Below are 112,698 nucleotides of genomic sequence, written 5' to 3' on the forward strand. Positions count from 1 at the left end.
GCGAACAGCGAGGGGATGGGCGGCATGCGCTTGACGGCGAGCACGATCACCAGCAGCGCCGGCAGCAGCAGCCAGGGCGAGATGGTGAAGTTGGCTTCCAGCGCGGCGGTGATGGCCGTGATCTTGTCGAAGGAGGCGGCCTGGTCATCGATCAGGGTGAAGCCCGCCACCAGGTAGATGACGAAGGCGATCAGCATCGACGGGATGGTGGTCGGCATCATGTTCTTGATATGGGAGAAGACGTCGGTGCCGGTGACGGCCGGGGCGAGGTTGGTGGTGTCCGACAGCGGCGAGATCTTGTCGCCGAAGAAGGCGCCCGAGACGACGGCGCCGGCGGTCCAGTACATGGGGATGTCGAAGCCCGCACCGATGCCCATCAGCGCCAGGCCGACCGTGCCCACGGTGCCCCACGAGGTGCCCAGCGACACCGAGACCACCGAGCAGAGCAGCATGGCCGCGGCCAGGAAGATGGTCGGCGAGAGCAGCGTCAGGCCGTAGTAGATCAGGGTCGGCACGGTACCGCTGGCGATCCACACGCCGATGATCATGCCCACGCAGATCAGCACGGACACCGAGGGCAGGGAGACGTGGATGACGTGGAAGACCCCTTCCTCGATATGCTTCCACTTGAAGCCGAGCCTGATGCCCACCAGGGCCGTGATGGCCAGGCCGATGGCCAGGGGGATATGCGGCGTGAAGTCGCCGAAATAGAACAGCTGGATGCCGAGCACCAGCAGGGTGAGAACGACGGGGGTCAGGGCCAGTGCCAGACCGGGCTTTTGATACCGTATTGATGTTGTTGTGTCTTTCATGGGGTTGTCCTTCGGTGTGAAGTGCGCTTCGTGGCTTGTTGTTGGTCGTGCCGCAGCGAGCCGATGCTTCGCGATCCTCCCTCGTGGTCTGGCGCCTGTGACAGGCGCGGTGTGATCGGTCATGGCAGGCGGCGGATGGCGCTCCCCTTCCGGGGGCCATGCCCGGCCAGAAGGCTGCCGTTGCCCGCGAGGTGAGACGCCGGGCCTCACCTGGTGCGGTCTGGCGGTTCCTGCTGAAGCCTTCTAGCCTGATTGTTAGCCACTATGGCTAGGCATTGGCTCTAAAATATCCTGTTGATATTTGCCTTTGTCCTTAATATGAGGTTCAGATAGGCAATATGGCTAGCAAGGGTGGGCAACTGGATCGCATCGACCGACGCATTCTCCAGCAACTTCAGGAACATGGACGCTTGCCCATCGTGGAGCTGGCCGCTCGGGTGAATCTCACCAAGACGCCCTGTGCCCAGCGCGTGCGGCGGCTCGAGCAGGCCGGCATCATCCGCGGTTATCGGGCCGACCTGGACCCGCAGCAGTTGGGGGCGGGCCATGTGCTGGTGGTGCAGGTGACCCTGGACAAGACCAGCGAGGATGCCCTCGAGCAATTCAATCGGGCGGTGCGCCTGATTCCCGAGGTGCAGGCCTGCTATATGGTGGCGGGGAATTTCGATTACCTGCTGAAGGTGCGCACCCAGGACATCACGGAGTATCGAGCCGTGCTGGGCCAGCAGATCGGCAGACTGCCGAACGTGCACCAGACGCATTCCTATATCGTGATGGAACTCGTGAAGGACGACGTGACGGTACCGATATCCCTGGATACCCCGTCCCGAGCGGAGTGACACCCGACGACCCGGGCGGCCGGGGACGAGGCGGGCGAAAACGGTGCATCCTCGTGAGGGTTGCGCCCGAGCCCCGGGGCCGCCACCTTGAAGACGAGCGGCTCACCGGGAGGGGCGAGGATGCGACGGGAACGTGAGGGCCCGGAATGGGGGGAGCGTCGCGGGCCGTCCGTGATCGGCCTGCTGCTGCTGGTGAATGGCCTGGCCTTTCTGGCGCAGTTGGCCATGCCGGGGCCGATGTTTCGCTACCTCGCGCTCTGGCCCCTGGGGGCGCCGCCGGAGGCGCTGCCGCTGCCCGTCGGCATGCCGACGGGCGAATTCCACCTCTGGCAGCTGCTGAGCTATGCCTTCCTCCACGGCAGCCTCTTCCACCTGGCCATCAACATGTTCGTGCTGTGGATGTTCGGCAGTCCCCTGGAACGTGACTGGGGCAGCCAGCGCTTCGCCCTCTACTATTTCCTGTGCGTGCTGGCGGCGGGGGCGGTGCAGCTGATGGTGGCCTCGATGGGGCAATACGCCCCCACGGTGGGGGCCTCGGGGGGGATCTACGCCCTGCTGCTGGCCTTCGGCATGCGCTATCCGAACCAGTACATCCTGTTGCTGATCCCGCCGATCCCGATGAAGGCCAAGTACTTCGTGGTCGTCATCGGCCTGGTCGAGCTGTGGTTCGGTATCGCCGGCACCCGCCAGGGCGTGGCTCACTTCGCCCACCTGGCGGGGATGGTGGCGGGGCTGGTCCTGATGCTCGCCTGGCGGCAGCGGCCGCGGCCGCCGTCGTCACGATGGCGGAACTGATTGGCGAGCGACGGCGTTCTCGCCTCGCGGTCTATGCTGAAGAGCATGTCGATCATGCATCCGGTCGAGGCTGCCTCATGCGTACCCTGTTGATCATCGCCCTCGGCGTGGCGGCCGTCTTGTTGCTCCTGCGCTACTGCCCGGTCGCGCGGCGAGCCCCGGCCATGGTCGGCTTCAGCCTGGTGTGGCTGGCGGTGTGTGCCTGGAACCTGAGCGTCGGCCTGTCCCATGGCCATGCCCTGGGGGAAGAGCTGCTGGTTCATGCCGTCCTGTTCGGCGTGCCGGTGGCGCTGGGCTGGTGGCGGGTGAGGTGGGGCGATGCCGCGGCCTGAAAGGGAAAGCCATCATCGGAGTCGGGAACGACCATGTCGTCAGCATCGTCATCGGGGCTGAGGCCCCATCCCCTGATGCGTATCCGTGACGGGCGTGAGGCCCGGGTCAGTTATGTCGAACTGCTGTTCGACCTGATCTATGTGTTCGCGATCATCCAGGTCTCGCACTTCCTCCTCGACCACCTGACCCCGCTCGGTGCCCTCCAGGCGCTGCTGCTGTGGTTCGCGGTCTGGCTGGGCTGGCAATATACCGCCTGGGTGACCAACTGGTGAGAGGTGGTTGCCTGCATGACGGAACGGTATCCCGCCTGACGCACGAGATCCCCCGCGCCAACTCGCGGCGAGCCTCGAGGCCGTGGTTGTCGGTGCCTTACGCCGCCTGTGGCGCACCGTGGACGCGTATGCGGTTGCCCCCCGACGCCTTGCTGGCGTACATCGCTTGATCGGCGTGAGCGAAGAGGCTTTCGAAACTGTCGCCATGTTCGGGGTAGGAAGCCACCCCGATACTGATCGGTGAGGCCTGTTCGCCCGGATCGGTGATCAGGCGATGTAACATCCTCACCGCGCCCCTGGCATCGGTGTCCGGCAGCATGATGACAAACTCGTCGCCACCATAGCGAGCCAGCAGATCGCTGCTGCGCGTGTGGTCCGTGAGCTGTTGGGCCAGGGCCGTGATGATGTGGTCTCCGGCCCCGTGGCCCTGGGTATCGTTGATGTCCTTGAGGCCATCCATGTCGATGACCACGATGCTGTAGGGGCGTCGTGACCGCCTGGCCATCGCGTGAATCGGCTGCACCAGGTCGTTGAAGGCGCGGCGGTTGAACAGGCCGGTCAGGGGATCCCGGCTGGCCATCTCGAGCAGCATTCGATTGGATACCTGGATCCCGTCGACCAGCGCCGATGTCAGGTAACCGACGATGAGGAAGGCGATGAGGTTGATGCTGACGAGGGACAGGTTGGACGGCGCCGTGAGGTTCTGGTCGCCAAGCTCGAACAGCAGCAGCACGCAGGCACCGATCACCATGACCTCCAACATGGTGGCCAGCACCCCAAGCGTCAGGGCACTGGTTACCACCGCCAGCAGGTAGAGGCTCGTGAGGGGGCCGGAGACCCCCTGGGTGCTGTGGAGAAACCAGGTGATGAAGCCAATCATGACCCAGGTATGAATGGCCAACAGCCAACGGTGCCGGCTGCCGAAGAACTGCAGCCGGCTGGCGATCAGGCTAAAGCCGAAATAGAGCGCCGTGGTGATCAGCAGCCAATGGCTATTCTCATCCGGGGCGCCAATGATCGCCAGGTAGAGGACGATCAGAGTGACGAGCAACCACTCGAGCTGGTGCAACCCCGTCATGAAGCCCTGAAGCTGGATGCGCCGAGAGTCCCAGGAGAGCGGGGGGAGGGGGTCATTGCCCTTCATTGATTACCCTTCTTGTTGTTTTCACCGTCAGTCCTGCAACGACCGGATCTCGAGTGAAAAACTCTCATGCGAAGGGCATGGAATCAATCTTTCTGCCTCCTGGCGTGTGCGCCCAGGCGCGGGCATGAGGCCCGCGCCGGCGCCAGCACTGGTGGAGAGGGACTCGCGCGGTCCACGGCTATCGGCTCAGTGTGGGCGCTGCCTGCCCCCGGGGGGCTGGCGAGTGAAGCGCACCGGCGGGCGGTAGCGTTCCTCCCTGGACGCCTGCTCCGGTGCCGGGCGCACGTGCCAGCCGCGGCGGGTCGCCCAGGCCTTCAGCTCGCGGTAGTCGAGCAGCGGATGCTCCCGGGTATAGGGGTTGGGGGACGACGAGGGAAAGGCGTTGGCCACATGGGGGTAGTGGGCCAGGGCGACCGCGTCGCCATGGGCCGCCAGGGCGCGGTCCAGGGCCGATTGCCACGCCCGGGGGTCGCGATGGGTGGTGCTGTGTTGGGTTGCATGCATCGGATTGCCCTCCATTGTGTCGCCTGGGACCAGGCGTCGCCCGGGCGGTGCGGCTGCCCGGAACTCATGAAAAACGCCCCGCCCGGCGGAACCGGACGGGGCGTCATCATCGGGATGGAAGCCGGCCGGCGAGAGCCCGGCTTCCGGCCGCGGGAGGCCATGGGACGTGCCCGACGACGGGCTCCCGGGAAATGCGGTATCGATTCGCCGGTGTCATCATGCCAAGGCCTCCGCGTGTCGTCGTGATCAATCCCAGCTCAGTGCGCCACCCACCTGATACTCGGTGACGCGGGTCTCGAAGAAGTTCTTCTCCTTGCGCAGGTCGATGATCTCGCTCATCCACGGGAAGGGGTTCTCGGCGCCCGGGAACTGCTCCTTGAGGCCGATCTGCGCCAGGCGGCGGTTGCAGATGAAGTGCAGGTACTCCTCCATGATCGCCGCGTTCATGCCCAGCACGCCGCGGGGCATGGTGTCGCGCGCGTAGGCGATCTCCAGCTCGGTGCCCTCGAGGATCATCTGGGTGACCTCGTCCTGGAACTCGGGGGTCCACAGGTGCGGGTTCTCGATCTTGATCTGGTTGATCATGTCGACGCCGAAGTTCAGGTGCATCGACTCGTCGCGCAGGATGTACTGGAACTGCTCGGCAACGCCGGTCATCTTGTTGCGCCGGCCCATGGAGAGGATCTGGCTGAAGCCGCAGTAGAAGAAGATGCCTTCGGTGACGCAGTAGAAGGCGATCAGGTTGCGCAGCAGCTCCTGGTCGGTCTCCGGGGTGCCGGTGTGGAAGTCCGGGCGCGCCAGCGACTGGGTGTGCTTGAGGCTCCAGGCGGACTTGGCCGACACCGAGGGCACCTCGCGGTACATGTTGAAGACCTCGCCCTCGTCCATGCCCAGCGACTCCACGCAGTACTGGTAGGCGTGGGTGTGGATCGCCTCCTCGAAGGCCTGGCGCAGCAGGTACTGGCGGCACTCGGGGTTGGTGATCAGGCGGTAGACCGCCAGCACCAGGTTGTTGGCCACCAGCGAGTCGGCGGTGGAGAAGTAGCCCAGGCTGCGCTCGACGATGCGGCGCTCGTCCTCGGTGAGGCCGTCCGCGCTCTTCCATAACGCGATGTCGGCGTTCATGTTCACTTCCTGGGGCATCCAGTGATTGGCGCTGCCGTCCAGGTACTTCTGCCAGGCCCACTCGTACTTGAAGGGCACCAACTGGTTGAGGTCGGCGCGAGCGTTGATCATGCGCTTGTCGTCGACGTCGATGCGCGCCGCCCCCACTTCCAGCTCTTCGAGGCCGGCGGCCACGTCGAGCTCCTCGAGGGACTGCTGGGCGCGGGCCAGGCGGTCCCGGTCGGCGACCTGGTAGGCGCCGGCGCTGTCGCGGACCTCGGCGGCGGGCGCCTCGGCCTGGGGCGCGGCGGGCTGCGGAGCGGGTGCCGGCTGAGGCGTCTCGGCGACCGCGCTATTGTCGTCAATCGTGTCTTCGTGGAACTCGTTCCAATCGATCATGTTCTTCCTCGTTCCTCGGAGGTGGAAGAGACAAGAAGGAAGCGCCCTTCGGGCGGAAGAAGGGGCGTGGGCCTTCCCTCTTCATCGGCGCGCCGCGCCGCCTTCCCTCTTCCTTCTTGGTCGTTACTGGCAGGCCTCGCAGCCCAGCTCGTCCATGTCGCCCGCCGAGGGCGCCCGGGAGCCGCTGCCGCCCTTGCCCTGCAGGAAGTCGTCGATGCCCTTGGGCTCTCCATGCGCAGAGGGCTCCGGCGTCGGCTCCGGGGCGGCGGAGGGGCCCGCGCCGGGCGAGGCGTTGCTCACCGCGTTGAGGTTGCCGCGGTCCACGGTGGACTTCTCCACCGAGGTGGCGCCCAAGGCGCGCAGGTAGTAGGTGGTCTTGAGGCCGCGGAACCAGGCCATGCGATAGGTCACGTCCAGCTTCTTGCCGGAGACGCCCTTGATGTAGAGGTTCAGCGACTGCGCCTGGTCGATCCACTTCTGGCGCCGGGCGGCGGCCTCGACCAACCACTTGGGCTCCATCTCGAAGGCGGTGGCGTACTTGGCCTTGAGGTCGGCCGGGATGCGGTCGATGGGCTGGACGCTGCCGTCGTAGTACTTGAGGTCGTTGATCATGACCTCGTCCCACAGGCCGCGGTCCTTGAGGTCGTTGACCATGTAGGCGTTGACCACGGTGAACTCGCCCGACAGGTTCGATTTGACGAACAGGTTCTGGTAGGTCGGCTCGATCGACTGCGAGACGCCGCAGATATTGGAGATGGTCGCGGTCGGGGCGATGGCCATGACGTTGGAGTTGCGCATGCCCTGGGCGGCGATCTTCTCGCGGATGCGCTCCCAGTCCTGGGTCGCGGAGGTGTCGACCTCGATGTACTTCTCGCCGCGCTCCTGCTTCAGTTTCTCGATGGAGTCGATGGGCAGGATGCCCTGGTCCCACAGCGAGCCCTCGAAGCTCTGGTAGCGGCCGCGTTCGGCGGCCAGGTCGGCGGAGGCCTCGATGGCGTGGTAGCTGACTAGCTCCATGGAGCGGTCGGCGAAGCTCACGGCCCCCTCGGAGGCGTAGGCGATGTCCTGGGCGTAGAGGGCGTCCTGGAAGCCCATGATGCCCAGGCCCACCGGGCGATGCCTGAAGTTGGAACGCTCCGCCTGGGGCACCGCGTAGTAATTGATGTCGATGACGTTGTCGAGCATGCGCACGGCGGTGCGCACGGTCTTCTGCAGCTTGGCGCCGTCGAACTCACCGTCGGTGACGTGCTGGGCCAGGTTGATGGACCCCAGGTTGCACACCGCGATCTCGTCGGGCGAGGTGTTCAGGGTGATCTCGGTGCACAGGTTGGAGCTGTGGACCACGCCGGCGTGCTGCTGCGGGCTGCGCAGGTTGCAGGGATCCTTGAAGGTGATCCAGGGGTGGCCGGTCTCGAACAGCATCGAGAGCATCTTGCGCCACAGGTCCTTGGCCTTGACGCGCTTGAACAGCTTGAGGTGGCCGTTACGGGTCATCTCCTCGTATTCCTGGTAGCGCTTCTCGAAGGCGGCGCCGTACAGGTCGTGGAGGTCCGGGCAGGTGGCCGGCGAGAACAGGGTCCACTCCTGGTCGTCGAAGACCCGCTTCATGAACAGGTCCGGCACCCAGTTGGCGGTGTTCATGTCATGGGTACGACGACGGTCGTCACCGGTGTTCTTGCGGAGCTCGAGGAACTCCTCGAGGTCGAGGTGCCAGCTCTCCAGGTAGGCGCACACCGCGCCCTTGCGCTTGCCGCCCTGGTTGACGGCCACGGCGGTGTCGTTGACCACCTTGAGGAACGGCACCACGCCCTGGGACTTGCCGTTGGTGCCCTTGATGTAGGAGCCCAGCGCGCGCACCGGGGTCCAGTCGTTGCCCAGGCCGCCGGCCCACTTGGAGAGCAGGGCGTTGTCGCGGATGGCGCTGTAGATGCTGTCCAGGTCGTCCGGCACGGTGGTCAGGTAGCAGCTGGAGAGCTGGCTGCGTACCGTGCCCGAGTTGAACAGGGTCGGGGTGGAGGCCATGTAGTCGAAGCTGGAGAGCAGCTCGTAGAACTCGATGGCCCGCGCCTCGCGGTCGTCCTCGTTGAGCGCCAGGCCCATGGCGACGCGCATGAACATCACCTGGGGCAGCTCGTAGCGCACCTCGTCGCGGTGGATGAAGTAGCGGTCGTAGAGGGTCTGCAGGCCCAGGTAGGTGAACTGGGCGTCGCGGGTGTGATCCAGGGCATCGCCCAGGCGCTCGAGGTCGAACTCGGCCAGCCGCGGGTCGAGCTGCTCGAACTCGATGCCCTTCTCGATGTAGGCCTGGAAGGCCAGCTTGTAGTAGTCGGCCATCTCCTGGTAGGTCGCCTCGTCGGCGATGCCCAGGAACGACAGCGCCTCGCGGCGCAGGTTGTCCTGCAGCAGACGGGCGGTGACGTAGGTGTAGTTGGGGTCCTTCTCCACCAGGGTGCGCGCGGTCATCATCAGCGCCTGGGAGACGCCGTCCACGGTCACGCCGTCGTAGAGGTTCTTCAGGGAGTCGTCGACGATCTTGCCCGGCTCGACGTTGGCCAGGCCCTCGCAGGCGTCGAAGACCAGGGTCTCGACCCGGCCCAGGTCCAGCGGGCGGGTGCTGCCGTCGACGGCGGTGACGTTGAGGGTCGGGTGCGGCTTCTCGATGTCGCCGCCGGCCTCGGCGCGGGCGCGGGCGTGCTCCTCGCGGTAGAGCACGTAGGCGCGGGCCACCTTCTGCTCGCCGGCGCGCATCAGCGCCAGCTCGACCTGGTCCTGGATGTCCTCGATGTGGACGGTGCCCCCGTCGGGCATGCGACGCTGGAAGGCCTGGGCGATGCCCTCGGAGGCGCGCTGCACGAAGTCGCGCACCCGCGAGGAGGTGGCGGCGTTGTCGCCCTCCACGGCGATGAAGGCCTTGCTCAGGGCCACGGCGATCTTGCCGGCATCGAAGGGCACCACATCGCCGGTGCGCTTGATGACACGCAGGGTCTGCGGTGCGGTAACGGAGACGGACGGACGGTCCGGAGTAGCGGTGGTATCCATGGCGCCGGGGTTCCCTACCTTGGTGTGTCGGGTGGTCGAAGGCCGCCGGACGGCGACGGTTGACAGCTATGAGAGTGATTGCTATGGCACAGGATGTGGTGTCCTCGCCGAGGTCGAGCACAAGATAGTGTGCTTTTGCTCGGCCATCAAGTGGATAACTTGTGGATGAGCTGTGTCCTTCCGGGGGGTGGTTTTGGCCTCCTCGCCAGCCCGCATGGTTGGGCCCTTCGCTGCATCGCGGCAGGGGGGCGGGTGAGCGAAGCGGGGGTTTGTCGGGTATCCTTGAGCACAAGCCGGTCGAAAGCGCCGGCGTCCCTGAACATCGGCCCGTCGAGGTAGGCAGAGAAGAATGGACGACAGCGTTGACCCCCACGAGCAGGATCATGTGCTGATCATCGAGGACGATGAGCGGCTGGCCGAGCTGACCCGCGACTACCTGGAGGCCAATGGCTTCCGGGTGACCCTGGAGGCCGACGGCGCCCATGGCGTCGAGCGGATCCTCACCCTGCAGCCGGACCTGGTGATCCTGGACCTGATGCTGCCCGGCGAGGACGGCCTGTCGATCTGTCGCCGGGTGCGCTCGGACTACCCCGGCCCGATCCTGATGCTGACCGCCCGCACCGATGACATGGATCAGGTGCTGGGCCTCGAGATGGGCGCCGACGACTATGTGCCCAAGCCGGTCCAGCCGCGGGTACTGCTGGCGCGCATGCGCGCCCTGCTGCGCCGCCGCGAGCCGAGTGCCGCGAGCGAGGAGCCGCGCCTGACCTTCGGCGAGCTGGAGATCGACAACTCGACCCGCGAGGCCTTCCTGTCCGGCGAGCGCATCGACCTGACCAGCGCCGAGTTCGACCTGCTGTGGCTGCTGGCCTGCAACGCCGGCCGGGTGCTGACCCGCGAGGAGATCTTCTCGCAGTTGCGGGGCATCAAGTACGATGGCCAGGACCGCTCCATCGACGTCCGCGTCTCGCGCATCCGCCCCAAGATCGGTGATGACCCCAATCAGCCGCAGCGGATCAAGACGGTGCGCAGCAAGGGCTATCTGTTCGTCAAGGACATCTGATGCCTTCCCGCCTCCTGCCAAGGGCCCTGGCCGACAGCACCTTCCTGCGGGTCTATGTCCTCATGGCACTGGCGCTGGTGATGATCTTCGCCCTGGCGCTGCTGACCATCACCGTGGTCGACAAGGTGCGCCGTCAGCACTATCAGGAGCAACTGGCCGACGCGCCGATGACGCTGTTCACCGCCCAGCTGTCGGCCCTGCCCGCCGAGGAACGCGGGGCCTGGCTGGTGCGCCTGAGCGAGCGGCTCGAGATCTCCATGACCCTCCACGACCTGGGCGACTATCCCGTCGGCTACTTCGCGGGGGCGCGCCTCGAGGCCGGGCATACCCTGGCGCACCAGACGGAGACCCAGGGCTGGCGGCTGCTCCGCAAGCTGCCCGGCGAGTCTCGCCTGCTGCGGGTCGAGCTGGCCAACCTGACCGAGCACCAGCTGGTGGGGCTGGCCGAACTGCTCGGCGACTGGTTGCTGGCCACCGAGCCGGCCCAGCGCCGGGACCGGCTCGCGATGCTGCAGAGCTCGGCGATCATGCTGCACCTCTCCGACACCCCGCCCGAGGGCCTCGCGCCCCCCCAGCTCGCCGAGCTGGGGGATACCGAGGTGGTGATCCGCCTGCTGCCGCAGCGCTGGGCCATGTCGCTGTATCTGCGCCTGACGGACGAGGACGGCGACAGGCAGTGGGTGGAGGTGGGCCCCCTCCATGCCTTCGAGCCGCTGCCCGCCTCGCTGCTGCTGCTGCTGTTGATGATGCTGCTCGGCGTGCTGGCGGTGATCATCTACCTGATCGTGCGCAGCGTCGAGGCGCGCATGTCACGGCTCGAGCTCGCCGCTACGCGGATCGCCGCGGGGCGCCTGGATACCCGGGTCAAGGTCGAGGGCAGCGACTTCGTGGGACGCCTGGGCATGGCGCTGAACGGCATGGCGGCCCAGGTGCAGTCGCTGCTGCGTGCCCAGCAGGACATGATCCGGGCGGTCTCCCACGAGCTGCGCACCCCGGTGGCGCGCATCCGCTTCGCGGTGCAGATGGTCGAGGACATGACCGACGACCCGGCGGTGCGCCGCCAGCTGCAGGGGGTGGATACCGACATCGCCGAACTGGACGACCTGGTCGACGAGATCCTCACCTATGCGCGCCTGGGCAGCGAGGCGGCCAACGGGGCCGAGCTGAAGACCACGCCGGTGGAGTGCCGGGTGATGGCGGAGCGGGTCATCGAGGGGCTGCGTCCGCTGCATGGCCAGCTGGCCATCACCCTGATCCCGGGAGACGAGGTGGAGGCCGCGGTGGAGCCCCGCTACCTGCAGCGGGCACTGCAGAACCTGGTGGCCAACGCCTGCCGCCATGCCCAGTCCCGGGTGATGGTCCGGATCCACGGCGAACCGCGGCTGGTGCGGATCGACGTGGAGGATGACGGTCCCGGCGTGCCGGCGGCGGCGCGCAGCGAGATCTTCAAGCCCTTCGCCCGGCTCGACGACAGCCGTGCCCGGCGCTCCGGCGGCTATGGCCTGGGGCTGTCCATCGTGCAGAAGGTCATGGCCTGGCATGGCGGCAGCGTCATGGTGGATGCCAGCCCGTCGCTGGGCGGTGCTCGCTTCACGCTGCTGCTGCCCCAGCGCGATCCCCACCCGGACGCCTGAGCCCGGGTCAGGCCGGCTTGATCCCCTCCAGCACCGCGAAGGACGTCTCCCGGGCGGTGCGCAGGAAGTCCTCCATCCAGGGGGCCTCGCGGGTCTCCTCGCGGATCGCCGCGAACAGCGTGCTCCAGACCCCCTGCTCCCCCAGCGGCACGGCCTTCACGTAGTCCCGCTCGAGGTACTCGGTCAGGGCCCAGTTGGGCAGGGCGCAGACGCCGCGTCCGCTGGCCACCAGCTGCATCATCATGATGGTCAGCTCGGCGGTGCGCACCTCCTTGGGCCTGATCCCGGCCGGGTCGAGGAACTGGGTGAAGACATCCAGCCGCGCGTGCTCCACCGGATAGGTGATCAGGGTCTCCTCGACCAGGTCGGCGGGTACCACGAAGGGCCGGCCGGCCAGGGGATGCTGGCGGGCCACGGCGAGCAAGCCCTCGTAGCGGAACAGCGGCTCGTAGTGCACCCCGGGCAACGGCTGGGGGTCGGCGGTGATCACCAGGTCGAGCTGCTCCCGGGCCAGGGAGGGCAGCGGCTCGAAGTGATGGCCGCCGGGGATGTCGATCTCCACTTCCGGCCAGTGATCGCGGAAGTGATCCACGGTGGGCATCAGCCACTGGAAGCAGCTGTGGCACTCGATGGCCATGTGCAGCCGGCCCTGCTCGTTGCCGGCCAGGCGCGCCAGGTCGCGCTCGGCCATGCGCACCTGGGGCAGGACCTGCTCGGCCAGCGTCAGCAGGCGCAGGCCGGCCCGGGTGAACTCCACCGGGCGGGTCTTGCGCAGGAACAGCGGGCTGCCCAGCCGCTCCTCCAGGTCCTTGATCTGGTGAGAGAGGGCGGACTGGGTCAGGTGCACCCGTTCGGCGGCTTCCACCAGGGAGCCGGCGTCGCGCAGGGCGACCAGGGTGCGGAGGTGGCGGAGTTCGAGCATGATCCTGAGCTTTGTTCATGTTTAAGATTAATAAGTTTAGTTTGATTCAGGAGTGGTGGCTAGCGAGACTGTGTACCATCATTCATGAATACAGGGCTTCATCATGACATTGGCTCATGTACTCGGGTATCCGCGCATCGGCGCCGACCGCGAGCTGAAGAAGGCCACCGAGGCCTACTGGAAGGGCGAGAGCGATCGCGAGGCCCTGGAGGCCACGGGACGCGAGCTGCGCCAGCGCCACTGGGCGGCGCAGCGCGAGGCCGGCCTGGACCTCGTCACCGTGGGCGACTTCGCCTTCTATGATCAGGTGCTCGATGTCTCCACGCTGCTCGGGGCGGTGCCCGACCGCTTCGCCGCCGGGGACGAGCTGGCCCGCGGCGAGGTGGACCTGGATACCGCCTTCCGCATGGCGCGGGGCCGGGCGCCCAGCGGCGAGCCCGCCGCGGCCTGCGAGATGACCAAGTACTTCGATACCAACTACCACTACCTGGTCCCCGAACTGCACCCGGGGCAGCGCTTCCGCCTGGCCAGCTCGCGGCTGTTCGACGAGGTCGAGGAGGCCAGGGCCGACGGCCACGCGGTCAAGGTGGCCCTGACCGGCCCGCTGACCTGGCTGTGGCTGGGCAAGGCCCGCGGCGAGGCGGCCGAGACCTTCGACCGCCTGAGCCTGCTCGACGAGGTGCTCGAGGTCTACGGCCAGGTGCTCACGCGGCTGGCCGACCAGGGCGTGAGCTGGGTGCAGCTCGACGAGCCGGCCCTGGTGCAGGACCTGCCTCCGGCCTGGCAGCAGGCCTACGAGCGGGCCTATCACCGCCTCCAGGCGGCGCCGGTCAAGCTGCTGCTCTCGACCTATTTCGGCGGCCTGGGCGACAACCTGTCGCTGACCGTGGGCCTGCCGGTGGACGGCCTGCACCTGGACGCGGTGCGCGCGCCCGAGCAGGTCGAGGTCGTGGTCGACCGGCTGCTGCCCCACAAGGTGCTGTCGCTCGGCGTGATCGACGGGCGCAACGTCTGGCGGGCCGACCTGGCCGCGTTGCGCGAATGGCTGACGCCGCTGGCGGCCCGGCTGGGCGAGCGGCTGTGGCTGGCGCCGAGCTGCTCGCTGCTGCACGTGCCGGTGGACCTGGCCGCCGAACCTGAGTCTCGCGAGCTGGATGCCGAGCTCAAGGGCTGGCTGGCCTTCGCCCGCCAGAAGCTCGACGAGACGGTGTTGCTGGGCCGGGCCCTGGATGCCCGCCTGACGGCCGGGGACGAGGCCCGCCTGGCCGAGGCCGGCGAGGCGCTGGCCGCCCGGCGCGCCTCGCCGCGCATCCACCGTCCGGCGGTGGCCGAGCGACTGGCCGCGGTGACCGCCGCCGACAGCGAGCGGGCCAGTCCCCATGGCGGGCGGGCCCGGGCGCAGCGGCGTCGCCTCGACCTGCCGCTGTTCCCCACCACCACCATCGGCTCCTTCCCGCAGACCGCGGAGATCCGCCAGGCGCGTCGCGCCCACAAGGCCGGCGAGCTCTCCGGCGCCGACTACGAGGCGCGCATGGAGGCCGAGATCGCCGCGGCGGTGGCCCGCCAGGAGGCGCTGGGGCTCGACATGCTGGTGCACGGCGAGGCCGAGCGCAACGACATGGTCGAGTACTTCGGCGAACGGCTCGACGGCTTCGCCTTCACCCGCTTCGGTTGGGTACAGAGCTATGGCTCGCGCTGCGTCAAGCCGCCGATCCTGTTCGGCGACGTGGCCCGCCCGGCGCCGATGACCGTGCGCTGGAGCCGCTACGCCCAGTCGCTCACCGAGCGGCCCATGAAGGGCATGCTCACCGGCCCGGTGACCGTCCTGCAGTGGTCCTTCGTGCGTGACGACCAGCCCCGGGCGACCACCTGCCGGCAGATCGCCCTGGCGCTGCGCGACGAGGTGGCCGACCTGGAGGCCGCGGCGATCGCCGCCATCCAGATCGACGAGCCGGCGCTGCGCGAGGGGCTGCCGCTGCGCAGCGCCGAGTGGCAGGGCTATCTGGACTGGGCGGTGGACTGTTTCCGGCTCACTGCCGCGGTGGCCGACGACGCCACCCAGATCCACACCCATATGTGCTACTCGGAGTTCAACGACATCATCGCCGCCATCGCCGCCCTGGACGCCGATGTCATCACCATCGAGACCTCTCGCTCCGACATGGAGCTGCTCGATGCCTTCCGCGACTTCGACTATCCCAACGAGATCGGGCCGGGCGTCTACGATATCCATTCGCCCAACCTCCCCGAGGTCGACTGGATGGTGACCCTGATGGACAAGGCCGCCGAGCGCATCGCCGTCGACCGACTATGGGTCAACCCGGACTGCGGTCTCAAGACCCGCGGCTGGGCCGAGGTGGAACCGGCGCTGGCCAATATGGTCGAGGCCGCCCGGATACTGCGTGAGCGTCACGGCTGAGGTCTGTCCAGGGAACCAGCAGCATGCCGAGGGGCGCCGGGGACAGGTCGAAGAGAGGGTCCTACGCCATGGATGGCGTCGGTAGCGCCCAAGGACGGGTTTACAGCGCCCTCTCGGAGGCCTGTCGACGGAGTAGCCCCGAGCGGAGAATCGACCATGGCAGTCCTGATGCCTACCCGCCGGGCGGAGCGAAACCGCTCGGCGGCTGTTATTCTGTGGCGGGCCGCACCCGCCCTGTCGGGGATCGCCGACAGGGCGGGCGCGCCGAGGAATCTCATCGTACAAGGAGTCATCCCCATGCCTCGTGTCCCGTCTCTGCTGATTGCCCTGCCGTTGCTGATGGCGCTGGGGCTGTCCGGCTGTGTCACCTACGTGAACGCGCCGGCCCCCGAGCCCGCTCCCGAGCCGCCGACGGCGTCCGACGATGGTGAGGAGGGCGATGCCGCCCCCAAGGCGCCGCTGCTGCCCTCGTCGCTGTTTCCCGGCGAGGCGGACCGGCTGGTCGGCTGGCGCTGCACCCCGGCCCAGGACCTGGTCACCGCCGTCGGCGAGGAGGAAATGCGGCTGTGGTCCGCCCATGGCGCCGCGCGCCTCGAGCCGGCCGTGGTGGCCAGTGGCAGCCGCTATCAGCAGGGCGAGCTGAGTGTCTGGCTGAAGGGGGGCGAGGCGCTGGTCGAGAGCCAGCGGGGCCGGTTGGACTGCGAGCAGGACATCGCCATGGACACCCTCACCCGGGACGGCCATCCCGGCGTGATGTTCCACGGCCGCGGCAACGAGCCGGGCTGGCGCATCCAGCTGGCCAACGACGTGCCCGAGATCGATATGTCCCTGGACTACGGCAACCGCCAGGTGACCCTGCCCTACCGGGTGACCACCCTCGACAACGGCGCCGGGCGGGTGATCCTGGCCAGTGGCCAGGCGGCGCGGCCCTTCACGCTGCGCATCGAGGCCAAGGCCTGCTTCGACGACATGAGCGGCCAGCCCTGGCCGGCGCGGGTGACGCTGACCCTGAGCGACGAGGTCTATCGGGGGTGTGGCCAGGGGATCGCGCCATGATTCGTTTTTATCGAATGAATTGCGCAGTATTTTGCGCTTATCATCGATAAAAACGAACATATAATGGTGATCATTCCTACGTTAACCCGGTAAGGAGATCGCCATGACCCGCGCCCTCGTTCTGACCTCTTCCATTCTCGCCGGCAACTCCCAGAGCCTGGCCGAGCACTTCCAGGCCCAGGCCGCCGGGGTGGAAGGCCTCGAGGTGACCACTCGCGACCTGGTAGCCGACGACCTGCCGCACCTGACCCAGCCGGAACTCGCCAGCTGGCAGTTGCCGGCCGAGGAGTGCTCGGCCGCCCAGCGCGAGCTGGCGGCCCGCTCCGACGGCCTGATCGAGGAACTGCTGGCTCACGACGTCCTGGTGCTGGCGGTGCCGCTCTACAACCTGGGTATTCCCTCCCAGATGAAGGCCTGGTTCGACCGCGTGATGCGCGCCGGCAAGACCTTCCGCTACACCGAGAATGGCCCGCAGGGGCTGGTCGAGGGCAAGCGGGCGGTGATCCTCGCGGCCCGGGGCGGTCAGTACGCCGGCAGCGAACTCGACAGCCAGACGCCGCACCTCAAGCACATGCTCGGCCTGATGGGCATACGCGAGGTGGACGTGGTGTTCGCCGAGGGGCTCGCCATGGGCGAGACCCAGCGCGAGGCCGCCCTCGCCGAGGCCCGTCACGCCATCGGCGGCCTGGTCGAGCGCCTGGCCTGACGCGCCGTTCGCCGCAACGCCGAGGGGGTGGCCAGGGTGCCACCCCCTCGGCGTAGGGGGCACCCGACCCTCAGCACTGGCCCGGTACGCTGACGACCCACTGCCGGGGCACGAAGTGGCTGGTGCAGAGCATCGGCTCCGGCGAGAGGATGCGCGCGCCCAGGCGGGCCAGGGCGGCCCGGTCGTCGCCCGGCGGCGTCGGCAGCTGGACGGTGCGCGCCAGGGGCTGCCAGGCGCCGTCCTGGCGACGGGCGAGGCCGTAGCGGAAGGGATGGAAGCCCGGAAAGCCCAGCCGCAGGTCGGTGGCCACCAGGGTGTCCCGGCCGTCTCGCGTCTCGACCTCGTAGCGCAGGAAGGGACCGGCGAACCAGTCGAGGCGCCGCCCGGCCGGAGCGGCGAGCGCCACGGGGGCCAGGTCGGCCCCCCGGGCATAGGTCTCCAGCTCGGGAGGGTGGTCGCCGTCGAACAGGCCGATCAGGGCCTCGTGGTAGTGGTCGCCCTCCACCACGGTGGCCCGCCACAGCAGGGTGTTGAAGGGCGTGGGCTGCACCAGCCGGGGCGCCTCCTCCAGCCCCCGCTCGGCCAGCACCGGCGCGAGGCGCGACTCGACCAGGGTCTTGGCGCTCAGGGCGAAGACCAGGTAGGCGCAGGACAGCGCCAGCCCCCAGGCCGGCCCCCGGGGGCGGCCGGTGGCCAGGGCCACGGCGATGCCCACCAGCAGTGGCAGCGAGTAGAGCGGGTCGATGATGAAGACGATGGGCCAGGCTACGGGGCGCGCCTCCAGGGGCCACCACAGCTGGGTGCCGTAGGTGGTCAGGGCATCGAGCAGGGGATGGGTCATCAGGCACAGGCCGAAGAAGGCCGCCCAGCGGCCCGGGCCGATGTCCCGGGCCGGGGCAAAGCGTGTGGCGAGGAAGGTCAGCGCCGCGGCGAGTCCGGCCAGCACGAACAGCGAATGGCTGACGCCGCGGTGCCGGGTGACGTTGGCCACGGCGTCGCCGTAGTCGATCACCACGTCCAGGTCGGGCAGGGTGCCCAGTGCCGCGCCGAGCAGCACGGCCTTGCGCCCCAGGCGGCCACCCAGCACGGTGCCACCGATCGCCGCACCCAGGGCCGCCTGTGTCATCGAGTCCATGGTGGAGCGCCTCGTCGGTCAGGCCAGTGGCCGGTCGGCCGGGTGCCGGGCCCAGGCGGGCCCGGCGGCGAGGATGCGGGCCTGCACCGGGCAGTCGTCGCGGTGGGCGCCGGGCAGGTAGCCGGTACTCATCAGGAACTCGCCGACGATCTCGGGGCCGGTAAAGCGAAAGGTGCGCCGGAACAGCTTGACCCAGTCGGCGTGGGGGCGAGGATGATGGCCGTCCAGCCAGGCCCGGAAGCTGCCGTGCTCGGCCTGGAGGGCCCGGACCACCCCGGCATTGTGGATGGCGGCATCGACCTTGAGGCGGTTGCGGATGATGCCGGCATCGCCGAGCAGTCGCGCCCGGTCAGCGTCATCGAAGGCCGCCACGCGCGCCACCGAGAAGCCGGCGAAGGCCTCGTGGAAGGCCTCGCGCTTCTTCAGCACCGTGAGCCACGACAGCCCCGCCTGGTTGATCTCCAGGACCAGCCGCTCGAAGAGGGTGTCGTCGTCGGCCACCGGGAAGCCGTACTCCTGGTCATGATAGGGGCCATGAAACGGATGGTCGGGGGCCAGGTCACAGTAGTGGCTCATCGGTCGTCACTCGTCGTTTCGGGATTGGCCGGTCGGCGGAGACTTGTCAGGATGCCCCGGTTCGTCCCCCCTGTGAACAAGGAGATCATCATGCAATACCTGCACACCATGGTCCGGGTCAGCGACCTCGACGCCGCGTTGCACTTCTACTGTGACCTGCTCGGCCTGCAGGAGGTGCGCCGCAAGGACAGCGAGGGGGGGCGCTTCACCCTGGTCTTCCTCGCCGCGCCCGCCGACGAGGCGCGCTCCACCGAGCTCCAGGCCCCGGAGCTCGAGCTGACCTGGAACTGGGATCCCGAGACCTACAACGGCGGGCGCAACTTCGGCCACCTGGCCTATCGCGTGGACGACATCTATGCCCTCTGCGAGCACCTCCAGGCGAACGGGGTGACCATCAACCGCCCGCCCCGGGATGGCCACATGGCCTTCGTGAAGAGCCCCGACGGCATCTCCGTCGAGCTGCTGCAGGCCGGCGAGCCGCAGCCGCCGAAGGAGCCCTGGGTCTCCATGGAGAATACCGGCACCTGGTGATGTGTCGCACGACAACGGGCTGCGCTCGCCGACGTTGTCGCACGACACATGGGGCCGGGAGTGATCAGCGCCGCCGACGGGGAGATCCGCCGGCGGCGTCGGTTGGGCGGGGCAGGAGGCGTCAGTCGGGGCGCACGGCCATGCGGCCGCTGCCGAGGAAGACCAGCGCCAGGGCCGAGAGGAAGAACATGCCCTGCAGCTCCAACTGCCAGCCGCCGTTGTCGGTGAGCATGAAGACCTCGCCGGTGTGCACCAGCAGGAAGGCCACCAGCATGTTGCCGGCCATCAGCAGCCCGCCGATGCGGGCCTGCCAGCCGACGATGGCCATGATCGGCGCGAGCACCTCGCCGACCAGCACCCCGTAGGCCAGGAAGGAGGGCAGGCCGTAGCCTTCCAGCAGGCCACCGATATAGTCGATACTGCCCGGGTTGAGTAACTTGGCCACCCCATGAAACAGGATCAGGCCGCCCACGGCGAGGCGCAGGATCAGCTTGCCGAGGGCATCGTTGTGAAGGGCTTTGAGCATGAGAGGCGTCCTTGTCGATGGCGATAGTCCCAGCATTGTCCGAAAGGCCGGCTTGGGGCAAGCTTGGGGCGCGATGACGTCACCCACTCCCGCTCAAGGAAGATCCCATGCGCCCGTCGTTCCGCCCTCTCCTGTCGCTGTCCCTGCTCGCCCTGCTGCTGGTTGGCTGTGCCGGCGGCCCGGCCCCGGTGACCGGCCCCGCCGAGAGTCTCTCCGGCCCGATGGTGGGGCCGCGCTGGAACCTGCTGCTGGTGGGCACCAGCGACCGGCTCGACCTGCCGACCACGCCCCACTTCGAGGTCGCCCCGGATGGCCGGGTCAGCGGCCATGATGGCTGCAACCGCTTTTCCGGCACCGTCGAGCTGGGGCCGAACAATCGCATCGAGTTTGGCGAGCTGGCCGCTACCCGCATGGCCTGCCCGCACATGGACCAGTCTGCCCAGGTGACCGCCATGCTCGATACCGCCTATCGCTACCTGATCGACCACGACCGGCTGGTGTTCTTCGGCCCCGACCAGCGGGTTTTGGGTGGCTTCCGCCGCGACGATTGACCCGTAACCGTCGCCGATACGACAAGGGCCCGCCTGAATCAGGCGGGCCCTTGTGTTTCCAGCGATCAACAGAGCTATCCAAGCTCAGTGACGATGGGCGCCGGGGACAAGGCGAAGCGAGGGTCCTTTGCCATGGATGGCAAAGGTAGCGCCCAGGGAAGGGTTCACAGCGCCCTCGCAAAGGCTTGTCGCCGGAAAAGCCCTCCTCCGCCGGTTGGGTTTTGGAACGAGCTCTTAGAGCGCGGCGATCTTGTCGCGCTGTTCGACCAGCACCCTGCGGGTGGCCGCGAAGTCCGAAAGCTTGTCGCGCTCCTTCTGCACCACCGCCTCGGGGGCCTTGGCCACGAAGCTATCGTTGCCGAGCTTCTTCTCGATACCGCCGATCAGCTTGTCCTGCTTGTCGATCTCCTTGGCCAGGCGCGCGAGCTCCGCGTCCTTGTCGATCAGTCCGGCCATGGGCACCAGCACCTCCATCTCGCCCACCAGCTGCGTTGCAGAAAGGGGCGCCTGGTCGGGATCCGCGAGCCAGTCGATGCGCTCGAGCTTGGCCAGCCTGGACAGGAACAGCCGATTGGCCGCGAGGCGCGCGCGGTCGGCCTCGGCCCCCTTGGTCAGCAGCACCTCCAGAGGCTTGCCCGGGGCGATGTTCATCTCGGCGCGGATGTTGCGTACCGCCACGATCACGCCCTTGAGCCACTCGATGTCGCGGGTTGCGGTCTCGTCGATCCGGCCCTCGTCGGCCACCGGCCAGGGCTGGGTCATCACGGAGTCGCCTTCCACCCCGGCCAGCGGCGCCACGCGCTGCCAGATCTCCTCGCTGATGTAGGGCATCATCGGGTGGGCCAGGCGCAGCACGGCCTCGAGCACCCGCACCAGGGTGCGGCGGGTGCCGCGCTTGGCGGCGGCGCTGGCCGCCTCGTCCCACAGCACCGGCTTGGAGAGCTCCAGGTACCAGTCGCAGTACTCGTTCCACACGAAGTCGTAGAGCGCCTGGGAGGCGTGGTCGAAGCGGTATTCCTCCAGGGCGCGGGTGACCTGGGCCTCGGTTTTCTGCAGCTGGGAGACGATCCAGCGGTCGGCCAGCGACAGCTCGACCTCGCCGCCCTGGCCGTCGAGGGCGGCGCCGCAGTCCTGGCCCTCGGCGTTCATCAGCACGTAGCGCGAGGCGTTCCACAGCTTGTTGCAGAAGTTGCGGTAGCCGTCGAGGCGACCCATGTCGAACTTGATGTCGCGGCCGGTGGTGGCCTGGGACAGGAAGGTGTAGCGCAGGGCGTCGGTGCCGTGGGGCTCGATGCCCTCCGGGAACTCGCCGCGGGTGGCCTTGGCGATGGCCTTGGCCTTCTGCGGCTGCATCAGGCTGCCGGTGCGCTTCTCGACCAGGCTGTCCAGGTCGATGCCGTCGATCAGGTCGATGGGATCCAGCACGTTACCCTTGGACTTGGACATCTTGTGGCCCTGGCCGTCGCGCACCAGGCCGTGCACGTAGACCTGCTTGAAGGGCACCTCGCCGGTGAACTTCAGGGTCAGCATGATCATCCGCGCGACCCAGAAGAAGATGATGTCGAAGCCGGTGACCAGCACGCTGGAGGGGTGGAAGGTCGCGAGTTCGGGGGTGTTCTCGGGCCAGCCCAGGGTGCCGAAGGTCCACAGCCCGGAGCTGAACCAGGTGTCCAGCACGTCCTCGTCCTGGGTCAGGGCGACGTCATCGGCCAGGCCGTGCTTGGCGCGGGCCTCGGCCTCGGAGCGGGCCACGTAGACGTTGCCGCTCTCGTCGTACCAGGCCGGGATGCGATGCCCCCACCACAGCTGGCGGGAGATGCACCAGTCCTGGAGGTCGCGCATCCAGGCGAAGTACATGTTCTCGTAGTTCTTCGGCACGAACTCGATGTCGCCGTTCTCCACCGCGGCGATGGCCGGCTTGGCCAATTCCTCGACGGCGACGAACCACTGGTCGGTGAGCAGCGGCTCGATGACGTCGCCGGAGCGGTCGCCAAAGGGCAGGGTGTTGTTGACCGTCTCGACCTGCTCGAGCAGGCCGGCGGCCTCCATGTCGGCGACGATGCGCTCGCGGGCCTCGAAGCGGCCAAGGCCCGCGTAGGCCGCCGGCAGGCTCGGGTCGACGTCGGGCAGCGGGCGGCCCTGGAGGTCGAAGGCCTCGGCGCGCTCGAGCACGGCGGCGTCCTGGGTGAAGACGTTGATCAGCGGCAGGCCGCAGCGCTTGCCGACCTCGTAGTCGTTGAAGTCGTGGGCCGGGGTGATCTTCACGCAGCCCGAGCCCTTGTCCATGTCGGCATGCTCGTCGGCGACGATGGGGATGCGGCGCCCCACCAGCGGCAATTCGACGTACTTGCCGACCAGCGAGGCGTAGCGCGGGTCCTCGGGGTTGACCGCCACGGCGCTGTCGCCGAGCAGGGTCTCCGGACGGGTGGTGGCCACCACCAGGTGATCCGCCCCGGCGTCGGTGGTCACGCCGTCGGCCAGCGGGTAGCGGAAGTGCCAGAATTGGCCCTGCTGGTCGCGGTTCTCCACCTCCAGGTCGGAGATGGCGGTGTGCAGGGTCGGGTCCCAGTTGACCAGGCGCTTGCCGCGGTAGATCAGGTCCTCTTCATGGAGGCGCACGAAGACTTCCTGCACCGCCTGGTAGAAGCCGTCGTCCATGGTGAAGCGCTCGCGGGACCAGTCGACGCTGGCGCCCATGCGGCGCAGCTGGCGGGTGATATGGCCGCCGGACTCGTGCTTCCATTCCCAGACCTTGTCGATGAAGGCCTCGCGGCCCAGGTCATGGCGGCTCTTGCCTTCCTCGGCGGCCACCTTGCGCTCCACCAGCATCTGGGTGGCGATGCCGGCATGGTCGGTGCCCACCTGCCACAGGGTGTTGCGGCCCTGCATGCGCCGCCAGCGCGTCAGGGTATCCATGATGGTGTCCTGGAAGGCATGGCCCATGTGCAGGCTGCCGGTGACGTTGGGCGGCGGGATCATGATGGAGAACGGCTCGCCTTCGCCTGTGGGGGCGAAGCGGTTGTCGGCTTCCCAGCGCTCGTACCAGCGGGATTCGATCTGCTCGGGTTGGTAGGTCTTGTCCATGGGGCTTCCGGGTGTTCAGGAGGTGGCGACGACGCGGCACGGCGAGCCGGGTCGGCTCGGCGGTGCGGGACGCGAAAAATGGGGTCGATTATAGCCTGCCGGGCCGGCCGGCGTCATGGGCGTGGGGATTCCGGCCAGGGCTATCGCAGTTCGCGTTGTCGCTCGGGGCTGATCCGTCGACAGGTCTGCGAGGGGGCGCTGTGAACCCCTCCATGGGCGCTACCGACGCCATCCCTGGCGTAGGACCCCCTCTTCGCCCTGTCCCCGGCGCCCCTCGCGTATGTGCCGCGTTCTGTCCGTCAGCCTCCGGCGCGCAGGTGGTGGGGAGTGACCGGGTAGCCGCGCTTCTTGTAGGTCTGCCAGCACTCGCGCTTGGCGGTGAGCACGTCCTGGTGCTGGTTGATGATCTCGGCGACGCGCTCGAAGCGCGAGAACCACTCGGGAATCGCCGGATGCAGGTTGAGCATCGCCTGGACGCCGGCGTCGCCCGGCGGCGGTTCCTGCCAGCCGAGGGTCACCGGCACCGTCTCGGCCTGGTCGCTGCCGAGCAGGGCGTGGGGCAGGTAGGCATCGGGGCGGAAGGTCCACAGCTTGTCGTCCAGTTCCCGGGCCATGGCCTCGTCCTCGGCATGCAGGTGCAGCCGGTAGCCCTTGCGGGCGATGGTCTCGGCCAGCCGGCAGGCGAAGCCGAGGCGGGCCTCCAGGGTGGTCTCGGGGAGAATATAGAAGTCGATACGGGTCATGGGGCCTCGAGGTGGCCCGGACAGTATGTCTCGGGCCGGTCAGGGCGTGTTGTCGCTTGGTGCCGGACAAGCCCACCACCATCGGGATGGCGGTGGAGTGAACGATCACACCAGACGGGTCAGCCAGCCGCGCGTATCTTCACTGCGCCCATACTGCAGGTCGAGCAGGCGAGTGCGCAGACGCTTGGCGATCTCGTTGTCGCCCTCGGCAGACAGCCGGACGGTGTCGTGCTCGGTGACCAGCTCGCCCACCGGGGTGATTACCGCGGCGGTGCCGCAGGCAAAGACCTCGATGATCTCGCCGGAGGCGGCGCCCTCGCGCCACTCGTCGATGCTGATCGGGCGCTCCTCGGGCGTCAGGCCCTCGTCGCGGGCCAGGGTCAGCACCGAGTCGCGAGTCACGCCCTCGAGGATGGTGTCGGTGAGCCGCGGGGTGACGATGCGGCCGTCGCGGAACACGAAGAACAGGTTCATGCCGCCGAGCTCCTCGACCCACTTGTTCTCGGCGGCGTCGAGGAAGGCCACCTGGCTGCAGTCGTGGGCCGCGGCTTCCTTCTGGGCCGCCAGGGAGGCGGCGTAGTTGCCGCCGCACTTGGCGAAGCCGGTGCCGCCGGGCGCGGCGCGCTTGTAGTGCGAGGACAGCCAGATGGAGACCGGCTTCACGCCGCCCTGGAAGTAGGCCGCGGCCGGGGAGGCGATGACGTAGTAGTCGACCTCGTGGGACGGGCGCACGCCGAGGAAGGTCTCGCTGGCGATCATGAAGGGCCGCAGGTAGAGGCTCGACTCGTCGGCCTCGCCGGCGGGGGTGGGCACCCAGGCCTGGTCCTGGGCCAGCAGGGCGCGCAGCGAGTCGATGAAGTCCTCGTCGGACAGCTCCGGCAGCGCCAGGCGACGCGCGCTGCGGCGGAAGCGCTCGGCGTTCTTCTCGGGACGGAAGGTCCACACCGAGCCGTCGGCATGGCGGTAGGCCTTCACGCCCTCGAAGATCTCCTGGCCGTAGTGCAGCACGGCGGCGGCGGGGTCCAGGGTCAGCGGGCCGTAGGGCCTCACCTCGTGGTCATGCCAGCCGGCGTCCAGGGTCCAGCGCACATGGGCCATGTGGTCGGTGAAGTAGCGACCGAAGCCGGGGTTGGCGAGGATGTCATCCCGGATCGGGGCCGCCGTGGCATGGGTCGACGGCAGCACGGAAAAGCGTTCAATGGACACGGCAAGAGGTCTCCGCAACACACGAGGCGCATCGCGGCGCCTCGGGACGATACTGGAACACCGGGCCGTGCGGGCCCGGTGCGTTCAAGTCGGCTTGTCACATGAAAAAGTCACCGCCGGGAAAAGGCAACACCCGCCGGCGGCGAAATCAGTCGTCGCCGGCCTCGACCCGGTTGTCGGCCTCCCGGTCCAGCAGGTACTGGGTGAGCAGGCTGACCGGCCGGCCGGTGGCCCCCTTCTGCTTGCCGGACTGCCAGGCGGTGCCGGCGATGTCCAGGTGTGCCCAGGGGAACTGGTCGGCGAAGCGCGAGAGGAAGCAGCCGGCGGTGATGGTGCCCGCCGGGCGGCCGCCGATGTTGGCCAGGTCGGCGAAGTTGGACTCCAGCTGCTCCTGGTACTCATCCCACAGCGGCAGGTGCCAGGCGCGGTCCCAGGCGGTCTCGCCGGCGTCGAGCAGGTCCAGCGCCAGGTCGTCGTCGTTGGACAGCAGGCCGGTGGCGTGGTGGCCCAGGGCGATGATCGCCGCCCCGGTCAGGGTGGCGATGTCGACCACGCTGGCGGGCTCGAAGCGTTCGGCGTAGGTCAGGGCGTCGCACAGCACCAGGCGACCCTCGGCGTCGGTGTTGAGCACCTCCACCGACAGGCCCTTGAGGGTCTTGAGGATGTCGCCGGGCTTGGTGGCGCGGCCGTCGGGCATGTTCTCGGCGCTGGCGACGATGGCCACCAGGTTGAGCTTCGGCTTCAAGGCGAGCACCGAGGTGACGGCGCCGAACACGCTGGCCGCCCCGCACATGTCGAACTTCATCTCGTCCATGGCCTCGCCGGGCTTGAGCGAGATGCCGCCGGAATCGAAGGTGATGCCCTTGCCGATCAGTACATGGGGCGCCTCCTCGGGATCCTCGGCGCCCTGATAGGTCATGACGATCAGTCGCGAGGGTTCCTCGCTGCCACGGCCCACGGAAAGCAGCGAGTGGGCGCCGAGTTCCTCCAGGGCCGCCTCGTCGAGGATCTCGGCGCTCAGGGTGCCACCGGAGTCGGCGGCCATCTGCTCGGCGCGGCCGGCCAGGTAGCGCGGCGTACAGACGTTGCCGGGCAGGTTGCCCAGGGTGCGGGCCGTGTTGATGCCCTGGCCGATGCCGTCGCCGACGCGGGCGCCCTCGCGGGCCGCCTCGGCGTTGCCGCCTTCGCTGACCAGCAGGGTCACGCGGTCGAGCCTCGGCACCGGGCCGGGCTCGGACTTGAACTCGGTGAAGCGATAGACGGCACGGTGGGCCGCCTCGGCCACCATGCGGGCCTTCCAGTCGCAGGCGCGGTCGGGGACCGGCACGTCGGTGAAGGCCACGGCGGCATCATCCGCCGGCAGGGCCGCCAGGGCGGTGAAGGCGGCGTCCACGGCCTTGCGGAAGGCACCTTCCTGGCACTTGTCCCGCGTGCCCAGGCCGACCAGCAGCAGGCGGTCGGCGTTCAGTCCGGGCGCGAAGGGGATCATCTGGACGTTGCCCAGCCTGGCATTGAAGTCATCGCGCTCGATCAGCTGACCGATCAGCCGCTCGCTGGCGTCGTCGAGCTTGGCGGCGGCGGGCAGGAGGTCGCCATCCTTGAACACCGGTACCACGAGGCAGGCCGTCTCGATCTTGGCGGGATTGGCCGTCTGAACTGGGAATTCCATGGTGTCTCCACAAGACAAGCGGTGGGGGATTCTGGATAATGCCGGCACGTTGCCGAGTCGTTCCAGTGTACCCAAGGCTCAGTCTCATTGCATGGAAGATGGCCGGGCCGGAAGGCTCCGGACCGGGAGACAACGTTGATCATATTCCGCTACCTGACCCGCGAGATCCTGCAGACCATGGCCGCCGTGGCCGGGGTGCTGCTGCTGGTGATCATGGGCAGTCGCTTCATCCGCTACTTCTCGACCGCGGCCGAGGGCGAGATCCCGGTCGACATCCTCGGCACCCTGATGCTCTACCACCTGCCGGGCTTCCTGGAGCTGATCCTGCCGCTGGCCTTCTTCCTGGGCATCCTGCTGGCCTACGGCCAGCTCTATCTCAACAGCGAGATCACCGTGCTGGTCGCCTGCGGCACCAGCCCCAACCGGCTGCTGCAGGTGAGCCTGGTGCCCGCCACCCTTGTCGCCCTGCTGGTGGGGGTGTGCAGCCTGTGGCTGACCCCGGCCGGCGCCCTGCACAACGAGGTGCTGCTCGAGGAGCAGCGTAGCCAGCTCGACTTCTCCGCGCTGACTCCCGGGCGCTTCCAGGATTTCGGCGGCGGGCGTACCGCCTACACCGAGGCGTTGACCGACGACCAGAGCCGCATGCAGGAGGTCTTCATCAGCGAGCGCCAGCAACGCAGCGACGGCACTCCCCAGACCGTGGTGACCCGCGCCAGAGAAGGCTACCAGACCGTCGACGCCGACACCGGCAGCCGCTTCCTGGTGCTGGCCGACGGCGAGCGCTACAGCGTCGACCCGGGGCGGGCCCAGGCCGAGCGGCTGGCGTTCGGCACCTATGCCGTGCGCCTGTCGCGGGCCGCCCAGAACCCCGAACTCGACTCGCCCGAGTATGCCACCACGGCGGCGCTGCTCGCCGACGGTGATTCGCCCGCCCAGGCCCAGCTGCAGTGGCGCCTGGGCCTGCCGCTGATGGTCTTCATCCTGACCCTGCTGGCCATGCCGCTGTCGCGGGTCAATCCCCGCCAGGGACGCTTCGCCAAGCTGCTGCCGGCGATCTTCCTCTACGTGGCCTACCTGAGCCTGCTGCTGGCGGCGCTGGATGCCATCGCCCGGGGCGGCTGGCCCGTGGCGCTGGGCATGTGGCCGATCCATGCCGTCTTCCTGATCATCGGCCTGGGGATGACCCTGCAGGCCCAGCGCAAGGGGATGAGCGGATGATCGCCGACCGTCTCGACCGCTATATCGCCCGCAATGTCCTGGGCGCCATCATCGTGGTACAGCTGATCCTGTTGGGCCTCGACCTGGTGATCACCTACATCAACGACCTGGGCGACGTGGAGGGCGACTACGGAGCCCTGCAGGTGCTGCTCTACCTGGTCTTCCGGCTGCCCTGGCGCTTCTACCAGTACGCCCCGGTGGGCGTGCTGATCGGCGCCCTGATCGGGCTCGGCAGCATGGCCTCGAGCAACGAGCTCACCGTGATGCGGGCCGCCGGGCGCTCGCTCGCGCGGATCCTCTGGGGGGTGATGAAGCCGATCCTCCTGGTGATCGCCGTGGTGCTGTTCGTCGCCGAGTTCGTCAGCCCGCGCACCGAGCAGTTCGCCAGCGCCTGGCGGCTGGAGAAGATGCAGGGCGAGGGAGCCGTGCTGACCGAGCGCGGCGGCTGGCAGCGCGAGGGCGACGATTTCTACCGGTTCGGTGCCATCCGCGCGGACCAGGTGGTGCTCGACCTGACCCGCTACCGCTTCGAGGGGCATGAGCTGCGCGAGGCCCTGAGCGCCCGGCGCGCGGTGTGGCGCGACGGCGGCTGGGTGCTCGAGGACGTGGCCGTGACCCGCTTCGAGGAGGGGCGCACCGCGGCGACCCACCACGCGACCCGGCCCTGGAAGACCCAACTGACCCCGGCCGCGCTCGACCGCCTGCTGCGCGAGGTGGAGACCCAGGCGCCCAGCGAACTGTGGGCCTATGCCCGCTACCTGCACGCCCAGGGCCAGCAGGCCACCCAGCCACTGCTGTACTTCTGGCAGAAGATGCTGATGCCGCTGACCATGGCCTCGCTGGTGCTGGTCGCCGCCTCCTTCGTGTTCGGGCCGCTGCGCAGCGTGGCCGCCGGGACCCGGGTGTTCTACGGCGTGATCACGGGCCTGGTCTTCAAGTACCTGCAGGACCTGCTGGGGCCGGCCTCCACGGTGTTCGGCTTCTCCCCCGCCTGGGCCGTGCTGGTGCCCACCCTGATCTGTGCCGGGCTGGGGCTCTACCTGCTCCGTCGCACCGGCTGACCCGGAGAGCCTCCATGCAGCGACGCTTCGATCACCTCGACGATGCCTGGCCCGCCGGCCTGGGGCGCCGCCTCGGCGCCATGCTCTATGATGGCCTGCTGGTGCTGGCCCTGTGGATCGTCATCACCGGCGGCCATGTGGCGGTGACCCGGCTGGTGATCGGCCTGCCGCCGGAGCAGGTGGGACTGGGCGCCGCCCAGGTGCTGTCGCTGCGCCTGCTGATGGCGCTCTCGGCCTATGCCTTCTTCGCCTACTTCTGGACCCGTGGCGGCATGACCCTGGGCATGCAGGCCTGGCGACTGCGGGTCCAGACCACCGATGGCCGCTCCATCACCCTGCTGCAGAGCCTGCAGCGCTTCCTCGTCGGGGCGCTGTCCTTCCTGCCCCTGGGGCTCGGGCACCTGTGGGTGCTGTTCGATGCCGAGAAGCGCAGCTGGTCGGACCTCGTCTCGGGAACGCGGGTGGTGGTGCTGCCCAAGGCCGCGAAGCGGAAGCCCTGATGGGCGGCCGCCTTCGGCCCCCATGGGTGCTTTCGCTGGCGACCTACATCGGCGCCTGCTGATCGAGATGAGAATTTTTCTCAGGCTATGGTTGCGATAGCCCTTGCGAATCATTTACATTCACTCTCATGAACAGCGTGAGGTGATGTCATGTACGTGTGTCTGTGCAAGGGTGTGAGTGACAAGGAGATCCGTCGCAGCGTCGAGGAGGGCGCGCGCAGCTGGCGCGAGGTCCAGCGCGAGACGGGGTGCGGCACCCAGTGCGGCAAGTGCGCCTGCATGGGCAAGGGCATCACCCGCGAGGCCATCAGGGAAGAGATGACCATGGCCAACGAGGGCCTCGCCTACGCCGTGTGATGACAATCGCTATCGTTTATGTTGGCGTTTTCAACGACCTGATTTAATTGCATTTTTTTTGATATCGCCTAGACTGCCAGGCAGCCATGGCGGTGCGCGGCCGCGCGTGCCAAGCTGAAAGATGGCCCTGACGACAGCGATGGAGGCGATATCATGAAAGGCGACAAGAAAGTCATCGAGTACCTAAACACTGCTCTTGGCAACGAGCTGGTAGCCATCAACCAGTATTACCTGCACGCCAAGATGTTTCAGGACTGGGGCCTGGCGGCGCTGGGCAAGTTCGAGTACGACGAGTCCATCGACGAGATGAAGCACGCCGACAAGCTGATCGAGCGGATTCTCTTCCTCGAGGGCGTCCCCAACCTGCAGGACTACGGCAAGCTGCTGATCGGCGAGGATACCCGGGAGATGCTCGAGTGTGACCTCAAGCTGGAGCAGAAGGGACGCGACGACTATATCGAGGCGATCGCCTACTGCGAATCGGTACAGGACTATGTCACCCGCGACCTGTTCAAGTGCATCCTCGACGACGAGGAAGAGCACATCGACAAGCTCGAGACCGAACTCGGGCTGATCGACAAGGTCGGCCTCGAGAACTACCTGCAGAAGCAGATGCACGCGGCGGAGTGATCCCGCCGATCGACATCGCTTTCCCCACAAGGCGCCCCTCGGGGCGCCTTCGTCGTGTGGCCCTCAGGAAAAGGCCTTCTCCAGGGCGAAGCGCGGCAGCGGTTCGCCCTGCACCTCGACGGTCTCCATGAACATCGACAGCGGTCGCACCCAGAGGCCGTAGTCGCCGTACAGGGCGCGGTAGGCCACCAGCGGCTCCTCGGTCTCGCTGTGGTGGGCCACGCCGATCACCTCGTAGAGCGGTCCCTTGTAGTGGCGGTAGATGCCGGGCACGGGATACTGCGCTTCCATCTGCGGACTCCTCGGGTCAGGGGGCGGCGTCCCGGGCCAGGCGGGCCAGGGTGCGCGAGGCGGCGACGAAGCCGAAGCTGCCGGTGACGAAGGTGGCGGCGCCGAAGCCCGAGGCGCAGTCGAGGCGGGTGGCCTCGCCGGCGCCGGGCTTCTGCAGGCAGACCTCGCCGTCGGCGCCGGGGTAGACCAGCTGCTCGTCGGAATAGACGCACTCCACCGAGAAGCGGCGCCTGGGGTTGCGCGAGAACCCATGATCCCGGCGCAGGCGGGCGCGCACCTTGGCCAGCAGCGGGTCGTGCTCGGTGCGGGTGAGGTCGGCCACGCGGATGCGGGTGGGGTCGGTCTGGCCCCCGGCGGCACCGGTCACGGTGATCGGCAGCTTGCGCCGCTTGCACCAGGCGATCAGCGCCGCCTTGGCCACCACGCTGTCGATGGCGTCGACCAGGTGGTCGGCGCCCTCTGGCAGGCGGTCGGCGAGATTGGTCGGCGTCACGAAGGCGGTGTCCGCCACCACCTCGATGCCCGGCTGGATGGCGCGGCAGCGCTCGGCCAGCACCTCCACCTTGGGACGGCCGATGGTGCCGTCCAGGGCATGCAGCTGACGGTTGACGTTGGAGACGCAGACATCGTCCAGGTCGATCAGCGTCAGCCGGCCGATACCGGAGCGCGCCAGGGCCTCCACGGCCCAGCTGCCCACGCCGCCCACGCCTACCACCACCACATGGGCGCGGCGGAAGCGCGCCAGGGCGCGGGCACCGTACAGGCGGCGGATGCCGCCGAAGCGCAGCTCGTGGTCGTCGGTCTCGTGGGCGGACGGGGGCAGCAGGGGGTTGGTCATGGGCATCGGTGGCATGTCAGGCGAGGGCGGGTGTGGCGTCCGGCCGGTGGTTCGCGGGCAGGTGGCCCGCCCAGCCGAAGCGCTGGAAGAGGGCGGTCATCGGGGCGTCCAGGGCGCAGCCCAGTGCCAGGCGGCGGCCGTCCACGGGATGGTCGAAGGCCAGGCCCGCGGCCGCGAGTAGCAGCCGGGAGCAGTCCAGATGCTCGGCGAAGAAGCGGTTGTGGTTGCCCTTGCCGTGCTTGGCGTCGCCGATGATCGGGTAGCCGCGCCGGGACAGGTGGCGGCGGATCTGGTGGCGCCGACCGGTCAGGGGGCGGGCCTCCATCAGCGAGTAGCGGGCCCGGGGATAGCGGTCGACCTGCACCGGCAGCTCGACGCTGTCCAGCCGCCGCACCTCCGTGATCGCCTCCATGGCCGGCATCTCGGCCTTGGGCCGCCGGCCGTCCTCCTCGCGCAGTGCATAGTCGAGGCGGGCGGCGTCGGGGCCCACGCCGCGCACCACCGCCAGGTAGCGCTTCTCCACCCGGCGTTGCTCGAACGCCTCGCCCAGGCGGGTGGCCGTCTCCGGCGAGAGGGCGAAGATCACCAGCCCCGAGGTGGGGCGGTCGAGGCGGTGCACGGGGTAGACGCGCTGGCCGAGCTGGTCGCGCAAGGCCTGCAGCAGGACATGGCGCTCCCCGCGGGCCAGGGCGCTGCGATGCACCAGCAGGCCGGCCGGCTTGTGCACGGCGACCAGGTGCTCGTCGTGATAGAGGATGGGCAGCGGTTCCGTCATGGCGCGCTCGATCGGCAGGTGGCAACGAGGGCGCCATTGTCGCCGCCCCGGTCGCAGATGTCATCACGGCTGTCGGCGAGGCCCACCATGGTCGGCTCGCGCCGGTGGGGAAAATACGCGAAGCTGGAAGGCGCCGCTACATGGAGGTCGCCATGAGACACTCGCCCGCCTATCGCCTCGCCGCCGCCATCCTGCATGGCTTCGACGAGTACCGCTCGCGGTTCAAGGAAATCACCGCCGATGCCAGCCGCCGTTTCCGGGATGCGGCCTGGCGCGAGGCCCAGCAGGCCTCGGCGGAGCGGATCGACCTGTACGACGAGAAGGTCCAGGTCACCCTGGCGCGGCTCCGGCGGACCTTCGAGGAGGACCTGCTGGTGGACTTCGAGACCTGGCGGGAGGCCCGTCGCCACTATGCCGACCTGATCAGCCAGCGGCTCGACTACGAGCTGGCCGAGACCTACTTCAACTCGATGTTCTGCTCGCTGTTCCACCATCGCCACATCCGCAACGACTGGATGTTCGTCTATCGCTCCCGCGAGTACGCCGCTCACCACTCGGGCCTCCAGCTGTGTCGGCGCCAGGCGGTGGGCGATGACTGGGGGCAGGCGCTGCGCTGGGCCCTGGCCGAGGCGCCCTTCGAGGCGCCCTTCGAGGACCTGGAGCGGGACGCCGCCCTGGGCGGCGACTTCCTGCGTCGCCAGCTGCCCCCGGCGATCCTCGACTATCCCCAGGCCGAGATCGAGCTGATCAAGAGCGTCTTCTACCGCAACAAGGGCGCCTACCTGGTCGGCCGCATTCGCGGCGGCGGCGAGCAGGTGCCGCTGGTGCTGCCGGTGCTCCACGAGGCGGGCGACGGGCTCCACCTGGATACCGTGATCATCGAGCCCGACGAGGTATCGATCATCTTCTCCTTCACCCGGGCCTACTTCCAGGTCAAGGTCGTGGTGCCCAGCGAGTTCGTCCACTACCTCCAGGAGGTGATGCCCGACAAGCCCCAGGGCGAGCTGTATGCCGCCATCGGCTTCTACAAGCAAGGCAAGACCGAGTTCTTCCGCGCGCTCAATGCCCAGGTGGCCAAGCGCGAGGACCAGTTCGTGATCGCCCCCGGGGTGCGCGGCATGGTCATGGCGGTGTTCGTGCTGCCGTCCTCCCGCACCGTGTTCAAGATCATCAAGGATCGCTTCGATCCCACCAAGGAGATGAGCCACGAGAACGTCCGCGAGAAGTACCGGCTGGTCAAGCGTCATGACCGGGTGGGGCGCATGGCCGATACCCAGGAGTTCTCGAACTTCATCGCCCGCCAGGACCACTTCGACCCGGAATGCCTGGCGCACCTGCTCGAGGTGGCGCCCTCCACCGTCTACCTGCGCGGGGACAAGGTGATCATCGAGCACTGCTACACCGAGCGCATGATGATCCCGCTCAACCTCTACCTGGAGGACTGTGACGAGGCCGAGACGCGGGCGGTGCTCAAGGACTACGGCAATGCCATCAAGCAGCTCGCCGCGGCCAACATCTTCCCCGGCGACATGCTGCTGAAGAACTTCGGGGTGACCCGTCATGGCCGGGTGATCTTCTACGACTATGACGAGATCTGCTACCTCACCGAGTGCAACTTCCGCCACATACCCGAGCCCATGTACCCGGAGCAGGAGCTGGCCGACGAACCCTGGTACTCGGTGGGGCCCAACGATGTTTTCCCCGAGGAATTCGGTCCCTTCCTGTTCGCCGACGTGCGCCTGCGCAAGCTGTTCTACACGCTGCATCCGGAGCTGTTCGACGCCGACTACTGGAAGGGGCTGCAGCAGGCCATCCGTGACGGGCGCGTCATCGACGTCTACCCGTACCGCAACAAGCAGCGCTTCGCCGCCGACGCCGACAACGGCCTGGTGTACTAGTCAGGCCGTCGAGTCCTGCCCTCCCCCCGGGCTGTGAGAGCCCGCTTCATCGGGCGACAACGCACCCCCAATACACCCACGCCAGCTCTGCCGCCAGGATATCCTCATGCCACCGGGCGGCATGGAGGGGGCCGCGGCGGGCGAGTTCGGCCTGGAACGCCGGGTCGCTCAGCACGCGGTTGACCTTTTCGGCGAAGTCGTCGTGGCGCTCCTCGGCGATCAGGCAGCCGGCGCCGTCCTCCAGCATATCGCGAGTGCCCATTACCGCGGTGGAGACCACCGGGGTGCCCAGCGCCAGGGCTTCCAGCAGCACCAGCCCCTGGGTCTCCGTGCGTGACGCGAACACGAACACATCGGCGGCGCGGTAGGCCGCCTGCAGGGGGCCGTCGCGGTCGAGGTAGCCGAGAAAGATCACCGCCTCGCCAAGCCCCGCCTGCAGGGCCTGGCGGGCCAGCGCCGCCTGGGCCGGCCCTTCGCCGGTGATGATCAGCCGGGTGGTGGGGTGCCTGGCCAGCACCCGGGGTAGCATCTCGATCAGAAAGCCGATGTTCTTCTCATTGGCCGCCCGGCCCACGAAGAGCAGCAACCTGGCCTCCGGTGGCAGGCCGTAGCAGCGGCGGAAATCGCTCGCTTCATGGGGGTGGGTAAAGGCCTCCAGCGCCAGGCCGGTGGGGATGATCGCCATGGGCGTGGCGACGCCGTAGCGCTCCAGCGCCTCGCCCATGGCTCGGGAGGGTGCCACCAGGGCGTCGAGCTGGTGGCACTGGCGCACCGTGAGGCGGCGGGCGGCGAAGCGCAGCCAACGACGCGGCAGCCAGCGCACATAGTGGTGCAGGTACTCCTCGAAGAGGGTGTGGTAGGTGGCCACCACCGGAATGCCCAGCCGACGCCCCAGGGCGATGCCGGCGTAGTGGGCCACGAAGGGGGTGTGCACATGGATCAGGTCGAAGGCCTCCGCGGCGAGCTGCGGCGTCAGGGCCATCAGCTCGCGGTAGTGCATCATGCGATCCTCGGGATCGCCCGGCACGCCACGGGAGGGGATGCGCAGCACTTCCGGCGCGTCGGTCTGCCCCAACGGGTAGTCGGGGCAGATCAGGGTCATCGAGTGGCCCTGGCGCTCCAGGGCGCGGCGAAAGCTGGCGATGGAGGTGGAGACGCCGTTGATGCGCGGAAAGAACACATCCGAGACGACCAGGATGCTCAGCGGCTGACAGTCTGCCTCGGAGGACGGCGTGCTCGTCAGCGGGGCGGTAACGGCCGGTGCCTGCCGGGACTCCCGCTCGGCCTGGCCCTGCTGTGTCAGGGCATTGGCGCGAGCCAACCGGGTCAGTTGCTCTACTTCCGCTGCGCTGAGCGGTTCGCGCGCGCGTCGGGGCATGCTGGGCGACTCCCTCGTGGCATTCAGCCTTATGCTTGCGCGCGTTGGTGACGTTTTCGTGACCTCTCCCCGCCGCGCCCTGTGGACACCGGCGAGGCTGTCACGGCGCGCTATGCTGAAAGCGAGCGAGGCGCTTTGCTGCTCTCTCAACCTCAAGGAGAACGCCCATGTTGGACTTCATCTCCCATCCGGCGGGCCATGTCGTGGCGATGCACGCGGGCGGGGTCGTGACGGCCAGGGAGCTGCAGCGCGCCATCGATGCCATCGAGGCCGCCAAGCGGGCCCATCCCAGGGTCAGCCTGGTGGTCGAGATCGACGGCCTTCGCTGGCTGACGCTGACCGCCTTGTTGAAGGATATCGGCTACGGCCTGACCCAGCTCGGCGATCTCGAGCACTACCACCGGGCCGCCGTGGTCACCGACCAGGAGTGGGTCAAGCATCTCAGCCACCTGGAAGAGAAGCTGTTCAAGGCCGTGGAGGTGCGCACCTTCCCCAGGCGCGATCACGCCGCGGCCATGGCCTGGGCCGGGGAATTACCCAAGGGGGCCCACGAGAATCCCGAAGATGATGGCTACCACGGGGCCTGACCTTGCCGTACCATCTCGGCAACGAGGACGCCAGCCGTGGCTGGCGTCTTGCCGCTCAGCCGACACCGACTTTCCATCAGAGTCATCGAACTCTAGCCGATGGCGAGCCAAAGTCTATTGAACTAGGGTGAGTGATATTGCCGTCAGCAAGCCGGCACGAAACCGCAGGGTGTAGGGGTATGGGGACGAGTGCATCAGTGGCGCCTTGTCCCATGACCGACCTCACGGACCATGCAGCCGTCATGTTCATCTGAGTCATGCAGTCGGCACCGCTATCTAACAAGGCCAATCACAATCACCCATGCCAAACAACGCATGGGCTGGACCTCTCTGTCGCTCGGCCTGTGATGGCGGCATTAGGCTCGAGAATGTAGAGGTGTACGCCATGACAGAATCACAAACTCCGCAAATCGTGACACGTGACCAGTGGGAGCGGGCTCGTGCTGAGCTGCTGGTCCGCGAGAAAGCGCACACGCGCGCTGGCGATCAACTGGCTGCGGCGCGGCGACGCCTGCCGATGACGCGGATGGAGCCGCTGACGGTGGTGGGTGCGGACGGCCCCGTCGCTCTGCACGAGGTGTTTGAAGGCCGGCGCATGTTGATCGTGTACCACTTCATGTGGAAGAGGAAGGGCATGCCCCACCAGCAGTGCGAGGGCTGCACGCACACTCAGGCAGCGATGAACCCCGCCGTCTGCGCCTATCTGGCCGAGCGTGACGTGACCTACGCCGTCTTCAGCAGCGGTCCGTGGGACGAGATCGCCGCCTACCGAGACTTCATGGGCTGGACGACGCCGTGGTACTCGACTGACGGTTCAGCGGAGGTGCTGGCGACCCGAGACGGTGGCGACGTGCGCTGCTACCTGCGGGACGACGGCGATCAGGTGTTCCAAACGTATGAAACGACGTTGCGAGGGATCGAGGCCATGATGCCCACGCTGCAGTTGCTCGATCTCACGCCCTACGGCCGGCAGGAGACCTGGGAGGACTCGCCCGACGGCTGGCCGCAGCAGGACCAGGCCGGATCGTGGTGGCGGCGTGACGGCCGGCCAGTTGCTCAGTGGACGCGTACCGACGTGTCGGTCGAAATAGAAACCGGTTGCTGCACTGAAAAGAGGCAATGACACCTGACCAGGGCCTGCATTCCGACGCTGACCGCTCCCTTCCTGCGCTGCCGCTCCGGTCGGTCGCCGTCAAGCGCGGCTGAACGACGTCGTTGGGCGTCACTCACACCCAGAACGCACCGGGGTGTCGATTATACGGTGTCTCGTTCGACGACTGGATGCTGGAAGGCAAACCAGGAGGATGACCTCATGCGAAAAGTGATTGTCGGCGCCATGGTGTCATTGGATGGCGTCATGCAGGCGCCCGGTGGGCCGCGAGAAGACCCGACCGGCGGATTCAGCTACGGCGGCTGGGTCGCGCCGCTGGTGGATGAGGTGTTCGGCGAAGAGATCGACAAGCTGTTCAGTCAGCGGTTCGACCTGCTGCTCGGGCGGAAGACGTACGAGATCTTCGCCGCGCACTGGCCGTATGCCGAGGACGGACCCGATGATTCCATCGCCAGAACCTTCAATTCGATCAATAAGTACGTTGCGACCCGAAAGGGCCTGGATCTGACCTGGCAGGGATCGGTGGCCCTCAGTGACGCGGCGGCCGATGTCGCGAGGCTGAAGCAGGAAGACGGACCGGCGCTGGTCACCCAAGGCAGCACCGACCTGATCCGGACGCTGCTTGCGAACGATCTCGTCGACGAGATCCATCTATTCACATTCCCCGTCGTGCTCGGCAGAGGCAAGAAACTGTTTCACGATGACGGAAAGCCAGCGGAGTTCAAGCTCGCCGCCAGTCGAGTGTCGCCCAACGGTATTGTGATCGCGCGATATGTGCGAGACGGCGCGGTGAGAACCGGTGACTTTGCCATGGATCCCCCCACGCCGGCGGAAGTCGCACGGCGCGAGAAGATGCAGCGAGAGGGCTAAGCTTTGTCTGAAAAGTCGGTGAGCGCAGGCAGTTTTCAGACAAAGCGTGGCAGTCCGGGGCGAAAAGCTGGTGCCATTCGCCTTGGACGGGACTCATGACCAGGGCGGCGCATACCAGGATGCTGCCGAGGGGGCGGACAAGCCGCTACGCGGTTTGCCTGCCGCTGAGCGCAGCGTCATGTGACGGGGAATCAGCATGATTGACCACACAGGTATCGGTGTCGCTGATGTTGCCCGTTCCGCGGCCTTTTACGATGCTGCCTTGGGTGCTCTCGGTCTCCGTAGAGTCATGCAGCTTCCCGAGACCGACGGGAGCGATGCGGTCGGTTATGGTGTCGATTATCCAGTTTTCTGGATTGACCGCTTCCACCCGCACGGTGTCAAACAGCACATTGCTTTCATGGCGCAGACCCGCGCAGAAGTCGACGCCTTCCACGCGGCGGCTTTGAAGGCGGGCGGCACCGATAATGGTTCGCCCGGGCTCCGCGACACCGCCAAGGATTATCCGCCGGGCTACTACGCGGCGTTCGTGCTCGACCCGGATGGCAACAACATGGAGGCGGTCGTCCGTGAATCTGCCTCGATCACTTCCTCGATTCACTCCCGAGAGGGCGCTGGATCGCGTTCCACTCGGGGTTAGGGACGGGGGCCACTCACTCGGCGGCGCTCAGCATGTCGAGCAGCTCGCCGTACCGCTCGGGATGGGCCACCAGCAGGCTGGCCCACTCGCTGGGGGCCGGGTCGCCGGCAAGATCGGTGACCGTGCAGCCCGCCTCCCGGGCGATGACGATGCCGGCGGCGACATCCCACAGGTCCAGCTTGGCCCCCTGGGACCAGAAGGCATCGAAGCGGCCGAGGCCGGCATGGGCGATTTCGAGTGCCGCCGAGCCGGGGACGCGAATGCCCGCCACCCGGGGCATCAGGGTGGTGAGCTGGGCCAGGCTGGTCGGGCAGTCGCCCTTGGCGTGGTAGGGCAGGCAGGTGGCGAGCAGCATCTCGTGCAGGGCCCGGGCGGGCGGCGTCGTGATGCGCTGCGCGCCACGGTAGGCGCCCTGGCCGCGCACCGCCCACAGCATCTCGTCCAGCAGCGGCTGGTAGACCACGCCATGGGTGAGGGCGTCCCCTTCGGCCACGGCGATGGAGACCGAAAAGTGGGGCACCCGGTGCAGGAAGTTGTTGGTGCCGTCCAGCGGATCGATGATCACCGTGATATCACCGGCCTGGGCGGGCGTGGCGCCGCTCTCCTCGCCGAGGAAACCCACCTCGGGGTGGGCCCGGCGGACGGTGTCGATGATGACGCGCTCCGCCGCCCGGTCGTAGTGGGTCACGAAGTCGGAGGCGCCCTTGCTCTCGAAGTCGATGGCACCGGCGGCGTGGTAGCCCTCGCACAGGAGTTCGCCGGCCACCCGGGCGGCGTGCTTGAGGGTCTCGATCAGGGTCGGCTGGGTCGGGTCGTTCATGCGGTCTCCTGGAGGTGTTGTCGGTAGCCCGGCGCTGGATGACTGATGGCAGGACGGTAGCGGTGAAAGGTGACTGCGGGGCTTCAAGCGCATGTCGCTCGCGTGATGGAACGGCAGGCCGGGCGCTGCTCCATTCTGGTCGCACTGGGGCCCGGAGTGGTAGTTTCAGGCAGTGGCAAGTCCTGGAAAGTGGGTCGCTGGATCCGGAAAGTGGATAGCCGGCGCCCGAGTGGCGAGAGGTAGTGAATGGCGGAGCAGCGTGAGCCACATCTGGTGGTGCTTACCGGAGCGGGTATCAGCGCCGAGAGCGGCATCCAGACCTTCCGCGCCGCCGACGGCCTCTGGGCCGACCATCCCATCGAGGAGGTCGCCACCCCCGAGGCCTGGGACCGCGATCCCGAGCGCGTGCTGCGTTTCTATGACGCCCGTCGCGACCAGGTGCGCCGCGCCCGGCCCAACGCCGCCCACAAGGCCCTGGCCCAACTCGAGAGTCGCGGCTTCCGGGTCAGCGTGATCACCCAGAACATCGACGACCTCCACGAGCGGGCCGGCTCCCGCCGGGTGCTCCACCTGCACGGCGAGATCCTCATGGCCCGCTCCTCGGTGGACCCGCGCATGCGCTACCCGCTGCGCCGGGGCGGCATTCGCCTGGGGGACGTCTGCGACAAGGGCAGCCAGCTGCGTCCCGACGTGGTGTGGTTCGGCGAGGCGGTGCCGCACTTCGCCGATGCCTGCGCGCTGGTCGCCGAGGCCGACCTGCTGCTGGTGGTGGGCACCTCGCTGGCCGTGATGCCGGCCGCCTCGCTGCTCCACCAGGCGCCCCTGGAGGCGCCCTGCGTGCTGGTCGACCCCGAGGCGGCGGCCCTGGCGCCGCCGGGCGTGACGCGGATCAGCCGGCCCGCCGGCGAGGGGGTGCCACCGCTGGTTCGCCACTGGCAGCGCGAGGGGCGGCTGTGGGTGCCGGAGACGCTGCTCGAGGCGCGCTGATGAGGCGCCGGTAGCCGCTCCGCCTGGTGGGCTTCGAGGTGCGCGTCGCCCGTACCGTGGCCATCGAGGTCGGCATGCTAGAATGCTCGACCCAGTCAGCGATGCCCCAGCCACCATGAGTGATACCCGTGACCCGGCGGCCCCGACCGCCGGCCCCGACAGCGCCCACGCCCCCCCGGAGACCGTCGCGGAGTGCGACCCGGCCGAGGGGCTCTCCGGTGACCCCGCCGCCGGTGGCTCCCATGATTCCGCCACCGGGCTCTCCCATGACCCCGCCACCGGTCATCCACGGCCCCCGCGGCGGGAGTTCAAGGCCCGCGGCAGCTTCGTGACGCGCTGCGAGGGCTGCAACCTGCCGGCCCTCAACTGCCTGTGCCCCTATCGGGTCCAGGCCGAGTGCCGTGCCCGAGTGTGGCTGCTGACCCACCCCCTGGAGCACCACAAGCCCACCAACACCGGTCGGCTGATCCGCGACGTCCTACCCGAGACCGAGGTCTTCACCTGGTACCGCACGGCCCCGGATGCGCGGCTGCTGGCACTGCTCGGCGATGTCCGCTATGCCCCCTTCGTGATCTTCCCCGACGATCACGAGGACTATGCCCACCGGGTGGTGGGCATGGATCGCGTCATGGCCGAGGTGCACGCGGACAAGGTGCCGGTCTTCATCATCCTCGACGGCACCTGGCGCCAGGCGCGGCGGATCTTCCGCAAGAGCCCCTACCTGGCCGAGTTGCCGGTGCTGCCGCTGGCCACCGAGCGGCTGACCCGCTATCGCCTGCGAAAGCCGGCCTCCGCCGCCCACCTGTGCACCGCCGAGGTTGCCGTGGAACTGCTCAGACAGGCCGGCGACACCGAGGCTGCGGGCATCCTCGACGACTACTTCGACGCCTTCAACGACAGCTACGCGGCCAGTCGTCGCCACGAGAAGCTCGAGCAACCGACACCCGCCATGCGGCGGTTGCAGGCAAGGGGCGCGTCGGCCGACTGAGGGTGGCCTCAGCCGATGTGCACCCGGCCCTCGGCATAGCGAAGTCCCTTCACCTTGCGCTTGGCGATCAGGTAGCCCAGCGAGATGGGGCCGACCCGCCCCAGCAGCATGGTGACGATCAGGGTCAGCTGGCCGGGGATCGACAGGTCAGGGGTAACGCCGCGGGTGAGCCCCACGGTCCCGAAGGCCGATACGGCCTCGAAGGCCAGGTCGAGGAAACGCTGCCCGGGTTCGGTGACCGTCAGGGCCAGCAGGCAGCCGAAGATCAGCAGCATGCCGGCCAGCGCCACGGCGACGGCCTCCACCACCGTGCCGTCGGATAGCGAGCGTCCGAAGGCCTCCGGCCTCACCCGACCGCGCAGGAAGGCGCGAGCAACCAGCAGCAGGACCACGAAGGTGGTGACCTTGATACCGCTGGCGGTGGAGCCGGAGCCGGCACCGATGAACATCCACAGCATGGTGAGCAGGGCAGAGGGCGCGGACAGGGCGCTGGTGTCCAGGGTGTTGAAGCCGGCCGTGCGGGGCGTGACGGCCTGGAACCAGGCGGCCTGCAGCTTGGCGCCGAGGGTCTCCAGCCGGCCCAGGGTGGCGGGATTATGCCACTCGAGCAGCAGCACGCTCGCCATGGCAACCAGGATCAGCCACAGCGTGGCGTGGAGCATGATCCGGGCATGCAGCGATATCCCGGTGCCCGGACGCCAGTTCGCCAGCTCGGCGATGACCACGAAGCCGAGCCCGCCGACGATGAACAACAGGCTGATCACGCCGTTGACCAGGGGGTCGGCCACTTCCTGCACCAGGCTGTCCGACCAGACGGAGAAACCGGCATTGTTGAAGGCCGAGATCGCGTGAAAGGCGCTGATCCAGAGCCCTTTCGCGAGGCCATGGTCGGGCACCCAACTGAGAGCCAGCAGCAGGGTGCCGCACGCCTCCGCGATGAGGGCGAAGGCGATGACCAGTCGCACCATGTGGGCCAGCGCATGGAAGGAGGTATGGTCGAGGCTTTCGCTGATCAGTCGCTTCTGATGCAGTGGCAGTCGTACGCCGAGCAGAACCATCATCAAGGCGGCACAGGTCATGAAGCCGAGGCCACCGATCTGGATCAGCGCCAGCACCACTCCCTGACCGAACAGGGTGAGTGACGAGGTGTCGATCACCCCCAGGCCGGTGACCGTCACCGCCGAGGTCGCGGTAAACAGGGCCTGATGCCAGGTCAGAGGCTGGTGGGCGGCGATGGGCTGAAGCAGCAGCAGCGTGCCGAGGCTGCTGAGCAGCAGGAAGCCCAGCAGCAGCAGCTCCGGCAGGGAGAAGGTGAGGACCGGCCCATGGGGAAGCCGTCGTATGGGTCGCCTCAGGCGATCACGCATGCTCCCGCTCTCCGCGTCGCGTGACTCATGGGGGTATATGCCGGTCAGAGATGCCGGCCCAGGCTCCGCAGTTCCTCCAGCTCGCCCAGCAGCACCAGGCTGTCTCGCGGCTTCAGGGCAATATCGCTTCCCGGCGTGCGGATCAGTTCACTATCCCGCTTGATGGCGATGACCGAGAGGCTCTCGTTGTTCCGGTTCAGGTCGCCCACCGTGGGAAAGGAGGTCTCGAGTTGCTCGGTGGTCTGGATCTCGACCACGAACTGCCGGTTGCCCAGGTCGATGAAGTCGACCATGGCGTGATAATGGAGGCTCTCTCCGACCCGTATCCCGATGTCATACTCCGGATAGACGACATGGTCGGCCCCGAGGCGCTTGAGCAGGCGGTAGTGCGTGCCGGAATGGGCCTTGACCCATACCTGCCGGGCCTCGTGTTCGCGGACGAGCAGGGTGCAGATCATGCTGGCTTCCAGGTTGTCATCGGTGTCGATGACTACCGCGTCGTATTCGCTCAGGGAGAGCTGACTGATGACCTGTTCATCGGTGATATCGCCGACGATGGCATGGCTGAACAGGTCCGCGTAGTGATCGACACGGGACTCGTCCAAGTCGACCCCCAACACCTCGTCATGCTGGCGGTGTAGCTCCTGCGCCACCGTGATGCCGAAGAAGCCCAAGCCGAGAATCGCGAACTGGCGTGACATCGTTGCCCCCTTGTGCGGATGGTGCGGATGGTGCGCGTCTGCTCGTCCCCTTTTCCCCAGTTTGGCACCTGCCCAGCGAGGCCGTGCCGGTGCTCAACCGCCGAACAGCGCCCCGGCGATGCGGAAACCGGCGATCCAGGTGCCGGCGGCGGAGCCGAGGGTAGCGGCGAGGAAGACCAGCAGGGTGCGCGAGACCCGGTTGCGCCACCAGCCCTTCAGCTCGGTGACGTCGTGGCGCAGGTTGGCGAAGTCGCGCACCTTGGGCTTGCGCATGGCGAGCTCCACGCCGGCGGCGACGAAGCCGGCGCCGATGGTGGGGTTCAGCGAGGTGAGGGGCGCGGCCACCACGGTGGCGGCCACGGTCACCGGGTGCGCCAGGGCCGCCAGGGTGGCCGCGCCGGAGAGGACCCCGTTGATCACGAACCACTCCGCCACCAGCTGCCAGCCGAGGTCGGTGTTGCGCGAGAAGCCGATGGCGAAACCGGTCAGCACCAGCACGGTGATCGCCCAGGGCAGGGCCTTCCAGACCTTCGACCGTGGTGGGGTGGCCTCGAGGGCCTCGCGCTCCGGGGTCGGCGCCTCCGGCAGCGGCTGTGCCAGGTGCTCGGCCATGCCCTTGAGGTGGCCGGCGCCGATCACCACCAGGACGTGGCGGTAGCGGCCGGGCGGGCACTGTTCGGCCAGGCGTAGCACCATGTAGCGATCCCGCTCGCTGATCAGCGGCGTGTAGAGGGTCTCGGACTCGGCGGCGAACTCGCTGAAGGTGGACTCCAGGACATCGCCCTCCTTGAGCCGCTCGATGTCCTCGGCGGAGACGTCCTGGCGGGACAGCACCCCGCCGAGCAGCCCCGAGAACAGCGAGAAGCGCTGCCACCAGGGCACGTTGTGGTAGATGCGCTTGAGGGTCACCCCCACGTCCCGGTCGATCAGTACCAGCGGCAGCCGGCGGGCGCGGGTCTCCTCCAGGGCGGCGCGCATCTCGGCGCCGGGCTCGATGCCCGACTGCTCGGCGAGGCGCTGCTGGAAGGCCCCCAGTGCCAGGCTGGCGGCGACCATGCCGGCCTTGCCCTGGCGAAAGATCTGGAACAGGTCCTGCTCGCCGAGGGCGTCGGGGTTGGCCAGGTTCTGATGGCGCGAGTCGCACAGCTCGATGGCCACCGCGTCGAATTCGCCGGAATCGATCAGCGAGCGGACCTCCGCGGCGCTCTCCGCCGAGACATGGGCGGTGCCCAGCAGGGTGTAACGGGTCTCGCCCACCGGGAGGGTGCGGCGGGGGCCGCCACTGGTGGCCTGTTCAGCGGGGGCGGTCACGGTGTCCTGGGAGTCGGTCATTGACGCTCGGGCCTGGAGGATGAAGAGTCGATTATCCACGAAGCCCGCCGGCGGGCCAAACCCGCCGCGACGCTTGCATCGGGTTTGCTACTTGCGCCAGAAGGCCGGGGTGAACAGCACCAGCACGGTGAAGATCTCCAGGCGGCCGAGCAGCATGGCCAGCACCAGGATCCACTTGGCGAGCGCCGGCAGGTCGCCGTAGTGGGCGCTGGCCTCGCCCAGGGCCGGCCCCAGGTTGTTGAGCGCCGAGCCCACCGTCGACCAGGCGGTGATCTGGTCGACGCCGGTGGCCATCACGCCCACCAGCATCAGGAAGAACAGCATCACGTAGGCAGAGAAGAACCCCCAGACCGCCTGGGCGATACCGTCCGGCACGCTGACCTTGCCGATCTTCACGGTGATCACCGCATTGGGGTGGATCAGGCGCATCACCTCGCGCATGCCCTGCTTGAGGATCAGGATGATACGGATCACCTTCATGCCGCCGCCGGTGGAGCCCGAGCAGCCGCCGACGAAGGCCGTCACGAACAGCAGGAAGGGCAGGGCGCCTGGCCAGATCGAGAAGTCGGCCACGGCGAAGCCGGCGGTGGTGGCGATCGAGACCACCTCGAACAGGGCATGGCGCAGCCCCAGGGTGGTCTCGTAGATCTCGGTGAGCCACAGCGAGATCGCGGTGATGGTCACCAGCCCCGCCAGGAACAGCATCAAAAAGCGCGCCTCCGGGTCCTGGAAGTAGTGGGCCACGCTACGTTGCCGCCAGGCCAGGAAATGCAGGCTGAAGCTCATCGCCGAGATGAACAGGAAGAACACGCAGACCAGCTCGATGGCGGCGCTGTCGAAGTAGCCGATGCTGGCGTCGTGGGTCGAGAAGCCGCCGATGGCCACGGTGGAGAAGCTGTGGCCCAGGGCGTCGAACCAGTTCATGCCGGCGGCCATGTAGGCCAGCATGCAGGTCACGGTCAGGGTGGCGTAGATGTACCACAGCGCCTTGGCGGTCTCGGTGATGCGCGGGGTCAGCTTGGAGTCCTTGAGCGGCCCCGGGATCTCGGTGCGGTACAGGGCCATGCCGCCGACGCCCAGCGTCGGCAGGATGGCCACCGCCAGAACCACGATCCCCATGCCGCCCAGCCACTGCAGCTGCTGACGGTAGTAGAGGATCGCCTCGGGCAGCAGGTCGATGCCGGTGATCACCGTGGCCCCGGTGGTGGTCAGCCCCGAGAAGGACTCGAAGACGGCGTCGGTGGGCGACAGCGCCGAGGCGCCGGTGAGCATCAGCGGCAGCGAACCGAACAGCCCCAGCACGCTCCAGAACAGCGCCGCGATCAAGAAGCCATCGCGGGTGCGCAGTTCCCTGCGGGCATGGCGGTTGGGCAGGTACATCATGGCCCCGGTCACCACGGTGATGGCCAGCGCCACCACGAAGGCCTCCCACATGCCGTCGCCGAAGAGCAGCGAGATCAGGATCGGGGGCGCCATGGTCAGGCTGAACATCATCAGCAGCAGACCCAGGATGCGCAGGATCATGCGCAGGCTCATGCGGTGGCTCTCCTCGTCGGGCGGGGCGTCGTCCCTGGCGGCATGGCGAGGGGCTCCATCAGAAGAAGGTCAGGCCGACCTGGAAGAGTCGCTCCACGTCGCGGATGCGGCGCTTGTCGATGACGAACAGGATCACGTGATCACCGGACTCGACCACCACGTCGTCATGAGCGATCAGCACCTCCTTGCCGCGCACGATGGCACCGATGGTGGTGCCGTTGGGCAGGTCGATCTCGCCGATGGCCCGCCCCACCACCTTGGAGGACTGGGTGTCGCCGTGGGCGATGGCCTCGATGGCCTCGGCGGCGCCGCGGCGCAGCGAGTGGACGTTGACGATGTCACCGCGGCGCACGTGGGTCAGCAGGCTACCGATGGTGGCCTGCTGGGGCGAGATGGCGATGTCGATCTCGCCGCCCTGCACCAGGTCCACGTAGGCGGCGTTGTTGATCAGCGTCAGCACCTTCTTGGCCCCCATGCGCTTGGCCAGCATCGACGACATGATGTTGACCTCGTCGTCGTTGGTCAGGGCGCAGAAGATGTCGCAGTCCTCGATGTTCTCCTCCTCCAGCAGGCGCTTGCTGGTGGCGCTGCCGTGGAGCACCACGGTGCGGTCGAGGCGCTCGGAGAGCTGGGTGCAGCGGTCGAGGTTGTGCTCGACGATCTTCACCTGGTGGCTGTGCTCGAGGTGCTCGGCGAGGCGCTCGCCGATGTTGCCGCCGCCAACGATGATGATCCGCCGGAAGTCCCGCTCCAGGCGCCTGAGCTCGCTCATCACCGCGCGGATGTCACGCCGGGCGGCGATGAAGAACACCTCGTCATCGGCCTCGATGACGGTGTCGCCGCGGGGGATGATCGGCCGGTTGCGGCGGTAGATGGCGGCCACCCGGGTATCGACGCTGGGCATGTGCCGGCGCAGGAAGCCCAGTTCCTGGCCCACCAGGGGGCCGCCGTAGAAGGCCTTCACCGCCACCAGCTGCACCAGGCCGCCGGCGAACTCCAGCACCTGCAGGGCGCCGGGGTGCTCGATCAGCCGGCGGATATGGTCGGTGACCACCTGCTCGGGGCTGATCAGCACGTCGATGGGCACCGCCTCGTGGGCGAACAGCCCCTTGCGGGTCAGGTAGGCGGTGGCCCGCACCCGGGCGATCTTGGTCGGGGTGCGGAACAGCGTGTGGGCCACCTGACAGGCGATCATGTTGACCTCGTCGGAGTTGGTCACCGCGATCAGCATGTCGGCGTCCTCGCAGCCGGCCTGGCGCAGCACCATGGGGTAGGAGCCGGCGCCGGTCACGGTGCGGATGTCGAGCCGGGTGTGCAGCTCGCGCAGCCGCTCGCCGTCGGTGTCCACCACCGTGATGTCGTTCTCTTCGCGGGCCAGGTGTTCGGCCAGGGTCCCACCGACCTGGCCGGCGCCGAGGATGATGATCTTCATTGGGTGTCGCTGTCCGCAGGAAGCCGTGGCGGTGCAGCCTTGTGCACCGCAACATGAGTGATGGCCAGCTTAAACCAGCCGCGGATGGAAGAACAGGTCGGCCGCGGGACGGCCTCAGTCGAGGGTGAAGCCCACCTTGAGCGTCACCTGCCAGTGCGCCACCCGACCGTGCTCGATATGGCCGCGGGTATCGGTGACCTCGAACCAGCGCATGCTGTGCAGGCTCTCCGACGCCTTGCCGAGGGCGCTCTGCACCGCGTCCTCGATGCCCGTCTCGGAGGTGCCGGTCAGCTCGATGTGCTTGTAGGTATGGTTCATGGTGTCGTCCTTTGGCAGCGGAGGGTGGGGCCGCTCAGGCGGCCCGCTTCCTCAGTCTGGCATAGAAGAAGCCGTCATGGCTGTCGAGGCTCGGCAGCAGCTGGCGTCCAGCGCCGGCGGGGCGGCCCCAGGCGAGCCCCGTGGGCGTGGTCACCTCGGCGTCGGGGGTGCGCTCGAGGAAGGCCTGGACCTGGTCGGCGTTCTCCTCGGGCAGCACCGAGCAGGTGGCATACAGCAGGGTGCCGCCCGGCGACAGCAGCGGCCAGAGGTTGTCGAGCAGGCGCGCCTGGAGCTCGGCCAGCCGCGGGATGTCCGAGGGGCGGCGCAGGCGCTTGATGTCCGGGTGGCGGCGGATCACGCCGCTGCCGGAGCAGGGGGCGTCGAGCAGGATGGCGTCGTAGGGGGTGCCGTCCCACCAGTCGCGCTGGGTGGCGTCGCCGTGGGCCAGGGAGGCACTCAGGCCGAGCCGTGAGAGGGTGTCCTCGACCCGGGCCAGGCGGGCGTCGTCGCTGTCGATGGCCTGCAGCTCGATGTCGAACAGCTCGAGCAGGTGGGCGGTCTTGCCGCCGGGGGCGCAGCAGGCGTCCAGCACCCGGGCACCGGGGCGCGGGGCGATCACCGGTCCCAGCAGCACCGCGGCGAGTTGGGCCGATTCGTCCTGGACGCTGACCAGCCCCTCCTGGAAGCCGGGCAGGGTGGTCACGTCCCGCGGCGTGTCCAGGGTCAGGCCATCGGGCGCATGCAGGCACAGCCGTGAGCGGATGCCCGGGGCATCGAGGCGGTCGCGGTACATCTCCCGGTCGCCGTAGCGGCGGTTGACCCGCAGCGTCATGGGGCCGGGACGGTTGTTGGCCTCACAGATGGCTCGCCAGTCGTCCGGCCAGGCCTGGCGGAAGGCCTTGAGCCACCACCTGGGGTGGAGCAGAGCCACGGCCGGGTCCTTGTCGACCTCGGCCTGCAGCGCCGCGGACTCGCGCTGCAGGCGGCGCAGGCAGCCATTGAGCACCCGGGTGGCCCAGGCCTTGCCCAGCAGGCGGGCGGCGCCGGCGGTCTCGCCCACCGCGGCATGGGCCGGGATGCGCAGGTAGAGCAGCTGGTAGATGCCGACCAGCAGCAGGGCCTGGATGTCGGCGTCGCGGGTCTTGAAGGGCTTCTCCAGCAGCGTCGCGGCCAGGGCCTCCAGCCGCGGCAGGGTCCGGCAGGTGCCGAAGCACAGCTCCTTGAAGAGGCTGCGGTCCCGGGCCACGACCTGGTGCTCGTCGAGGTTGTTGAGCGAGCCCTTGCCGGTGATCACCGGGGCGAGCGCCCGGGCCGCGGCGGCGCGCACCGCCAGGCCGTTGTCGAGGGACTTTGAGCGTCCGGCGTGCTGGTTCATGCGGGGGTCTCCCGGTCCGGGATCCCCAGGCGAGCGCCCGGGGGGAAGCGGTCCGCGCGGGCCTTGAGCAACTCGCGCATGTCCAGGGCCTTGCCACCCGGTAGTTGAGCCCGGGTCACGCGCAACACCTGGTCGCCGGCCGGACCGCAGGCGATACGCAGGGCCTCGGGGTCGGGGGCGAGCAGGGTGCCGGGGGCCTCGGGATCGCCCGCGCCCGGGGCGGCCTCGGCCATCAGCAGGCGCAGGCGGTCCTCGCCCAGCGCGCACCAGGCCACCGGCCAGGGGTTGAAGGCGCGGATGCGGGCGGCGAGCGCCTCGGCGGGCTGGCGAAAGTCGAGCTCGGCCTCGGCCTTGGTCAGCTTGGCGGCATAGGTGACGCCGGCCTCCGGTTGCGGCTCGGCGACCAGGCCATCGCCGGCCAGCGCATCCAGGGCCTCGCCAAGCGCCTGGCCGCCGAGGGCGGCCAGGGTGTCATGGAGCTCGCCGCCGGTGGTGGTGGCGGTGATGGGGGTGCGCCTGGCCAGCAGCATGTCGCCGGTATCGAGGCCCTCGTCCATCTGCATGATGGTCACGCCGCTCTCGGCGTCGCCGGCCTCGATGGCTCGCTGGATGGGCGCCGCGCCGCGCCAGCGCGGCAGCAAGGAGGCGTGGACATTGAGGCAGCCCAGCCGCGGCGTGTCGAGCACCGCCTTGGGCAGGATCAGGCCGTAGGCCACCACCACCATGAGATCGGCGTTCAGCGCCGCCAGCTCGGCCTGGGCCTCCGGCGTGCGCAGCGAGGCGGGCTGGTAGACCGGCAGGTCATGCGCCAGGGCCAGCGTCTTGACGGGGCTGGGGGTGAGCTTGCGGCCCCGCCCGGCGGGACGGTCGGGCTGGGTGTAGACGGCGACGACGTGGTGGGGGCTCGCCAGCAGTGACGCCAGGCTCTCGGCGGCGAAGTCGGGCGTGCCGGCGAAGATGACGCGCAGGGGTCGGGACATGGGTCGAGGGCCTTACCGGGATGAATGTCCCTATGATAACGGAGCGGGGCGCAAACGACGAAGGCCGGCGTCCTCAACGGCGCCGGCCTTCGGATTCAAGCTATTGCAGCCGGTGGTGTCGTTCGGCCCGATCCGGCGACAGGTCCCGGGGTGCCGGACCATCGAGGAGGCGCTGGGAACCGTAGGGCCTGCTCTTCGACCTGCCCCCGGCGGCCTTCTTCGCAGCCTACGTTGCCATGGCCCCTGGGGAGAGGGTCAGGCGGGCTGGCCCAGCTTGTGGCGCTTCTGCATCTTCTTCATCACCCGGTTCCGCTTGAGCGGCGACAGGTAGTCGACGAACAGCACGCCTTCCAGGTGGTCGCACTCGTGCTGGATGCAGTGGGCCAGCAGGCCCTCGGCCTCCAGGTCATAGGGCTGGCCGTCGCGGCCCAGCGCCTTGAGCTGCACCTTCAGGGCGCGCGGCACCTCGGCATAGTACTCGGGGATCGACAGGCAGCCTTCCTGCATCGGCTCGCGCTCGTCGCCGATGGGCATGTACGTCGGGTTGATCAGCACCAGCGGGGTGCTGCGATCGTCGCTGACGTCCATCACGATCACGCGCCGATGCACGTCCACCTGGGTGGCGGCCAGGCCGATGCCTTGGGCGTCGTACATGGTCTCGAGCATGTCGTCGACCAGTTGGCGCACCTCGTCGTCGACCGTCTCGACGGCGACCGCCTTGGTGCGCAGCCGCTCGTCGGGGAATTCGAGGATGGGGAGTTTGGCCATGGCGTTGGTGTCACCGTTGTGCTGTCATTCAGGATATGCGGCTATTCTAAAAGCCGGCGACGCGGCGGAAAACCACGAGCCGCGTATCGTATCGATAGCATCAGACTATACCACGGCGGCGGGGTTCCATGCGCCACCGGGGATCACAACGCGGGGGACGACGGGGATGAGGCAGACGAGACGCAGCAAGGTCATGCGGCGCTGGCTGGCGGCGCTGGCGGCGGGGTTGCTGGTGGGCCCCGTGCAGGCCCAGGGCCTGTCCTGGGAGGAGGGCCTGAGGGACAGCGCGCCGGACCGCTACACCGTGGTCAGGGGCGATACCCTGTGGGACATCTCCGGGCGCTTCCTCCAGCGTCCCTGGCAGTGGCCGGAGGTCTGGCAGGTCAATCCGCAGATCGAGAACCCCCACCTGATCTATCCCGGCGACACCGTCTACCTCTACGACTGCGGCGGCCGGCCCTGCCTGGGCCTGGAGCGGGGCCAGGGGGTGGTCCGCCTCTCCCCGGAAGTGCGCACCGTTCCGCACCGCGAGGCCATTGCCCCCCTCCCGCTGGAGTCGGTGCGTCACTTCCTGCGCGGGCATCGCGTGATCACCGACCCCGAGCAGCTGGACGAGCTGGCCTATGTGGTGGCCGGTGACGACGGCCGCCTGGTCAGCGGGGCCGGGGATCCGTTCTACGCCCGGGGCCGGGTGGAGGGCGGCGGACGCTTCGGCATCTATCGCATCGGCGAGCGCTACCATGACCAGACCAGCGGCGAGCTGCTCGGCCTCGAGCTGGAGAGTGTCGGCGAGGCCCGCCGGGTGCGCCAGGAAGACGACATCGCGGTGATGGAGGCCACCCGTTCCCGGGAGGAGGTCCGCAGCAACGACATCATCCTGCCGCTGGAAGACCGGGCCCTGGCCACCGAGTTCCTGCCGCGGGCTCCGGAGCAGCCGATCGACGGTCGCATCCTGGCGGTGCCCGGCGGGGTGCGCTTCATCGGCCGACTGCAGGTGGTGGCGCTGGACCGTGGCACCCGCGACGGCCTGGCGGCCGGGCACGTGCTGGCGGTGGAGCGGCGGGGCGAGCTGGTCGACGACCCGCGCACCGGCGAGGCCCTGCGGATGCCCGGCGAGGACGCCGGCCTGGTGATGGTCTTCCGGCCCTACGAGAAGATGAGCTACGGCCTGGTGATGCAGGCCACCCGCACCCTGGCCGTGGGGGACCGGCTGCACAACCCGCGCGCCTCGCTGGGCACGGCGCTGCGCTGAGCCCCTTTCACGCATGGGTCTCGAGGCCAGGGAGTGGCTGTTGCTGTCCCGGCTGCCCGGTATCGGCGCGGCCGGGCTGGCCGAACTCGCCGACCGGGGGCCGGCCTGGCCGGCGGGCTGGCTGGCGGTACTGCCCGGGCCGGCCGGGCTTGCCTTGCGGCTGTGGCTCGAGCATCCCGGGCGCAGCCCGCTGGGACCGGGGCTCGAGGCCGACCTGGCCTGGCTCGATGCCGCGGCCGACCGCCACCTCCTGCATCCCGACCACCCCGCCTGGCCGACCCTGCTCGGCCAGATCGCCGACCCCCCGCCGGTGCTCTGGGCCTGGGGCGATCTCCACGCCCTGGCGCCGCCGAGGCTGGCCATGGTCGGCTCGCGCCGGCCGACCCGGGAGGGCCTCACCAACGCCGCCGGCTTTGCCCGGGAGCTCGCCAGGCAAGGCTGGTGCGTGGTCAGCGGCATGGCCCTGGGCATCGACGGCGCGGCTCAGCGCGCGGCCCTGGAGGCCGGTGGCTGCAGCGTGGCGGTACTGGGCTGCGGGGTCGATGTGGTCTACCCGGCGCGCCATCGCGACCTCCACGCGCGGTTGCAGGCCAGCGGCGGCCTGCTGGTCACCGAGCATCCCCCCGGTACCGAGGCCCGGGCGGCGTACTTCCCGCGGCGCAATCGCATCGTCACCGGCCTGTCGCTGGGCGTGCTGGTGGTCGAGGCCGCCGAGCAGAGCGGCTCGCTGGTCAGCGCCCGGCTGGCCAACGAGCAGGGCCGCGAGGTCTTCGCCCTGCCGGGATCCATCCACAACCCCCAGGCCCGGGGCTGCCTGCGGCTGATCCGTGACGGTGCGGCGCTGGTTCGCCAGGTGGACGATATCCTCGATGAGCTCGTGCAGTGGCCGGGGACCCGACCGGCCAGCGCCGCGGTGCTCACGCCGCCCGCCCCGGCCCGGGAGGACCCGCTGCTGGGCTGGCTCAGCGACACGCCCACGCCGGTGGATGCCCTGGTCGACCTCACCGGTCTCGGGGTCACGGAGTGCCAGCGACGGCTGCTGGAGCTCGAGCTCGAGGGCCAGGCGCGCCCGGCCATGGGCGGTTGGGTGCGCCTGCCGACGCGGCGGTGCCCATGATAGAATGCCGGCCATCGTCATCGCACCGGACCCCATGCCATGACCCAGGCCACTTCCCTCGAGACCGCCGTGGTTGCCCTGCGCGCGGGCGGCGTCATCGCCTATCCCACCGAAGCCGTCTGGGGCCTCGGCTGTGACCCGGACGACGAGGCGGCCCTGACCCGCCTGCTGCGCCTCAAGGCCCGTGACCCGGCCAAGGGCGTGATCCTGGTGGCCGCCGACATCGGCCAGTTCGCGCCCTGGCTGGAAGGACTGCCGCTGGACCAGCGTGCCTCCCTGTCGGCGAGCTGGCCCGGCCCCACCACCTGGCTGGTGCCCGACAACGGCCGCGCCCGGCCCCAGGTGCGCGGCGCCCATGACCGGGTGGCGCTGCGGGTCAGCGACCATCCGCTGGTGGCCGAGCTGTGCCGGGCCTTCGGCGGTCCCATCGTGTCGACCTCCGCCAATCGGGCCGGCGAGCCCCCGGCGATGAGCGCCGCCGAGATCCATGCGATCTTCGGCGAGGCGCTCGATGCCGTCCTCGACGGCCCCCTGGGCGGCCACGACCGCCCCAGCACCATCCGCGACCTGGCCACCGGCCGGGTGCTGCGCGCCTGACGACCCTGACCCGCCCACCAACCCAGGAGGCCCCGTGGCCCACGCGCACCTCGACGACGTCAAGACCTACCTGCTCGACCTCCAGGACCGCCTGTGCGAGGCCCTGGCCGCCGAGGACGGCCATGCCGGCTTCCGCGAGGACGCCTGGACCCGTGAGGCGGGCGGCGGGGGGCGCTCCCGGGTGATCGAGCACGGCGCGGTGTTCGAGAAGGGCGGCGTCAACTTCTCCCATGTCCACGGCGCCACCCTGCCGCCCTCGGCCACCGCCGCCCGTCCGGAGCTGGCCGGTCGCGGCTTCCACGCGGTGGGCGTGTCCTGGGTGCTGCACCCCGAGAACCCCCATGTGCCCACCAGCCACGGCAACGTGCGCTTCCTGATCGCCGAGAAGGCCGGCGAGGCGCCGGTGTGGTGGTTCGGCGGCGGCTACGACCTGACGCCTTTCTATCCGGTACTGGAGGACGTGCGCCACTGGCACCGGGTGGCCCGGGACGCCTGCGCGCCCTTCGGCGACGATGTCTACCCGCGCTACAAGGCCTGGTGCGACGACTACTTCTACCTTCGGCACCGCGACGAGACCCGCGGCGTGGGCGGGCTGTTCTTCGACGACCTCAACGAGGGCGGCTTCGCGCGCTGCTTCGCCTTCCAGCGGACGGTGGGCGACAGCTTCCTCGATGCCTACCTGCCGATCGTTCGGCGCCGGCGCGCCACGGCCTGGGGCGAGCGGGAGCGGGACTTCCAGCTCTATCGCCGCGGCCGCTACGTGGAGTTCAACCTGGTCTGGGACCGTGGCACCCTGTTCGGCCTGCAGAGCGGGGGACGCACCGAGTCGATCCTGATGTCGATGCCGCCGCTGGCCCGCTGGGAGTATGACTGGCACCCCGCGCCCGACAGCCCCGAGGCGGAACTCTACGAACACTATCTGGCGCCCCGAGACTGGTTGGGGGAAGACACTGAATAAGCGTCTGCTCGCCGGAATCGCTGCGTTGCGCGGTGCTCGCATTCCTCACCTATTACTCATAGGCTGCGGATGCTGCGCTCCGGGCGCCTTGCGCTTCCTGGCGCTCGACGGCTTCTTCAGCGCTTCCCGGAACAATATGGAGTTTCCATGACTGACCGTTACTGCGTGTTCGGCCACCCCGTCGGCCACTCCCGGTCGCCAGCCATCCATGCCGCCTTCGCCGAGCAGACCGGGGAGGCCATCGACTACACCGCCATCGAGGCGCCCCTGGACGACTTCGCCGGGGCCTGGCGCGACTTCGTCGCCGCCGGGGGGCGCGGGGCCAACGTCACCGTGCCCTTCAAGGAGGACGCCTATCGGCTGTGCGACGCGCTGAGCCCCCGGGCCCGGCGGGCCGGGGCGGTGAACACCCTGATCCTCGCCGACGACGGCGGCACCCGCGGCGACACCACCGACGGCCTCGGCCTGGTCGGTGACCTGCGGCGCCACGGCGTGGCGCTGGCCGGGGCCAGGGTACTGGTGCTGGGCGCCGGCGGGGCCGTGCGCGGCGTGCTCGAGCCGTTGCTCGAGGCCGGCCCGGCCCGGCTGCAGATCGCCAACCGCACCGCCGCCAAGGCCCGGGCCCTGGCCGCGGACTTCGCCGACCTGGGTGACGTGAGCGGCGGCGGGTTCGACGCCGTCGAGGGGCCCTTCGACCTGGTGATCAACGGCACCAGCGCCAGCCTAGGCGGTGAGCTGCCGCCGCTGCCCGACGCCCTGTTCGCCCCGGGGGCGACCGCCTACGACATGATGTACGGCGCCGAGCCCACCGTCTTCCTGCGCTGGGCCGAGGCGTGCGGCGCCCGGGGCATCGACGGCCTGGGCATGCTGGTGGGACAGGCCGCCGAGTCGTTCTACCTGTGGCGCGGCAAGCGCCCGGACGTCGCCCCGGTGCTGGAGGCGCTCAGGCAGGCGTTGTAACGCGAGGCAACATCAAGCGCCGAGAGCATCGGGGGAATCGCCGACAGCACGTTGCTCGGCTTGGCGCGATGATGGGATCGGTAGATGCGCTGGCGCTTATCTCCCCTACGACTGACCCAGCTCCAAGGCTATCGCAGTTGCCTATAGCGAGGGGCGCCGGGGGCAGGCCGTAGAGGAGGTCCTACGCCAGGGATGGCGTCGGTAGCGCCCAGGGAGGGGTTCACAGCGCCTCCTCAAAGGCCTGTCGACGGATCAGCCCCGAGCGATCCTGCTATCTGCGATACCCCTGGGCCCGGCTCACCGGCGCTTGGTGTAAAGCCCTAGCATGCACAGCGCGAGGCCGGCCAGCGAGGCCAGCATGCCGCCGTTGACCAGCCAGGGGCGGCGCTCGATCCAGGGCACGAACGGCTGGGGCGTCTCGCGACAGGTGCCGGCCAGGTAGTCCCAGTGGCCCTGCTGGATCAGCAGGCATTCCCGGACATCGCCCAGCTCCAGGAAATAGATGCCCATCAGCACGATGATGGGCAGGACCAGCAACAGCAGTCCGGTTCTCAGCATGCGGTTTCCTTCGTGGCGTCAGGGACGCCCGCAGTTCGGGGTGCGACCGGCCTGGCGGGCCCGCTCGTAGCGGGGCAGGACCTCGGGGATCTCGGCCTCCAGGCCGGCGATGCGCTGGCCGTGGCTGGGGTGGGTGGACATCCACTCCGGGGGCTGGCCGCCGCCGGCGGCGCTCATGTTCTGCCACAGGGCCACGCTGGCGCGGGGATCGAAGCCGGCCTCGGCCATCAGCTGCAGGCCGATCACGTCCGCCTCGCTCTCGTGGCGACGCGAGAAGGGCAGCAGGATCCCGTACTGAGCCCCCAGGCCCATGGCGGCCATGACCTGCTCACCGCCGGCGCCCTCCAGGCCCGCCGCCGACGACAGCACCGAGAGCCCGAGGTTGGTGGCGCTCTGGGTCGAGGCACGCTCGTTGGCATGGTGGGCCAGCACATGACCGATCTCGTGGCCGATGACCGCGGCCAATTGGTCCTGGTTCTCGGCGATGTCGAGCAGGCCGGTGTTGACCCCCACATAGCCGCCGGGCAGGGCGAAGGCGTTAGCCGAGTCGTCCTCGAAGACCCGTACCTGCCAGCCACCCTCGCGGGCCTGCGGCGGCAGGCTGCGGACGATGGCCTCGGTCACGCACTGCACCTGGCGGTAGGCAGCGCCGCCCACGGTGGCGCGCTCCTGCTGGTACTGGTCAAAGGCCTGGGCGCCCATCTGGTCGAGCTGCTCGTCAGACATCAGGGTCAACTGCGAGCGACCGGTGGGCGAGGTGGTGCAGGCCGCCAGGGCGAGGCTCAGCGCCCCCACGGCCACTCCATGTATCCAACGCATCTGGGATCCTCCTGGGGCCGTCAGGGGCGGGGCCACTGGACGGCTTGTCACGGTTCGCCACAAGATACCCTGAACGCCGGCGAGGTCAAACCGCGAAACCTGCAACGAAGGAGGAAGTCATGGACGAGGAGCTGGCGCGGCGCCTGCTGCACCTGATGGAGCGGGTGGAACCCTGGCTGCCGCCGACCCCAGTCGAGATCGACTGGGGGCGCGATATCGCTGCCCTCTGGCAGCGGCATGCCCTGGGCGGGCGTCTGGTCCCGGTGCCGCCCCGGGACACCCTGGGCCTGGCGGCGCTGCTGGGCATCGAGCGGCAGAAGCGGGCCCTGGTCGACAATACCCGCGCCTTCCTGCGCGGCCATCCCGCCAACCACGCCCTGCTGTGGGGCGCCCGGGGCAGCGGCAAGTCGTCGCTGGTCCGGGCACTGCTCAACGACCTGGCCGCGGAGGGCCTGCGGCTGGTGCAGGTGGATCGCCACGATCTGGCCGGCCTGCCGAGCCTGGTCGAGGGGCTGCGTCGCGAACGCCGTCGCTTCGTGGTCTACTGCGACGACCTGTCCTTCGAGGGGCACGATGACGCCTACAAGGCGCTCAAGAGCGTGCTCGACGGGACGCTCACCGGCCCGCCCGAGAACGTGCTGCTCTACGCCACCTCCAATCGCCGCCACCTGCTGCCCGAGTCGATGAGCGACAACGACGCCACCCGCCTGGTGGGCGACGAGCTGCACCATGGCGACGCCGTGGAGGAGAAGATCTCGCTCTCCGACCGCTTCGGCCTGTGGCTGGGCTTCCATCCCTTCGATCAGGCGGTCTACCTGGAGACCTGTCGTCACTGGGTCGCGCACCTCGGCACGCCCGCGGACTGGACGGCCGAGGCCCGGGCCGAGGCGATCCGCTTCGCCACCCTGCGCGGCGCTCGCAGCGGCCGGGTGGCCTGGCAGTTCGCCTGCCAGTGGGTGGGCACGCGCCGGCTGCAGGCCTCGCCCTGATCAGCCCTGGGGCACCAGCTCGCCGTTCTCGCCGACGGCCATGCGGATGGTCGGGGTCAGCAGGCCGGCGGGCAGCGTCATGCCCAGGCCGCGGAGGTCGCCGGGGCTGATCGCCAGCTCGCTGCCGGCGGGCAGTTCGCCGCGGCGGGCGAGCTGGCTGGCGAGTTCCACCACCGGGGCCAGGCGGCGTTGGTCCGTGGCCAGCACGTCGAAGGCCACGGGCAGGCGCAGCTTGGCATCGCTGGCGGCATTGAGGGTCACGTCATCGGCGTAGCGGCCCTCGAGCGTCTCGGCGCCCGGCATGTCCAGGCGCCAGCGGAAGCCGGCCATCTCCACCGGCGGCATGCCGGCGGGCAGGCCGAGGCCCAGGGCCAGGGTGGCCTGCACCGGCAGGCTGCCCGCCCCCAGGCTCGAGGCGATCAGCGAGGTGAGGTCGCTGGTGTCCAGGCGGGCGTCGATGGCGTAGGGGCCGATGCGGACCTCCTCCACGCCCAGCGAGGTGACCGCCAGGCGAAAGGCGAACAGGCCGGTCTGGGGCAGCGCCAGGCAGCCGCCGAGCAGGGCGGCCAGGCAGAGGGGGGCCGGCAGACGCCAGCGGGTCGGGAAGCGACGGGAGCGCATCGGGGGTCTCCGGAGGGGGTGGGATCGCGTTCTGCGAATATTCAACGATGTGGCAGGGCCGGCGTATTTGAGGGGTGCCGGCCCGGCGCGTCAAGGGGCCGTGGGCGTCGACGGCGTCTCGCCGAGGGGAAGTTGTCGACCGGAGACGACACCGCCCGGCCCGTGAGCGAGCACGGGCCGGGCGGAGGAGTGGAGGGAGCCTGGCGAGCGGTGCGTCAGCGACGGCCGCGGCGGGCCTCCCTGGTGCGGTCCAGCTCGCGCTTCTTGGCCTTCTCCCGGTCGCTGGCGCCGGCCAGGTTGTCGTAGGGGTTCTTGCCCGAGCGGAACTCGAAGCGCATCGGCGTGCCACGCACCTTGAGCACCTTGCGGAAGGTGTTGGTCAGGTAGCGCTTGTAGGCCTCGGGCAGCGAGTCCGTCTGGTTGCCGTGGACGACGATGATTGGCGGGTTGCTGCCGCCCTGGTGGGCCATGCGCAGCTTGATGCGCCGGCCGTTGACCATCGGTGGCTGATGCTGCTCCACGGCGTCCTGGAGGATATTGGTCAGCCGGTTGGTGGACCAGTGGCTGTTGGCGGAGGCGAAGGCCCGCTCCAGCGAGGGATAGAGGTCGCCCACCGCGGTGCCGTGCAGCGCCGAGATGAAGTGCAGCTCGGCGTAGTCGGCGAAACCCAGGCGGCGCTTGATCTCGGTGCGCATCCTGTCCTTGGCCTCGCTCTCCAGCCCGTCCCACTTGTTGACCGCCAGCACCAGGGCGCGGCCGCTGGTCAGCACGTAGTCGAGCAGGTGCAGGTCCTGTTCCACCAGGCCGCTTCTGGCGTCGAGCACCATGATGGCGACATGGCACTCCTTGATGGCCTCCAGGGTCTTGATGATCGAGAACTTCTCGGCCACCTCGCGGACGTTCTTGCGTCGCCGCACGCCGGCGGTATCCACCAGCACGTAGGGCTTGCCGCGGCGCTCGAAGGGGATCTCGATGGCGTCGCGGGTGGTGCCGGCCTCGTCGAAGACCACCACTCGCTCCTCGCCGAGCAGGCGATTGACCAGGGTCGACTTGCCCACGTTGGGCCGGCCGATCACCCCGATGCGGATGCCCTTGGTGCCGGTGTCGGGGGGGATGTCCTCGTCGCGCTCGGGGAAGGGCGCGAGCACCTCCTCGATCAGCGCGGTGACGTTGCGGCCATGGGCGGCGGCGATCGGCCGCGGGTCGCCGAGGCCGAGCTGCCAGAAGTCCGCCATGGCGGAGTGCTCTTCCAGGCCGTCGGTCTTGTTGACCACCAGCCAGGTCTTCTTCTGGTTGATGCGCAGGTGATTGGCGATGGCCTCGTCGGCCACGTTCAGCCCGCTGCGGCCGTCGACCAGGAACAGCACGATGTCGGCCTCGTCGATGGCCTGCAGCGACTGCTCGGCCATGGCCGCGTCGATGCCTTCCTCGTCACCGCTGATGCCGCCGGTGTCGATCACCGTGTAGGCCTTGCCGCCGAGCACGCCGTTGCCGTACTTGCGATCCCGGGTCAGGCCCGGGAAATCGGCCACCAGGGCGTCGCGGGAGCGGGTCAGACGGTTGAACAGGGTCGACTTGCCTACATTGGGGCGGCCGACCAGAGCGATCACGGGGGTCATGGTTGCAGTTCCAGGGCCTCGAGGCTGCCGTCGTCGGCCAGGGCATAGACGCGACGGCCGTCGGTGAGCGGACGCACGCTGATGCCGGAGCCGTCGATCTCGGTGCGACCGACGAGGGTGCCCTCACGGGCATCGATGAAGTGGACGTAGCCCTCGAAGTCGCCCACCACCAGGCGGCCGTCGGCGAAGGCCGGATCGGTGAGCTCACGGCCCTCGAGGGCCTCGAGACGCCACAGTTCCTCGCCGTTGCCGGCGTTCAGGGCGAGCAGATGGCTGGCCTCGTCGACCACGAACAGGAAGTCGCCGACCAGCACCGGGGTGCGATAGCTGGAGACGTCGCGGGACCAGAGGGTCTCGCCGGTGGTGGCCTTGAGGGCCATCAGGCGACCGTTGTAGCTGGTGACGAAGAGTCGGCCGTCCTGGGTCAGGACCGGCTGGCCGGCCAGGTCGACTAGGCGCTCGATCTCGCTGCGGCCCTCGGGCGTGGCGATGCGGCGCTCCCACAGGGGCTGGCCCACGCGGTTGTCGAGGGTGACCAGGCGGCCGTTGGCCAGGCCGGCGAAGGTGACCTGGTCGATCACCCGCGGGGTGCCGGTGCTGCGCAGGGTCAGCGACGGGCGCGAGGTACTGTAGACCCAGCGCTCGGCGCCGCTCTCGCGATCCAGGGCGGTGACCTTGCCGTCCACGGCCTGGACCACCAGCAGTTCGCGGTTGGCCTGGGGCGCGGCCAGCACCTCGCTGCTGACGCGGGTGCGCCACAGCACCTCGCCGTCGGCCTGGTCGAGGGCCAGCACCTCGCCGTTGCGGGTGCCCAGGTAGACTCGGCCGGCCACGGCGGTCAGGCCGCTGGAGGCGCCGGCGGAGAGCTCGGTGGTCCAGCGGGGCTCGCCGCTGTCGGCGTCCAGGGCCCGGACCAGGCCGTGCTGGTCGGCGGCGAAGATGACGTCGCCGTCCTGGGCCGGCGACAGGGGATAGCCGCCCAGGCCCAGGCCGTCGCCGACCTGCTCGTGCCACAGGGTCTCGGTGGTGGTGGTGCCCGCGGTGGCCTGCAGTTCCTTCGGCGGGTACTGGGGCTCCACCTGGCCGGCACAGCCGGCCAGCAGGCCCAGCGCCGCGGTGGCGGCGATCATGAAGTTCGCTTTCATGAGGTGGTCTCCTCGACGCCCAGGTCGTCCAGCTTGAGTTGCACGCCGTACAGCGGCTGGTCGCTCGCCTCGGACAGGCTGAGCGCCTCGCGCCAGGCGTCACGGGCCGCCTCCCGGTCGCCGAGCATCAGGTGGGCATCGCCGCGGATGTCGGCCCGCTGGGCGCTCAGGGGCGCGGGGATCTCGCCGTCCAGGGTGGACAGCGCCGCCTCGGCGGCGTCGTCGGCGAGCTGCAGGCGAGCCAGGCGCAGCCGAGCCAGGCCTTGCAGGTAGGGGCGCGGGCTCTCGGCGATCAGGCCTTCCAGGGCGGTGCGGGCGGCGGCGGTATCGCCGGCCTGCACGGCCAGGCGGGCGTCCAGCAACCGGGCCAGGTCGGCATAGAGGCTATCGCCGTGGTCCTCGGTGAGGGTGGTCACCAGGCCGTCGGCTTGCTGGCGGGCGGCCTCGTCGAGCGCATCCTGGCCGCTCAGGGTGAGCAGCTGCTGGTAGCGCTGGGAGGCCGCCTCGGCCTGGCCGGCCTGATAGTCCTGCCAGGCCTTCCAGCCGAAGACGCCGGCGGCGGCGATCACCGCGCCGAGGATCAGCGAGGTGCCGTTCTCCTTCCACCAGCGCTTGATGGCTTCCAGCTGTTCTTCTTCGGTTCTCAGCTCCGCCACGGGCGGTCTCCTTTCTGTCCGCGGGCCGTCAGGCGAGGGTCTCGCCTGCCAGCAGGGATGTGAGGGTCTCGGCGAGTGCGTCCTGGTCGAGGCGCCGCTGCTCGCGGTCCTCGCGCAGGAACTTCAGCGTCACGGCGTTCTCGGCGAGCTCGTCCTCGCCGAGCAGCAGGGCCAGGCGGGCGCCGCTGCGGTCGGCCTTCTTGATGCGGCTCTTGAAGCTGCCGCCGCCGCAGTGCAGCTGCAGGCGCAGCGTGGGCAGGGCCTCGCGCAACCGCTCGGCGAGCAACAGGGCGGCCGGCTCGGTGGCCTCGCCCATCGGCAGCAGGTAGACGTCGAGCTCGCCACGGGCTTCATCGGGGACCAGCTCCAGGGTGTCGAGCAGCAGGATCAGGCGCTCGATGCCCATGGCGAAGCCCACCGCCGGGACCGGCTTGCCGCCGAGCTGCTCGACCAGGCCGTCGTAGCGACCGCCGGCGCAGACCGTGCCCTGGCTGCCCAGTGCGGTGGTGGTCCACTCGAAGACGGTGCGCGAATAGTAGTCCAGGCCACGCACCAGGCGCAGGTTGACCACGTAGCCGATGCCGGCGGCGTCGAGCATGGCGGTGAGCCGCGCGAAGTGGTCCCGCGACTCGGCGTCCAGGTGGTCGATCATCCGCGGCGCATCGGCCAGCATCGGCGCCATGTCGGGGTTCTTGGAGTCGAGGATGCGCAGCGGGTTGCTGGTCAGGCGCCGGCGCGAGTCCTCGTCGAGCAGTTCATAATGGGACTCGAAATAGTCCACCAGGGTATCGCGGTAGGCCGCGCGGGCCTCCGCCGAGCCCAGCGAGTTGAGCTCCAGGGTGACGTGCTCGGACAGGCCCAGCTGCTGCCACAGCCGGGCCGACAGCAGGATCATCTCGGCATCGATGTCCGGCCCCTCGAGGCCGAAGCTCTCCACGCCGATCTGGTGGAACTGCCGATAGCGGCCTTTCTGGGGGCGCTCGTGGCGGAACATCGGGCCCTGGTACCACAGCCGCTGGGTCTGGTTGTGCAGCAGGCCGTGCTCCAGGGCGGCTCGCACGCAGCTCGCCGTGCCCTCGGGGCGCAGCGTCAGGCTGTCGCCGTTGCGGTCCTCGAAGGTGTACATCTCTTTCTCGACGATGTCGGTGACCTCGCCGATGGAGCGCTTGAACAGCGCGGTCTGCTCGACGATGGGGGTGCGGATCTCGTCATAGCCATAGCGGCTCATCAGGGTACGCACCTGGCCCTCGAAGTACTGCCACAGCGGGGACTGGTCCGGCAGCAGGTCGTTCATGCCACGAATGGCCTGGATCTTCTTGCTCAATGCTTGCTCCTTGAGGGGGTCGTCGGGATCAGGCGTCCCGGGCGATGACGTCCTGTTCGGCCTGCTGCTTCTCCCGGACCTTGTCGCGGATCAGCCGCTCCAGGTCGTCGACCAGGTGGTCGTTGCGCAGCTTGCTGGCCGGCTTGCCGTCGATGTAGACGAGGTTGGCCGGGTCGCCGCCGGTCAGGCCGATGTCGCTCTCCTTGGCCTCGCCGGGGCCGTTGACCACGCAGCCGATGACGGAGACATCGAGCGGCGTCAGGACGTCCTCCAGACGTTCCTCCAGGGCATTCATGGTGCCGATGACATCGAAGTTCTGGCGTGAGCAGCTGGGGCAGGCGACGAAGTTGATGCCCTTGGCCCGCAGCCGGAGGCTCTTGAGCATGTCGAAGCCGACCTTGATCTCCTCGACCGGGTCCGCCGCCAGCGAGACCCGGATGGTATCGCCGATGCCGTCCATCAGCAGCATGCCCAGGCCGATCGACGACTTGACGGTGCCCGAGCGCAGCCCGCCGGCCTCGGTGATGCCGAGGTGCAGCGGCTGCTCGATGCGTCCGGCCAGCTCGCGGTAGGCGGCCACGGCCATGAACACGTCGGAGGCCTTGACGCTGACCTTGAAGTCGGGGAAGTCGAGGCGTTCCAGGTGGTCGATATGGCGCATCGCGGACTCGACCAGGGCCGCCGGGGTGGGCTCGCCGTACTTCTTCTGCAGGTCCTTCTCCAGCGAACCGGCGTTGACGCCGATGCGGATCGGGATGCCGTTGTCCCGGGCGGCGCTGACGACCGCCCGCACCCGGTCCTCGCGGCCGATGTTGCCGGGGTTGATGCGCAGGCAGTCGACGCCGAGCTCGGCGACGCGCAGGGCGATCTTGTAGTCGAAGTGGATGTCCGCGACCAGCGGCACCTCGACCTCGCGCTTGATGCGGCCGAAGGCCTCGGCGGCGTCCATGCTGGGCACCGAGACCCGCACGATGTCGGCGCCGGCGGTCTCCAACTGACGGATCTGGGCCACGGTGGCGGCCACGTCCAGGGTGTCGGTGTTGGTCATGCTCTGGACGGAGATCGGGGCGCCGCCCCCGACCGGGACCGTGCCGACATGGATGCGGCGCGACTGGCGTCTGGTGATGGGCGATGGTGCGTGCATGATGTCGGACTCATTCTCCCAGGGTGAAACGGGCGACGTTGTTGGCGTCGGCGCGGGACACCAGATCCACGGACTCGCCGCGCCAGACCAGCTCGACGCCGGTGGCGTTGCCCACGGTCAGGCGGAAGGGCGGTTCGCCTTCGACGCGCGCCGTGGTGCCGGGTTCCTGCAGGCCGACGAAAACGCGCTGGTTGGTGGCGTCGAAGATCTCGGTCCAGGATTGTTCGTTGAAGGTCAGGCGCAGCACACCGGCGTCGGGCGCCGGCGCCTCGTCGGCCGGCTCGGTCTCCGCCTCGAGTGCGGCCGCCGGAGCCTCGTCGGCAGCCTCGGGCGCCTCTGTCGCGCCGGCGGGCGGGGCCGATGGCGCGACGTCGCCCGTGAGGGCGGACGATGCCTCGGTCGAGGCCGCCTCGTCGCCCGGGGCCTCGCTGGCGGTGGCTGCATCGTCGGCCGCGGCCGGGGCCGGCTCGTCGGCGGGCTCGCCGCCGCCCTCGGTGATGGTGGTGGTGCCGTCGAGGCTGTCCACGGCCACCGGGGCGTTGTCGCCGGGGGTGGGGGGCTGGCTGCCGCCGCGGCTCTGCCACCACATCAGCGTCAGGCCGACCAGGCCGGCGATGACCACCAGGGTGGCCAGGCGGAACATCCAGGCGCCGAGCCGTGAGGGCGGCTTGTTGACCACGTGTACCGGGGTCACCTTGCGCTCCTGGTCATCGCTGCCGAAGCGCGCCTGGTAGGCGGCCAGCACCTGCTCGGCGTCGATGCCCAGCAGGTTGGCGTAGCTGCGCAGGTAGCCGCGCCGATAGGTGACGATCGGCACTTCCTCGTAGCTGTCCCGCTCCAGGCCGTCGATCACGGCCGGGCGCAGGTTCAGGGCCTCGGCGACCTCTTCGCGTGACAGCTCCATGGCTTCGCGCTCGCGCCGCAGCAGCTCACCCGGCGAGGCCTGGGGAGCGAAGGCATCGGGCTCCTGTGAATGGGTGTCGCTCATGGCGTGGCATCCTTATGGAAAATCTCGAGGTCAGGGCGCGCCATGTGAAGCATCCAGTGAGGGGGCATCGACCTGACCGCCCCGGGCCTGGGCGATGTCGCGGGCCAGGCGACGAGCCGCCGCGGTGGTACCGGCCAGGCGCCGGTAGGTCTCGAGCTCGCGCTCGGCCCGGGCATAGTGGCCCTGCTCGTACTCGAGCTCGGCCAGGCGCAGGTAGCTGCCGGGCCGGCGCGGGTCGATGCTCTGGGCGCGTGCCAGGCTCTCGCGGGCGGCCCGAGTGTCGCCGAGCTCCCGCTGGCACTGGCCGAGGTTGGTGAACAGCTGGGCCCGGTTGGCGTACTGGGTGTCTTCGGTGGCCCGCTCGAGCTGCTGGCAGGCCTCGCGGATGCGCCCCTGATCATACAGGAAGGCGGCATAGTTGTTGCGCGCCCGGGTCAGGTCCGGCGCGCTGCGCAGTGCCTGGCGGAAGGCCTCGTCGGCTAGGGCCGCCTCGCCCTGCCGCTGGTAGACCATGGCCATGGCCTGCAGGGCCTCGGGGGCCTCGGGGTCCAGTTCCAGGGCGCGGTCCAGGGCCGAGAGGGCTCGGGGCAGGTTGTTGCGCTCCAGATAGGCCACGCCGAGGCGGGTATAGGCCGCCACCGGGTCGGCCGTCTCCGCCGCGGCCGGCGTGCTCGTGCCGGGCTGGGTGGCACAGCCGGTCAGCCACAGGGCGCCGGCCAGGAGGACGGTGACGGGCAGGTGTCGGAATCCGGGCAGGCGCGGGCGACGGGTCATGGCATCCTCTCTGGTGGCGGGCACCCCCTCTCCGCGCGGGGCGTGGGGTGCCTGGCCGATGGTGAAAAAAGGCCCGACCATCAAAGCGTCGTGCCCGGTTGAAGTCAAGGTGCCCCGGGTCAGTCGGCGTCGAGCTGGATCGACTGGATGTAGCGCTCGTGGCGCTTGGTACGATCCTTGACGCGGCCGACCAGCTGGCCGCAGGCGGCATCGATGTCGTCGCCGCGGGTGGAGCGGATCGGCGCCGTGTAGCCGAGCTCGTAGAGCCACTGCTGGAAGCGCATCACCTGGTTGCGCGACGGCGTCTCGTAGCCCGAATGGGGGAAGGGGTTGAAGGGAATCAGGTTGATCTTGCAGGGCAGCTCCTCGAGCAGCGCCGCGAGTTCGCGGGCATGTTCCTGCTGGTCGTTGACGCCCTTGATCACCGTGTACTCGACGGTGACCATCCGCGTGTCGTCGCACTTGGCCAGGTAGCGCTGGCAGGCGTCGAGCAGGGTGCGGATGTTGTACTTGCGGTTGAGCGGCACCAGTTCGCTGCGCAGCTCGTCGTTGGCGGCATGCAGCGAGATGGCCAGGCTCACGTCGAGCTCGTCGCCGAGGCGGTCGAGCATCGGCACCACCCCGGAGGTGGAGAGGGTGACGCGGCGCTTGGAGAGGCCGTAGCCGTTGTCGTCGAGCATCAGCTTCATCGCCGGCACGACGTTGTCATAGTTCAGCAGCGGCTCGCCCATGCCCATCATCACCACATTGGTGACCGGGCGGTTGGCGGTATCCTTGCGCGCCCCGAAGCTGTTGCTGGCGACCCACACCTGGCCGATGATCTCGGCGGCGGTGAGGTTGCGCTGGAAGCCCTGCTTGCCGGTGGAGCAGAAGCTGCAGTCCAGGGAACAGCCGACCTGGGAGGACACGCACAGGGTCCGGCGCTTGCCGTTCTCGGCCGGGATCAGCACGGTCTCCACGTAGCTGCCGTCCTCCACTTCCAGTACCCACTTGCGGGTGCCGTCGCTGGAGGTGCCCTCGTAGACCACGCTCGGGCCCCGGATCTCGGCGACCTCGGCCAGGCGCGTGCGCAGCGCCTTGGACAGGTTGGTCATGGCCGCGAAGTCGGCGCAGCCCTCGTGATGGATCCATTTCATCACCTGCGAGGCACGGAACTTCTTCTCGCCGATGGAGAGGAAGAAGGCTTCCATCTCCTCGCGCGTCATGCCGAGCAGGTTGGTGCGTTGCGGAGCGGTGGTGGCGGTCATGGCAGTCAGCGGGTCGGTGGGGCAGAGCGGGGGTGGGAGACCCCCGCCGATGGCAGGCGATCAGCCGCGCGGGCAGATCTCGCTGTCTTCGAAGAAATAGGCGATCTCGCGGGTCGCGGATTCCGGCGAGTCGGAGCCGTGCACGGCGTTGGCGTCGATGGACTGGGCGAAGTCGGCGCGGATGGTGCCGGCCTCGGCTTCCTTCGGGTTGGTGGCGCCCATCAGGTCGCGGTTGGCGGCGATGGCGTTCTCGCCTTCCAGCACCTGCACGACCACCGGACCGGAGGTCATGAAGCCGACCAGGTCACCGAAGAAGGGGCGCTCCTTGTGCTCGGCATAGAAGCCCTCGGCCTGCTCCCGGGACAGCTGGAGCATCTTGGCGGCGACGATCTTCAGGCCGGCCTTCTCGAAGCGACTCTCGATGTCGCCGATGACGTTCTTGGCGACGGCGTCGGGCTTGATGATGGACAGGGTGCGTTCGGTAGCCATGGGGCGTGTCTCCAGTCTGGGAAGGGTCGAGCGGTACAACCTCGCGCCGCCCCGGGAGGGCCGGGGCGGCGCGAGGCTCGGTATGATGCGGTCCGGCGTCGGGCGCCGACAGGGCGCAGAGTATACCGCCCCCGAGCGGCAATGGACAATCGCGCCTCGGACTCAGACGCTGAAGCTCTCGCCGCAGCCGCACTCGTCCTTGACGTTGGGGTTGCGGAAGCGGAAGTAGCGGTTCAGGCCCTCGGAGACGTAGTCGACCTCGCTGCCGTCGAGCATCTCGAGGGCCTCGGGGGCGACATAGACCTTGACGCCGTGTTCCTCGAAGGCCACGTCGTCGTTGGCGGCCTCGTCGGCGAAGTCGAGCACGTAGCTGTAGCCCGAGCAGCCGCTGGGCTTGACCGTGACCCGCAGGCCCAGGCCGTGCCCGCGCTCGTCGAGCACCCGACGGATCTGCTCGGCGGCGGCAGTGGTGATCGAAAGATGCGACATGGTGGTCTCCTGCAAGCGTGATGGGGTCAAGGGGTCTTGCGGCGCAGCCCGATCAGGGCATGGCGTAGCGCCTCGAGCGCCCGGTCGATATCGGCCTCGGTGGTGAAACGGCCGAAGCTGAAGCGCAGCGAGGCGAGTGCCAGGCGGCGGGGCACGCCGATGCCCTTCAGTACATAGGATGGCTCGACACTGGCCGAGTTGCAGGCCGAGCCGGTCGACAGTGCGATGTCGCGCAGGGCCATCAGCAGCGACTCGCCGTCGACGCCCTCGAAGGCCAGGTTGAGGATGTTGGGTACCGCGGTCTCGACCAGGCTGTTGCGGTGGATGCCGCCGAGGTCCTCGAGCCCGCCCAGCAGCCGGTCGCGCAGCGCCCGGATCCGCGCCTGGTCGGCCTCGCCCTCGCGGCCGGCGATGGCGAAGGCCTCGCCCATGCCGGCGATCTGATGGGTGGGCAGGGTGCCCGAGCGCATGCCCCGTTCGTGGCCGCCGCCGTGGATCAGCGCCTCGAGGCGGATATCCGGGCTGCGCTTCACATAGAGGGCGCCGACGCCCTTGGGGCCGTAGGCCTTGTGCCCGGACAGCGACATCAGGTCGATGCCGAGGCGCGCCACATCCAGCGGCAGGCGTCCCACCGCCTGGGCGGCGTCGACGTGGAAGACCGCGCCGCCGGCATGGACGACCTCGGCCAGCGCCGCCAGGTCGTGGATGCTGCCGAGCTCGTTGTTCACGGCCATCAGCGAGACCAGCGTCGTGTCCTCGCGCATCGCCTCACGCAGGGCCTCGGGGGTCACCCGCCCGTCGCGCTCCGGGGTCAGCCAGGTGACCTCGAAGCCCTCCTGTTCCAGGGCCCTGGCGGTATCGACCACGGCCTTGTGCTCGACGATCGAGGTCACCAGGTGTCGGCCCCGGGCCCGGTTGGCGCGCATGAAGCCGATCAGCGCCAGGTTGTCGGCCTCGGTGGCGCCGCTGGTCCAGACGATCTCGCGGGGATCGGCGCCGATCAGGTCGGCGACCTGGCGGCGTGCGCCCTCCACGGCCTGCTCGGCCTGCCAGCCCGGCATGTGGCTGCGCGAGGCCGGATTGGCGAAGACGCCGTCCAGGGTGAGATGGCGACTCATGACCTCGGCGACCCGGGGGTCGACGGGGGTGGTGGCGGCGTAATCGAGATAGACGGGTGCGCTCATGGGCTCGGTCGGTATCGGGGTTCAGGGCGACGCGGTCGGGATCTGGTCGTCGTCGAGGCGGCGGCGCTGGCGGCCGGCGATGTGCTGGATCTCCTCGCGGCTGGCCAGCTGGCCCAGGGTCACGCCATCGAGGAAGCCGTGGATCTGCTCGGACAGCTCGCTCCACAGGTGGTGGGTGAGGCAGATGTCGCCCTGCTGGCAGTCCGACAGGCCGCCGCAGCGGGTGGTGTCCACCGACTCGTTGACGGCGTCGATGACCCGGGCCACCGTGATCGTCTCCGGGGCCATGGCCAGCAGGTAGCCGCCGCCGGGACCGCGCACGCTGTCGACCAGGCCGCTGCGCCGCAGGCGGGCGAACAGCTGCTCGAGGTAGGACAGCGAGATCTCCTGCCGCCTGGAGATGTCGGCGAGACTGATCGGGCCCGCGTCGGCATTCATGGTCAGGTCGAGCATGGCGGTGACGGCGTAGCGTCCCTTGGTGGTCAGGCGCATGGAGCACTCACCTCGGCACCGACGCGGCGTCGGTTGTCGGTGACTCGGGCCGGTTCCCCGCGAAGGGCCGGGAAGACTCGCCATTATGATAATGACCCAGTGGCATGGTCAACCATTGCTGCGGCGCTTGCCGACCTCGTCCCGGGGGGGCGTCGGCGTCTCGGGGGCGTCGCCGCTGGCCTCGGCCGGCGATTCGTCGGCGGGCGTCGACCGGTCGCTCTCCCCGCGCCGGCCCTCCCGCGGCCCGCAGCAGCCGTCGACGTCCTCGAGGATATTGGCGAAGTCCTCGTCGCGCAGTTCCGGCAGCTGGCCGTCGCGGAAGCCGGCATCGATCTGGCGCAGCGTCGAGCACATGCGCTCGATGCGCTCGTCCACGGCGTGCATGTGATCGAGCATGGCCTGCATGGAGCGGGCCACCGGGTCGGGCATGTCCTGGCTGACGCCGTAGGCATCGAAGCCGAACTTGCGGCGCATGGCCTCGCGGCGCGCCGGGTCGACCTGCAGGGCCTCCTCCTGGTCGGGCTCGCTGCGCTGCACCACCTTGCCGGGAATGCCCACCACGGTGGCGCCTGCCGGCACCTCCTTGGTGACCACCGCATTGGAGCCGACCTTGGCCCCGGTGCCCACCGTGAAGGGGCCGAGGATCTTGGCGCCGGCGCCGACGATCACGCCGTCCTCGAGGGTCGGGTGGCGCTTGCCCTTGTTCCAGCTGGTGCCGCCCAGGGTCACGCCCTGGTAGAGGGTCACGTCGTCGCCCACCTCGGCGGTCTCGCCGATCACCACGCCCATGCCGTGGTCGATGAAGAAGCGCCGGCCGATGGTCGCCCCGGGGTGGATCTCGATGCCCGTGAACCAGCGCGCCAGGCTCGACAGGGTGCGGGCCAGCCACTTGAGGTTGTGGCGCCACAGCCAGTGGGTCATGCGGTGCACCAGCAGGGCGTGCAGCCCCGGGTAGTTGGTCAGCACTTCCAGGAAGTTGCGCGCCGCGGGATCCCGGGCGAATACGCTGTTGATGTCCTCGCGCAGACGTTGAAACATGCGGCGGTCCTTGGGTGGAGGGCGAGAGGTTTCCTTCATAGTGGGGGTGCGGCGGGCCGGCTTCAAGCCGGCCGCTCAGCCGTCGTCGCCCCGCTCGGCCTGGCGCTCGGTGGCGGAGAGGATGCCGCGCAGGATGTTGAGCTCCATGCGCTCCGGCCGGGCCCTCAGGGTGAAGCGGCGCAGGCGGGCCATCAACTGGCGCGGCGTGGCCGGGTCGTGGAAGCCGATGGCGACCAGGGTGCGCTCCAGGTGGGCGAAGTAGTGCTCCAGTTCCTCGTGGCTGGCCAGCGGCTGGCCGTCCTCGTCCTCGTCCGCGGCCGTCGCCTCGCCGCTCGCCGGCCGGGCAAGCCAGGCCAGGCGGCACTCGTAGGCCAGCACCTGGACGGCGGCGGCCAGGTTCAGCGAGCTGAACTCGGGGTTGGTGGGGATGTGCACGTGGGCATGGCAGCGCTGCAGCTCGGCGTTGGTGAGCCCGCTGTCCTCGCGGCCGAAGACCAGGGCCACGCGGCTCGCCGGCGCGGCCAGCTCGTCCGGCAGCCGCTCGCCCAGCGCCCGAGGCGTGATCATCGGCCAGGGCAGGGTGCGCGAGCGGGCGCTGGCGCCCACCACCAGGGTGCAGTCGGCGACCGCCTCCTCCAGCGTCGCCACGGTGCGGGCCCGGTGGACCAGGGCGTCGGCCCCCGAGGCCCGCGACACGGTATCCGCGGTCAGCGGTTCGCAGCGCGGCGCCACCAGCACCAGGTCGGCCAGGCCCATGTTGTGCATGGCGCGGGCGGTGCCGCCGATGTTGCCGGGATGGCTGGTGCCGATCAGGACGATGCGGATGCGGTTGAGCATGGGGGGCCTGCGTGGTGTCGCCGTGGGAAAGGGCCCGTAGTCTAGCATGTCGGCCGGGGGCATGGCGTGGCGCGCGGGGCGCGCTTCTGCTAGGATTCGCGCCGACCCGTTCTTTAACACCCCCGACTCCCCAAGGCCCGATCATGCATCCGATGGTCCAATTCGCGCTGCGTGCCGCTCGCAGTGCCGGCGAACAGTTCCTGCGCATCCGTGAGCGTATCGAGAACGCCCATGAAGAGCACAACCTCGACAAGCTGCTCGAGGACGCCGCCCGCAACGCCGAGACCCTGATTTCCCGTCAGCTGTCCCGTGGCTATCCCCAGCACGGCGTCGTCGGTCGCTATACCCCCCATCGCAGCGGGGAAGGCGAGGGCAGCGACATCCTGTGGCGCATCGAACCCTTCCACGGCTACTCCAACCTGGCCGTCGCCTCGCCCGGCTTCGCGCTGTCGCTGGTATGCCTGGTCAAGGGCCGCCCGGAGCATGCGGTGGTGATCTGTCCCTTCAGCGACGACGAGTACCTGGCCAGCCGGGGCCGCGGTGCCCAGCTCAACGGCAAGCGCATCCGCGTGCCGAAGCGCACGGCGATCGCCGGCAGCCGCATCGCCATGAGCCTGCCGGAGACCTGGCTGCGGCCGCGCCTGCTGCCCGCCTACCTGACCCTGACCCAGCAGCTCGCCCCCCAGATCGAGCTGCAGCGCGCCTCCGGCAGCGGCCTGCTGGACATCGCCGAGCTGGCCGCCGGGCGCGTCGATGTCGCCTTCGTGCTGGGCCTCGAGGAGCAGGACATGCATGTCGGCGCCCTGCTGCTCAAGGAGGCCGGGGCGCTGATGGGCACCCCCGACGGCCAGCCGTCGATCGAGGCCGAGGGCCAGCTGATGGCCGCCGGGCCACGGCTGTTCAAGGCGCTGGTGCAGCAGCTCAAGCCGCACTTCTGAGCGGCGCCCGGCCATCGCCGGACCGGCGGTGACCGCCCCACGACAACGCCCCCGCGGCCCGGCTGCGGGGGCGTCTTGCGTTCTACCGGGGCCGCCGGGCGAGATTACATCCGGTGACATTCACGGGACTGTTCTGGCCGGCCCTGTGGGTGTAGCTTGGGAGGTGTCGGCGGTCCGACGACCCCGGCATCATGCGCCCCCGGGGGTCACGCCGCCGGGCCATGAGACCCACCCGTGAGAGGAGTGACGATGCAACCGCTCAGCTATTACTACTACAACGTGCTGGAAAGCCTGGAGAAGCCCTGCGACGTGCCGGCGTTGCACCTCCAGGAGGGCTATGACCTCCTGTATCGCTACGGCGGCCGGGTCGAGATGGACCTGATCCGCCGTGCCGAGCAGGCCAGCGCGAATGGCGAGCCGTACCACTGGCACGAGGCCCTCGATGCCGAACAGCAGGACAAGCTGCGTCGTGCCCTCGGCGACGGGAACCCGGCGAAGATCCTCAAGGTGATGCAGCGTAATGGCTATGCCGGCGTGCTCTACCATCACGCCCGTGAAGTCTATCGTCCCGACGCCCAGGGCGTCGCCTAGCCGCGTCTCTCGACCCGTCCCGCTCGGGGACGGGAGATGAAAAAAGCCCCCGGCATGGTGCCGGGGGCTTTTTCGTGGGCCTGAGCTCGCCGCCCGGGTCAGGGCAGCTCCTCGGCCTCCGGGTCTTCCTTCCTGGCGGGGATCAGGTCCTCGCGCTGCAGCTTGAGCGGCAGCAGCAGGGCCGCGGCCACGTAGATGGACGAGAAGGTCCCGATCACCACGCCGAAGATCAGTGCCACGGCGAAGAAGTGGATCATGTCGCCGCCCAGGGTCACCAGCGCCAGCAGCACCAGCAGGGTGGTGCCGGAGGTGGCCAGGGTGCGCGACAGGGTCTGGTTGATCGCCTCGTTGAAGATCGCCGGCATGTCGTCGATGCGCGACTTGCGGATGTTCTCGCGGATGCGGTCGTAGACCACGATGGTGTCGTTGAGTGAGTAGCCGATCACCGCCAGCACCGCCGCCAGCACGGTGAGGTCGAACTCGAAGCCGAACAGTGAGAAGGCGCCGACCACGATGATGACATCGTGCAGCAGTGCCAGCAGGGCGCCGATGGCGAACTTGTACTGGAAGCGGGCCGCCACGTAGAGCATCACGATCCCCAGCGCCACCAGCATGCCCATGCCGCTCTTGTCGCGCAGCTGGTCGCCGACCTGGGCGCCGACGAACTCGGCGCGGACCAGCGAGACATCGCTGCCGGCGTCCTGGAGCAGTGTCACCACCTGGTCGCCGACGCCGGCTTCGAAGGCCTGCTGGAGGCGGATCAGCACCTCGGTGGAGGCGCCGAAGGTCTGCACCGCGACGTCCTGGAAGCCGGCGGCCTCGAGGGTCTGGCGCACCGTCTCCAGCGTCGGCGCGCTGGCGAAGCGCACCTCCACCAGGGTGCCGCCGGTGAAGTCGAGGCCCAGGTTGAGCCCCAGCAGCAGCAGCGAGACGATCGACGCCAGCAGCATCGCCCCGGAGATCGCGAAGGCGACCCGGCGCTTGCCCATGAAGTCGAACTGTCGTTGTATCAGGGATTTCATAGGCACCTCTTATATCCAGAGCGTCTTGAGCGGCCTGCCGCCGTAGCACAGGTTGACCATGGCGCGGGTCACCATCAGGGCGGTGAACAGCGAGCTCAGGATGCCCAGCGACAGCGTCACGGCGAAGCCCTTGACCGGCCCGGTGCCGATCGAGAACAGGATCAACGCCACCAGCAGGGTGGTGATGTTGGCGTCGATGATCGAGGTGAAGGCGCGCTCGTAGCCGGCGTGGATGGCCTGCTGGACCGAGAGCCCGGTGCGCAGCTCCTCGCGGATGCGCTCGAAGATCAACACGTTGGCATCCACCGCCATGCCCAGCGTCAGCACGATGCCGGCGATGCCGGGCAGCGTCAGGGTGGCGCCGAGCATCGACATGGCGGCCACCAGCAGGGTCAGGTTGAGCGCCAGGGCGAGGGTGGCGAACCCCCCGAAGACCTTGTAGCGCACCAGCATGAACAGCACCACCAGCAGCAGGCCGACCTGCACCGAGAGCACGCCGCGCTCGATGTTCTCGGCGCCGAGGCTCGGCCCGATGGTGCGCTCCTGGGCGAAGTAGATCGGGGCTGCCAAGGAGCCGGAACGCAGCAGCAGCGCCAGCTCGGCCGCCTCGGTGGGCGACTCGAGGCCGGTGATGCGGAAGCTGTTGCCCAGCGCGCTCTGGATGGTGGCCAGGCTGATGATGCCGCGCTCGGTGTAGGGGTCGCGGACGGTGACCTCCTCGCCGTCCTCCATCACCGTGCGCTCGCGGGTCTTGTGCTCGATGTAGAGCACCGCCATGTTGCGACCGATGTTGGTGCGGGTGGCGCGGTTCATCAGGGTGCCGCCGGTGCCGTCGAGGTCGATGTTGACCTGGGGACGACCGTTCTCGTCGAAGCTGCGGCTGGCGTTGGAGACGCTGTCGCCGGTGATGATCACGTCGCGCATCAGGGTGGCGGTGCGCGAGGGCTCGTTGCGGAACGGGAAGGTCTGGGTCTCGACTTCCGGGGTGTCCGGACGGGCCTCGAGGCGGAACTCCAGGTTGGCGGTGGCGCCGACGATGCGCTTGGCCGCGGCGGTGTCCTGCACGCCGGGCAGCTCGACGACGATGCGATCCGGCCCCTGGCGCTGGACCAGCGGCTCGGCCACGCCCAGCTCGTTGACGCGGTTGCGCAGGGTGGTCAGGTTCTGGTTGATCGCGTAGTCCTGGATCTCGTCCACGGCGGTGTCGGTCAGCGTCATCGCCAGCCCGGCCCCCCGCGAGAGGTCGACGTTGCGGTAGTCGAACTCGGGGAACTCGCGACTGATCAGCCGGCGGGCCTCGCTGCGATCCTCGGCGTTCATGAAGTCCATCTCGATCGTGCGGCCGTCGATCTCGGTATTGCGGTAGCGCAGGCGCTCGTCACGCAGGGTCTCGCGCATGGCGCTGGCATTGACCTCGAGGCGCTGGGTCACCGCGGCCTCCATGTCCACCTCTAGCAGGAAGTGCACGCCGCCGCGCAGGTCCAGGCCGAGGGTCATGGGGGAGGCGGCCAGCGATTCCAGCCAGGCCGGGGTGGACTCGGCCAGGTTCAGGGCCACCACGTAGTCCTCGCCCAGGGCGTCGCTGATCAGGTCGCGGGCGCGGATCTGGTCGTCGGCGTTGTCGAGGCGGATCAGCACGTTGCCGGGGTTGCGCTCGACGGACTGGATGGCGATGCCGGCATCGCTCAGGGTGGTCTTGAGGCGCTCGAGGCGGCGCTCCTCGAGGGTGGTGTCGCCCCGGTCGCTGCTGATCTGCACCGCCGGATCCTCGGGGAAGAGGTTGGGGAGGGAGTAGACCAGGCCGACGAGGAGGACGAGGAGTATCAGCAGATACTTCCACAGGGGATAACGGTTGAGCATGGGAGCCCTGCCCTCAGGTTGCTGATGATGGAGACGGACGCTACGCCATCACGAGCACCGGGCGGAGCCGGTCGGCCGGGCCCCGCCTCGGTGGTCGCAGGGCAGCCCGCCGCGTCAGGGCGACGCGGCGGGCGCGGGTACGCCCGGTCAGATGGACTTGAGCGTGCCCTTGGGCAGGACGGCGGCCACGGCGTTCTTCTGCACGTTGACCTCGGTGCCCTCGGCGATCTCCATGGACAGGAACTCGCTGTCGTCGCTGACCTTGGTGATGCGGCCGAGCATGCCGCCGCCGATGACGATCTCGTCGCCCTTGGTGAGGTTGCCGATCAGCTGCTTGTGCTGCTTGGCCCGCTTGGCCTGGGGGCGCCACAGCAGGAAGTAGAAGATCAGCACGAAGCCGACCAGCATCACGATCTGGGCGATGCCGCCGCCGGCGGCGCCGGCGTCCTGGGCCAGGGCCGGGGAAATGAAGAAGTCCAGCATGTACGACGATCTCCTGAGTCGCGTGAAAACAAGGTGGCGCCTGGGCGCCGAGCCGCCGGCTCCGGGGGCCGGCCAGCCGTCAATTCGGTGCGGGGGGGACCGGCAGGCCGCGGCTTGCGTAGAACCCTTCCACGAAGTGGGCCAATGTACCCGCTTCGATTGCACCGCGCAAACCGGCCATCAGGCGCTGGTAATGGCGCAGATTGTGGATGGTATTGAGCATCGAGCCGAGCATCTCGCCGCAGCGGTCCAGGTGGTGCAGGTAGGCCCGGGAGAAGTGCCGGCAGGTGTAGCAGTCGCAGTCCGCCTCCAGCGGGGCGGCGTCGTGGCGGTGCTTGGCGTTGCGGATCTTGACCGTGCCCTCGGCGGTGAACAGGTGGCCGTTTCTCGCGTTGCGGGTGGGCATCACGCAGTCGAACATGTCGACGCCGCGGCGTACCCCCTCCACCAGGTCCTCCGGCTTGCCCACCCCCATCAGGTAGCGCGGCTTGTCGGCCGGCATCCACTCGGGCAGGTAGTCGAGTACCGCGATCATCTCCGCCTTGGGCTCGCCCACCGAGAGGCCGCCGATGGCGTAGCCATCGAAGCCGATGGCCTCGAGGCCATCGAGCGACTGCTTACGCAGCTCGGGATACATGCCGCCCTGGATGATGCCGAACAGCGCCGAGGGCGAGTCGCCGTGGGCGTCGCGTGAGCGCCTGGCCCAGCGCAGCGACATCTCCATGGAGCGCCGGGCCTCCTCGACGCTGGCCGGGTAGGGCGTGCACTCGTCGAAGATCATCACGATGTCCGAGCCCAGCGAGCGCTGCACGGCCATGGATTCCTCGGGGCCCATGAACACCTTGGCGCCGTCCACCGGCGAGCGGAAGTGCACGCCTTCCTCGGTGATCTTGCGCATCTCGCCCAGCGAGAACACCTGGAAGCCGCCGGAATCGGTGAGGATCGGCCGTTCCCACTGGGCGAAGTCGTGCAGGTCGCCGTGGGCCTCGATCACCTCGGTGCCCGGGCGCAGCCACAGGTGGAAGGTGTTGCCGAGGATGATCTCGGCGCCGATCTCTTCCACCGACTCGGGCGTCATGCCCTTGACGGTGCCGTAGGTGCCCACCGGCATGAAGGCCGGCGTCTCCACCGTGCCCCGGGGGAAGGTCAGGCGTCCGCGGCGCGCCCGGCCGTCGCTGGCCAGGCGCTCGAAGGTCATGAAGCATTCGTCTCGCATCGGGGATCTCGGCTTGGTCGGTCAGCGGGCTCGTGTGAGATACATGGCGTCGCCATAACTGAAGAAGGCATAGCCCTCGCGGACCGCCTCGCGGTAGGCGGCCATCACCGTCTCGAAGCCGGCGAAGGAGGCCACCAGCATCAGCAGGGTCGACTCCGGCAGGTGGAAGTTGGTGACCAGGGCATCGACGACCCGCCACTGGTAGCCCGGGTAGATGAAGATATCGGTCTCGCCGCTGTAGGGGGCAATCTCGTCGTCGGCGCTCTTCAGGCAGGCGCTCTCCAGGCAGCGCACGCTGGTGGTGCCCACGGCGATCACCCTGTTGCCCCGGGCGCGGGCCGCCCGCACCTGGTCGCAGACCGTCTCGGAGACCTCGATCCACTCACTGTGCATCTGGTGCTCGCGGATGTCGTCGGCGCGCACCGGCTGGAAGGTGCCGGCACCCACGTGCAGGGTGACGAAGGCGCTCTCCACGCCCTTCTCGGCAAGCCGCCCGAGCAACGGCTCGTCGAAGTGCAGCCCGGCGGTGGGGGCGGCCACGGCGCCGTCGCGGCGGGCGTAGACGGTCTGGTAGCGCTCCCGGTCGCCGAGCTCGTCCTCGCGGGTGATATAGGGGGGCAGCGGCATATGGCCGTGGGCCTCGAGCAGCGCGATCAGCGGCGTCTCGCCGAGGAAGCGCAACTCGAACAGCGCCTCGCGGCGGCCCTCGACCACGGCGCGGATGCCGCCCTCGAACTCGATCTCGGTGCCGGTCTTGGGCGACTTGCTGGCGCGCAGGTGGGCCAGGCCGCGGTGGGCATCCAGCGGGCGCTCCAGCAGCATCTCCACGCGCCCGCCGCTGGCCTTGTGGCCATGCAGGCGGGCGGGAATCACCCTCGTGTCGTTGAACACCAGCAGGTCGCCGGGGGCGAGCCGCTCGAGCAGGTCGGGGAAGCGACGGTGCGCGAGCCGGCCGCTCTGGCCGTCGACGCACAGCAGGCGGCAGTCGCTGCGTTGTTCGGAGGGATAGCGGGCGATCAGCGCCTCGGGGAGCTCGTAGTGGAAATCGGCGCGCTGCATGGGGCGTTTCGGTCCGGATGAAGGGCATGAACGACGGCTCGGGCGAGCCGTGGCAAGCCGACAAGGATACCGTGTCCCGTGGCCGAAGTCAGGGCCCGGATTGACCTTCACCGCGGCCCACGTATAATGCCACGCCGTTGCCGGTGTGGCGGAATTGGTAGACGCAGCGGATTCAAAATCCGCCGGGTGCAAGCCCTTGTCGGTTCGAGTCCGACCACCGGTACCATGAAATCAAGCACTTACCTCCCTCCATGTGCTTGATATGAATTAGCCTTTCCTAGTGTGTCAACAAAGTGTCAACGGCGCTTCGACCATGTTCCGCGCTACTCCCCCTCCCAGTGGCCGGGCGATCTGTACTGATTAATACCAAATCTCCATAGTTCTGCGACATTTTCCTTAGCGTTTCATGTGAGTGAAGACTACATTTCTAATGGCAGGCAGGAAGCCTCAGACTCGATCAAGCTCGTGGTGTGGACAAGCGGCCCCTTCAGGGGGTCGCTTTTTTCTTGGCTGGATGATGCGTGGCGCGAACCTGATCGCGTCGGGTCGGTGGTCCGGGGAGAGGTGTGTCGGTTCGAGTCCGACCACCGGTACCATAAAATCAATCACTTACTTCCCTCAATGTGCTTGATCTGCATTAGGTTCCTTTCAAGTTACAAGCCGCTTCCGCTCGATCGCCCGACATGCCTTGCTGCTCTGGGCCTGCTTGCCGCTTAGATCGAAATGCTCTGGGTCGGCCCCAAAATATTCTTGGGTCTGGTGCAGGCGAGATGACTACATTTCTAATGTCAGCGCAGGATGCCTTCTGACTAGTCATGTTGTGGATAGCGGCCCTCTCTCGGGCCGCTTTTTTTGTGGAGGTGCATCGGGTGGGGCTTACCGTGCCCGGGATGGCCACTTCGGTCGGGTGCACCGCTCGCCTCAGTCGATGCTGGTATCCCGGATGGCGGCATTGATCAGGCAGTAGAGGCCGTAGCTCGCCAGGCCGAGGGCCACCGCACCCAGCAGCCAGGGGCCGAAGGGCTGGTCGGCCAGCACGTTCAGCGCGCCGCCGAGGCCCTGGGCCTCGCTGGGGTCGGCCTGCCAGGCTGAGATGCACAGGAACAGGCCGATCATCTGGAAGACCAGGCCGCGGGCCGACAGGCCCCAGCGGGTGATGACGTCCGCCAGCCGGCGTTGCAGCGGCCCCATGTCCTGGCGGTACCAGTTGCTGATATAGCTGCGCCGGATGGCCCGCCATAGCTGCCGCAGGCCGATGGCGATGAACACCAGGCCGATGGCGAAGATCGCGTAGAGCCCGCCCTGGTGGCTCATCACCAGGGCGGTGCGGTCGCTGGCCGTGTCCTGTCCCGACCCGCTGGCGGCGTCGCGCAACAGGTCGAGGCAGTAGATCCCGAGGCTGCCATGGATGAGACTGCTGATCAGGAAGCCCAGGCGCGTGACGAGGCCCTTGGGCCCTCGACCGACGTTCTCGGCATCCAGCAGCGCCTGGAGGAGGCGCCAGGCGGCATAGGCGGCGAGCCCGGCCGCCAGGCCGCCGAGCATCAGGTCGCCGAAGGGCTCGCTGGCCAGGCCGTAGAGGGCTTCCTTGGTGCCGACGTTGTCGCCCCCCAGGCCGGTCGCCGCCAGGAAGGCCAGGCCGCCCACCAGCAGGTAGACGACGCCCTTGGCGGCGTAGCCCGCCCCGGCCGCGAGGACCACGCCCCGCCTGAGTCGAGTCTTGGATTCTGGCATCGTGGGCTCCACGGTCGCCGCGTCAGGCGAGGCCGATGACCACCATGGTCAGGGTGCCGCCGGTCAGCAGGTAGGCCAGCATTGCCATCAGGCCGTCCTCGGCGAGCAGGGCCAGGCCGAAGAGCGTCAGCGCCAGGCCGGCCCCGTTGGCAGTAAAGGGCACCAGCTCCATCGGCGGCATCGCCAGGCCGATCAGCAGGCAGGTCAGGGCCACCGGCAGGTGGGCCGGGGGGCGGGCGAGCCACACCAGGCGTGCCCGCAGGAGGCGGTCGACCCAGCGCGCGGGGCGCACCATCCAGTCCGTGACTCGCACGAAACGCTCGCGGGACACCCGTCGCCGCAACAGGCCGCGCGGCAGCCAGATATGCCTCCGGCCGAGCAGCAGCTGGGCGGCCACCAGCACCACCAGGCTGGCCATCAGGGAGGGCACCCCGGGGATGTCGCCGAGCAGCGGGGCCAGGGTGACCAGTCCGGCGATCAGCAGGAAGGGCGCGAAGCTGCGCCGCCCCACCGCATCGAGGATCGCTTCCAGGCTCACGTCCTCCCGTCGTCGCCCCGCCTGCTGCACCTGGGCGATCAGCGTCGTCAGGTTGCGTGGACCGGCCTGGGGCGACGCTTGCTGGGTGTCATCGGTCATGCGGCCCCTGCTGTCCGGGGGAGGGTGGCCAGGGCCCTGGCGCCGGGCTTCGGCCCAGGCGGCCAGGATCGCCTGGGCGGCATCACGACAGTGTAGCCTGGCCGCCCGTGCGGATGCATGCCGATCCTGTCTGGCGGCGGCCCTGTCGCAGGGCCTCGCGATATCGTATGGTAGAGGATCGGTCCTTCTCTCGTGCTTGCGGGGGAGGGCTGTTTTCATTGGTTCCCCGGGCGTCCGTCTGGCCAGGCCTCCCGGATACAGCGGGTCGGCGGTCCGCCAGCCAGCCGGGGCATGGTGCCTCGCGACGATGGCCGAGGACGCGCTGCTTTCTTTTTTTACAGTGTCTGGTAATCGACGTCATCTATGGCCGCTTCCGCCAAATTCCTCCAGCAGCTTCTGCGCCATCCCCGCCGGACGCTTCGCCTGCGCTACAGCCAGTGGCGTTACGACTACACTCCGGAGCCGCGGCTGCCCGATACCCTGCATACGGTGGTGCTGTTCGTGCCCAAGCGGATCGGGGACGGCATGGCCGTGTTCCCGGTCATCCGGGCCCTGCAGGCCCGCGGGGTGTCCCGCCTCGTCATCGTCGCCTCGAGCTACAACGAGATCGTCTTCCGGCGGCTCGTGGACGAGAGCGTCGAACTGGTCACGCTCGCCGATGCCAAGGACCTCGGGGCGATTCGTGGTGTGGCCCGCGACCTTCGCACCCGGCATGGCTGCGTCGATCTCTGCGTGGAAGGCACCATCCGCGACGATGTGCCCACGCGCTGTTTCGTCGGCACCCTGCGGGCACGCTGCAACCTGAAGCTGGGGGCCTCGCCGATGCGCTGCTACGCGTCGCTGCGTGGTGAGGCCCAGGCGATGCAGGATCGTGGCGAGGCTCGGCCGCACTGCTGGGCCGGCCTGATGCGGGAGGCCGGCATCGCCGAGGTGCCGGGAGCCTATGAGTTTCCGATCGCCGCCGACGACGAGGAACGGGTCCGGCGGAGCGTGGCACCGCTGCGCCCCTATGTCGCCCTCAACCTGGATGGCAGTCATCCGGCGCGCCAGCTGTCCCTCGAGCAAGGGCGGCGACTCTGCGAACTGCTGCGGGACATCCCGGGCCTGCCCGTGGTGATGGTCTTCGGCCCCGGTGGCGAGGACAAGGCGCGCCGGCTGGCGGCCGACATGCCCGATGTGCATCGGCTGTCGCTGGCGGTGAGCCTGCCGCACAGCGTGGCCATCGTGAAGCATGCCGCCCTGGTGGTGACCCCCGATACGGCGGTACTGCACATGGCGAGCGCCTGGAATCGGCCGACCCTCGGGCTCTACGCCCGCCCCCAGCGGCGCTGGCGGCCGCTGGCCGAGCACAGCGCCCTGATCGAGACCGGCGGCCACCTCGCCGATCTCGACATGCAGCAGGTGGCCCGGGCCCTGGGCGCGTTGCCCGTGGCCGAGGGTCGGGGATGTCATATGACCCAAGGAGGCTGATCATGCCGTTGTCGCTATGGATGTCGCTGGCCGCGATCTGCGCCATGGGGGCCATGTCGCCGGGGCCGAGCCTGGCCCTGGTGCTGCGCCACACCCTGGGCGGCGGGCGCCTGCCGGGGGTGGCGGCGGCGCTGTCCCATGCCCTGGGCGTCGGGCTCTATGCCTTGCTGACCGTCTGGGGGCTGGGGGCGCTGATCGTGCGCTTTCCCCTGCTGTTCCAGGCCATCACCTGGGGCGGGGCGGCCTACCTGGCCTGGCTGGGGATCAAGGCGCTGCGTGCCGGCCGCGCCGGGGCGCTGCGCGCCGAAGCCATGACCACCTCGGGGAGCCAGGCCGCCCGGGAGGGCATGCTGGTGGCGCTGGGCAATCCCAAGCTGATCCTGTTCTTCGTCGCCCTGCTCAGCCAGTTCGTGACCCCGGACATGAGTCTGGCGGCCCGGGCGATCATCGTGCTCACGGCGATGATCATCGATGGCGGCTGGTACGTGCTGGTGGCGGTCAGCCTCTCCCATTCCCGGGTCCTGCCCTGGCTGCAGGCGCGTGCCCACTGGATCAACCGGGCCACCGGGGTGCTGCTGCTGGCGCTGGCGCTGAGGGTGGTCGCCGGCCCCATCGGCTGAGGCTGCGTTGACGTCGATCACGTGGGCTCTCGGGTCGGGAGGCGGCGGGACTGATACGCTAAGCGTATCGTCTATCGGAAGTCGTGCTGATGAATGAGTCCTCCCCTCATGCCCTGGCGGTACTGCTCGAGGACGATCCGGATGCCGCCGCCGCCCTGGCGGTCCAGTTGCGGGTGCTGGGGGTGGAGACGCGCTACTGCCGGCATTCCCACCACCTGGTCGGCGAGGTGCTGGCCAAGGCGCCACAGCTCGTCGTCATGGGGCTGGCGTTCGGCGAGCAGGACGGCATCGCGATGCTGCGCCGGCTCGCCGAGTGCCGCTATCGGGGACGGGTCCTGCTGCTCAGCGGCGTCGAGCGCAAGGTGGCGCGCATCGCCGAGCGGCTGGGCGAGGCCCTGGGGCTCAACATGCTGCGCTCCCTGGACAAGCCCATGCGGCTCGGCGAGCTGCGCGAATGCCTGGAGGGCCTGGAGGGGGAGGCGAGCCCCGGGCCGCCCGAGATCCGGCCGCCGTTCTTCCACCAGGAGGAGCTGGAACTGGCCTTCGCCCGCCAGGAGCTGATCCTCCACTACCAGCCCCAGTTCGACCTGGAGACCCGACGGCTGTCCGGCGTCGAGGCCCTGGTGCGCTGGAACCATCCCGAGGCGGGCCTGCTGGTGCCCGGCGACTTCCTGCCGCTGCTGACCCCGGCCCAGAGCCGCTTGCTGACCCGTCGCGTGCTGCAGCTGGCCATGGCCGATGCCGCTCGCTGGCGTGAGGCCGGTCTCAACCTGTCGCTGTCGATGAACGTCACCCCCGATGACCTGATGTGCCAGGAACTGGTCGCCCTGGTCCGCGAGGGCTGGCATTCGGCCGGCGGGGCGCCGCTGGTGCTGGAGATCACCGAGACCGCCTCCATGGAGGACGAACTGCTCAGCAGCGAGGTGGCGGCCCGCCTGCACCTCACCGGGCTGGAGGTCTCGGTGGACGACTTCGGCGTGGGGTTCTCGTCCCTGGCGCGCCTGCAGCTGCTGCCGATCAGCGAGCTCAAGGTCGACCGCAGCTTCGTCAGTCGCCTCCATGAGGACCTGCAGGATGCCGCCATCGTCGAGGCCGTGGCGCTGCTCGGGCGGCGGCTGGGCATCCGGGTGGTCGCCGAGGGCGTCGAGGACCTGGCCTGCCTGGCGGCCCTGGAGCGTTACGGCTGCACCCACGTGCAGGGGTTCGGCCTGGCCCGGCCGATGCCGAGCGAGGGCATCATGGCCCTGGCCAACACAGAATCGCCCCTGGAGCGGGCATCGGGGCGTAGTTCCACCGATAGCGCTTGTAAGTGAAAGCAGGTTTCTTGTGTAGGAAATATCCTACATTACCGATGTTTGATGGCATCGGCGTGAGTCTTTTTCCTGACGTTTGCCGTTGATGGCGCCTTTTGGTGCATTATCTTCATTCCCCTTCGCCGAGCGCCCCGGTCTGGCGCGCCCGGACCCCCGTCGGGGCTGCCCCACGAGTCTCATTCGAGTTGGTACCCTCGCGCCCACATTCGGCAATGCCACGGACGGCCGTCCTGACCGGTCGTCCGCATGCCGCATCGCCTGCGCCCGACAGGGCACGGCTCCGAGAAATGGGCCGGCCACAGGGGCGTTGCGCCGTTATCCGCAGGGAGGAAGCTCGAAGATGGCCAAAGAAGGGTCCGTTGCGCCGAAGGAGCGCATCAACATCAAGTACGTGCCCGCCACCGGGGACCAGCAAGCCGAGACCGAGCTGCCGCAGAAGCTGCTGGTGGTCGGCGACTTCAAGGGCGGCGCCGAGGAGACGCCGATCGAGGAGCGCGACGCCGTCTCGGTGGACAAGAACAACTTCCAGTCGGTGATGCGTGAGGCCGGCCTGGGGCTGCAGGCCAGCGTGCCCAATCGCCTGGAGGAAGAGGACGGGCAGGAGCTCTCCGTGGACCTGAGCTTCCAGTCGCTGGCGGATTTCGCCCCCGATAGCGTGGCGCGCCAGGTGCCCGAGCTGCGCAAGCTGGTCGAGCTGCGCGAGGCGCTGGTGGCCCTCAAGGGACCGCTGGGCAATGTGCCGGCCTTTCGCGAGCGCCTGCAGGCGCTGATCGAGAACCCCGAGGCTCGGGACCAGTTGCTGAGCGAGCTCGAACTGCTCGACTCCCCGTCCGCGGGCGATACCTGATCCCTTCACGCATGGAAGCGAGGCACCCCTCATGAGCGAATCCACCCAGTCCCAGGCGCCCGCCGCCGAGGCCCGCGCCGAGGAATCCCTGCTCGACCAGGTGATGGCCCAGACGCGCATGGCCCCCGCCGACGAAGGCTACGACGTGGCCAAGCAGGGCGTCGCCGCCTTCATCAGCGAGCTGCTGAAGAGCGACGATGGCCAGGCGCAGGTCAACAAGTCGGTCGTCGACCGGATGATCGTCGAGCTGGATCGCAAGATCGGCCACCAGGTCGACGAGATCCTCCACGACCCGGGCTTCCAGCATCTCGAGTCGGCCTGGCGGGGCCTGAAGCTGCTGGTCGATCGCACCGACTTTCGCGAGAACATCAAGCTCAACGTCCTCCACGCCACCAAGGAGGAGTTGCTCGAGGACTTCGAGTTCGCCCCGGAGATCAGCCAGAGCGGCCTCTACCAGCACGTCTATGCGGCCGAGTACGGCCAGTTCGGCGGCGAGCCGGTGGCGGCGATGATCGGCCATTACGATTTCACGCCCTCGACCCCCGACATCAAGCTGCTGCAGTACACCGCCTCGGTGGGGGCCATGTCCCATGCGCCCTTCCTGTCCTCGGTGGCGCCGAGCTTCTTCGGCATCGACAGCTTCGAGGAGCTGCCCAACATCAAGGACTTCAAGGCGATCTTCGAGGGCCCCAAGTACGCCCGCTGGCGCAGCCTGCGCGAGTCCGAGGATTCCCGCTACCTGGGCCTCACCGCGCCGCGCTTCCTGCTGCGCATGCCCTACGACCCGGTCGAGAACCCGGTCAAGTCCTTCCACTACGAGGAGTCGGTCAGCGAGAGCCACGACCACTACCTGTGGGGCAATACCGCCTACCTGCTCGCCGAGCGTCTCAACGACAGCTTCGCCAGGTATCGCTGGTGCCCGAACATCATCGGGCCGCAGAGCGGTGGGGCGGTCGAGAACCTGCCGGTGCACACCTACGAGGCGCTGGGGCAGCTGCAGAGCAAGATTCCCACCGAGGTGCTGGTCACCGACCGGCGGGAATTCGAGATGGCCGAGGAGGGCTTCATCTCGCTGACCATGCGCAAGGGCAGCGACAACGCCGCCTTCTTCTCCGCCAACTCGGTGCAGAAGCCCAGGAGCTTCCCCAACACCCCCGAGGGACGCGAGGCCGAGACCAACTTCAAGCTCGGCACCCAGCTGCCCTACGTGTTCATCGTCAATCGCCTGGCCCACTACATCAAGGTGCTGCAGCGCGAGCAGATCGGCTCCTGGAAGGAGCGCCAGGACCTGGAGCGCGAGCTCAACACCTGGATCCGCCAGTACGTCGCCGACCAGGAGAACCCCCCGGCCGACGTGCGCAGTCGCCGTCCGCTGCGCGCCGCCTCGGTGCAGGTCTCGGACGTCGAGGGCGACCCGGGCTGGTATCGCGTCTCGCTGGCGGTCCGCCCGCACTTCAAGTACATGGGCGCCAACTTCGAGCTGTCGCTGGTGGGACGCCTCGACAAGGACTGACGCCATGACCGCCTTCAGGGATCGCGGCGGGCGTCCCGGCGCACGGCTCTTCGAGCGCCTGTCGGCACCGGAGCGCCCGGTGCCGGAGGGCGAGCGGGCGCTGGAGGCCACCCTGGTCTCCATCAAGCGCCACCTGGTCGACCTGCTCAACAGCCACCCGGGGCACAGCGAGTGTGCCCCGGCGCTGGGCCTGCTGGACTTCAACGACGCCACGCTGGGCGTGCTCGACCTCGAGCTCAAGGTCGAACGCGCCATCCGCGAGTGCATCGAGCGCTACGAGCCGCGGGTCCGGCGCGTGCGGGTCGAGACCCAGCCCAACGACGGTGACCCGCTGCAGTTGCGCTTCCAGGTCCAGGCCACCCTGGAGCTGGGGCGCGAGGCCACCGAGACCACCATCGACCTGTTGCTCAACGACAAGCGCTACCAGTGCGTGAACTGAGGCCATCATGCTGAACCGCTACTACCGGGACGAGCTCGACTTCCTGAAGCGCCAGGGCCGCGAGTTTGCCGAGGGCAATCCCGGCCTCAGCCGCTTCCTCGCCGAGCAGAGCACCGACCCCGACGTCGAGCGCCTGCTCGAGGGGTTCGCCTTCCTGTCCGGGCGGCTGCGCGAGAAGGTCGACGACGAGTTCCCCGAGCTCACCCACGCGCTGATCGGCATGCTGTGGCCCAACTACCTGCGCCCGGTGCCGAGCATGACGGTGGTGCAGTTCGCCCCCCACTGGCACGGCCTGAGCGGCGCCCAGGCGGTGCCCCGCGGCACCTCCCTGGCCAGCCGCGAGGTCGAGGGCACGGCCTGCACCTTTCGCACCTGCCATGAGCTGACGCTCTACCCCCTGGCCCACGACGGGGTCACCGCCCGCCACTCCCGGGAGGCCTCGGTGGTCGAGCTCGACCTGGCGGTGCACAGCGACCAGCCCCTGGATGCCCTGGGGGTCACCGACCTGCGCCTGCACCTGGGCGGCAGCGGCTACACGGCCCGCACCCTCTACCTGTGGCTCAACCACTACCTGGCCGGCCTCGAGCTCGAGGTCGACGGCCAGCGGCTGCCGCTGCCCGCTCGCCTGCTGGCGCCGGTGGGCTTCGCCGCCGAGGACGCCCTGCTGCCGTACCCGCGCAACGTCTACCAGGGCTATCGCATCCTGCAGGAGTACCTGTGCTTCCCCGAGGCCTTCCAGTTCTTCGACCTCGAGGGCCTGGGCGACTACCTGCCGTCGCGCCCGGCCGAGCGGCTGACCCTGCGCTTCACCTTCACCCGCACCCTGCCGGCGGATGCCCGGGTGGGGGACGAGAGCCTGGCGCTCTACTGCACCCCGGCGATCAACCTCTTCGCCCATGACGCCGACCCGGTGGACTTGAGCGGCGAGCGCAGCGAGTACCGCATCCGCCCCAGCAGCCGCTTCCCCGCCCACTACGAGGTGTTCAGCGTCGACGAGGTCGCGGGCTGGCTGGAGAGCGAGGCCGGGCGCATCCGCGGCGAGCCGCGCCGCTACGTGCCCTTCGAGAGCTTCGAGCACCAGGTCGAGCGCGACCGGGGGCGCCAGGCGCTCTACTACCGGGTGCGGGTCCGCGACAGCCTGCGCGGCGACGGCTTCGACCACGATATCGCCTTCGTGCGCGGCGACGAGCAGGCCTGCCTGGGCCTGCGCGAGACCATCTCGCTGCGCCTGACCTGCTCCAACCGCGAGCTGCCGGAACGGCTGACCATCGGCGACGTCTGCCGGCCCACCGAGGACAGCCCGGCCTTCGCCGGCTTTCGCAACATCACCCGGCCGACCCCGGCGATGCGCCCGACCCTCGACGGCAGCCTGCTGTGGACGCTGATCTCCAACCTGTCGCTCAACTACCTGTCGCTGCTCGACCGCGATGCGCTGCGCTCGGTGCTGCGCGTCTACGACTTCCGCGCGCTGGTCGACCGCCAGGCCGAGCGCATCGCCCAGCAGCGCCTGGCGGGCATCGTCGACATCCAGACCCAGCCGGTGGACCGGTTGTATCGGGGCCTGCCGGTACGCGGCCTGCGCTCCGAGATGACCCTGGACCAGGAGGCCTTCGGCGACGAGGGCAGCCTCTTCCTGTTCGCCAGCGTGCTGTCCCGGTTCTTCTCGCTGTACGCCAGCATCAACTCCTTCCACGAGTTGCACGTCACCAACCTCCACAACCGCGAGCGCTACGCATGGACCTTGCAGTCGGGCCAGCAGCCCCTGATGTAGCGCTGGCACCCCTGGTCGACGGGGCCCGACGCTACGATTTCTACCAGCTGGTCGAGCTGCTCCACCGGCACCACGGCGACGACCTCGAGGGCGATCGCGAGGCCGACCCGAGCGCCGAGCGCGTGCGTTTCCAGGCCTCCGCCTCGCTGGGCTTCCCGGGCAGCGACGTGGTCGACCTCGCCTCCCGCGAGACCGGGCGCTACGCCCTGCGCGTCAGCTTCCTGGGGCTGCAGGGGGCCCAGTCGCCGCTGCCGGGCTACTACCTGGAGGCGATGGCCCATGCCGATGCCCATCGCGAGGGCGCGGCCGGCGACTTCCTCGACCTGTTCAACCACCGGCTGCTGTCGCTGCTGCACCGCGGCTGGCGCAAGTACCGCCACCACGTGCGCTACCAGGACGGCGCCGAGGACGGCTTCTCGGCGGCGGTCTTCGCCCTGGTCGGGCTGGCCGACGAGCGGCTGCGCGGCGAGACGTCGATCAACTGGAGCAAGATGCTGGCCTATGCCGGCCTGCTGGCCGGTCGTTCGCGCTCGCCGGACGTGGTGGCGGGCATCGTCGGCCACTGCTTCGACCTCGACGGGGTCGAGGTCGAGCCCTGGGTGCTGCGCCGGGTCGAGATCCCGGCGGACCAGCGCAGCCGCACCGGCCTGGCCTGCGCCACCCTGGGCCAGGACATGGTCGCCGGCAGCCGGGTCGCCGACATCAGCGGCAAGTTCGCGCTGTGCCTGCGCGGCCTGGATCTGGCGCGCTTCCGCGACTTCCTGCCCGACGGCCGCGACCACCAGGCGCTGCGCACCCTGGTCGACTTCGTGCTGCGCGAACCCCTGGCCTATGACCTGGAACTCGAGCTGCTGGAGAGCGAGGTCCGCCCCATGCGGCTGGGCGAGGGCGGCAGCTGCCAGCTGGGCTGGACGACCTTCGTCCTGCCCGAGGCCGACGCGGCGCCTCGGCGGCGCCGCGTCCGCATACAGATGACACGGTGAACCTCCCATGAACACGACGCCCACGCAGCAGGCCATCACCCTGGTGGTCATCAACAGTGAACGGCTCGAGGGCCGCTCCACCAGCAGTCACGTGTTCCGCTCGCCCGGCGGCAGCCTGGGCAGCGCCACGGCCGACGACTGGCTGCTGCAGGACCACGCCGGCCGGGTGCGGCCGGGGCATGCCGAGATCCAGCGCCTCGACGGGCGCTTCTGCCTGGTCGACCGTTGCGGCCAGACCTTCGTCAACCGCGCGACCCTGCCGATCGGCCGGGAGCGCCGGGTGGCGCTGCGCGACGGCGACGAGCTGCAGGTCGGGGAATACCGGCTGCGCGTGCACCTGGGCGACCGCCAGGCCGACAGCGCCGGCGTGCAGCCCCTGGCGACCCTGGTGGACGAGGAGCACGAGCGACTCGACGCCGCCGAGGCGCCGCCGGCCACGGCGCTCGCCCCGACGCCCCAGCAGGACCCGCTGGCGGCGCTGGGCGACGCCTCGCCGGCCCACCGCCACCAGGACCCCCTGGCCGCCCTGGCCGACGACGAGGTCGCCGACGAGGACGACCCCCACGGCCTGCTCGAAGCCCTGGACGGCCGGGGCGAGCCATTGCCCGCCCCGGCGGCACCGCTGAACCGACGATACGAGGACCCGCACATGGACGAACGGTTGTTGAACGATCTGGAACGCTCGGTCGGCGAGCAGCTCGAGGAACGCTGGCAGGAGCCGGCCGCGGGCGGGGAGGTCGGCCATATCGGCGCCTCGCCGCTGCTCACCACCCTGGGCGGCGAACTGCGCTTTCGCGACAGCGCCGAGCAGCACGCCTTCCTCGAGGAGGCCGGGCGAACCCTGCGGGCCACCATGGAAGGGCTGCTGGCGCTGCACCAGGCCCATGACGGCAGCCGCTATCCGCTGCGCGACCGCCGCCTGCAACCCATCGAGGACAACCCGCTGCGCCTCGGCCAGCCCTACGCCCAGACCCTGACCACGCTGTTCTCGGCCCAGCGCAGCCCGGTGCACCTCTCCGCCCCGGCGGCGGTGGCGGAGTGCCTGGAGCACCAGCAGCAGCACCAGGCCGCCGTCGAGGAGGCCATCGGCGACGCCCTGTCCGCGATCCTCGAGGCCTTCTCGCCGGACGCGCTGCTCAAGCGCTTCCATGCCTACCGCGGCGCCGGCCGGCAGGGCGAGGACGAGGGCGGCTGGGCCTGGGAGATGTACCGGCACTACTACCAGGAGCTCAACTCGGGCCGCCAGCAGGGCTTCGAGAAGCTGTTCTGGGAGGTCTTCGAGCAGGGCTACGACCAGTCGCTGCGCCGCCAGCAGCGGGAGGGCGCATGACGCCTCGTGCCGCCCGGGCCGTGACCCTGAGCCGTCGCCTGGTCGTCGGGCTGTCGCTGCTGCTGGCGCTGGGCGGCTGCGCCTCGACCTTCGAGGCCGCCGGCAAGACCTACCAGGTGGTGCGCGATCCCGCCATTCCGGTGGGCTACCCGGAGGACCGACCGTCGCGGGTCGATCTCAGCATGCTCGCCGCCGGCGACGTCAATCCCAACGGCGAGGGGGAGGGCGCGCCGCTGCGCTTCCAGGTCCTGCAGCTCAAGGACGACTCCATGCTGATGGCGGCCGACCATCGCCAGCTGCGCGACGACCTGGAGGAGGCACTGGGCACCAACTACCTGGCCCATGACGACTTCACCCTGCTGCCCGGCCAGTTCAAGTTCTACGAGCCCTTCGAGGTCGAGGAGGACACCCGCTACATCGGCATCATCGCCTTCTATGCCGAGCCGGATCAGGCGCAGTGGAAGAAGGTCGTGCGCATCGACGACCGCGGCCGGGACTATCACCTGCTGGTGCACCTGCACGAGCACGAGGCCGCGCTGCGGAAGGAGACCTGATGGCCAGTCGCAACCGAGTGGTATGGAGCGAGGGGCTGTTCATCAAGCCCCAGCACTTCCAGCAGCAGCAGCGCAGCCTGGAAGGCCTGATCGACAGCCGCCTGCGCGGCGTCGGCGGCCATCTGCACGGCTTCCTGTCGCTGGAGCTCAACGCCGAGTACCTGAGCTTCGGGCGCATCGCCCTGAGCCGCGCCAGCGGCGTGATGCCCGACGGCACCGCCTTCCAGCTGCCCGACGACGACCTCGAGCCCCAGCCGCTGGAGATCAGCGATGCCTCGATCACCAACCAGGTGGTCTACCTGGGCGTGCCGCTGGCCACCGACGGGGTCGCCGAGGTCGGCCGGGAGGCCGCGGGGCTGCCCTCGCGCTACCGGGCCGCGTCCCGCGGGGTACGCGACCTGCACTCCTCGGACGGCGACCTGGCCGATCTCGAGCTGGCGCGGGTCGCCCCGCGGCTGCTGCTCGAGAACGAGGACCGCAGTGCCTATGCCTGCCTGGCCGTGGCGCGCATCCTCGAGCGGCGCCCGGACGGCAGCCTGGTGCTCGACGAGGGCTTCCTGCCGACCCTGCTCAACGTCCAGGCCGCGCCGGTGCTGCAGCGCTTCGTCGGCGAGATGGCCGGGCTGATGCGCGAGCGGGCCCGCAACCTGGCCCAGCGCCTGGCCACCCCCAGCCAGACCGGGGTGGCCGATGTCGCCGACTTCATGCTGCTGGAGTCGCTCAACCGCGCCCAGCCGCGCTTCCAGCACCTGGCCCGGCTCGGCCACCTGCACCCCGAGCGGCTCTACGCCAGCATGCTCGAGACCTGCAGCGAGCTGACCACCTTCACCGGGGAATCGCGGCTGCCGCCGGAGTACCCGGCCTATGACCACGACCATCCCGAGGCCGCCTTCCGGCCGCTGATGCAGAGCCTGCGCCAGTCGCTGTCCACGGTGCTCGAGCCCCGGGCGTTGGCCATCCAGCTGCAGTCCCGGCGCTTCGGCCTCAAGGTGGCGACGCTGGCCGACCTCAGCCTGCTCGACGACGCCGACTTCATCCTCGCGGTGCGCGCCGACCTGCCGCCGGAGCGGCTGCGCAAGCTGTTCGTGCAGCAGACCAAGGTGGCCAGCGTCGAGCGCATCCGCGACCTCATCAGCCTGCAGCTGCCGGGCATCCCCCTCGAGCCGCTGCCGGTGGCGCCGCGCCAGCTGCCCTACCATGCCGGCTACACCTATTTCCGCCTCGACCGGCACAGCGAGGCCTGGAGCATGCTGCGCGGGGCCAGCGGCTTCGCCTTCCATGTCGCCGGCGACTTCCCGGGGCTGGAAATGCAGTTCTGGGCGATCAGGAGCTAAGCCATGAACGAACTCGCCACCCGCGACGACGCCCGGCGCCACGAGGACAGCATCGATGTCCAGGGCCTGGAGCGACTGATCCACAGCCATGCCGGCCACCTGGATGCCGACGAGGACTACTGGTTCCGGCTGCGCGGCCACAGCCTCAACCCGCTGGTGGATGCCGCCAGCTCGCTGCTGGGCATGGTGGTCCGGGTCCGCCAGCTCGACCGGCTCGACGACATCGAGCGCCTCTACCGCCAGGTGGTCGACGAGATCGCCGCCATCGAGGTCGAGCTGACCGAGCAGGGCTACGACCGGCCGACCCTGCTGGCCTACCGCTATGTGCTGTGCTCCTTCATCGACGAGGCGGTGATGAGCACCGACTGGGGGCAGCAGAGCGAGTGGGCGGGCCACTCCCTGCTGACGCGCTTCCACAACGAGACCTGGGGCGGCGAGAAGGTCTTCTCGATCCTCGCCCGGCTGCGCCAGGAGCCCCGCCGCTATCGCGACATGCTGGCCTTCATCTACCTCTGCCTGTGCCTGGGCTTCGAGGGCCGCTACCGGGTCATGCCGCACGGCCGCGAGGAGTACGAGCAGATCCTGCGCGAGCTCGGCGACCAGTTGGCGGCCCTCGACGAGCCCGGCGAGGAGGGCCTGACCCGCCCGCTGGACAACGTGGTCACCGCCCCGCGCCGCCAGGGCGACGGCCTGCCGCTGTGGGGCATCGTCGCGCTCTTCGCCCTGGCCCTGGCGACGGTCTACGCCGGCCTGGCGTGGTCGCTGGATACCCAGGCCGACCAGGTCGGCCGGCTGCTGGAACGGATCATCAACTAGCCATCGACGGCAACACCGAGGGAGAGACCATGCTCAGGGTAGAGCTACCGGCACTGATCGACCGACTCAACGCCATCGCCCGCCAGGGGCTCGAGGCGGCCGCGGCGCTGTGCGCCGAGCAGCAGGCCCCCGAGGTCGGCGCCTCCCACCTGCTGCTGGCGTTCGTCGACCAGCCGCTGTGCGATGTGCGGGTGCTGCTCGACGGCGAGGGCATCGCGCTTGCCGAGCTGCGCCGCGCGCTGGCCGAGGACGCCCGGCCGCCCCGCGACCTGGAGGTCACCACGCCGAGCTTCTCGCCGCTGCTGGTCGAGCTGCTGCAGGATGCCTGGCTGCTGGCGAGCACCGAGCTCGACCACCGCGCGCTGCGCAGCGGGGTGATCCTCACCGCGTTGCTGCACCATGCCGGGCGCTACCTGGGCCCGCGCGGCGAGCGGCTGCTGGCCGGCATCAACCGCGAGCGCCTGCGTCGCGACTTCGCCCGGCTGACCCGCGACTCCGCCGAGGCCGCGGTGCCCGGCGCCGAGGCCGAGGGCCAGGCCGCGGCGCGCGGCGCCGGCGGCGACGACGGCGCCCTGGCGCGCTTCGCCACCTCGCTCACCGAGCAGGCCCGCCGCGGCGAGTTCGACCCGGTGCTGTGCCGCGACCCGGAGATCGACCAGATGCTTGACATCCTCGGTCGCCGGCGCAAGAACAATCCCATCGTGGTGGGGGAGGCCGGGGTCGGCAAGAGCGCCGTGGTCGAGGGGCTGGCCTCGCGCATCGTCGAGGGCCGGGTGCCCGCGGCGCTGGCCGGCGTGGAGCTGGTGTCGCTGGATCTCGGCGCCCTGCAGGCCGGCGCCTCGGTCAAGGGCGAGTTCGAGAAGCGCCTCAAGGCGGTGATCGAGGAGGTCAAGCAGGCCGCCACCCCGACGCTGCTGTTCATCGACGAGGCGCATACCCTGATCGGCGCCGGCAACCCGGAGGGCGGCGCCGACGCCGCCAACCTGCTCAAGCCGGCGCTGGCCCGGGGCGAGCTGCGCACCATCGCCGCCACCACCTGGCGCGAGTACAAGAAGCACGTCGAGAAGGACCCGGCGCTGTCGCGGCGCTTCCAGCCCATCGCCCTGGGCGAGCCCAGCGTCGAGGAGGCGCTGGTCATCCTGCGCGGCCTGCGTGACGTCTACGAGGCGACCCACGGCGTGCTGATCGGCGACAGCGGCCTGCGCGCCGCCGCGGAGCTCTCGGCCCGCTACCTGGCCGGCCGCCAGCTGCCCGACAAGGCCATCGACGTGCTCGACACCGCCTGCACCCGGCTCGCCCAGGCCCTGGACACCCCGCCGCGGCGGCTCAGCCACCTCAACAGCGAGCACCTGGCCGCCTGGCGCGAGCGCGACCAGCTCGATCGCGAGGCGCTGCTGGGGCGAACCCCCGAGGCCGGTCGCCTGGATGCCCTGGACGCGCGCCTGGCGCGGCTGGGCGAGGAACTGGGAACCCTGGAGACGGCCTGGGGCGAGCAGCGCGACTGCGTCGAGGCGATCGTCGGGCTGCATCGCGAGCTGCTCGACGGCGAGGACGAGGATCTCGAGCGCCGCGACCGGCAGGCGGCGAGCCTGGCCGACCACGAGGCGCGCCTCGCCGAGCTGCAGCACGAGTTCGCCCTGGTCAACGCCAGCGTCGAGGAGGCCCAGGTCGCCCAGGTCATCGGCGACTGGACCGGCGTGCCGGTGGAGCGCATGACCCGCGATGAGCTGTCGCGGCTGACCGAGCTGCCCGAGGCGCTGGGCCGGCTGATCAAGGGCCAGGACCTGGCCATCGAGCGCCTGCACCGCCACCTGCTCACCGCCCGCGCCGACCTGCGCCGTCCCGGTCGCCCGCTGGGCGCCTTCCTGCTGGTCGGCCCCAGTGGCGTGGGCAAGACCGAGACCGTGGTGCAGATCGCCGAGAGCCTCTACGGCGGGCGGCAGTTCCTGACCACCATCAACATGTCCGAGTACCAGGAGAAGCACACCGTCTCCCGGCTGATCGGCTCGCCGCCCGGCTACGTGGGCTTCGGCGAGGGCGGCCTGCTGACCGAGGCGATCCGCCAGCGGCCCTACTCGGTGGTGCTGCTCGACGAGGTCGAGAAGGCCCACCCGGACGTGCTCAACCTCTTCTACCAGGCCTTCGACAAGGGCGAGCTGGCCGACGGCGAAGGGCGCGCCATCGACTGTCGCAACGTGCTGTTCTTCATGACCTCGAACCTGGGCCATGACGCCATCGTGCGCCACGCCGACGACCGCGCGGCGATGGACGCGGCCCTCTACCCGGTGCTGGCCGAGTTCTTCCGGCCGGCGCTGCTGGCGCGCATGGAGGTGGTGCCCTACCTGCCGCTGTCCCGGGACATCCTCCACGCCATCGTCGGCGCCAAGCTCGAGACCCTGGCCGGGCGCATCCGCGAGCGCCACCGCGAGGCCGAGGTGGTGCTCGACCCGGCCCTGGCCGAGGCCATCTGCGCCCGGGCCACGCGCAGCGAGAACGGGGCGCGGATGCTCGAGTCGGTGATCGACGGCGAGCTGCTGCCGCCGGTCTCGCGGGCGCTGCTCGAGCGGATGGCGCGCCGCGAGCCGGTGACCCGGGTGACCCTGGGCGTCGACGGACATGACTTCGCCGCGGAGGTGGCATGACGTGAGCAGGGATGGCGTGCTGCACGGGGGAGGAGCGACCGCGGCGGGCCCGGCGCTGGCCGGCATGGGCGAGGCGCTGCGGCTGGTCGAGAGCGCCACGCCGGCCGAGCTGCGTCGGCGCGGCGTCGCGCTGCTGGGCGATGCCCAGGGCCTGCCCTGGGTGCGCTGTCTCGCCCTGGATGCCAGCGGTCGCTGGCTGGGCGACGACGACAGGTCGCGGCTGGCCTGCGACGACTTCCGCCACCCCTATGCTCACGCCATCCGCCGCGGCGAGCGCCTGGCCCTGGGACTCGGCGAGGCCCGCTCGCGGCTGGATCACGAGGCCTTCCAGGAGACGGTCGCCGGGCTGCCCGCGGCCTGGCGCCTGGTGGTGCAGCCGCTGCGCGCCCGCGACGGGCAGCGCGAGTGGCTCGGGGTGCTGGCCCTGGCCGGCCCGGCCGACGAGCTCGAGCCGCTGCTGGCCAGCGCCGACTTCCAGGCCTTCGAGACGCTGTGGTGCCACCTCTGGGCCTGGCAGGTCCGCCAGCACGACGAGCGCCAGCACCAGGCGTTGCTGCGCGACTCCCTGGCCAAGCTCAACGACGGGGCCCGACGGCGCGGCCTCAGCGAGCGGCTGGGGCGCGACATCCGCGGTGGCTCGCCGGCCATCCGCGCGCTGCGCGACCAACTGGTGCGCGCCGCCGAGACCCACCTGGCCGTGCTGCTGCAGGGCGAGACCGGCACCGGCAAGGACCTGGTGGCCCGCGGCATCCACGAGGTCTCGTCGCGGGCCGAGGGGCCCTTCATGGCGATCAACTGCGCGGCGATTCCCGAGAGCCTGCTGGAGTCCGAGCTCTTCGGCCATGCCCGGGGCGCCTTCTCCGGCGCCGACCGGGCGCGGGAGGGACTGCTCGGCCAGGCCGACGGCGGCACCCTGTTCCTCGACGAGATCGGCGACATGCCGCTGGCCCTGCAGGCCAAGTTGCTGCGCGTGCTGGAGAGCGGCCGCTACCGGCCGCTGGGGGCCAGCGAGGAGCGCCGCGTCGACCTGCGCCTGGTGGCGGCCACCCACCAGCCCTTGCATCGCCGCATCCGCGAGGGGGCCTTCCGCGCCGACCTCTACTACCGGCTCGGCCAGTTCCCGCTGGCGCTGCCCGCCCTGCGCGAGCGCCGCGAGGACATCCCCGAGCTGGCGCTGGCCTTCATCGCCGACTTCTGCCGGCGCGAGGGCCGCGAGGACATCGGCCTGGGCCGCGCCGCCCTGCGCGCCCTCGGCGAGCGGGACTATCCCGGCAACGTGCGCGAGCTCAAGAACCTCATCGACTATGCCTGTGCCATGACCCGCGACGGCGAGGACATCGTCCCCGAGGCGCTGCCGCCGGCCGGCCTGCCCCGGGAGCCCGGCGAGGCGGCGGGCGCCGAGGCCGCGCCGCCGCGGGGGGCCAGCGAGGAGGTCGCCGACCTGCGCCGGGCGCTGCGCGACTACGAGGCGACGCTGATTCGCCAGCGCCTGGACCGCTTCGACGGCAACCGCTCCCTGGCGGCCGAGAGCCTCGGTCTGCCCAAGCGGACCCTGGCCCACAAGTGCCGACAGCTGCAACTGGATACCCCATGATCGCGACCCTGACGACACGCCATGCCCCCACGACGGGCACCCCGGGCCGCTGGCTGCTGGCCGGCCTGGCGATTGCCCTGCTGGCCGGCGCCCCGACCGTCCAGGCCGAGGACTCGCGTCTCGCCGAGGCCCGGGCCTGTGCCGCGCAGAGCTCCCGGCTGGCGCGGCTGCAATGCTACGACGCCCTGTTCCGTGACCACCCGGACGCGGCGCAGGAGCAGGACCCGCGCTCGCCGCTGTGGCAGGACGTGGCCGCCCAGGAGGCCGAGCGGGCCGCCGACGATGTCGGCCTGCTGGTCCGCGAGACCCCGGATACCGTGCTGATGAGCGCCCCGGCGCTGGGCACGGTGCCGCCCCGGCCGCTGCTGGTGATCAGCTGCGACGACGCCATCACCCGCTTCCAGCTGCACCTCAGCGAGCCGCTGGAGGCCCCGCGGGCGCCGCTGCGGCTGCAGGGGGCGGGCGTCGCGCTGGACCAGACCTGGCGGGTGCTGGATGCCGGCCACGTGCTCAGCGGCGGCCGCGGCCTGCCGGCCATCGCCACCCTGAAACGCCTGCTGGGCACCGAGCAACTGACCCTGGCCAGCGAGCGGCCCGCCATCGACGGCCTGCGCTTCGACGTGAGCGGGCTGCGCTCGGCGGTCGCCCCGCTGCGCGCCATGTGCCGCTGGTAACGAGGATCCCCATGCGAATCACCCAGGACGCCCAGCTCGAGCCCCTGCTGGCCCCCCTGGCCGACGGCGTCGGCCGGCCGGTGACCGACACCGAGGCCTTCGCCTGGCTCGACGAGGAGATGATGAAGGTCGGCTCGCTGCAGCACGGCGAGGTCGACTGGCCGGGGGCCGAGGCCCGGGCCGCGGGGCTGCTCGCCGACACCGGCAAGGACCTGCGCGTGCTCGGCCACCTGCTGCACTGCCTGCAGCAGGGCGGCGACGCGGTGCGCTTCGCGCTGTCGCTCGCGCTGCTCGACGGCGCCCTCGCGCGCTGGTGGGAGACGGCCTACCCCTATGCCGGGGCGCGCGGCAAGCGGGCCCGGCCGAAGCTCTTCCAGCAGTTCACCCAGCGCGCGGTGACACTGGCCGGCGCGCTCGACTTCCAGGGCGCCGCCGAGGAGCACCAGGCCTGCCGGGACGCGCTGGCGCGGCTGCGTGGCCGGGTCGCCGAGCAGGCGCTGCCGGACCCGGCGCTGGAGGAGCTCGCGCGGCTGCTGGACAAGGCGACGCCGGCGGCGGCGAATCCCGCCCCGGCCACCCCCGCCCCGGCATCGTCTGCGGGCGGCGAGGGCCCGCGAGGGGCGCCCGCCGAGACGGCCGCGACGGCGCCCCGGGCGCCGGAGGCCCGCCTCGAGGCCGGCAACGAGCGGGGCAACCGCCAGGCGCTGCTCAAGATGGCGGAATTCCTCAACGACCAGTCGCCGGGCGAGGCGCTGGGCTACCGGCTGCGACGCCACGCCATCTGGCACACCATCCAGGGCCTGCCGATGACCCGCGACGGCCAGCGCACCGAACTGGCGCCGGTGTCCGCCGACCGCGCCGCGGAGTACCGCGAGGCCGCCGGCGGGCGGCCGACCCTCGCGGACTGGCAGCGCATCGAGAACAGCCTGGCGCTCGCCCCCTACTGGCTCGAGGGCCACCGGCTGAGCGCCGAGATGGCCGGCAAGCTGGAGCATCCGCGCTGCGCCGAGGCGATCCGCGACGAGGCCGAGCGCTTCCTGGCCCGGCTGCCGGGACTGGAGGCGCTGACCTTCAGCGATGGCAGCGCCTTCCTCGACCCGGCCACCCGGGCCTGGCTCGAGGCACGCCCCGGCGCCGGGGCGCCACCGGCCGGGGGCGGCGGCGACACCTGGCAGGCGGGCCTGGAGACCGCCCGGGAACGGCTGGCGGAGGAGGGGCTGGCCGCCGCGCTGGCGGTCCTCGACGAGGGCCTGGCGGCGGCGCACTCGCCGCGGGAGAGCGTCTACTGGCGCCTGGCCAGCGCCGACCTGCTGCACGAGGCCGGCCTCGCCGCCCTGGCCCGGCAGCACTATCAGGCACTGCACGACGCCGTGACACCGCTCGAGCTCGATCGCTGGGAGCCGGCCCTGCCGGCCCGGCTGGCATCGGCGCTCGAGACGTGAGGCACGGCGACGCAAAAGAATCGACAGGGACGAGGGAGCAAGGCTCATGTGGAGACGAGTGAAGGCCGGCCTGGCCCGCTGGATGCCCGGGATGTCCCGGGCGGAGAGCCAGCTCAACCAGGCACGGGGACACGCCAACCGGGCGAGGGGACTGAAGCGCCTGGGCGTATGGCTGTGGGCCGCCCTGGTGGTGGCCCTGCTGGTGGCGATCTGGTGGCTGGGGCCGCAGTGGCAGGCCTTCGGCGCTCGGCCGCTGGGGCCCTGGGTCAACCGCCTGCTGGCCAGCCTGGCGCTGGCCGGGGTGGTCGCGGTGGTGTGGGGCATTCGCCTGGCGCGGCGCCTGCGCACCCTCGACGAGCAGCGCCGCCACGACGAGCAGCGCCAGCTCGACCCGGTGCTCGGCCAGCTCGAGCGCCAGGAGGAGAGCCTGGAGGCCACCCTCGAGGAGCTCACCGAGAGCCTCGGCGGCGGCGCCAACGCCCGCTACAAGCTGCCCTGGTACCTGGTGATGGGCGTGGAGAACGCCGGCAAGACCAGCCTGATCAACCGCTCGGGGCAGAACTTCGCCCTGACCCACGTGATGAAGGCCTCCGGCCAGGGCAAGCGCGGCCGGCTGGGCTTCGACTGGTGGATCGGCGACAAGGCGGTGCTGATCGATCCCGACGGCGAGCTGCTGACCCAGGGCGCGCTGCAGGGCGGCGAACCGGCGGAACTCGAGAGCCGGCTGTGGAACCACTTCGTCGACTGGCTGGGGCGGCATCGTGACCGTCGTCCGCTGGACGGGGTGGTGCTGGTGCTCGACCTGGCCCGGCTCAGCGACGCCCAGGTGGCGGTGCGCAAGGCCTACGCCTCGCTGCTGCGGGCGCGGCTGCGCGAGCTGATGGAGCGCCATGGCAGCCGGCTGCCGGTCTACGTGACCTTCAGCAAGATGGACCTGCTGCACGGCTTCGACGACTTCTTCCGCCACCATTCCCGGGCCGCTCGCCGGGCGCCGCTGGGCTTCACCTTCTCGCCGGCCTCCCTCGACAAGCCCGGCCGCTGGGAACTCGAGTTCGCCGAGGCCTACGACGGCATGCTCGAGCGGCTCAACCAGAGCCTGCCCGGTCTGCTCGCCGAGTGCCGCGACCGCGAGGAACGCGAGGCGGTGTTCCGCTTCGTGCGCCAGCTCGCCGGCCTGCGCGACGTGCTGCTGGGCTTCCTCGGCGAGGCGCTGTCCAGCGATCGCTTCTCCACCGCGGCGCTGGTGCGCGGCGCCTACTTCACCTCGGTCTACCAGCAGGGCGTGCCGGAGGATCCCTTCGTCGACGCCGCCGCGCGGCGCTACGGCATGACCGACGGCGTGCAGCCGGCGCACCGGGCGGCGCGCTCGGCGCTCTACTTCACCGAGGAGCTGTTCGAGCGGATCATCTATCCCGAGTCGGGGCTAGCCGGCGACAATGCCCGCGCGGCGCGCCACCGTCGGCGCGTGCGGCGCGTCGCTGGCCTGGCCTGCCTGTTCGTCGGCGCGGCCATGGTCGGCGGCTGGTACCACTTCTACCAGAAGAACGCCCAGGCCCTGGTCGCGGTGGAGGACAAGGCCGAGGCCTTCCTCGCCGTGCGGCCGGGCCAGTGGCACAGCGACGACCCCACCGGCCATGGGCTGCTCGAGCCGCTGGACCGCCTGCTGGACGCCACCCTGGAATTCGGCGATTACCGCTCGCGGCCCTGGCTGCTGGCCGACATGGGCCTCTACCAGGGCCACGAGCTGGGCGTCGAGGTCGACAACGCCTACCTGCAGCTGCTCGAGCGGCAGTTCCTGCCGGTGCTGATGATCGGCATCATGGATGACATGAACCGTGCGCCGGACGGCAGCAACGACAAGCTGGCGCTGCTGCGCATCCTGCGCATGATGGCCGACGCCAGTGGTCGCCAGCCCGAGCGGGTGCATGCCTTCATGGCGGACCGCTGGCAGGAGGCCTTTCCCGGTCAGGGTGATGTCCAGCGCCGGCTGCTCGGCCACCTCGACTATTCCCTGGCCTACACCGACCTCGCCGGCCATGCCGCGGACGGCGACCTCGCGGCCCGCGAGGCCATGGCACCGCTGCAGGGCAGCATCGAGGCGGCCCAGCAGGAACTCGCCCGTCAGCCCATGGCCGAGCGGGTCTATGCCACCCTCAAGGCCGGCAGCGTGCGGCGCAGCGGCGCCCGGCTCGACCTGCGCGCGAGCGTCGGCCCGGCCTTCAGCCTGGTGTTCATGGCCCGCGACGACGACCCCGAGCGGGTGCGCATCCCCGGGCTGCTCACCCGGGACGGCTTCGAGGGCTACTTCCTCGACCGGCTGGAGCAGGCCACCGAGCTGGCGCTGATCGACACCTGGGTGCTCGGCCAGCGCGACGATGTCGACTTCAGCGCGGCCGACCGGCGTCGCCTGCAGGAGGCGCTTCGCGAGCGCTACGCCAGCGACTATCACGTCACCTGGCGCGAGGCGCTGGCCGACATCCGCCTGGTGCCGCTGCCCGATATCCACCAGGCGGTGCTGGTCGCCGACGGCCTGCTCGGGGCGAGCCGGCCCCTCGACCGCCTGCTCGGCGAAGTCGCCGAGCAGACAGAGCTCTACCCGGAGCTGCCGGAGGACGACGCGGCCGCCCAGGAGGCGCTGCAGCGCTCGCCACGCTACCGCCTGGCCAGCGAGATCGCCCGCCACTTCGCCCCGCTCCACGAACTGACCGAGACCCGCGGCGACAACCCCTCGAACCTCGACGAGATCAAGGCGGCGGTCGCCGAGCTGCGCGACTACCTGCGCCGGGTCGACGAGGCCGGGGATCGCGGCCAGAGCGCCTTCGAGGTGGCCCGTGACCGCCTCTCGCTGCAGGGCGGCGACCCCATCGCGCGGCTCAAGCGCATCGCCGAGGACACCCCGGCGCCGGTGGGCGGGATGCTCGAGAGCCTGGCCGACCAGAGCTGGCAGCTGCTGATGGCCAGCGCGGTGCGCCATCTCGAGCGCCAGTGGATGGACGAGGTCGTGGCGCCCTTCCAGCAGCGCCTGGCCGGTCGCTACCCGCTGGCCCCCCAGGCCTCCCGGGAGGTGGCGCTGGCCGACTTCGAGGCCTTCTTCGCCCCGGACGGCATCCTCGATACCTTCTACCAGCGCAACCTCAAGCCCTTCATCGAGGGCGCGCCTCAGGCCCTGCGCACCCGTGGAGGCGACGCGCTGCTGCGGCGTGGGGTGATGGAGGCCATGCAACGCGCCGAGCGCATCCGCGAGGCCTACTTGAACCGCGATGGCGTGCTCGACGTGGCCTTCAGCCTCGAGCCGCTGAGCCTGAGCGCCGACAAGCGGCGCGGGGTGATCAGCGTCGACGGCCAGCTGATCGACTATGCCCACGGCGTCAGCCGCCGGGTGCCGATGATCTGGCCCAACGGCCTGCGCGACAGCAACGAGAGCCGGATCACCCTGGTGCCGAGCGAGGTCAATCGCTCGCCGCGCAGCCTGCGCCGGGACGGCCCCTGGGCCTGGTTCCGCCTGCTCGACGAGGCCCAGCTGACCGGGGCGGGAGAGCGCGAGCTGGAGCTCCGCTTCCAGATCGACGGCGGCAGCATGCGCTACCGCCTCACCGCCGAGGGGCCGCGCAACCCCTTCACCCGGTCCCTGGTGGCGGGCTTCCGCCTGCCCACCGCCCTGTATGCCGAAGGAGAGCGTGACGATGCTGGCGACGCTTAAACGCTGGATGGGCGCGGGCCAGACCGTGCCGAGCGCCGAGCCCGCCGTCGTCGCACCGCGGGAGGCCGCGGTGCCGGCGCTGGCCGCGGCCGGCGAGGCCGACATTCCCCTGCTGCTCGAGGCGGCCCGGCGCGCCGAGGCCGAGGGGCTCTCGCCCTGGGTGCTGCGCGACGAGGCCCGCCTGGAGACCCTGCGCCGCTCGCTGGAGTTCGTGGTCCACCGGGGCCTCTGGCTGCAGCGCGAGGCGGGCCAGGTCGCCCATTGGCAGGGCCGGCTGCTGGCGCTGCGCCATGGCGACGGGCCGGTGCTCGGCATGCTGCTGGTCTGCCGGCGCGACGACGAGGCCGCCTGGCAGCTGCGCTTCTTCTTCATCGCCCCGGAATGGCAGGGCCGCGGCCACGGCGCCCGCCTGCTGCTGGCTGCGCGCCGCGAGCTGCGGGGCACCCCGCTGCAGACCCGGCTGCCGCTGGCCGGGGCCGTCCCGGCCAGCCTCGAGGCGGCGGGCTTCCGGCGCATGCACGTGGACGCCGGCGGGGTGGCCAGCTTCGAGGCCCCGGCGCAGTGGAACGATCAACGCGAACGCATGCGCGGCGCCTGAGCGGCGACGCGCATCAGCAGGAGGACGACGCATGGGACGCAAGTTCGTATTGCTGGGGGATCTCGGCACCGACCACGAGGGCTTTCCCCCCACGCCGGTGACCGCCGGCAGCCCCACGGTGATGATCGACGGCAAGCCCGTGGCCCGCCAGGGCGACCCCCTGGCGCCCCACGACAAGCCGGACCACGGCACCCACCCGCGCGCCATCGCCGGCGGCTCGGGCAGCATCCTGGTCGACGGCAAGCCGGTGGCGCTCACCGGCCATGCCGTGGACTGCGGCGGCGTGGTGATCGGCAGTGCCAGCGGGGAGGGCAGCTGACATGGCCGACCGCAGCGGACTGCAGTTCACCCTGAGCCTGGCGGGCGTTTCCCAGGCACCGGGCGAGACCGAGCTGGCGGTGATCGACTTCACCCAGGAGGAGGCGCTCTCTTCGCCCTTCCACCTGCGGGTGCGCTTCGCCAGCCGCTCGCCGGATCTCTCGCCGGAGGCGCTGCTCGACCGCCCGGCGAGCCTCACCGTGTGGCAGGACGGCGTGGCCCAGCGCCGGGTCCACGGCATCGTCGCCGAGTTCGGCCGCGGCGACCGCGGCCATCGCCGCAGCCACTACGAGGCGGTCATCCGCCCCTCGCTGTGGCGCCTCTCGCTGCGCCAGAACTCGCGGATCTTCCAGCGCGTCTCGCCGCTGACGATCCTCAACACCCTGTGCGAGGAGCGCGGCCTGCGTGATGTGGCCTTCGCGGTGACCCGCGAGCCTGAGGAACGCGAGTACTGCGTGCAGTACCGCGAGACCGACCTGGCATTCATCGAGCGGCTGGCCGCCGAAGAGGGGCTCTTCTACTTCCATGAATTCGAGGATGCCGATCTCGGCGCCCACCGGCTGGTGTTCGCCGACGACCCCCAGGTGCTCACCGGGCTCGGCGAACGCACCTATCACCATCGCGCCGGCGGCAGCGCGCCCAAGCGCCACCTGCGCCGGCTGACCCAGACCGCCCGGGTGCGCCCGGCCCGCGCCCAGCTCAAGGACTACAGCTTCAAGCAGCCGGCCTATGGCCAGCTTCATGATCACCAGGGCCAGCGACTGGAGCAGCACAGCCAGCGCGAGGACTACGAGCACTACGACTACCCGGGTCGCTACAAGGCCGACGCCTCGGGCCAGGCCTTCACCCGCCACCGCCTGGAGCACCTGCGCCACGACGCCCTGACCCTCGACGGCGAGAGCGACCTGCCCGAGCTGGCCCCGGGCACCCGCTTCAGCCTGGCCGATCATGATGTCGGCGATTTCAATCGCGGCTGGCAGGTCATCGGGGTGGTCCACGAGGGCGAGCAGCCCCAGGCCCTGGAAGAGGATGCCGTGCAGGCGGACGGCATGACGCGCTATCACAATCGGCTCTCGCTGACCCCGGACGACACCGCCTGGCGGCCCGCGCCCCGGCCCAAGCCGCGAGTCGACGGCCCCCAGGTGGCCTTCGTGGTCGGCCCCGAGGGCGAGGAGATCCACTGCGACGAGCACGGCCGGGTGCGCTGCCAGTTCCCCTGGGACCGCTACGCGGCGCCGGACGAGACGGCCAGCGCCTGGCTGCGCGTCAGCCAGGGCTGGGCCGGGGGCGGCTACGGCATGATGGCGATCCCGCGCATCGGCCACGAGGTGATCGTCTCCTTCCTGGAGGGCGACCCGGACCAGCCGCTGATCACCGGGCGCACCTACCATGCCGTGAATACGCCGCCGTACTCGCTGCCGGAGCACAAGACGCGTACCGTGATCCGCACCCAGACCCACCAGGGCGAGGGCTTCAACGAGTTGCGCTTCGAGGACCAGCACGACCAGGAACAGATCTGGCTGCACGCCCAGAAGGACCTGGAACTGCTGACCGAGAACGACCGCACCGAGGAGATCCGCCGCGACAGCCACCTCAAGGTCAAGCGCGACCGCATCGGCGAGCTCGACCGCGACGGCCACCTCACCGTGCACGGCGAGCGGCGCACCCGGGTCGACGGCGACGACCACCTCAGCGTGGGCCAGACCCGCCACGAGAAGATCGGCCGCGCCCAGCTCGTCGAGGCCGGCAGCGAGGTGCACCACAAGGCCGGCATGAAGGTGGTGATCGAGGCCGGCGCCGAGATCACCCTCAAGGCCGGCGGCAGCTTCGTGAAGCTCGACCCCTCCGGGGTGACCATCGTCGGCCCGAGCGTGAAGATCAACTCCGGCGGCAGCCCCGGCTCGGGCACCGGGCAGAGCGCCCAGGCGCCGATATTGCCGGGGGAGGTCGAGCCCGCCCCGCAGTTCACGCCGATCAAGGCGCCGCAGCATGCTGCTCTGTTGCAGCAGCAGGCGCTGTGCCCAGTCTGCGAATCCGGCAGCAATGGATGATCGGCCATGAGTAAGGGGTGGACTGCGGACGGATCTTCTTGGGGCCTTGATCTCGGTTGGCCTGAGGTCCGGAACGTGTTCCTGCTGCTTGATGGTGTTCGCGTGAAAGATCTAGCCCGGCGCCTCTACGAGTGGTCAGAAGGCGATCTGGAGGCCGACTTGCTATACGCTGGCACGCCTTGGTCCGATGTTGCTGAGGTGTCGCCATGGCTGGTGCAGCTCAAGGGGCCTGGCGATCCGATCTTCAAGCAGTTCATCAGCCAGGGGGCCGAGGAGGAGTGGGGGTTCCTGATCACCAGTTCGGCCGGACTCCTCGAGGTGGCGGACCATCTGCGCGAACTGATTCAGGTGCGGCATCCTGCGGGCCTTCCCATGCTGCTGCGCCTAGCCGACCCGGCGGTCATATTGGCGCTACTCTCGGATGGCAGCTCGCCAGAGTGGGCGCCCTGGGGCCCCATCGAGCGGTTGATATTGCCGGATGCTCTGAAAGAAGCCTGGCTGGAAAGTACGCCAAAGGATAGCAGCGAGCATGTTCGAGCCGTCGATGCATTGGATTATCGGCTCTCGGAGTCGCAGTTGGCAGACCTGGAGGCATGTGACCGGCGACGAGACATCCGTCAACTGATGGCCTTCGTCGATCAGCACTACGACGGCTGGTTGACGGCAGCGCATCGTGCACAGCGCCACGCGCAGCTGGCCGGCATCGTGCAGGAGGCGCGAGAGCTGGGATTGACCGCCCCTCGGGAGTGGGCCCTGTTCTGTACTCTGATGCAGCGCCTCGGGATTACCTCCTGGCAGCAGGCTGAAAACAGGGATGCGTGGATGAACCTGTTGCAAGATCCGGGGCAGGGTAGCGCTATGGCACGCCTCGAAGCCGCCCTGGGGGCCGCTTCAGCATCATCACGGATTGACGTTACGACATAGGGAGAATGTCACATGGCTGCGTTCGAGCGACCCGCCGATGATCGCAATGACGCTGCACTGGCGGCGTATGAAATGTCGAGCCGTGGCAGCGAAGAAGGGGCTACCTGTCCGCTGCTGACGGGTGAGGTGCAGTTGCTGCCCTTGCGCTACGGCCTGGTCGAGGAACTCGAGCCCGGAGTGGCGACCCCTTATACGCTGACGGCGCGGCCACTGGGCATTCGTCTGCTGCGTAACGGCTATCTCTATGTCCTCGATGGTGAGAGCCTCCAGCTCGACGAGTACGAGTTTCGCGATTTCGGCAACACCATTACTGGCGGTAAGCTCGAGTACGAGACCGACCGCACACTTTACGTCTGTTTCTCCGAGGTGCAGTGGACCGCCACAAAGCGTTCTCAGGTGACGGAGAGCGAAGAAGATCGGGATGCCTTTATGCAGGCAGTCGACCTCGCAGGCGCTGACCCTGTCAGCGGTGGCGGCCAGCATCTGATCACCACGGCCCAGGCCGAAGAGTGGGTGGCCGAGTTCGCTGAGGATGCCCAGCTCGAGGTTCCCGAAGAAGGCTACGAGCAAGAAGCAGAGCCTTACCTGTGGGAAAACGAGCCTTACTATCACAAGTCGCGGCTCGGCAAGCTGCTCAAGCAGCATGGCGTCGAGGATCGTTGCGAAGCCCTGTGCCTGATCGTGCGCGACGATATCGGCGTGATGCGTGATCTCGCACAGTTCCAGGATGAAGTCGTGGGCTGGGTGGAGGACTGGGCCACGGGAGGTGAGGGTAACACCGAGCGGGATTACCTGCTGGCCTGCTACATCGAATCGCTGTCCCAGCTCAAGGACAACTCGCTGGACGACCTGCGCCAGGTCTCGGAGGATCCAGACGTTCAGGCCATGTGGGATGACGTCGCCGCGATGGAGGAACCCCGCCAGGGCGAGGTGCGACAGAGCCTGCTCGATTTCCTTAATCGGGATAGCAACACGGGTGAGTTACCCCATTCCTATGACCCAGACTTGCCCGAGGATCTTAAGGGGCGCCTGCAGGAGATGCGAAGCGAGGCGGACCGCGCCAATGCCCGCGACATTGCCTATCGCCTGCAGGAAGAGGTGCGCCGTTATTATGTCGAGGATAGCCTCAGCGACAGCCTGGGGCGTGACTTCGTGGATCAGCATAGCGATGCTCTGCTTTCCATGAAACGACAGCATAACGAGCGGCTCAAGGCGCTGCTGGAAGGCAGCCAGATTGGAGAGCGGGGCATCAATGAGCTGATCGATCGCGAACGCATGGATGCATTTCTCGCCGAGCAGCGTCCGCGGCTGCAGCGCTGGAATACTACCCTCGACGCCCTGTCCGACGATCGCGCCGACATGCTGTGTAGCAATCGCTTTCACACCGCCGCCTGGTACTTCGATGCGCAGGATGAGCAGCAGGTCAAGGAAGGTTTCTCGGCTCAGTATGGATGCTTGAAGGATATCTGCCGCAGCGACGAGGCGACCGAACGTGTCGCCAACTGGCTGGAAGAGGCCCCGTACTACGATCGGCCGCTGTTTCATACCCTGTCGCTCGCCGACCAGAGTGACTTCATTGGCCAGTATTCGACGATCACCAATGCCGGTTACGGGACCGTGCTCAAGGCCAAGGACCTGTGGGATAAGCTCAACTCGGTCGAGTCAGGACGACTGCCGGCGGTGGATCAGCTATCCGAGGAAACCCAAGTCATCGCCGAAGGGGCTCATCAGCCTTTCGCGCCGGCGATCTCGCGGGGCATTGCCCAGGTCATGGACGAGTTCTACCAGAGCATCGACCGTGACACGGTGCCCGACTTGGATGAGCTGTTCCGGCGCCTGCCCAAGGCGCTGCCCGCGCGGATTCTAGATTCCGCAAATAGGACGGGGGCCACATTCATCGTGGCCTCGCGCGAGGAGCTGGATAACTTCCGGCGCACCATGCAGCGCGTCCTGGCGCTGCGGGAAGAGCTCGACGAGATTCGCAAGCGTCGCAATATCGTCAAGGCGAACGCTGGGCATTCTTCCCCTGAAGCGAAGGCTCTACTCGAGAAGTTCAAGCGCATACGCCAGGAGCTGCAGACGGTACACGAACCGAAACTCGCACAAGCGTTAAGCCCAATTGAGGAGCTTCCCGAGGATAGCGTCCGTGTCGCCGGTGCCGCCCCGGGGCGCGCCGGCCTGACGCTGGTGTTGCCGGCGGCGCAGCAGGCCGAAGTGGGTGGCTTGATCCGTAACATTCGACAAGGGGTTGCGGCGGCACCCAAGGCAAGCTTGGTCGGGGATGGGGTGGGGCTGTTGGTGTTTGCTGCTCAGCTATCCACATTAGTTGAAACGTTTAGTCAGTACCGAGCACGTCGAGGTACTGATCAAGCTCTGACACTTCTTGATTTGGGTAAGGTTATTGCGGCAACAAGCTCTGCAGGACTTCTTGCAGCTCAGGGAATCATGGATACCGCTCTTGTCGCCAGGTCGAAAGCTCTTGTAAATGCCTTGGATGCTTCAGGCGCCCAAAGCGTGGCTAGCTCTTTGGGTAAACTCCACGCTTTCCTCGGTTTCTGGACATACGTTTTTGGTTCCGTTGCTTCCTACTCGAGTTTTCAAAATCGTCGGAGTGATTGGCAGGAAGCAATACGCAACGGCAATCCGCAAGCCCAGAGTGCTGCCATGGCCAGTGTGGTAGGTGCCGGAGGCATGCTGGGGGCCAATGCCTATGGGCTGGCAAACACTCTACGTGCTGGGGCTTCAGTGGCCTTCCGAGGCGTTGAATGGGCCGCCGCTGGTGCCCGCCTGGGAAGCGTGTTCTGGCGCTTCAACCTCGCCGGAGCTTTGTTTACTGCGCTCGAATTGGGAGGAAGCTGGCTCTATAACCGTTACAGCACCAGCCGCCATGATGATTGGCTGCTCTCTACTCCTTGGACTCAAGATGCTGAACAAGCCCGTGATGACTCGCTTGAGACGTATCAGTCACGGCTACAGGAAATCTCTCAAGCACCCAAGCTTAACGTCAGCATCGAAGAATACGATAGTTGGTGGAAGAATCGTTTGGAAGGCCCAAAGTCAGTGGACTTTGACCTTAGCTTCTCTTCCATTGGATTGAAGGATATGACC

General features: G+C 69.3%; 104 protein-coding genes and 1 tRNA gene (1 of these 105 only partly in view). 54 read left to right on the forward strand and 51 right to left on the reverse strand.

Annotated features, from left to right (window positions below; translation table 11 throughout):
* Positions 1-812, reverse strand: an 812-nt coding sequence (locus FHR97_RS16195) for a Na+/H+ antiporter NhaC family protein (protein ID WP_281380499.1), incomplete at its 3' end; no start/stop codon positions are given.
* A gap of 338 nt (positions 813-1,150) precedes the next feature.
* Here FHR97_RS16195 and FHR97_RS16200 point away from each other — a divergent pair.
* The 4 genes from FHR97_RS16200 (at position 1,151) to FHR97_RS16215 (ending at position 3,051) form a co-directional block, all read left to right on the forward strand.
* Positions 1,151-1,651: an Lrp/AsnC ligand binding domain-containing protein gene (locus FHR97_RS16200; protein ID WP_183384841.1), complete on the forward strand. Its 501-nt coding sequence runs from the start codon at positions 1,151-1,153 to the stop codon at positions 1,649-1,651.
* A gap of 120 nt (positions 1,652-1,771) precedes the next feature.
* Entirely contained in the window at positions 1,772-2,446 is a 675-nt protein-coding gene (locus tag FHR97_RS16205; protein WP_183384842.1) for a rhomboid family intramembrane serine protease, read from the forward strand.
* A 77-nt stretch (positions 2,447-2,523) separates the two neighbouring features.
* Positions 2,524-2,778, forward strand: a complete 255-nt coding sequence (locus tag FHR97_RS16210; protein ID WP_183384843.1) for a hypothetical protein — start codon at positions 2,524-2,526, stop codon at positions 2,776-2,778.
* Positions 2,779-2,811: 33 nt separating this feature from the next.
* A complete protein-coding gene (locus FHR97_RS16215) occupies positions 2,812-3,051 on the forward strand; it encodes a low temperature requirement protein A (protein WP_246404099.1) in 240 nt (79 codons plus the stop codon).
* A gap of 97 nt (positions 3,052-3,148) precedes the next feature.
* Here FHR97_RS16215 and FHR97_RS16220 read toward each other — a convergent pair whose 3' ends face one another.
* From FHR97_RS16220 to FHR97_RS16235, 4 genes are all read right to left on the reverse strand, one after another.
* The gene (locus tag FHR97_RS16220) at positions 3,149-4,195 is read right to left on the reverse strand and encodes a GGDEF domain-containing protein (RefSeq protein ID WP_183384844.1); all 1,047 of its coding nucleotides are present in this window, start codon (positions 4,193-4,195) and stop codon (positions 3,149-3,151) included.
* Between the two features lie 186 nt (positions 4,196-4,381).
* Complete coding sequence (locus FHR97_RS16225) at positions 4,382-4,699, reverse strand: hypothetical protein (protein WP_246404100.1); 318 nt, start codon at positions 4,697-4,699, stop codon at positions 4,382-4,384.
* Positions 4,700-4,945: 246 nt separating this feature from the next.
* Positions 4,946-6,202 (reverse strand): ribonucleotide-diphosphate reductase subunit beta, encoded by a 1,257-nt coding sequence (locus FHR97_RS16230; RefSeq protein ID WP_183384846.1) that lies wholly within the window; start codon positions 6,200-6,202, stop codon positions 4,946-4,948.
* Between the two features lie 123 nt (positions 6,203-6,325).
* Positions 6,326-9,241, reverse strand: a complete 2,916-nt coding sequence (locus tag FHR97_RS16235) for a ribonucleoside-diphosphate reductase subunit alpha (RefSeq protein ID WP_183384847.1) — start codon at positions 9,239-9,241, stop codon at positions 6,326-6,328.
* Between the two features lie 349 nt (positions 9,242-9,590).
* Here FHR97_RS16235 and FHR97_RS16240 point away from each other — a divergent pair, with 349 nt between their 5' ends.
* Together FHR97_RS16240 and FHR97_RS16245 are read left to right on the forward strand one after the other, a co-directional pair.
* Positions 9,591-10,304 (forward strand): winged helix-turn-helix domain-containing protein, encoded by a 714-nt coding sequence (locus tag FHR97_RS16240; protein ID WP_183384848.1) that lies wholly within the window; start codon positions 9,591-9,593, stop codon positions 10,302-10,304.
* Entirely contained in the window at positions 10,304-11,938 is a 1,635-nt protein-coding gene (locus FHR97_RS16245) for an ATP-binding protein (protein WP_183384849.1), read from the forward strand. The genes FHR97_RS16240 and FHR97_RS16245 overlap by 1 nt, the downstream gene beginning before the upstream one ends.
* A gap of 7 nt (positions 11,939-11,945) precedes the next feature.
* On the opposite strand, the gene FHR97_RS16250 is transcribed toward FHR97_RS16245, so the two are convergent.
* The gene (locus tag FHR97_RS16250) at positions 11,946-12,860 is read right to left on the reverse strand and encodes a LysR family transcriptional regulator (protein WP_183384850.1); all 915 of its coding nucleotides are present in this window, start codon (positions 12,858-12,860) and stop codon (positions 11,946-11,948) included.
* Positions 12,861-12,963: 103 nt separating this feature from the next.
* Between FHR97_RS16250 and metE the strand changes: the two genes are divergently transcribed.
* From metE to FHR97_RS16265, 3 genes are all read left to right on the forward strand, one after another.
* Positions 12,964-15,279, forward strand: coding sequence for a 5-methyltetrahydropteroyltriglutamate--homocysteine S-methyltransferase (gene metE / locus FHR97_RS16255; protein ID WP_183384851.1), 2,316 nt, complete (start codon positions 12,964-12,966; stop codon positions 15,277-15,279).
* 297 nt (positions 15,280-15,576) lie between these two features.
* On the forward strand, positions 15,577-16,335 hold the full coding sequence (locus FHR97_RS16260) for a COG3650 family protein (RefSeq protein WP_183384852.1): 759 nt from the start codon (positions 15,577-15,579) through the stop codon (positions 16,333-16,335).
* A gap of 103 nt (positions 16,336-16,438) precedes the next feature.
* Positions 16,439-17,041 carry an FMN-dependent NADH-azoreductase gene (locus tag FHR97_RS16265; RefSeq protein WP_183384853.1) on the forward strand — a complete coding sequence of 201 codons (603 nt, stop codon included), beginning with the start codon at positions 16,439-16,441 and terminating at the stop codon, positions 17,039-17,041.
* 70 nt (positions 17,042-17,111) lie between these two features.
* Here FHR97_RS16265 and FHR97_RS16270 read toward each other — a convergent pair whose 3' ends face one another.
* Positions 17,112-18,176, reverse strand: coding sequence for a metal-dependent hydrolase (locus tag FHR97_RS16270; RefSeq protein ID WP_183384854.1), 1,065 nt, complete (start codon positions 18,174-18,176; stop codon positions 17,112-17,114).
* Positions 18,177-18,194: 18 nt separating this feature from the next.
* Positions 18,195-18,752, reverse strand: a complete 558-nt coding sequence (locus tag FHR97_RS16275) for a DNA-3-methyladenine glycosylase I (protein ID WP_183384855.1) — start codon at positions 18,750-18,752, stop codon at positions 18,195-18,197.
* A 90-nt stretch (positions 18,753-18,842) separates the two neighbouring features.
* Between FHR97_RS16275 and FHR97_RS16280 the strand changes: the two genes are divergently transcribed.
* Complete coding sequence (locus FHR97_RS16280) at positions 18,843-19,283, forward strand: VOC family protein (RefSeq protein WP_183384856.1); 441 nt, start codon at positions 18,843-18,845, stop codon at positions 19,281-19,283.
* A gap of 121 nt (positions 19,284-19,404) precedes the next feature.
* On the opposite strand, the gene FHR97_RS16285 is transcribed toward FHR97_RS16280, so the two are convergent.
* Positions 19,405-19,809: a DoxX family protein gene (locus FHR97_RS16285; RefSeq protein ID WP_183384857.1), complete on the reverse strand. Its 405-nt coding sequence runs from the start codon at positions 19,807-19,809 to the stop codon at positions 19,405-19,407.
* 107 nt (positions 19,810-19,916) lie between these two features.
* Between FHR97_RS16285 and FHR97_RS16290 the strand changes: the two genes are divergently transcribed.
* Positions 19,917-20,360, forward strand: a complete 444-nt coding sequence (locus FHR97_RS16290) for an META domain-containing protein (protein ID WP_183384858.1) — start codon at positions 19,917-19,919, stop codon at positions 20,358-20,360.
* Positions 20,361-20,594: 234 nt separating this feature from the next.
* Here the strand turns inward: FHR97_RS16290 and FHR97_RS16295 are convergent, their stop codons facing one another.
* The 4 genes from FHR97_RS16295 to FHR97_RS16310 all read right to left on the reverse strand — a co-directional run bounded on the left by FHR97_RS16295 (position 20,595) and on the right by FHR97_RS16310 (position 27,062).
* Positions 20,595-23,444, reverse strand: a complete 2,850-nt coding sequence (locus tag FHR97_RS16295; RefSeq protein ID WP_183384859.1) for a valine--tRNA ligase — start codon at positions 23,442-23,444, stop codon at positions 20,595-20,597.
* Positions 23,445-23,743: 299 nt separating this feature from the next.
* The gene (locus FHR97_RS16300) at positions 23,744-24,187 is read right to left on the reverse strand and encodes a DNA polymerase III subunit chi (protein WP_183384860.1); all 444 of its coding nucleotides are present in this window, start codon (positions 24,185-24,187) and stop codon (positions 23,744-23,746) included.
* 105 nt (positions 24,188-24,292) lie between these two features.
* Complete coding sequence (locus FHR97_RS16305; protein ID WP_183384861.1) at positions 24,293-25,393, reverse strand: branched-chain amino acid aminotransferase; 1,101 nt, start codon at positions 25,391-25,393, stop codon at positions 24,293-24,295.
* Positions 25,394-25,541: 148 nt separating this feature from the next.
* Entirely contained in the window at positions 25,542-27,062 is a 1,521-nt protein-coding gene (locus tag FHR97_RS16310) for a leucyl aminopeptidase (protein WP_183384862.1), read from the reverse strand.
* A 135-nt stretch (positions 27,063-27,197) separates the two neighbouring features.
* On the opposite strand from FHR97_RS16310, the gene lptF reads away from it, so the two are divergent.
* The 5 genes from lptF to bfr all read left to right on the forward strand — a co-directional run bounded on the left by lptF (position 27,198) and on the right by bfr (position 30,828).
* Positions 27,198-28,280 carry an LPS export ABC transporter permease LptF gene (lptF, locus tag FHR97_RS16315; RefSeq protein WP_183384863.1) on the forward strand — a complete coding sequence of 361 codons (1,083 nt, stop codon included), beginning with the start codon at positions 27,198-27,200 and terminating at the stop codon, positions 28,278-28,280.
* Positions 28,277-29,341, forward strand: a complete 1,065-nt coding sequence (gene lptG, locus FHR97_RS16320; protein WP_183384864.1) for an LPS export ABC transporter permease LptG — start codon at positions 28,277-28,279, stop codon at positions 29,339-29,341. Before lptF ends, lptG begins: the two co-directional genes overlap by 4 nt.
* A gap of 14 nt (positions 29,342-29,355) precedes the next feature.
* The gene (locus FHR97_RS16325; RefSeq protein WP_183384865.1) at positions 29,356-29,841 is read left to right on the forward strand and encodes an RDD family protein; all 486 of its coding nucleotides are present in this window, start codon (positions 29,356-29,358) and stop codon (positions 29,839-29,841) included.
* 150 nt (positions 29,842-29,991) lie between these two features.
* Positions 29,992-30,198 (forward strand): (2Fe-2S)-binding protein, encoded by a 207-nt coding sequence (locus FHR97_RS16330; RefSeq protein ID WP_183384866.1) that lies wholly within the window; start codon positions 29,992-29,994, stop codon positions 30,196-30,198.
* Positions 30,199-30,351: 153 nt separating this feature from the next.
* Positions 30,352-30,828 (forward strand): bacterioferritin, encoded by a 477-nt coding sequence (bfr, locus tag FHR97_RS16335; protein WP_126484964.1) that lies wholly within the window; start codon positions 30,352-30,354, stop codon positions 30,826-30,828.
* Between the two features lie 63 nt (positions 30,829-30,891).
* Here the strand turns inward: bfr and FHR97_RS16340 are convergent, their stop codons facing one another.
* Genes FHR97_RS16340 through FHR97_RS16350 form a run of 3 tightly spaced genes read right to left on the reverse strand, consistent with a single transcriptional unit; the run spans position 30,892 to position 32,732 of the window.
* Positions 30,892-31,119, reverse strand: a complete 228-nt coding sequence (locus FHR97_RS16340; protein ID WP_183384867.1) for a DUF1653 domain-containing protein — start codon at positions 31,117-31,119, stop codon at positions 30,892-30,894.
* 16 nt (positions 31,120-31,135) lie between these two features.
* Positions 31,136-31,957 carry a tRNA cyclic N6-threonylcarbamoyladenosine(37) synthase TcdA gene (tcdA, locus tag FHR97_RS16345; RefSeq protein WP_246404101.1) on the reverse strand — a complete coding sequence of 274 codons (822 nt, stop codon included), beginning with the start codon at positions 31,955-31,957 and terminating at the stop codon, positions 31,136-31,138.
* 16 nt (positions 31,958-31,973) lie between these two features.
* Positions 31,974-32,732 (reverse strand): pseudouridine synthase, encoded by a 759-nt coding sequence (locus FHR97_RS16350; protein ID WP_183384869.1) that lies wholly within the window; start codon positions 32,730-32,732, stop codon positions 31,974-31,976.
* 152 nt (positions 32,733-32,884) lie between these two features.
* Between FHR97_RS16350 and aceK the strand changes: the two genes are divergently transcribed.
* Positions 32,885-34,630 (forward strand): bifunctional isocitrate dehydrogenase kinase/phosphatase, encoded by a 1,746-nt coding sequence (gene aceK / locus FHR97_RS16355; RefSeq protein ID WP_183384870.1) that lies wholly within the window; start codon positions 32,885-32,887, stop codon positions 34,628-34,630.
* Positions 34,631-34,676: 46 nt separating this feature from the next.
* Here aceK and FHR97_RS16360 read toward each other — a convergent pair whose 3' ends face one another.
* Complete coding sequence (locus FHR97_RS16360; protein ID WP_183384871.1) at positions 34,677-36,008, reverse strand: glycosyltransferase; 1,332 nt, start codon at positions 36,006-36,008, stop codon at positions 34,677-34,679.
* A 167-nt stretch (positions 36,009-36,175) separates the two neighbouring features.
* On the opposite strand from FHR97_RS16360, the gene FHR97_RS16365 reads away from it, so the two are divergent.
* From FHR97_RS16365 to FHR97_RS16380, 4 genes are all read left to right on the forward strand, one after another.
* Positions 36,176-36,595 (forward strand): SpoIIAA family protein, encoded by a 420-nt coding sequence (locus FHR97_RS16365; protein WP_183384872.1) that lies wholly within the window; start codon positions 36,176-36,178, stop codon positions 36,593-36,595.
* 385 nt (positions 36,596-36,980) lie between these two features.
* A complete protein-coding gene (locus tag FHR97_RS16370; protein WP_183384873.1) occupies positions 36,981-37,718 on the forward strand; it encodes a DUF899 family protein in 738 nt (245 codons plus the stop codon).
* Between the two features lie 189 nt (positions 37,719-37,907).
* Complete coding sequence (locus tag FHR97_RS16375; RefSeq protein WP_183384874.1) at positions 37,908-38,576, forward strand: dihydrofolate reductase family protein; 669 nt, start codon at positions 37,908-37,910, stop codon at positions 38,574-38,576.
* 196 nt (positions 38,577-38,772) lie between these two features.
* Positions 38,773-39,216, forward strand: a complete 444-nt coding sequence (locus FHR97_RS16380) for a VOC family protein (RefSeq protein WP_183384875.1) — start codon at positions 38,773-38,775, stop codon at positions 39,214-39,216.
* A 13-nt stretch (positions 39,217-39,229) separates the two neighbouring features.
* Here the strand turns inward: FHR97_RS16380 and FHR97_RS16385 are convergent, their stop codons facing one another.
* On the reverse strand, positions 39,230-40,036 hold the full coding sequence (locus FHR97_RS16385) for an inositol monophosphatase family protein (protein ID WP_183384876.1): 807 nt from the start codon (positions 40,034-40,036) through the stop codon (positions 39,230-39,232).
* 246 nt (positions 40,037-40,282) lie between these two features.
* Between FHR97_RS16385 and FHR97_RS16390 the strand changes: the two genes are divergently transcribed.
* Positions 40,283-41,023, forward strand: a complete 741-nt coding sequence (locus FHR97_RS16390) for an SIR2 family NAD-dependent protein deacylase (protein ID WP_183384877.1) — start codon at positions 40,283-40,285, stop codon at positions 41,021-41,023.
* A 115-nt stretch (positions 41,024-41,138) separates the two neighbouring features.
* Entirely contained in the window at positions 41,139-42,011 is an 873-nt protein-coding gene (locus FHR97_RS16395) for a tRNA-uridine aminocarboxypropyltransferase (protein ID WP_183384878.1), read from the forward strand.
* 8 nt (positions 42,012-42,019) lie between these two features.
* Here FHR97_RS16395 and FHR97_RS16400 read toward each other — a convergent pair whose 3' ends face one another.
* The 9 genes from FHR97_RS16400 to def all read right to left on the reverse strand — a co-directional run bounded on the left by FHR97_RS16400 (position 42,020) and on the right by def (position 51,820).
* Positions 42,020-43,378, reverse strand: a complete 1,359-nt coding sequence (locus tag FHR97_RS16400) for a TrkH family potassium uptake protein (RefSeq protein WP_183384879.1) — start codon at positions 43,376-43,378, stop codon at positions 42,020-42,022.
* 44 nt (positions 43,379-43,422) lie between these two features.
* On the reverse strand, positions 43,423-44,079 hold the full coding sequence (locus FHR97_RS16405) for a potassium channel family protein (RefSeq protein ID WP_183384880.1): 657 nt from the start codon (positions 44,077-44,079) through the stop codon (positions 43,423-43,425).
* A 93-nt stretch (positions 44,080-44,172) separates the two neighbouring features.
* Positions 44,173-45,411: a TraB/GumN family protein gene (locus FHR97_RS16410; RefSeq protein ID WP_183384881.1), complete on the reverse strand. Its 1,239-nt coding sequence runs from the start codon at positions 45,409-45,411 to the stop codon at positions 44,173-44,175.
* A gap of 87 nt (positions 45,412-45,498) precedes the next feature.
* Positions 45,499-46,947, reverse strand: coding sequence for a TrkH family potassium uptake protein (locus tag FHR97_RS16415; RefSeq protein ID WP_183384882.1), 1,449 nt, complete (start codon positions 46,945-46,947; stop codon positions 45,499-45,501).
* A gap of 58 nt (positions 46,948-47,005) precedes the next feature.
* Positions 47,006-48,379 (reverse strand): Trk system potassium transporter TrkA, encoded by a 1,374-nt coding sequence (trkA, locus tag FHR97_RS16420; protein ID WP_183384883.1) that lies wholly within the window; start codon positions 48,377-48,379, stop codon positions 47,006-47,008.
* Between the two features lie 114 nt (positions 48,380-48,493).
* Entirely contained in the window at positions 48,494-48,697 is a 204-nt protein-coding gene (locus FHR97_RS16425) for a dodecin (protein WP_183384884.1), read from the reverse strand.
* Between the two features lie 34 nt (positions 48,698-48,731).
* A complete protein-coding gene (gene rsmB / locus FHR97_RS16430; protein ID WP_183384885.1) occupies positions 48,732-50,072 on the reverse strand; it encodes a 16S rRNA (cytosine(967)-C(5))-methyltransferase RsmB in 1,341 nt (446 codons plus the stop codon).
* Positions 50,069-51,052: a methionyl-tRNA formyltransferase gene (gene fmt / locus FHR97_RS16435; protein WP_183384886.1), complete on the reverse strand. Its 984-nt coding sequence runs from the start codon at positions 51,050-51,052 to the stop codon at positions 50,069-50,071. The genes rsmB and fmt overlap by 4 nt, the downstream gene beginning before the upstream one ends.
* A 255-nt stretch (positions 51,053-51,307) precedes the next feature.
* On the reverse strand, positions 51,308-51,820 hold the full coding sequence (gene def / locus FHR97_RS16440; protein ID WP_183384887.1) for a peptide deformylase: 513 nt from the start codon (positions 51,818-51,820) through the stop codon (positions 51,308-51,310).
* Between the two features lie 166 nt (positions 51,821-51,986).
* Between def and FHR97_RS16445 the strand changes: the two genes are divergently transcribed.
* The 5 genes from FHR97_RS16445 (at position 51,987) to aroE (ending at position 56,704) form a co-directional block, all read left to right on the forward strand.
* Positions 51,987-53,072 carry a LysM peptidoglycan-binding domain-containing protein gene (locus FHR97_RS16445; RefSeq protein WP_221187832.1) on the forward strand — a complete coding sequence of 362 codons (1,086 nt, stop codon included), beginning with the start codon at positions 51,987-51,989 and terminating at the stop codon, positions 53,070-53,072.
* Positions 53,073-53,085: 13 nt separating this feature from the next.
* Entirely contained in the window at positions 53,086-54,189 is a 1,104-nt protein-coding gene (gene dprA / locus FHR97_RS16450) for a DNA-processing protein DprA (protein ID WP_183384888.1), read from the forward strand.
* Positions 54,190-54,228: 39 nt separating this feature from the next.
* Positions 54,229-54,786, forward strand: coding sequence for an L-threonylcarbamoyladenylate synthase type 1 TsaC (gene tsaC, locus FHR97_RS16455; RefSeq protein WP_183384889.1), 558 nt, complete (start codon positions 54,229-54,231; stop codon positions 54,784-54,786).
* Between the two features lie 34 nt (positions 54,787-54,820).
* Positions 54,821-55,744 carry an oxygen-dependent coproporphyrinogen oxidase gene (hemF, locus tag FHR97_RS16460; RefSeq protein WP_183384890.1) on the forward strand — a complete coding sequence of 308 codons (924 nt, stop codon included), beginning with the start codon at positions 54,821-54,823 and terminating at the stop codon, positions 55,742-55,744.
* Positions 55,745-55,891: 147 nt separating this feature from the next.
* A complete protein-coding gene (gene aroE / locus FHR97_RS16465) occupies positions 55,892-56,704 on the forward strand; it encodes a shikimate dehydrogenase (protein ID WP_183384891.1) in 813 nt (270 codons plus the stop codon).
* A 297-nt stretch (positions 56,705-57,001) separates the two neighbouring features.
* On the opposite strand, the gene FHR97_RS16470 is transcribed toward aroE, so the two are convergent.
* Both FHR97_RS16470 and FHR97_RS16475 read right to left on the reverse strand, forming a co-directional pair.
* Entirely contained in the window at positions 57,002-57,262 is a 261-nt protein-coding gene (locus tag FHR97_RS16470) for a hypothetical protein (protein ID WP_183384892.1), read from the reverse strand.
* Positions 57,263-57,280: 18 nt separating this feature from the next.
* Positions 57,281-58,081, reverse strand: coding sequence for a M48 family metallopeptidase (locus tag FHR97_RS16475; protein ID WP_183384893.1), 801 nt, complete (start codon positions 58,079-58,081; stop codon positions 57,281-57,283).
* A 119-nt stretch (positions 58,082-58,200) separates the two neighbouring features.
* Between FHR97_RS16475 and FHR97_RS16480 the strand changes: the two genes are divergently transcribed.
* Positions 58,201-59,070 (forward strand): ATP-binding protein, encoded by an 870-nt coding sequence (locus FHR97_RS16480; protein WP_183384894.1) that lies wholly within the window; start codon positions 58,201-58,203, stop codon positions 59,068-59,070.
* Here FHR97_RS16480 and FHR97_RS16485 read toward each other — a convergent pair whose 3' ends face one another.
* The 15 genes from FHR97_RS16485 to trmJ all read right to left on the reverse strand — a co-directional run bounded on the left by FHR97_RS16485 (position 59,071) and on the right by trmJ (position 73,117).
* On the reverse strand, positions 59,071-59,691 hold the full coding sequence (locus FHR97_RS16485) for a hypothetical protein (protein WP_183384895.1): 621 nt from the start codon (positions 59,689-59,691) through the stop codon (positions 59,071-59,073).
* A gap of 215 nt (positions 59,692-59,906) precedes the next feature.
* Positions 59,907-61,310: a ribosome biogenesis GTPase Der gene (der, locus tag FHR97_RS16490; RefSeq protein WP_183384896.1), complete on the reverse strand. Its 1,404-nt coding sequence runs from the start codon at positions 61,308-61,310 to the stop codon at positions 59,907-59,909.
* Positions 61,307-62,455, reverse strand: coding sequence for an outer membrane protein assembly factor BamB (gene bamB / locus FHR97_RS16495; RefSeq protein WP_183384897.1), 1,149 nt, complete (start codon positions 62,453-62,455; stop codon positions 61,307-61,309). The genes der and bamB overlap by 4 nt, the downstream gene beginning before the upstream one ends.
* Entirely contained in the window at positions 62,452-63,111 is a 660-nt protein-coding gene (locus FHR97_RS16500; protein WP_183384898.1) for a tetratricopeptide repeat protein, read from the reverse strand. Before FHR97_RS16500 ends, bamB begins: the two co-directional genes overlap by 4 nt.
* A gap of 28 nt (positions 63,112-63,139) precedes the next feature.
* Positions 63,140-64,435: a histidine--tRNA ligase gene (gene hisS, locus FHR97_RS16505; RefSeq protein ID WP_183384899.1), complete on the reverse strand. Its 1,296-nt coding sequence runs from the start codon at positions 64,433-64,435 to the stop codon at positions 63,140-63,142.
* Between the two features lie 28 nt (positions 64,436-64,463).
* Positions 64,464-65,579, reverse strand: a complete 1,116-nt coding sequence (gene ispG / locus FHR97_RS16510; protein ID WP_183384900.1) for a flavodoxin-dependent (E)-4-hydroxy-3-methylbut-2-enyl-diphosphate synthase — start codon at positions 65,577-65,579, stop codon at positions 64,464-64,466.
* 10 nt (positions 65,580-65,589) lie between these two features.
* Positions 65,590-66,567 carry a RodZ domain-containing protein gene (locus FHR97_RS16515; RefSeq protein ID WP_183384901.1) on the reverse strand — a complete coding sequence of 326 codons (978 nt, stop codon included), beginning with the start codon at positions 66,565-66,567 and terminating at the stop codon, positions 65,590-65,592.
* Positions 66,568-66,597: 30 nt separating this feature from the next.
* Positions 66,598-67,341 carry a type IV pilus biogenesis/stability protein PilW gene (gene pilW / locus FHR97_RS16520; RefSeq protein WP_183384941.1) on the reverse strand — a complete coding sequence of 248 codons (744 nt, stop codon included), beginning with the start codon at positions 67,339-67,341 and terminating at the stop codon, positions 66,598-66,600.
* Positions 67,342-67,460: 119 nt separating this feature from the next.
* The gene (gene rlmN, locus FHR97_RS16525) at positions 67,461-68,588 is read right to left on the reverse strand and encodes a dual-specificity RNA methyltransferase RlmN (protein WP_183384902.1); all 1,128 of its coding nucleotides are present in this window, start codon (positions 68,586-68,588) and stop codon (positions 67,461-67,463) included.
* 60 nt (positions 68,589-68,648) lie between these two features.
* Entirely contained in the window at positions 68,649-69,077 is a 429-nt protein-coding gene (gene ndk, locus FHR97_RS16530; protein ID WP_183384903.1) for a nucleoside-diphosphate kinase, read from the reverse strand.
* Positions 69,078-69,239: 162 nt separating this feature from the next.
* The gene (locus FHR97_RS16535; protein WP_183384904.1) at positions 69,240-69,566 is read right to left on the reverse strand and encodes a HesB/IscA family protein; all 327 of its coding nucleotides are present in this window, start codon (positions 69,564-69,566) and stop codon (positions 69,240-69,242) included.
* A 26-nt stretch (positions 69,567-69,592) separates the two neighbouring features.
* The gene (locus FHR97_RS16540) at positions 69,593-70,750 is read right to left on the reverse strand and encodes an aminotransferase class V-fold PLP-dependent enzyme (RefSeq protein WP_183384905.1); all 1,158 of its coding nucleotides are present in this window, start codon (positions 70,748-70,750) and stop codon (positions 69,593-69,595) included.
* A 21-nt stretch (positions 70,751-70,771) separates the two neighbouring features.
* The gene (locus FHR97_RS16545; RefSeq protein WP_183384906.1) at positions 70,772-71,242 is read right to left on the reverse strand and encodes an Rrf2 family transcriptional regulator; all 471 of its coding nucleotides are present in this window, start codon (positions 71,240-71,242) and stop codon (positions 70,772-70,774) included.
* Between the two features lie 108 nt (positions 71,243-71,350).
* Positions 71,351-72,280, reverse strand: a complete 930-nt coding sequence (cysE, locus tag FHR97_RS16550; protein WP_183384907.1) for a serine O-acetyltransferase — start codon at positions 72,278-72,280, stop codon at positions 71,351-71,353.
* Between the two features lie 75 nt (positions 72,281-72,355).
* Positions 72,356-73,117, reverse strand: a complete 762-nt coding sequence (gene trmJ / locus FHR97_RS16555; protein WP_183384908.1) for a tRNA (cytosine(32)/uridine(32)-2'-O)-methyltransferase TrmJ — start codon at positions 73,115-73,117, stop codon at positions 72,356-72,358.
* A 143-nt stretch (positions 73,118-73,260) separates the two neighbouring features.
* On the opposite strand from trmJ, the gene FHR97_RS16560 reads away from it, so the two are divergent.
* Both FHR97_RS16560 and FHR97_RS16565 read left to right on the forward strand, forming a co-directional pair.
* On the forward strand, positions 73,261-74,055 hold the full coding sequence (locus FHR97_RS16560) for an inositol monophosphatase family protein (protein ID WP_183384909.1): 795 nt from the start codon (positions 73,261-73,263) through the stop codon (positions 74,053-74,055).
* A 249-nt stretch (positions 74,056-74,304) separates the two neighbouring features.
* On the forward strand, positions 74,305-74,646 hold the full coding sequence (locus tag FHR97_RS16565; protein WP_183384910.1) for a hypothetical protein: 342 nt from the start codon (positions 74,305-74,307) through the stop codon (positions 74,644-74,646).
* Positions 74,647-74,744: 98 nt separating this feature from the next.
* Here the strand turns inward: FHR97_RS16565 and secF are convergent, their stop codons facing one another.
* The 5 genes from secF to queA form a co-directional block, all read right to left on the reverse strand.
* Positions 74,745-75,668 carry a protein translocase subunit SecF gene (gene secF / locus FHR97_RS16570; RefSeq protein ID WP_183384911.1) on the reverse strand — a complete coding sequence of 308 codons (924 nt, stop codon included), beginning with the start codon at positions 75,666-75,668 and terminating at the stop codon, positions 74,745-74,747.
* Positions 75,669-75,677: 9 nt separating this feature from the next.
* Entirely contained in the window at positions 75,678-77,528 is a 1,851-nt protein-coding gene (secD, locus tag FHR97_RS16575) for a protein translocase subunit SecD (RefSeq protein WP_183384912.1), read from the reverse strand.
* 147 nt (positions 77,529-77,675) lie between these two features.
* Positions 77,676-78,011, reverse strand: coding sequence for a preprotein translocase subunit YajC (yajC, locus tag FHR97_RS16580; protein WP_183384913.1), 336 nt, complete (start codon positions 78,009-78,011; stop codon positions 77,676-77,678).
* 79 nt (positions 78,012-78,090) lie between these two features.
* Entirely contained in the window at positions 78,091-79,209 is a 1,119-nt protein-coding gene (tgt, locus tag FHR97_RS16585) for a tRNA guanosine(34) transglycosylase Tgt (RefSeq protein ID WP_183384942.1), read from the reverse strand.
* Between the two features lie 39 nt (positions 79,210-79,248).
* Positions 79,249-80,286, reverse strand: coding sequence for a tRNA preQ1(34) S-adenosylmethionine ribosyltransferase-isomerase QueA (gene queA, locus FHR97_RS16590; protein ID WP_183384914.1), 1,038 nt, complete (start codon positions 80,284-80,286; stop codon positions 79,249-79,251).
* Between the two features lie 139 nt (positions 80,287-80,425).
* Here queA and FHR97_RS16595 point away from each other — a divergent pair.
* Positions 80,426-80,512: transfer RNA gene (locus FHR97_RS16595), tRNA-Leu, on the forward strand.
* Positions 80,513-81,207: 695 nt separating this feature from the next.
* Here the strand turns inward: FHR97_RS16595 and FHR97_RS16600 are convergent.
* Together FHR97_RS16600 and FHR97_RS16605 are read right to left on the reverse strand one after the other, a co-directional pair.
* Positions 81,208-82,020 carry a DUF1206 domain-containing protein gene (locus tag FHR97_RS16600; protein ID WP_221187833.1) on the reverse strand — a complete coding sequence of 271 codons (813 nt, stop codon included), beginning with the start codon at positions 82,018-82,020 and terminating at the stop codon, positions 81,208-81,210.
* Between the two features lie 22 nt (positions 82,021-82,042).
* Positions 82,043-82,657, reverse strand: a complete 615-nt coding sequence (locus FHR97_RS16605) for an exopolysaccharide biosynthesis protein (RefSeq protein ID WP_183384915.1) — start codon at positions 82,655-82,657, stop codon at positions 82,043-82,045.
* Positions 82,658-83,020: 363 nt separating this feature from the next.
* Between FHR97_RS16605 and FHR97_RS16610 the strand changes: the two genes are divergently transcribed.
* The 22 genes from FHR97_RS16610 to FHR97_RS16715 all read left to right on the forward strand — a co-directional run.
* Positions 83,021-84,127, forward strand: coding sequence for a glycosyltransferase family 9 protein (locus FHR97_RS16610; protein ID WP_183384916.1), 1,107 nt, complete (start codon positions 83,021-83,023; stop codon positions 84,125-84,127).
* A 2-nt stretch (positions 84,128-84,129) separates the two neighbouring features.
* Positions 84,130-84,747 (forward strand): LysE family translocator, encoded by a 618-nt coding sequence (locus FHR97_RS16615; RefSeq protein WP_183384917.1) that lies wholly within the window; start codon positions 84,130-84,132, stop codon positions 84,745-84,747.
* Between the two features lie 89 nt (positions 84,748-84,836).
* Positions 84,837-86,060, forward strand: a complete 1,224-nt coding sequence (locus FHR97_RS16620; protein ID WP_183384918.1) for an EAL domain-containing response regulator — start codon at positions 84,837-84,839, stop codon at positions 86,058-86,060.
* Positions 86,061-86,400: 340 nt separating this feature from the next.
* Positions 86,401-86,907 (forward strand): type VI secretion system contractile sheath small subunit, encoded by a 507-nt coding sequence (tssB, locus tag FHR97_RS16625; protein WP_183384919.1) that lies wholly within the window; start codon positions 86,401-86,403, stop codon positions 86,905-86,907.
* Between the two features lie 31 nt (positions 86,908-86,938).
* A complete protein-coding gene (gene tssC, locus FHR97_RS16630; RefSeq protein WP_183384920.1) occupies positions 86,939-88,420 on the forward strand; it encodes a type VI secretion system contractile sheath large subunit in 1,482 nt (493 codons plus the stop codon).
* Between the two features lie 4 nt (positions 88,421-88,424).
* Positions 88,425-88,859, forward strand: a complete 435-nt coding sequence (gene tssE / locus FHR97_RS16635; RefSeq protein ID WP_183384921.1) for a type VI secretion system baseplate subunit TssE — start codon at positions 88,425-88,427, stop codon at positions 88,857-88,859.
* A gap of 7 nt (positions 88,860-88,866) precedes the next feature.
* Complete coding sequence (gene tssF / locus FHR97_RS16640) at positions 88,867-90,630, forward strand: type VI secretion system baseplate subunit TssF (RefSeq protein ID WP_183384922.1); 1,764 nt, start codon at positions 88,867-88,869, stop codon at positions 90,628-90,630.
* Entirely contained in the window at positions 90,594-91,613 is a 1,020-nt protein-coding gene (tssG, locus tag FHR97_RS16645; protein WP_183384923.1) for a type VI secretion system baseplate subunit TssG, read from the forward strand. Before tssF ends, tssG begins: the two co-directional genes overlap by 37 nt.
* A 7-nt stretch (positions 91,614-91,620) precedes the next feature.
* A complete protein-coding gene (gene tagH, locus FHR97_RS16650; protein ID WP_183384924.1) occupies positions 91,621-92,943 on the forward strand; it encodes a type VI secretion system-associated FHA domain protein TagH in 1,323 nt (440 codons plus the stop codon).
* Positions 92,940-93,497, forward strand: a complete 558-nt coding sequence (gene tssJ / locus FHR97_RS16655) for a type VI secretion system lipoprotein TssJ (RefSeq protein ID WP_183384925.1) — start codon at positions 92,940-92,942, stop codon at positions 93,495-93,497. Before tagH ends, tssJ begins: the two co-directional genes overlap by 4 nt.
* Positions 93,497-94,831 carry a type VI secretion system baseplate subunit TssK gene (tssK, locus tag FHR97_RS16660; protein WP_183384926.1) on the forward strand — a complete coding sequence of 445 codons (1,335 nt, stop codon included), beginning with the start codon at positions 93,497-93,499 and terminating at the stop codon, positions 94,829-94,831. The genes tssJ and tssK overlap by 1 nt, the downstream gene beginning before the upstream one ends.
* Before the next feature lie 3 nt (positions 94,832-94,834).
* Positions 94,835-95,647 carry a type IVB secretion system protein IcmH/DotU gene (gene icmH / locus FHR97_RS16665; protein WP_183384927.1) on the forward strand — a complete coding sequence of 271 codons (813 nt, stop codon included), beginning with the start codon at positions 94,835-94,837 and terminating at the stop codon, positions 95,645-95,647.
* A gap of 29 nt (positions 95,648-95,676) precedes the next feature.
* Positions 95,677-98,289: a type VI secretion system ATPase TssH gene (gene tssH / locus FHR97_RS16670; RefSeq protein WP_183384928.1), complete on the forward strand. Its 2,613-nt coding sequence runs from the start codon at positions 95,677-95,679 to the stop codon at positions 98,287-98,289.
* Between the two features lies 1 nt (position 98,290).
* A complete protein-coding gene (locus FHR97_RS16675) occupies positions 98,291-99,883 on the forward strand; it encodes a sigma-54 interaction domain-containing protein (protein WP_343065618.1) in 1,593 nt (530 codons plus the stop codon).
* A complete protein-coding gene (gene vasI, locus FHR97_RS16680; protein ID WP_183384929.1) occupies positions 99,880-100,557 on the forward strand; it encodes a type VI secretion system-associated protein VasI in 678 nt (225 codons plus the stop codon). Before FHR97_RS16675 ends, vasI begins: the two co-directional genes overlap by 4 nt.
* Before the next feature lie 11 nt (positions 100,558-100,568).
* Positions 100,569-101,999: a type VI secretion system protein TssA gene (gene tssA, locus FHR97_RS16685; protein WP_183384930.1), complete on the forward strand. Its 1,431-nt coding sequence runs from the start codon at positions 100,569-100,571 to the stop codon at positions 101,997-101,999.
* A 46-nt stretch (positions 102,000-102,045) separates the two neighbouring features.
* Positions 102,046-105,699 carry a type VI secretion system membrane subunit TssM gene (tssM, locus tag FHR97_RS16690; protein WP_183384931.1) on the forward strand — a complete coding sequence of 1,218 codons (3,654 nt, stop codon included), beginning with the start codon at positions 102,046-102,048 and terminating at the stop codon, positions 105,697-105,699.
* Positions 105,683-106,297: a GNAT family N-acetyltransferase gene (locus FHR97_RS16695; RefSeq protein WP_183384932.1), complete on the forward strand. Its 615-nt coding sequence runs from the start codon at positions 105,683-105,685 to the stop codon at positions 106,295-106,297. Before tssM ends, FHR97_RS16695 begins: the two co-directional genes overlap by 17 nt.
* A 31-nt stretch (positions 106,298-106,328) precedes the next feature.
* Positions 106,329-106,616 carry a type VI secretion system PAAR protein gene (locus FHR97_RS16700; protein ID WP_183384933.1) on the forward strand — a complete coding sequence of 96 codons (288 nt, stop codon included), beginning with the start codon at positions 106,329-106,331 and terminating at the stop codon, positions 106,614-106,616.
* Position 106,617: 1 nt separating this feature from the next.
* Positions 106,618-108,666: a type VI secretion system Vgr family protein gene (locus FHR97_RS16705; RefSeq protein WP_183384934.1), complete on the forward strand. Its 2,049-nt coding sequence runs from the start codon at positions 106,618-106,620 to the stop codon at positions 108,664-108,666.
* A 75-nt stretch (positions 108,667-108,741) separates the two neighbouring features.
* Positions 108,742-109,590, forward strand: coding sequence for a DUF4123 domain-containing protein (locus FHR97_RS16710; protein WP_183384935.1), 849 nt, complete (start codon positions 108,742-108,744; stop codon positions 109,588-109,590).
* A 12-nt stretch (positions 109,591-109,602) separates the two neighbouring features.
* Positions 109,603-112,698 carry the 5' portion of a toxin VasX gene (locus FHR97_RS16715; RefSeq protein ID WP_183384936.1) on the forward strand. 378 nt of this gene lie beyond the right edge of the window, so the window shows 3,096 of its 3,474 coding nt (coding positions 1-3,096); the start codon lies at positions 109,603-109,605; its stop codon lies beyond the right edge, outside the window.

The sequence above is a fragment of the Halomonas stenophila genome (genome assembly GCF_014192275.1).
GTDB lineage: Bacteria > Pseudomonadota > Gammaproteobacteria > Pseudomonadales > Halomonadaceae > Halomonas > Halomonas stenophila.

Coding starts and splice junctions, on each gene's coding strand:
- FHR97_RS16200 (WP_183384841.1), top strand. CDS start 1,151: ATGGCTAGCAAGGGTGGGCAACTGGATCGCATCGACCGACGCATTCTC.
- FHR97_RS16205 (WP_183384842.1), top strand. CDS start 1,772: ATGCGACGGGAACGTGAGGGCCCGGAATGGGGGGAGCGTCGCGGGCCG.
- FHR97_RS16210 (WP_183384843.1), top strand. CDS start 2,524: ATGCGTACCCTGTTGATCATCGCCCTCGGCGTGGCGGCCGTCTTGTTG.
- FHR97_RS16215 (WP_246404099.1), top strand. CDS start 2,812: ATGTCGTCAGCATCGTCATCGGGGCTGAGGCCCCATCCCCTGATGCGT.
- FHR97_RS16220 (WP_183384844.1), bottom strand. CDS start 4,195: ATGAAGGGCAATGACCCCCTCCCCCCGCTCTCCTGGGACTCTCGGCGC.
- FHR97_RS16225 (WP_246404100.1), bottom strand. CDS start 4,699: ATGCATGCAACCCAACACAGCACCACCCATCGCGACCCCCGGGCGTGG.
- FHR97_RS16230 (WP_183384846.1), bottom strand. CDS start 6,202: ATGATCGATTGGAACGAGTTCCACGAAGACACGATTGACGACAATAGC.
- FHR97_RS16235 (WP_183384847.1), bottom strand. CDS start 9,241: ATGGATACCACCGCTACTCCGGACCGTCCGTCCGTCTCCGTTACCGCA.
- FHR97_RS16240 (WP_183384848.1), top strand. CDS start 9,591: ATGGACGACAGCGTTGACCCCCACGAGCAGGATCATGTGCTGATCATC.
- FHR97_RS16245 (WP_183384849.1), top strand. CDS start 10,304: ATGCCTTCCCGCCTCCTGCCAAGGGCCCTGGCCGACAGCACCTTCCTG.
- FHR97_RS16250 (WP_183384850.1), bottom strand. CDS start 12,860: ATGCTCGAACTCCGCCACCTCCGCACCCTGGTCGCCCTGCGCGACGCC.
- metE (WP_183384851.1), top strand. CDS start 12,964: ATGACATTGGCTCATGTACTCGGGTATCCGCGCATCGGCGCCGACCGC.
- FHR97_RS16260 (WP_183384852.1), top strand. CDS start 15,577: ATGCCTCGTGTCCCGTCTCTGCTGATTGCCCTGCCGTTGCTGATGGCG.
- FHR97_RS16265 (WP_183384853.1), top strand. CDS start 16,439: ATGACCCGCGCCCTCGTTCTGACCTCTTCCATTCTCGCCGGCAACTCC.
- FHR97_RS16270 (WP_183384854.1), bottom strand. CDS start 18,176: ATGGACTCGATGACACAGGCGGCCCTGGGTGCGGCGATCGGTGGCACC.
- FHR97_RS16275 (WP_183384855.1), bottom strand. CDS start 18,752: ATGAGCCACTACTGTGACCTGGCCCCCGACCATCCGTTTCATGGCCCC.
- FHR97_RS16280 (WP_183384856.1), top strand. CDS start 18,843: ATGCAATACCTGCACACCATGGTCCGGGTCAGCGACCTCGACGCCGCG.
- FHR97_RS16285 (WP_183384857.1), bottom strand. CDS start 19,809: ATGCTCAAAGCCCTTCACAACGATGCCCTCGGCAAGCTGATCCTGCGC.
- FHR97_RS16290 (WP_183384858.1), top strand. CDS start 19,917: ATGCGCCCGTCGTTCCGCCCTCTCCTGTCGCTGTCCCTGCTCGCCCTG.
- FHR97_RS16295 (WP_183384859.1), bottom strand. CDS start 23,444: ATGGACAAGACCTACCAACCCGAGCAGATCGAATCCCGCTGGTACGAG.
- FHR97_RS16300 (WP_183384860.1), bottom strand. CDS start 24,187: ATGACCCGTATCGACTTCTATATTCTCCCCGAGACCACCCTGGAGGCC.
- FHR97_RS16310 (WP_183384862.1), bottom strand. CDS start 27,062: ATGGAATTCCCAGTTCAGACGGCCAATCCCGCCAAGATCGAGACGGCC.
- lptG (WP_183384864.1), top strand. CDS start 28,277: ATGATCGCCGACCGTCTCGACCGCTATATCGCCCGCAATGTCCTGGGC.
- FHR97_RS16325 (WP_183384865.1), top strand. CDS start 29,356: ATGCAGCGACGCTTCGATCACCTCGACGATGCCTGGCCCGCCGGCCTG.
- FHR97_RS16330 (WP_183384866.1), top strand. CDS start 29,992: ATGTACGTGTGTCTGTGCAAGGGTGTGAGTGACAAGGAGATCCGTCGC.
- bfr (WP_126484964.1), top strand. CDS start 30,352: ATGAAAGGCGACAAGAAAGTCATCGAGTACCTAAACACTGCTCTTGGC.
- FHR97_RS16340 (WP_183384867.1), bottom strand. CDS start 31,119: ATGGAAGCGCAGTATCCCGTGCCCGGCATCTACCGCCACTACAAGGGA.
- tcdA (WP_246404101.1), bottom strand. CDS start 31,957: ATGACCAACCCCCTGCTGCCCCCGTCCGCCCACGAGACCGACGACCAC.
- FHR97_RS16350 (WP_183384869.1), bottom strand. CDS start 32,732: ATGACGGAACCGCTGCCCATCCTCTATCACGACGAGCACCTGGTCGCC.
- aceK (WP_183384870.1), top strand. CDS start 32,885: ATGAGACACTCGCCCGCCTATCGCCTCGCCGCCGCCATCCTGCATGGC.
- FHR97_RS16360 (WP_183384871.1), bottom strand. CDS start 36,008: ATGCCCCGACGCGCGCGCGAACCGCTCAGCGCAGCGGAAGTAGAGCAA.
- FHR97_RS16365 (WP_183384872.1), top strand. CDS start 36,176: ATGTTGGACTTCATCTCCCATCCGGCGGGCCATGTCGTGGCGATGCAC.
- FHR97_RS16370 (WP_183384873.1), top strand. CDS start 36,981: ATGACAGAATCACAAACTCCGCAAATCGTGACACGTGACCAGTGGGAG.
- FHR97_RS16375 (WP_183384874.1), top strand. CDS start 37,908: ATGCGAAAAGTGATTGTCGGCGCCATGGTGTCATTGGATGGCGTCATG.
- FHR97_RS16380 (WP_183384875.1), top strand. CDS start 38,773: ATGATTGACCACACAGGTATCGGTGTCGCTGATGTTGCCCGTTCCGCG.
- FHR97_RS16385 (WP_183384876.1), bottom strand. CDS start 40,036: ATGAACGACCCGACCCAGCCGACCCTGATCGAGACCCTCAAGCACGCC.
- FHR97_RS16390 (WP_183384877.1), top strand. CDS start 40,283: ATGGCGGAGCAGCGTGAGCCACATCTGGTGGTGCTTACCGGAGCGGGT.
- FHR97_RS16395 (WP_183384878.1), top strand. CDS start 41,139: ATGAGTGATACCCGTGACCCGGCGGCCCCGACCGCCGGCCCCGACAGC.
- FHR97_RS16400 (WP_183384879.1), bottom strand. CDS start 43,378: ATGCGTGATCGCCTGAGGCGACCCATACGACGGCTTCCCCATGGGCCG.
- FHR97_RS16405 (WP_183384880.1), bottom strand. CDS start 44,079: ATGTCACGCCAGTTCGCGATTCTCGGCTTGGGCTTCTTCGGCATCACG.
- FHR97_RS16410 (WP_183384881.1), bottom strand. CDS start 45,411: ATGACCGACTCCCAGGACACCGTGACCGCCCCCGCTGAACAGGCCACC.
- FHR97_RS16415 (WP_183384882.1), bottom strand. CDS start 46,947: ATGAGCCTGCGCATGATCCTGCGCATCCTGGGTCTGCTGCTGATGATG.
- trkA (WP_183384883.1), bottom strand. CDS start 48,379: ATGAAGATCATCATCCTCGGCGCCGGCCAGGTCGGTGGGACCCTGGCC.
- FHR97_RS16425 (WP_183384884.1), bottom strand. CDS start 48,697: ATGAACCATACCTACAAGCACATCGAGCTGACCGGCACCTCCGAGACG.
- rsmB (WP_183384885.1), bottom strand. CDS start 50,072: ATGAACCAGCACGCCGGACGCTCAAAGTCCCTCGACAACGGCCTGGCG.
- fmt (WP_183384886.1), bottom strand. CDS start 51,052: ATGTCCCGACCCCTGCGCGTCATCTTCGCCGGCACGCCCGACTTCGCC.
- def (WP_183384887.1), bottom strand. CDS start 51,820: ATGGCCAAACTCCCCATCCTCGAATTCCCCGACGAGCGGCTGCGCACC.
- FHR97_RS16445 (WP_221187832.1), top strand. CDS start 51,987: ATGAGGCAGACGAGACGCAGCAAGGTCATGCGGCGCTGGCTGGCGGCG.
- dprA (WP_183384888.1), top strand. CDS start 53,086: ATGGGTCTCGAGGCCAGGGAGTGGCTGTTGCTGTCCCGGCTGCCCGGT.
- tsaC (WP_183384889.1), top strand. CDS start 54,229: ATGACCCAGGCCACTTCCCTCGAGACCGCCGTGGTTGCCCTGCGCGCG.
- aroE (WP_183384891.1), top strand. CDS start 55,892: ATGACTGACCGTTACTGCGTGTTCGGCCACCCCGTCGGCCACTCCCGG.
- FHR97_RS16470 (WP_183384892.1), bottom strand. CDS start 57,262: ATGCTGAGAACCGGACTGCTGTTGCTGGTCCTGCCCATCATCGTGCTG.
- FHR97_RS16475 (WP_183384893.1), bottom strand. CDS start 58,081: ATGCGTTGGATACATGGAGTGGCCGTGGGGGCGCTGAGCCTCGCCCTG.
- FHR97_RS16480 (WP_183384894.1), top strand. CDS start 58,201: ATGGACGAGGAGCTGGCGCGGCGCCTGCTGCACCTGATGGAGCGGGTG.
- FHR97_RS16485 (WP_183384895.1), bottom strand. CDS start 59,691: ATGCGCTCCCGTCGCTTCCCGACCCGCTGGCGTCTGCCGGCCCCCCTC.
- der (WP_183384896.1), bottom strand. CDS start 61,310: ATGACCCCCGTGATCGCTCTGGTCGGCCGCCCCAATGTAGGCAAGTCG.
- bamB (WP_183384897.1), bottom strand. CDS start 62,455: ATGAAAGCGAACTTCATGATCGCCGCCACCGCGGCGCTGGGCCTGCTG.
- ispG (WP_183384900.1), bottom strand. CDS start 65,579: ATGCACGCACCATCGCCCATCACCAGACGCCAGTCGCGCCGCATCCAT.
- FHR97_RS16515 (WP_183384901.1), bottom strand. CDS start 66,567: ATGAGCGACACCCATTCACAGGAGCCCGATGCCTTCGCTCCCCAGGCC.
- pilW (WP_183384941.1), bottom strand. CDS start 67,341: ATGACCCGTCGCCCGCGCCTGCCCGGATTCCGACACCTGCCCGTCACC.
- rlmN (WP_183384902.1), bottom strand. CDS start 68,588: ATGACCGCCACCACCGCTCCGCAACGCACCAACCTGCTCGGCATGACG.
- ndk (WP_183384903.1), bottom strand. CDS start 69,077: ATGGCTACCGAACGCACCCTGTCCATCATCAAGCCCGACGCCGTCGCC.
- FHR97_RS16535 (WP_183384904.1), bottom strand. CDS start 69,566: ATGTCGCATCTTTCGATCACCACTGCCGCCGCCGAGCAGATCCGTCGG.
- FHR97_RS16540 (WP_183384905.1), bottom strand. CDS start 70,750: ATGAGCGCACCCGTCTATCTCGATTACGCCGCCACCACCCCCGTCGAC.
- FHR97_RS16545 (WP_183384906.1), bottom strand. CDS start 71,242: ATGCGCCTGACCACCAAGGGACGCTACGCCGTCACCGCCATGCTCGAC.
- cysE (WP_183384907.1), bottom strand. CDS start 72,280: ATGTTTCAACGTCTGCGCGAGGACATCAACAGCGTATTCGCCCGGGAT.
- trmJ (WP_183384908.1), bottom strand. CDS start 73,117: ATGCTCAACCGCATCCGCATCGTCCTGATCGGCACCAGCCATCCCGGC.
- FHR97_RS16560 (WP_183384909.1), top strand. CDS start 73,261: ATGCATCCGATGGTCCAATTCGCGCTGCGTGCCGCTCGCAGTGCCGGC.
- FHR97_RS16565 (WP_183384910.1), top strand. CDS start 74,305: ATGCAACCGCTCAGCTATTACTACTACAACGTGCTGGAAAGCCTGGAG.
- secF (WP_183384911.1), bottom strand. CDS start 75,668: ATGAAATCCCTGATACAACGACAGTTCGACTTCATGGGCAAGCGCCGG.
- secD (WP_183384912.1), bottom strand. CDS start 77,528: ATGCTCAACCGTTATCCCCTGTGGAAGTATCTGCTGATACTCCTCGTC.
- yajC (WP_183384913.1), bottom strand. CDS start 78,011: ATGCTGGACTTCTTCATTTCCCCGGCCCTGGCCCAGGACGCCGGCGCC.
- tgt (WP_183384942.1), bottom strand. CDS start 79,209: ATGACCTTCGAGCGCCTGGCCAGCGACGGCCGGGCGCGCCGCGGACGC.
- queA (WP_183384914.1), bottom strand. CDS start 80,286: ATGCAGCGCGCCGATTTCCACTACGAGCTCCCCGAGGCGCTGATCGCC.
- FHR97_RS16600 (WP_221187833.1), bottom strand. CDS start 82,020: ATGCCAGAATCCAAGACTCGACTCAGGCGGGGCGTGGTCCTCGCGGCC.
- FHR97_RS16605 (WP_183384915.1), bottom strand. CDS start 82,657: ATGACCGATGACACCCAGCAAGCGTCGCCCCAGGCCGGTCCACGCAAC.
- FHR97_RS16610 (WP_183384916.1), top strand. CDS start 83,021: ATGGCCGCTTCCGCCAAATTCCTCCAGCAGCTTCTGCGCCATCCCCGC.
- FHR97_RS16615 (WP_183384917.1), top strand. CDS start 84,130: ATGCCGTTGTCGCTATGGATGTCGCTGGCCGCGATCTGCGCCATGGGG.
- FHR97_RS16620 (WP_183384918.1), top strand. CDS start 84,837: ATGAATGAGTCCTCCCCTCATGCCCTGGCGGTACTGCTCGAGGACGAT.
- tssB (WP_183384919.1), top strand. CDS start 86,401: ATGGCCAAAGAAGGGTCCGTTGCGCCGAAGGAGCGCATCAACATCAAG.
- tssC (WP_183384920.1), top strand. CDS start 86,939: ATGAGCGAATCCACCCAGTCCCAGGCGCCCGCCGCCGAGGCCCGCGCC.
- tssE (WP_183384921.1), top strand. CDS start 88,425: ATGACCGCCTTCAGGGATCGCGGCGGGCGTCCCGGCGCACGGCTCTTC.
- tssF (WP_183384922.1), top strand. CDS start 88,867: ATGCTGAACCGCTACTACCGGGACGAGCTCGACTTCCTGAAGCGCCAG.
- tssG (WP_183384923.1), top strand. CDS start 90,594: ATGGACCTTGCAGTCGGGCCAGCAGCCCCTGATGTAGCGCTGGCACCC.
- tagH (WP_183384924.1), top strand. CDS start 91,621: ATGAACACGACGCCCACGCAGCAGGCCATCACCCTGGTGGTCATCAAC.
- tssJ (WP_183384925.1), top strand. CDS start 92,940: ATGACGCCTCGTGCCGCCCGGGCCGTGACCCTGAGCCGTCGCCTGGTC.
- tssK (WP_183384926.1), top strand. CDS start 93,497: ATGGCCAGTCGCAACCGAGTGGTATGGAGCGAGGGGCTGTTCATCAAG.
- icmH (WP_183384927.1), top strand. CDS start 94,835: ATGAACGAACTCGCCACCCGCGACGACGCCCGGCGCCACGAGGACAGC.
- tssH (WP_183384928.1), top strand. CDS start 95,677: ATGCTCAGGGTAGAGCTACCGGCACTGATCGACCGACTCAACGCCATC.
- vasI (WP_183384929.1), top strand. CDS start 99,880: ATGATCGCGACCCTGACGACACGCCATGCCCCCACGACGGGCACCCCG.
- tssA (WP_183384930.1), top strand. CDS start 100,569: ATGCGAATCACCCAGGACGCCCAGCTCGAGCCCCTGCTGGCCCCCCTG.
- tssM (WP_183384931.1), top strand. CDS start 102,046: ATGTGGAGACGAGTGAAGGCCGGCCTGGCCCGCTGGATGCCCGGGATG.
- FHR97_RS16695 (WP_183384932.1), top strand. CDS start 105,683: ATGCTGGCGACGCTTAAACGCTGGATGGGCGCGGGCCAGACCGTGCCG.
- FHR97_RS16700 (WP_183384933.1), top strand. CDS start 106,329: ATGGGACGCAAGTTCGTATTGCTGGGGGATCTCGGCACCGACCACGAG.
- FHR97_RS16705 (WP_183384934.1), top strand. CDS start 106,618: ATGGCCGACCGCAGCGGACTGCAGTTCACCCTGAGCCTGGCGGGCGTT.